91 protein-coding genes (1 of these 91 running past the window's edge) are annotated in these 115,343 nt (G+C 36.8%); 36 read left to right on the top strand and 55 right to left on the bottom strand.

Annotation, left to right across the window (positions count from 1 at the left end; all coding sequences use genetic code 11):
• Both AC6HVZ_RS09375 and AC6HVZ_RS09370 read right to left on the bottom strand, forming a co-directional pair.
• Positions 1–692, bottom strand: the 5' portion of a protein-coding gene (locus AC6HVZ_RS09375) for a carbohydrate ABC transporter permease (protein ID WP_497557885.1). 208 nt of this gene lie to the left of the window's left edge; only the first 692 of its 900 coding nucleotides appear in the window; it begins with the start codon at positions 690–692; the stop codon falls past the left edge of the window.
• 79 nt (positions 693–771) lie between these two features.
• Positions 772–2,127 carry a carbohydrate ABC transporter substrate-binding protein gene (locus AC6HVZ_RS09370; RefSeq protein ID WP_497557884.1) on the bottom strand — a complete coding sequence of 452 codons (1,356 nt, stop codon included), beginning with the start codon at positions 2,125–2,127 and terminating at the stop codon, positions 772–774.
• A gap of 174 nt (positions 2,128–2,301) precedes the next feature.
• Between AC6HVZ_RS09370 and AC6HVZ_RS09365 the strand changes: the two genes are divergently transcribed.
• Positions 2,302–3,114, top strand: a complete 813-nt coding sequence (locus AC6HVZ_RS09365; RefSeq protein ID WP_497557883.1) for a helix-turn-helix transcriptional regulator — start codon at positions 2,302–2,304, stop codon at positions 3,112–3,114.
• A gap of 406 nt (positions 3,115–3,520) precedes the next feature.
• Here AC6HVZ_RS09365 and AC6HVZ_RS09360 read toward each other — a convergent pair whose 3' ends face one another.
• From AC6HVZ_RS09360 to AC6HVZ_RS09315, 10 genes are all read right to left on the bottom strand, one after another.
• Entirely contained in the window at positions 3,521–7,561 is a 4,041-nt protein-coding gene (locus AC6HVZ_RS09360; protein WP_497557882.1) for an endo-alpha-N-acetylgalactosaminidase family protein, read from the bottom strand.
• Between the two features lie 991 nt (positions 7,562–8,552).
• Complete coding sequence (locus AC6HVZ_RS09355) at positions 8,553–9,368, bottom strand: endonuclease/exonuclease/phosphatase family protein (RefSeq protein WP_497557881.1); 816 nt, start codon at positions 9,366–9,368, stop codon at positions 8,553–8,555.
• A 108-nt stretch (positions 9,369–9,476) separates the two neighbouring features.
• Entirely contained in the window at positions 9,477–10,313 is an 837-nt protein-coding gene (locus AC6HVZ_RS09350; RefSeq protein WP_497557880.1) for a hypothetical protein, read from the bottom strand.
• A gap of 426 nt (positions 10,314–10,739) precedes the next feature.
• Complete coding sequence (locus AC6HVZ_RS09345) at positions 10,740–12,026, bottom strand: IS110 family RNA-guided transposase (protein ID WP_497557879.1); 1,287 nt, start codon at positions 12,024–12,026, stop codon at positions 10,740–10,742.
• Positions 12,027–12,160: 134 nt separating this feature from the next.
• Positions 12,161–12,784: an NUDIX hydrolase gene (locus AC6HVZ_RS09340; protein ID WP_497557878.1), complete on the bottom strand. Its 624-nt coding sequence runs from the start codon at positions 12,782–12,784 to the stop codon at positions 12,161–12,163.
• Between the two features lie 12 nt (positions 12,785–12,796).
• Complete coding sequence (locus AC6HVZ_RS09335; RefSeq protein ID WP_497557877.1) at positions 12,797–13,966, bottom strand: extracellular solute-binding protein; 1,170 nt, start codon at positions 13,964–13,966, stop codon at positions 12,797–12,799.
• 26 nt (positions 13,967–13,992) lie between these two features.
• Entirely contained in the window at positions 13,993–15,420 is a 1,428-nt protein-coding gene (locus AC6HVZ_RS09330) for a phosphohexomutase domain-containing protein (protein WP_497557876.1), read from the bottom strand.
• Positions 15,421–15,437: 17 nt separating this feature from the next.
• Positions 15,438–17,114: an ABC transporter permease gene (locus tag AC6HVZ_RS09325; protein ID WP_497557875.1), complete on the bottom strand. Its 1,677-nt coding sequence runs from the start codon at positions 17,112–17,114 to the stop codon at positions 15,438–15,440.
• Positions 17,086–18,201, bottom strand: a complete 1,116-nt coding sequence (locus tag AC6HVZ_RS09320) for an ABC transporter ATP-binding protein (protein ID WP_497557874.1) — start codon at positions 18,199–18,201, stop codon at positions 17,086–17,088. Before AC6HVZ_RS09320 ends, AC6HVZ_RS09325 begins: the two co-directional genes overlap by 29 nt.
• A gap of 70 nt (positions 18,202–18,271) precedes the next feature.
• A complete protein-coding gene (locus tag AC6HVZ_RS09315; protein ID WP_497557873.1) occupies positions 18,272–19,303 on the bottom strand; it encodes an ABC transporter substrate-binding protein in 1,032 nt (343 codons plus the stop codon).
• Between the two features lie 120 nt (positions 19,304–19,423).
• Here AC6HVZ_RS09315 and AC6HVZ_RS09310 point away from each other — a divergent pair, with 120 nt between their 5' ends.
• Together AC6HVZ_RS09310 and AC6HVZ_RS09305 are read left to right on the top strand one after the other, a co-directional pair.
• On the top strand, positions 19,424–21,196 hold the full coding sequence (locus AC6HVZ_RS09310) for a cache domain-containing sensor histidine kinase (protein WP_497557872.1): 1,773 nt from the start codon (positions 19,424–19,426) through the stop codon (positions 21,194–21,196).
• Between the two features lie 3 nt (positions 21,197–21,199).
• Positions 21,200–22,330, top strand: a complete 1,131-nt coding sequence (locus tag AC6HVZ_RS09305) for a response regulator transcription factor (RefSeq protein WP_497557871.1) — start codon at positions 21,200–21,202, stop codon at positions 22,328–22,330.
• A gap of 99 nt (positions 22,331–22,429) precedes the next feature.
• Here AC6HVZ_RS09305 and AC6HVZ_RS09300 read toward each other — a convergent pair whose 3' ends face one another.
• From AC6HVZ_RS09300 to AC6HVZ_RS09290, 3 genes are all read right to left on the bottom strand, one after another.
• Positions 22,430–22,564 (bottom strand): YvrJ family protein, encoded by a 135-nt coding sequence (locus AC6HVZ_RS09300; protein WP_497557870.1) that lies wholly within the window; start codon positions 22,562–22,564, stop codon positions 22,430–22,432.
• 900 nt (positions 22,565–23,464) lie between these two features.
• Positions 23,465–23,683 carry a DUF2922 domain-containing protein gene (locus AC6HVZ_RS09295; protein WP_497557869.1) on the bottom strand — a complete coding sequence of 73 codons (219 nt, stop codon included), beginning with the start codon at positions 23,681–23,683 and terminating at the stop codon, positions 23,465–23,467.
• A 34-nt stretch (positions 23,684–23,717) separates the two neighbouring features.
• The gene (locus AC6HVZ_RS09290; RefSeq protein WP_497557868.1) at positions 23,718–23,942 is read right to left on the bottom strand and encodes a DUF1659 domain-containing protein; all 225 of its coding nucleotides are present in this window, start codon (positions 23,940–23,942) and stop codon (positions 23,718–23,720) included.
• Positions 23,943–24,295: 353 nt separating this feature from the next.
• Between AC6HVZ_RS09290 and AC6HVZ_RS09285 the strand changes: the two genes are divergently transcribed.
• Positions 24,296–25,105 carry a hypothetical protein gene (locus tag AC6HVZ_RS09285; RefSeq protein WP_497557867.1) on the top strand — a complete coding sequence of 270 codons (810 nt, stop codon included), beginning with the start codon at positions 24,296–24,298 and terminating at the stop codon, positions 25,103–25,105.
• A gap of 771 nt (positions 25,106–25,876) precedes the next feature.
• Here AC6HVZ_RS09285 and AC6HVZ_RS09280 read toward each other — a convergent pair.
• The gene (locus AC6HVZ_RS09280) at positions 25,877–27,439 is read right to left on the bottom strand and encodes a glycosyltransferase (protein WP_497557866.1); all 1,563 of its coding nucleotides are present in this window, start codon (positions 27,437–27,439) and stop codon (positions 25,877–25,879) included.
• 134 nt (positions 27,440–27,573) lie between these two features.
• On the opposite strand from AC6HVZ_RS09280, the gene AC6HVZ_RS09275 reads away from it, so the two are divergent.
• Complete coding sequence (locus tag AC6HVZ_RS09275) at positions 27,574–28,644, top strand: LCP family protein (protein ID WP_497557865.1); 1,071 nt, start codon at positions 27,574–27,576, stop codon at positions 28,642–28,644.
• Positions 28,645–28,676: 32 nt separating this feature from the next.
• Positions 28,677–29,912, top strand: a complete 1,236-nt coding sequence (locus tag AC6HVZ_RS09270; protein ID WP_497557864.1) for an outer membrane protein assembly factor BamB family protein — start codon at positions 28,677–28,679, stop codon at positions 29,910–29,912.
• Positions 29,913–30,141: 229 nt separating this feature from the next.
• Here the strand turns inward: AC6HVZ_RS09270 and AC6HVZ_RS09265 are convergent, their stop codons facing one another.
• The 5 genes from AC6HVZ_RS09265 to AC6HVZ_RS09245 all read right to left on the bottom strand — a co-directional run bounded on the left by AC6HVZ_RS09265 (position 30,142) and on the right by AC6HVZ_RS09245 (position 36,477).
• Positions 30,142–30,444 carry a hypothetical protein gene (locus AC6HVZ_RS09265; protein ID WP_497557863.1) on the bottom strand — a complete coding sequence of 101 codons (303 nt, stop codon included), beginning with the start codon at positions 30,442–30,444 and terminating at the stop codon, positions 30,142–30,144.
• 38 nt (positions 30,445–30,482) lie between these two features.
• A complete protein-coding gene (locus tag AC6HVZ_RS09260) occupies positions 30,483–31,226 on the bottom strand; it encodes a WecB/TagA/CpsF family glycosyltransferase (RefSeq protein ID WP_497557862.1) in 744 nt (247 codons plus the stop codon).
• 194 nt (positions 31,227–31,420) lie between these two features.
• Positions 31,421–32,944 (bottom strand): glycosyltransferase, encoded by a 1,524-nt coding sequence (locus tag AC6HVZ_RS09255; RefSeq protein ID WP_497557861.1) that lies wholly within the window; start codon positions 32,942–32,944, stop codon positions 31,421–31,423.
• 14 nt (positions 32,945–32,958) lie between these two features.
• Entirely contained in the window at positions 32,959–34,167 is a 1,209-nt protein-coding gene (locus tag AC6HVZ_RS09250; RefSeq protein WP_497557860.1) for a CDP-glycerol glycerophosphotransferase family protein, read from the bottom strand.
• Between the two features lie 105 nt (positions 34,168–34,272).
• On the bottom strand, positions 34,273–36,477 hold the full coding sequence (locus AC6HVZ_RS09245; RefSeq protein ID WP_497557859.1) for a bifunctional glycosyltransferase/CDP-glycerol:glycerophosphate glycerophosphotransferase: 2,205 nt from the start codon (positions 36,475–36,477) through the stop codon (positions 34,273–34,275).
• Positions 36,478–36,892: 415 nt separating this feature from the next.
• Between AC6HVZ_RS09245 and tagD the strand changes: the two genes are divergently transcribed.
• From tagD to AC6HVZ_RS09220, 5 genes are all read left to right on the top strand, one after another.
• Positions 36,893–37,291 carry a glycerol-3-phosphate cytidylyltransferase gene (tagD, locus tag AC6HVZ_RS09240; protein WP_497557858.1) on the top strand — a complete coding sequence of 133 codons (399 nt, stop codon included), beginning with the start codon at positions 36,893–36,895 and terminating at the stop codon, positions 37,289–37,291.
• Positions 37,284–38,501 carry a CDP-glycerol glycerophosphotransferase family protein gene (locus tag AC6HVZ_RS09235; RefSeq protein WP_497557857.1) on the top strand — a complete coding sequence of 406 codons (1,218 nt, stop codon included), beginning with the start codon at positions 37,284–37,286 and terminating at the stop codon, positions 38,499–38,501. Before tagD ends, AC6HVZ_RS09235 begins: the two co-directional genes overlap by 8 nt.
• A gap of 312 nt (positions 38,502–38,813) precedes the next feature.
• Positions 38,814–39,635, top strand: coding sequence for an ABC transporter permease (locus AC6HVZ_RS09230; protein ID WP_497557856.1), 822 nt, complete (start codon positions 38,814–38,816; stop codon positions 39,633–39,635).
• 15 nt (positions 39,636–39,650) lie between these two features.
• A complete protein-coding gene (tagH, locus tag AC6HVZ_RS09225) occupies positions 39,651–40,973 on the top strand; it encodes a teichoic acids export ABC transporter ATP-binding subunit TagH (RefSeq protein ID WP_497557855.1) in 1,323 nt (440 codons plus the stop codon).
• 372 nt (positions 40,974–41,345) lie between these two features.
• Positions 41,346–42,353, top strand: coding sequence for an LCP family protein (locus tag AC6HVZ_RS09220; RefSeq protein WP_497557854.1), 1,008 nt, complete (start codon positions 41,346–41,348; stop codon positions 42,351–42,353).
• A 936-nt stretch (positions 42,354–43,289) separates the two neighbouring features.
• Here the strand turns inward: AC6HVZ_RS09220 and AC6HVZ_RS09215 are convergent.
• Complete coding sequence (locus AC6HVZ_RS09215; RefSeq protein WP_497557853.1) at positions 43,290–44,369, bottom strand: glycosyltransferase family 4 protein; 1,080 nt, start codon at positions 44,367–44,369, stop codon at positions 43,290–43,292.
• Between the two features lie 154 nt (positions 44,370–44,523).
• On the opposite strand from AC6HVZ_RS09215, the gene secA2 reads away from it, so the two are divergent.
• Positions 44,524–46,896, top strand: coding sequence for an accessory Sec system translocase SecA2 (secA2, locus tag AC6HVZ_RS09210; protein ID WP_497557852.1), 2,373 nt, complete (start codon positions 44,524–44,526; stop codon positions 46,894–46,896).
• Positions 46,897–47,802 carry an accessory Sec system S-layer assembly protein gene (locus AC6HVZ_RS09205; RefSeq protein ID WP_497557851.1) on the top strand — a complete coding sequence of 302 codons (906 nt, stop codon included), beginning with the start codon at positions 46,897–46,899 and terminating at the stop codon, positions 47,800–47,802. It begins immediately after the preceding gene.
• A gap of 41 nt (positions 47,803–47,843) precedes the next feature.
• On the opposite strand, the gene AC6HVZ_RS09200 is transcribed toward AC6HVZ_RS09205, so the two are convergent.
• The 5 genes from AC6HVZ_RS09200 to AC6HVZ_RS09180 form a co-directional block, all read right to left on the bottom strand.
• Entirely contained in the window at positions 47,844–48,383 is a 540-nt protein-coding gene (locus AC6HVZ_RS09200) for a carboxypeptidase-like regulatory domain-containing protein (RefSeq protein ID WP_497557895.1), read from the bottom strand.
• 301 nt (positions 48,384–48,684) lie between these two features.
• Positions 48,685–49,431: an HIRAN domain-containing protein gene (locus AC6HVZ_RS09195; RefSeq protein ID WP_497557850.1), complete on the bottom strand. Its 747-nt coding sequence runs from the start codon at positions 49,429–49,431 to the stop codon at positions 48,685–48,687.
• Entirely contained in the window at positions 49,428–49,952 is a 525-nt protein-coding gene (locus tag AC6HVZ_RS09190) for a HipA domain-containing protein (protein WP_497557849.1), read from the bottom strand. Before AC6HVZ_RS09190 ends, AC6HVZ_RS09195 begins: the two co-directional genes overlap by 4 nt.
• Positions 49,949–50,146: a hypothetical protein gene (locus AC6HVZ_RS09185; protein ID WP_497557848.1), complete on the bottom strand. Its 198-nt coding sequence runs from the start codon at positions 50,144–50,146 to the stop codon at positions 49,949–49,951. The genes AC6HVZ_RS09190 and AC6HVZ_RS09185 overlap by 4 nt, the downstream gene beginning before the upstream one ends.
• Entirely contained in the window at positions 50,143–50,277 is a 135-nt protein-coding gene (locus tag AC6HVZ_RS09180; protein ID WP_497557847.1) for a hypothetical protein, read from the bottom strand. Before AC6HVZ_RS09180 ends, AC6HVZ_RS09185 begins: the two co-directional genes overlap by 4 nt.
• An 844-nt stretch (positions 50,278–51,121) precedes the next feature.
• On the opposite strand from AC6HVZ_RS09180, the gene AC6HVZ_RS09175 reads away from it, so the two are divergent.
• From AC6HVZ_RS09175 to AC6HVZ_RS09165, 3 genes are read left to right on the top strand one after another with little or no spacing between them, the layout of a single operon-like run.
• Complete coding sequence (locus AC6HVZ_RS09175; protein WP_497557846.1) at positions 51,122–51,496, top strand: helix-turn-helix domain-containing protein; 375 nt, start codon at positions 51,122–51,124, stop codon at positions 51,494–51,496.
• Entirely contained in the window at positions 51,483–52,301 is an 819-nt protein-coding gene (locus AC6HVZ_RS09170; RefSeq protein ID WP_497557845.1) for an ImmA/IrrE family metallo-endopeptidase, read from the top strand. Before AC6HVZ_RS09175 ends, AC6HVZ_RS09170 begins: the two co-directional genes overlap by 14 nt.
• Positions 52,302–52,303: 2 nt before the next feature.
• On the top strand, positions 52,304–52,867 hold the full coding sequence (locus tag AC6HVZ_RS09165; RefSeq protein ID WP_497557844.1) for a hypothetical protein: 564 nt from the start codon (positions 52,304–52,306) through the stop codon (positions 52,865–52,867).
• 671 nt (positions 52,868–53,538) lie between these two features.
• Here the strand turns inward: AC6HVZ_RS09165 and murJ are convergent.
• The 5 genes from murJ to AC6HVZ_RS09140 form a co-directional block, all read right to left on the bottom strand.
• Entirely contained in the window at positions 53,539–54,993 is a 1,455-nt protein-coding gene (gene murJ, locus AC6HVZ_RS09160; protein ID WP_497557843.1) for a murein biosynthesis integral membrane protein MurJ, read from the bottom strand.
• Positions 54,994–55,009: 16 nt separating this feature from the next.
• Positions 55,010–56,089 (bottom strand): glycosyltransferase family 4 protein, encoded by a 1,080-nt coding sequence (locus AC6HVZ_RS09155; RefSeq protein ID WP_497557842.1) that lies wholly within the window; start codon positions 56,087–56,089, stop codon positions 55,010–55,012.
• Entirely contained in the window at positions 56,064–57,242 is a 1,179-nt protein-coding gene (locus AC6HVZ_RS09150; RefSeq protein ID WP_497557841.1) for a polysaccharide pyruvyl transferase family protein, read from the bottom strand. Before AC6HVZ_RS09150 ends, AC6HVZ_RS09155 begins: the two co-directional genes overlap by 26 nt.
• 504 nt (positions 57,243–57,746) lie before the next feature.
• Entirely contained in the window at positions 57,747–59,711 is a 1,965-nt protein-coding gene (locus tag AC6HVZ_RS09145; RefSeq protein ID WP_497557840.1) for an SH3 domain-containing protein, read from the bottom strand.
• A 172-nt stretch (positions 59,712–59,883) separates the two neighbouring features.
• Positions 59,884–61,350, bottom strand: coding sequence for an O-antigen ligase family protein (locus AC6HVZ_RS09140; protein ID WP_497557839.1), 1,467 nt, complete (start codon positions 61,348–61,350; stop codon positions 59,884–59,886).
• A 295-nt stretch (positions 61,351–61,645) separates the two neighbouring features.
• On the opposite strand from AC6HVZ_RS09140, the gene AC6HVZ_RS09135 reads away from it, so the two are divergent.
• Positions 61,646–63,067 carry an MBOAT family O-acyltransferase gene (locus AC6HVZ_RS09135; protein ID WP_497557838.1) on the top strand — a complete coding sequence of 474 codons (1,422 nt, stop codon included), beginning with the start codon at positions 61,646–61,648 and terminating at the stop codon, positions 63,065–63,067.
• Positions 63,068–63,079: 12 nt separating this feature from the next.
• Positions 63,080–64,273: an alginate O-acetyltransferase AlgX-related protein gene (locus AC6HVZ_RS09130; RefSeq protein ID WP_497557837.1), complete on the top strand. Its 1,194-nt coding sequence runs from the start codon at positions 63,080–63,082 to the stop codon at positions 64,271–64,273.
• Positions 64,274–64,365: 92 nt separating this feature from the next.
• Here AC6HVZ_RS09130 and AC6HVZ_RS09125 read toward each other — a convergent pair whose 3' ends face one another.
• The 6 genes from AC6HVZ_RS09125 to AC6HVZ_RS09100 all read right to left on the bottom strand — a co-directional run bounded on the left by AC6HVZ_RS09125 (position 64,366) and on the right by AC6HVZ_RS09100 (position 75,891).
• Positions 64,366–66,357, bottom strand: coding sequence for an acyltransferase family protein (locus AC6HVZ_RS09125; RefSeq protein WP_497557836.1), 1,992 nt, complete (start codon positions 66,355–66,357; stop codon positions 64,366–64,368).
• A gap of 487 nt (positions 66,358–66,844) precedes the next feature.
• Positions 66,845–68,929 carry a S8 family peptidase gene (locus AC6HVZ_RS09120; RefSeq protein WP_497557835.1) on the bottom strand — a complete coding sequence of 695 codons (2,085 nt, stop codon included), beginning with the start codon at positions 68,927–68,929 and terminating at the stop codon, positions 66,845–66,847.
• 652 nt (positions 68,930–69,581) lie between these two features.
• On the bottom strand, positions 69,582–70,505 hold the full coding sequence (locus AC6HVZ_RS09115; RefSeq protein ID WP_497557834.1) for a hypothetical protein: 924 nt from the start codon (positions 70,503–70,505) through the stop codon (positions 69,582–69,584).
• 179 nt (positions 70,506–70,684) lie between these two features.
• Positions 70,685–73,345 carry an S-layer homology domain-containing protein gene (locus tag AC6HVZ_RS09110; protein WP_497557833.1) on the bottom strand — a complete coding sequence of 887 codons (2,661 nt, stop codon included), beginning with the start codon at positions 73,343–73,345 and terminating at the stop codon, positions 70,685–70,687.
• A 552-nt stretch (positions 73,346–73,897) separates the two neighbouring features.
• Positions 73,898–74,611 carry a WecB/TagA/CpsF family glycosyltransferase gene (locus AC6HVZ_RS09105; protein ID WP_497557832.1) on the bottom strand — a complete coding sequence of 238 codons (714 nt, stop codon included), beginning with the start codon at positions 74,609–74,611 and terminating at the stop codon, positions 73,898–73,900.
• Positions 74,612–74,616: 5 nt separating this feature from the next.
• The gene (locus AC6HVZ_RS09100; RefSeq protein ID WP_497557831.1) at positions 74,617–75,891 is read right to left on the bottom strand and encodes a nucleotide sugar dehydrogenase; all 1,275 of its coding nucleotides are present in this window, start codon (positions 75,889–75,891) and stop codon (positions 74,617–74,619) included.
• 275 nt (positions 75,892–76,166) lie between these two features.
• Between AC6HVZ_RS09100 and AC6HVZ_RS09095 the strand changes: the two genes are divergently transcribed.
• From AC6HVZ_RS09095 to AC6HVZ_RS09080, 4 genes are read left to right on the top strand one after another with little or no spacing between them, the layout of a single operon-like run.
• On the top strand, positions 76,167–76,859 hold the full coding sequence (locus tag AC6HVZ_RS09095; protein WP_497557894.1) for a glycosyltransferase family 2 protein: 693 nt from the start codon (positions 76,167–76,169) through the stop codon (positions 76,857–76,859).
• Between the two features lie 9 nt (positions 76,860–76,868).
• Entirely contained in the window at positions 76,869–77,228 is a 360-nt protein-coding gene (locus AC6HVZ_RS09090) for a DUF2304 domain-containing protein (protein ID WP_497557830.1), read from the top strand.
• A 22-nt stretch (positions 77,229–77,250) separates the two neighbouring features.
• Entirely contained in the window at positions 77,251–77,622 is a 372-nt protein-coding gene (locus AC6HVZ_RS09085; RefSeq protein WP_497557829.1) for an EamA family transporter, read from the top strand.
• Positions 77,623–77,635: 13 nt separating this feature from the next.
• Positions 77,636–78,922: an ArnT family glycosyltransferase gene (locus AC6HVZ_RS09080; protein ID WP_497557828.1), complete on the top strand. Its 1,287-nt coding sequence runs from the start codon at positions 77,636–77,638 to the stop codon at positions 78,920–78,922.
• 74 nt (positions 78,923–78,996) lie between these two features.
• Here the strand turns inward: AC6HVZ_RS09080 and AC6HVZ_RS09075 are convergent, their stop codons facing one another.
• The 4 genes from AC6HVZ_RS09075 to AC6HVZ_RS09060 all read right to left on the bottom strand — a co-directional run bounded on the left by AC6HVZ_RS09075 (position 78,997) and on the right by AC6HVZ_RS09060 (position 84,706).
• A complete protein-coding gene (locus AC6HVZ_RS09075; protein ID WP_497557827.1) occupies positions 78,997–80,937 on the bottom strand; it encodes an S-layer homology domain-containing protein in 1,941 nt (646 codons plus the stop codon).
• Between the two features lie 239 nt (positions 80,938–81,176).
• Positions 81,177–82,226 (bottom strand): glycosyltransferase family 4 protein, encoded by a 1,050-nt coding sequence (locus tag AC6HVZ_RS09070; RefSeq protein ID WP_497557826.1) that lies wholly within the window; start codon positions 82,224–82,226, stop codon positions 81,177–81,179.
• A gap of 446 nt (positions 82,227–82,672) precedes the next feature.
• The gene (locus AC6HVZ_RS09065; RefSeq protein WP_497557825.1) at positions 82,673–83,401 is read right to left on the bottom strand and encodes a glycerophosphodiester phosphodiesterase; all 729 of its coding nucleotides are present in this window, start codon (positions 83,399–83,401) and stop codon (positions 82,673–82,675) included.
• 171 nt (positions 83,402–83,572) lie between these two features.
• Positions 83,573–84,706, bottom strand: coding sequence for an acyltransferase (locus AC6HVZ_RS09060; RefSeq protein ID WP_497557824.1), 1,134 nt, complete (start codon positions 84,704–84,706; stop codon positions 83,573–83,575).
• 214 nt (positions 84,707–84,920) lie between these two features.
• Here AC6HVZ_RS09060 and AC6HVZ_RS09055 point away from each other — a divergent pair, with 214 nt between their 5' ends.
• The 4 genes from AC6HVZ_RS09055 to AC6HVZ_RS09040 all read left to right on the top strand — a co-directional run bounded on the left by AC6HVZ_RS09055 (position 84,921) and on the right by AC6HVZ_RS09040 (position 88,046).
• Positions 84,921–85,967, top strand: coding sequence for a dipeptidase (locus tag AC6HVZ_RS09055; RefSeq protein ID WP_497557823.1), 1,047 nt, complete (start codon positions 84,921–84,923; stop codon positions 85,965–85,967).
• A 165-nt stretch (positions 85,968–86,132) separates the two neighbouring features.
• Entirely contained in the window at positions 86,133–86,528 is a 396-nt protein-coding gene (locus tag AC6HVZ_RS09050) for a nucleotidyltransferase substrate binding protein (protein ID WP_497557822.1), read from the top strand.
• Positions 86,529–86,532: 4 nt separating this feature from the next.
• The gene (locus AC6HVZ_RS09045) at positions 86,533–86,853 is read left to right on the top strand and encodes a nucleotidyltransferase domain-containing protein (protein ID WP_497557821.1); all 321 of its coding nucleotides are present in this window, start codon (positions 86,533–86,535) and stop codon (positions 86,851–86,853) included.
• A 242-nt stretch (positions 86,854–87,095) separates the two neighbouring features.
• Positions 87,096–88,046: an Rpn family recombination-promoting nuclease/putative transposase gene (locus AC6HVZ_RS09040; protein WP_497557820.1), complete on the top strand. Its 951-nt coding sequence runs from the start codon at positions 87,096–87,098 to the stop codon at positions 88,044–88,046.
• Positions 88,047–88,418: 372 nt separating this feature from the next.
• Here AC6HVZ_RS09040 and AC6HVZ_RS09035 read toward each other — a convergent pair whose 3' ends face one another.
• Entirely contained in the window at positions 88,419–92,189 is a 3,771-nt protein-coding gene (locus AC6HVZ_RS09035) for a S8 family serine peptidase (protein WP_497557819.1), read from the bottom strand.
• Positions 92,190–92,646: 457 nt separating this feature from the next.
• Between AC6HVZ_RS09035 and AC6HVZ_RS09030 the strand changes: the two genes are divergently transcribed.
• A complete protein-coding gene (locus AC6HVZ_RS09030; protein WP_497557818.1) occupies positions 92,647–92,823 on the top strand; it encodes a hypothetical protein in 177 nt (58 codons plus the stop codon).
• A gap of 219 nt (positions 92,824–93,042) precedes the next feature.
• Complete coding sequence (locus tag AC6HVZ_RS09025; protein WP_497557817.1) at positions 93,043–93,450, top strand: hypothetical protein; 408 nt, start codon at positions 93,043–93,045, stop codon at positions 93,448–93,450.
• Positions 93,451–93,823: 373 nt separating this feature from the next.
• On the opposite strand, the gene AC6HVZ_RS09020 is transcribed toward AC6HVZ_RS09025, so the two are convergent.
• From AC6HVZ_RS09020 to AC6HVZ_RS09010, 3 genes are all read right to left on the bottom strand, one after another.
• A complete protein-coding gene (locus AC6HVZ_RS09020; RefSeq protein WP_497557816.1) occupies positions 93,824–94,492 on the bottom strand; it encodes a TetR/AcrR family transcriptional regulator in 669 nt (222 codons plus the stop codon).
• A gap of 1,053 nt (positions 94,493–95,545) precedes the next feature.
• Positions 95,546–96,562, bottom strand: coding sequence for an ABC transporter permease (locus tag AC6HVZ_RS09015; RefSeq protein ID WP_497557815.1), 1,017 nt, complete (start codon positions 96,560–96,562; stop codon positions 95,546–95,548).
• Positions 96,563–97,297, bottom strand: a complete 735-nt coding sequence (locus tag AC6HVZ_RS09010; protein WP_497557814.1) for an ABC transporter ATP-binding protein — start codon at positions 97,295–97,297, stop codon at positions 96,563–96,565. It abuts the gene before it with no gap.
• A 310-nt stretch (positions 97,298–97,607) separates the two neighbouring features.
• Between AC6HVZ_RS09010 and AC6HVZ_RS09005 the strand changes: the two genes are divergently transcribed.
• The 3 genes from AC6HVZ_RS09005 to AC6HVZ_RS08995 all read left to right on the top strand — a co-directional run bounded on the left by AC6HVZ_RS09005 (position 97,608) and on the right by AC6HVZ_RS08995 (position 99,778).
• Positions 97,608–98,039: a DUF2935 domain-containing protein gene (locus AC6HVZ_RS09005; protein ID WP_497557813.1), complete on the top strand. Its 432-nt coding sequence runs from the start codon at positions 97,608–97,610 to the stop codon at positions 98,037–98,039.
• 537 nt (positions 98,040–98,576) lie between these two features.
• On the top strand, positions 98,577–99,320 hold the full coding sequence (locus tag AC6HVZ_RS09000; RefSeq protein WP_497557893.1) for a threonine/serine exporter family protein: 744 nt from the start codon (positions 98,577–98,579) through the stop codon (positions 99,318–99,320).
• Between the two features lie 20 nt (positions 99,321–99,340).
• On the top strand, positions 99,341–99,778 hold the full coding sequence (locus AC6HVZ_RS08995; protein ID WP_497557812.1) for a threonine/serine exporter family protein: 438 nt from the start codon (positions 99,341–99,343) through the stop codon (positions 99,776–99,778).
• A 419-nt stretch (positions 99,779–100,197) separates the two neighbouring features.
• On the opposite strand, the gene AC6HVZ_RS08990 is transcribed toward AC6HVZ_RS08995, so the two are convergent.
• From AC6HVZ_RS08990 to AC6HVZ_RS08975, 4 genes are read right to left on the bottom strand one after another with little or no spacing between them, the layout of a single operon-like run.
• Complete coding sequence (locus AC6HVZ_RS08990) at positions 100,198–100,503, bottom strand: PTS sugar transporter subunit IIB (RefSeq protein WP_497557811.1); 306 nt, start codon at positions 100,501–100,503, stop codon at positions 100,198–100,200.
• Positions 100,503–100,841, bottom strand: coding sequence for a PTS lactose/cellobiose transporter subunit IIA (locus tag AC6HVZ_RS08985; protein WP_497557810.1), 339 nt, complete (start codon positions 100,839–100,841; stop codon positions 100,503–100,505). The genes AC6HVZ_RS08990 and AC6HVZ_RS08985 overlap by 1 nt, the downstream gene beginning before the upstream one ends.
• A gap of 3 nt (positions 100,842–100,844) precedes the next feature.
• Positions 100,845–102,131, bottom strand: coding sequence for a PTS sugar transporter subunit IIC (locus AC6HVZ_RS08980; RefSeq protein WP_497557809.1), 1,287 nt, complete (start codon positions 102,129–102,131; stop codon positions 100,845–100,847).
• Position 102,132: 1 nt separating this feature from the next.
• On the bottom strand, positions 102,133–103,452 hold the full coding sequence (locus tag AC6HVZ_RS08975) for a 6-phospho-beta-glucosidase (RefSeq protein WP_497557808.1): 1,320 nt from the start codon (positions 103,450–103,452) through the stop codon (positions 102,133–102,135).
• A gap of 430 nt (positions 103,453–103,882) precedes the next feature.
• Here AC6HVZ_RS08975 and AC6HVZ_RS08970 point away from each other — a divergent pair, with 430 nt between their 5' ends.
• The 4 genes from AC6HVZ_RS08970 (at position 103,883) to AC6HVZ_RS08955 (ending at position 108,253) form a co-directional block, all read left to right on the top strand.
• Entirely contained in the window at positions 103,883–104,608 is a 726-nt protein-coding gene (locus AC6HVZ_RS08970; RefSeq protein WP_497557807.1) for a GntR family transcriptional regulator, read from the top strand.
• Positions 104,609–104,639: 31 nt separating this feature from the next.
• On the top strand, positions 104,640–105,341 hold the full coding sequence (gene chbG, locus AC6HVZ_RS08965; protein ID WP_497557806.1) for a chitin disaccharide deacetylase: 702 nt from the start codon (positions 104,640–104,642) through the stop codon (positions 105,339–105,341).
• An 809-nt stretch (positions 105,342–106,150) separates the two neighbouring features.
• Positions 106,151–107,608 (top strand): glucose-6-phosphate dehydrogenase, encoded by a 1,458-nt coding sequence (gene zwf / locus AC6HVZ_RS08960; RefSeq protein ID WP_497557892.1) that lies wholly within the window; start codon positions 106,151–106,153, stop codon positions 107,606–107,608.
• Between the two features lie 12 nt (positions 107,609–107,620).
• Positions 107,621–108,253, top strand: a complete 633-nt coding sequence (locus AC6HVZ_RS08955; RefSeq protein WP_497557891.1) for a cyclase family protein — start codon at positions 107,621–107,623, stop codon at positions 108,251–108,253.
• Between the two features lie 723 nt (positions 108,254–108,976).
• Here AC6HVZ_RS08955 and AC6HVZ_RS08950 read toward each other — a convergent pair.
• Positions 108,977–109,414, bottom strand: coding sequence for a hypothetical protein (locus tag AC6HVZ_RS08950; protein WP_497557805.1), 438 nt, complete (start codon positions 109,412–109,414; stop codon positions 108,977–108,979).
• Between the two features lie 36 nt (positions 109,415–109,450).
• Positions 109,451–109,753: a hypothetical protein gene (locus tag AC6HVZ_RS08945; RefSeq protein ID WP_497557804.1), complete on the bottom strand. Its 303-nt coding sequence runs from the start codon at positions 109,751–109,753 to the stop codon at positions 109,451–109,453.
• Positions 109,754–110,015: 262 nt separating this feature from the next.
• On the opposite strand from AC6HVZ_RS08945, the gene AC6HVZ_RS08940 reads away from it, so the two are divergent.
• A complete protein-coding gene (locus AC6HVZ_RS08940; RefSeq protein ID WP_497557803.1) occupies positions 110,016–110,207 on the top strand; it encodes a hypothetical protein in 192 nt (63 codons plus the stop codon).
• 81 nt (positions 110,208–110,288) lie between these two features.
• Here the strand turns inward: AC6HVZ_RS08940 and AC6HVZ_RS08935 are convergent, their stop codons facing one another.
• The 3 genes from AC6HVZ_RS08935 to AC6HVZ_RS08925 all read right to left on the bottom strand — a co-directional run bounded on the left by AC6HVZ_RS08935 (position 110,289) and on the right by AC6HVZ_RS08925 (position 115,156).
• On the bottom strand, positions 110,289–113,351 hold the full coding sequence (locus tag AC6HVZ_RS08935; protein ID WP_497557802.1) for an efflux RND transporter permease subunit: 3,063 nt from the start codon (positions 113,349–113,351) through the stop codon (positions 110,289–110,291).
• A 3-nt stretch (positions 113,352–113,354) separates the two neighbouring features.
• Positions 113,355–114,212, bottom strand: a complete 858-nt coding sequence (locus AC6HVZ_RS08930; protein ID WP_497557801.1) for an efflux RND transporter periplasmic adaptor subunit — start codon at positions 114,210–114,212, stop codon at positions 113,355–113,357.
• Between the two features lie 65 nt (positions 114,213–114,277).
• Positions 114,278–115,156: a TetR/AcrR family transcriptional regulator gene (locus AC6HVZ_RS08925; RefSeq protein ID WP_497557800.1), complete on the bottom strand. Its 879-nt coding sequence runs from the start codon at positions 115,154–115,156 to the stop codon at positions 114,278–114,280.
• Positions 115,157–115,343: the final 187 nt, after the last annotated feature.

Below are 115,343 nucleotides of genomic sequence, written 5' to 3'. Positions count from 1 at the left end.
ATCGTACTAATAATATAAAAAGTTAATGTTGTCCTAATGTTATTCCAAATCAGAGGCAGGGTGATGCTGGTAAATTGTTTTAGCTTGCTGGCTCCCTCCAAGGAAGCGGCCTCATAGAAACTCGCTGGAATACTGGCCATACTGGACATATACATCACCATGTAATAACCAATTGCCTGCCAGACCAAAGCACCTGCAACACTGTAAATAATAATGTTCTGATCCCCTAGCCACATTTGCTGGAAACTCTCCAGACTGAGTGTTCCGAAGATACTGTTTAATAAACCACTTGATGGATCATAAATAGCCGAGAATATACCAGCAATAACTACAATCGATAGAATATTAGGTACATAGAATATTACCCTGAAAAAGTTACCACCTGGAATCGTTTCTTTTGTTAAAATAGCTGCAAAAAATACTGCTATCAGCAGAGTAAAAATAGCTACCACAACAATTAACAAAATTGAATTCTGGAAGGATTGAATAAAATCCATATCATTCCATAGGGTTTTAAAATTATCAAAACCTACAAACTTTTTTGTATTGGAAAAGCCCCCCCAGCTATAAAGAGACATCCGAAACACTTCAAATGTCGGTACAACCATGAAGATAATAAATAAAAGAATTGCAGGAGCAATACATACACTAATAAAAATATTTCTGGAAGTTGTTTTTTTCAGCGTAGACACCTCTCTTCAGGAAATAAAACGACGAGTCAGTATTTGACCGCCGTTTATTACCTATTATAATTCATTGCCAGGATATCCCTTAATTCATTGCTTCTCTTAGTTTATCACTAGCTTCTTCAACACTCGCCTGCCATTCTTCAATTGTCATCTTTCCACTTATTACACTTCCAATGGATCCATACAATATATCACCCATATTCACGCCGGCTACCGGTTCTGTAGAAGCGAATGTTCCCATAGCAGGGAGTACATCTTCATCATCATAAATACTGTAGAAGATTTGTTTTTGCCCATCCAGCTGGTCAGTTATCCCTTCAACTGGCTGTACAGCACCAGATTCTAGGAAGATAGTAGATGCTTCATCTGAATACATATACGTAATGAAATCTTTTGCAGCATCTTTATTTTCAGCTGCAGAAGGAACCCACATTTGTTCAAAGAAGGTAAATGCATAACGGTCACCATCATCTTCAAATGCTGGAATGGCTGTCATACCCCATTCAAAGTTTTCTGCTCTAGGTGCTTCTTTCATTTCATCAACTACCCAGTTACCATTTGGCATGAATAATGCTTTATTATCTAAAATTAACTGTTGATTCTTTGTAAAATCATTTGGATTCGCATTTGCAACCGTATTTTTTTCTGTATACTCAGCTAATTTATCTACCGTTTCAAAAGCCTTAGTCGCCTCATCAGACTCCCAGACACCATCTTCATAAGTCATTGCGGAGTTGAAAAGCTCCGGACCGCCTGCCGCATACAGCATGGAGCCAATAAATGTATCAAAGTAGCCTGTTGTTGGATACGTAAACAATGCAATTCCTTCCTCAGCAGCTTTATCCCCTAGTTCCCACATCTCATCCCAGGTTTTTGGAACTTCCCATCCTTTTTCTTCAAATAGACCAGCGTTGTAGAATAATCCAGTCGGACTGTAGAACATTGGTGCCAGATATGTTTCACCATCTGCATAGGGATTTGTAGCAAGGGTATCGGTAAATCCATCAAGGATTTTTTCATTAACCACATCATCTTCTCCCGACACTTGCTCGCCAAATACATCTGTAATATTTTCTAACCCGTTTTCTTTAATTAATGTTTCTGTCAATGCTTCAGGTCTTCCAGTTGCTAGTAAAACAACATCTGGGTATTCTCCTGCCTGCATATTTGGACGAATTACTTCTTCCAAATTCTTTTTAATGGTAAATTCAATCTCCACATTCTCGTTGGCAGTTTCATAGGATTCAGCGATTTGTTCCCACATATCAGCACCATATGCCGACTCCAAAGCAGCTACATGCAATGTTGTTGTTTCTCCTTCATCATTTCCTTCATCCTTTGGCTGTTCAGACTCAGAATTAGTTGAATCACTGCAAGCAACCAAACCAACTGTCAATAATAGAACGGTTAAAGCAAATAATAGATTTTTGACCTTCATTTAAATGCCCCCTTTTTAATTAATACCATACTTTTATCCTATAACTATAAAAGCGCTTTCACAATAAACATCTTGTTGATATTTTTAGTTATATTGCTTTTTGTTCACCCAGCCTATAAAATATAATTAAATCGATACTAAGGAGCGAAAATAATGTCCTATGAAGTCTATAAAATGGAAGAAACCTTAACTAAACAGACGTCTTATAAACTTCTCTATATTACCCGCTCGGCATATGACAAAGGCTGGCACAGTACCCAACACACCCATCACTTCACAGAACTATTTTATATTGTGGAGGGAAAAGGTTCTTTTGTATTGCCAAATAATGAAGTACCAGTAAAGGAAAATGATTTAGTAATTATTAATCCCAATGTCGAACATACTGAAAGATCCAATCCTCAAGATTCCCTTCAATACATCGCTTTAGGAATTGAAGGGCTGGCTTTCACACTTTCTAAGCAAGAAGATTCCCTCATGGGCTTGTACACATATCAGGGGGAGCGCGAGGACATTTTATTTTATCTTAATAAAGTATTAGAAGAAGTGAAGAATGGTCACAGCGATTATGAAGTGATCTGCCAGAATATAATTGAAATACTGATTATAAAACTCAAGCGGGAAAAGAAATTAACTATTGAAAAGACTGAGTCAAAAAATATAAATAGAGCTGTTGCATATACAATACATTATATCAATCAGAATTACCGTGATACCATAACACTGGATATACTTGCTGACGCTGGTCATATTAACAAATATTACTTAGCCCATCTTTTCAAAAAAGATATGGGAATCTCCCCAATTGAATATTTAAACAAGATTAGAATTAAAGAAGCAAAGAATTTGTTGGCTATCACCGACTACAGCATTGCCAAGATCGCTGAGATCAATGGCTTTTCCTCGCAATCATTTTTTGCACAGGCATTTAAGCGAACAACTAATCAGACTCCATCAGACTATCGAAAAGAATACTTGAAAAATTAGGCAAAAATAATGGTGCTACTATCAATTTATGAAAGTAGCACCATATTATTTTACCAAATAGGAATATAAAATTTTGGCTGCAATTAATTCTTACACTTAAACAACCATGTCCAAACCATTTTACTTTGCCTAGCACCCTACCCGCTCTTCCTTATAATAAGTCAGCACCGAGTCGCTACGGATAAGGAAGGCCAACTAAGACTAGGCTTCTAGTAAGGCGACGGCATACACATAGAAGTGAGCATGTTACTCTTATCTCATACGGGCATGAAAGATCGACTAACTAAGCCGTCCTCAGCGAATACGTATGCGCAGACGCAGATCGTACTGGAATAAACGGGCGTCCCGCACTTTTGTATTGACCTATAGGTTATCTATTTACTTGATTATCTCTCTTTTTTCTTTCTTATTCTTCAAACCATTGCTTACTTAATTTTTCCAAGTAGATTTCAAGAGATTTGGCAGTCTCGTTATCAACTTCTGCATTATTTAAATGTTTCAGGAAATCCTCCAGATGCTTTTCAGCCTGTTTGTCATCTCCCTTTTCGTAATGATGTTCCGCTTGCTTTAACCGGTTCTTCAATTGTTTGGATACAGAATGTTTAATCTTACCGGCATTTTTGTATTCATCTATTTTTTCATTTAAAGCCTCAAATATTGTAGTTATACGGAGATTATCCAAGATAAACGTGCCTTCTCCTGTATGCATATTTAGTGCAGTCCCATCATTGAAAATTCCAATATACGTCTGTCCGTTATCGGAGCCTGTTACAATAACCTCAGCTGTTTTCGTTTCTGTTGACGGGGCCAGTGTTTCATTCACACCCAAGCCAGATAAATTATCGCTATTTCTCTCATCAATTTCCTGATCTCCTGAGATGAGACGATATGAATTGGCTGTTGTCTGATAGTCAAACGATACTTTGTAAGTTACTCCTGGTTCAAAATGAAAGTGTTGTGGGATGGTGCGATATACTAATCCACTGTTACCTGTATTCACTTTAACGGACCAATTTCCATCTATAACATCGTCCACTAATTTTGCATCGGCCCAGCCTTTTTGTGTATATGGTGCGTTTTTTTCAGCCAAGTGTATTCTATTATCTTCCACATTTTCGGTATTACCAATAACAAACGGGTAAATACCTTGTACCACCGTTTCAAAATCCTGTTTGAATACCCCTTCAGACACGTGATTTGCCAAGGATTTTTGGACTATTCGTATATCATCAAATTTAGTGTTTCCTTCTCCGGATTCACGACTGAGAGTTATCTTGGCAGTATCACCCGCAGCAGTAAAACTCACTTGCATTCTTTGCATTTTACTATTGTAGCCATCATTTGTTGCGTGTGAATCAGCTTTTATATAGTTTTTTTGCAAGCTCCGCAACGTGTAATTACTTACGTCCTCTACTCCGCCGGTTACTTCGATTGCTGCCTGTGAATCACTATTGTTTTCAACATAAACCTCAGCGACATAATCTTCACCTGGCTCCAAATCAGTAATCGTTCGTGAAACAGAAGTGAATTCTGATGGACTGTCAATATTCAGGTAGTAGTCTCCACTGCTTAAATTACGTCCATTTCCTTTCTTACTTGTTCTGATGACACTTACAGCTTCTCCATCTCCGGTAACAGTTGTAGATTCATCTTCAACTGTCCCTGTATTGAAACCAGTGTCGTGTACATGTGCACCAGTACTCCAATCATCGATTTGTACTCCTGCATCTTCCCCCGCAACAACAATATAAGGAGTTGCTGCATCTGCTGTTAGCGTTACTCGATTATTGACTACATCAACCACTTGCCTGTCTGCCCTACCTTGATCTGTCAATTTGTATACTTCAACACTGGATACATCTTCATACTCATCTGGAAGTGTCCAAGTTGATTCTCCACCTTCCAAATTCCAGTGATACAACTTTTCAGAATCTGGGGTTGGTGTTTCAAAGTCTTGTTCTACCCATGGAATCAGATACGTATGTCCATCAAGTACAACATTGTCATTAAGTGTAATGGTGCGTCCTCTGGAGTCATCTTTTCTAGTTACGACAACACCATCACCGTTACTTGGATCTTTCAATTCTATTTCTTTTTCTAAATTGATTTCACTCTCGTCGCCATCTGCCTTTGTCCAATTCGTTACGTAATATTTTTGCAGAAACTTTGTTGGTATATTGGTATCAAATGTCATATTGATAAAATTGTCAAAGTTCTTATCTGATTGCCAACCTTCAAATCCAGCTAATTCATATCCACCAAGTAATGGGTGATCAGCAGTTCCGCCCTCTTCTGGCCAATTCAATACCCAGGAATCCTTTTGGTGATTGCTAATAAAACGCAGAACTTCAGAGTTGATTCCCTTGTTAGCTGCACCTCCGTAATTTTTATCTGTTGCCCAGTGCTGCCAAGTTGAGTGATTTGGAATAGATGTACCAAACTCAGTAGTTACTCTCAACCCTCTCTCAACGAACTGTTCTACAACTCTATTAGACTCCCATTGATCCTGATACCAAACATCTAAATAAACAAAGTCAAGATCTGGTGCAACTGCTTCTAATTCATCTAATCTTTCAGCACGGGTTCCTGAGTACAAATCTTTTAATTTATCAATAACATAAGCCTGGTCAATCCAGCCCCATCCTCTACTATTAGGACCGTGAATCAAGTCTTCATTGAATGCTTTCGCTTCAGGATAAGTTTCCTGTGCATTGATATGAACACCTAATTCAGCATTGTACTTATGTCCTTCTTTAATAAGTGTGTTCAAATCTTCAGCACCACCCATACGTTCACCTACATCACCGTAGTCTGGGTGTGCACTGTCATGGCCTTCATTTCCATACCCTTTTAATAAAACAGCTTGTCCTAAGCCATCAGTTGCAAGGGCTACTTTTTTAACATTATCCAAAGTTTTAAGGAATGGTTGTTGTGCCTGTGACCCAAAGTTCATAGCAATGCGTGTTGCCACGTTATTATTGATATCTTGCCAATTTGGAATCTCCTGCATAATGTCACGGTATGCAATTGCACCATCCTGCCAATCAACCTCACTATCATTATTTACATCTTCAGCGATGGCAATCTTTACAGTAGGTTTATTTGACGACGGCTCAGGCATAAATTCCCTGTGATAATAAAACATACTGGAACCTATCCCCATTGCCTTTGCACCAGCCTCATTCTCATAACGATTGGCAACTAAGTTTCGATGACCATTCACCTCAGAACTAGACCATACACCTGCGCTTAGCTCCTCATTTGATAAGAAAGCTGTATAATAAGCCGCTGAGCTACCAACTTTATCCATAGAATCGTTAATAGATACATCCACATCACCTGGGTCTCTAACATGACTGCTAAGGTTAGTTAATTTTGCTTTAGCATCATTTTCACCGGAATTTACTGAGATAAAGTTCATATCAGCAAACTCAACCGATTCAATGGTTGCATCTCCTTCATTAGTAATTTCCTCAAAACTGTAAATACCCTTATTATCATTTACTTTTAAAGAAACTTTAAATTCAGCATCAAGCCCTTCGTATTCGTCTACTGCGGCTAATGTGTAATGTGCTTCACTATCACTAATCTTCTCAAAGCTTACATCTGGATAGTAGAGCATGCCATTTACTTTTAAACCGTAAACAGGGGCTTCTTGTCCTTTCATTACTTTATCGCCTATTCTATATTCCATAATACGAGGGAATACCTCGTCAATAACCACATCCATATATTCCGAACTTAATGTATTTTCTTTTGGTGGGGTTTCTGGAGGTTGAGGTGGAATATATTCTATGATTTTAATATTTGAGATCGTAATATTTGCATCCCCACGGCTCTTCTCAAATCCAAGTAATCCGGGATCACTTACACCTCCTGGCTGAGTCCAGGAATCCACTTTGTCGTCATCAATGTATAAAGTAGCTACATCATCAATGAATCTTATACGCAAACGATAGGATTGATCAGCTTCTAGTGGGGGTCCTGCGGTCATAGCCGTCCAACTATTTGCGGGTCCAAATATCTCACTAAAATACTGATTGTTCTGATCACCTGATCCTACATAAGTATATGCAGATGAATTCTGAACACGATAGATTAAACCAAAACGATTTAGGTCCGTGTCTGGTGTGATTTCAGCCTCAAAAACACCATCCTTTATTTCATCGGTATTATTGTAGACAATTTTATTTTTCCCATTTGACGTAACACCGAAAGTTACTGACCCATCGTTATTATAAGTCAGGCTTCCGTCACCTTCGATTACTTCAAAATCCCCTTCTTCAAAGTCGCTGTCTTCAATATCTACCAGAGCCTCTTCTGATGGAACCTCATTGGATTCATTTTCTGCTCCAACATGCAGGGGCGCAGAAACATTCAACATTAAGGGAAGTAGCAACGTTAGCACTAAAAAAATTGATAACTTGTTTAAATAACTTGGTCTCAAACTATTTCCTCCTTCAATTTGTACGTGCTTGCTATTCTTTAGCTATGTGACAGTATTAACTTCCAGCAAACTCATTTTGTATGTTTGATCATTAACTTAAACGGTTAATTCATCCTATGAACAAAATCGCGGGTGCCCGTTTAAGAACGTACGGATTGTGCTTACGCTGGACTTGGCTGTATAAGTGTAAGAATTAATTACAACCAAATCTTATCTTATCAAAAATAAACACCTCCCCTTATAAACCAAATTAGTACTCTGTTTTCTATTAACCATTTTTCTCCTGACTTCTTTTACAATTAACTCCTCCGACCATCTTTACTTATGCCTATATATCACCTCCTTAAAAAAGCTACTACACAGCCAAGAATGTTAACGGTTACAAAATACTTCTATAAAATTTAATATACTTATTAGGTTTTTCCGTACAGTTGGCTAGATTGGGAATTTTCTTAGCTGATTTATTGTAGAGTTATGTATTACTAAAATGGGGCTTTTTTTGATTGCTTTATACTGTATATAATCAAGGCTACATACAGAAAATCACTTTCACAACAAAAATCTTGTTAGAATTTTTAGTTATCTTGCTTTTATCTGTGTCACCTATAAAATAGTAGGAAAGGATACCTAGTATAAAAAGAGAAGAAGCGCCTGGTTTGAGACATATGGACTAGGACGAGAATGCCAACCTTAGTAGTACGAATTTAACCCAGGTTTCCATTAAGCTTATCTCCTGTCTGTTTAGATAGATTAAATTTTGCGGGGTGGTAGCGTTGCAGACTGGTTTGCCCAGATTATTCATACGGTGGTTGTTCCCTCCCCCGACCCAACCGCATTCTTTCCCGGTTTCAACGTTTATTCCTATCTTGACCGCGTTGTCTGACCGTTCCAATTGTCGCAGTCATCTGCCGGTATGTAACTACATACTAGGTTTTTCCAAAATAAAAAAAGAGCGTATCTCAATAAGAGATACGCTCTTTAAATATTGGATCTATCGCTTAATCTTCATTTCCGTCACCAATGGTAAATGATCAGAAGCCTCTGAATAGATAACTCTTTGGTTCGAGTACTCTATAGATGGTGAGGTAAGAATATAATCAATTCTTTTTATAGGATTGATTACCGGGAATGTGTTTGCATCTGAGATATCCGCGAAACTATCTACAAAATTCCCTTCCTCCAACAACAATTGAAATTCCTCACTGTCAGGTTCTGCATTCAGGTCACCTAATAGTATTCTCGGTCCTTCAAAAGAAGAAGTTGCATCAATAATCTCTTCTACTTGTGCTAGTCTGCTAGGTACATCCAAGCCTAAATGTGTATTATATACATTCACATGGATACCCCTGATATTTACAGTTGCTCGAAGGAGACCGCGTTGCTCCTTACCAAAGCTGCTTAGAAATATATTTTCTGAATCAATGATTGGATACTTACTTAGGATCCCTGTACCATACTGTCTATTTTGCTCTTGTCCTTCAGCAGGGTCTAAATCAAGATTGGCACCATAGACATAATGATAACCCAGTAATTCAGCTAGTTCTTTTGTTTGATCTTGGAAATCACTCCGGTCTCCATAAAACCTATCAACCTCTTGAATGCCGATAATCTCTGCATCAGCATCTTTTATTACCTCTGCAACTCTTTCTAAGCTCAACTCGCCATCTAACCCAACACCATGGTAAATGTTATAAGACATTACGTTGACATCCACTGCTTCGCCATACCCATTATTTGCAAATACATTAGTAGACATCGAGAAAACCATCAAAATACTCAAAGTTACTCCAATAAAATATTTCTTCATTAAAATCTCTCCTCACCTTATATTTTAATTTAAATACTAAAGTTTCACCTCTCATTCTCTTTTAGTTATATAAGTAAATTCATAGATGTACCATTTTAAAGAAGAAGCTTATAAAGCGTTTATCTCCACTTTTATATACGTTCTGTCATCAAAGGAGATATTATCCTCAATGACTCCTTTTGTTCCCATATTTTCTTCAATGCAAAGGGGGTCAATTTCTAGTAGTCTTTTTAATTCTCTCTCGGTTTCTTCCAGACTTCCATAGATTTTCGGATATCCATCAGAGCCTAGTGAGATATACTCTGTGTTTGGTGGAATATCTATTGTTTTAATTAATTCCAATGGAATAGTGAATCCATTGACAACAGCGTAACTTAAAGAGCTGACAGGTGTGGCATTCTGGAAGTTGTATTGTTTTTGAATCAGCGGTTTAATTAACTCAAAACCAATATCATCAACCATTAGTTCTTCTGACTGCCTCCCCACCTGCAGTTCCCCTTTCATAATGATACTTCTTACTTCTTCAAATACTTCATCTACCCGCTTTATATTTTGATGAAGTATATCATTAAAGAAACATTGACAATCACCAATCAACCATACTTTTTGGTGATACTTACTGTAAATAATCACAGAGGCACTTGGACGTATATATGGCTTTTCTTGGATCTCATCTTCTATCCCTAATCTCTTGTACAACTGTTGGTAATTGGAATTGATCGCTTTAACTATTGCTTCAATATCTTCTTTTCCACTTAAATGTAGGAAGGTTTGTCTAATAGTTGAAGCCGCTAATTGCCCCGGGGTTTGCCCTGAAAACTCCCTGCCAGAAACGTTTGTTGCTCCATCAATGACTACCGCAAAATGCTCATTACAGTAATACGTATCCTCACAGTTGTCTATATCCCCTGTTTTCGATTGAATGAACTTTTCTACTATCCTCATAACAGTTCTCCTCCCTCAATAAATTTCGATTTTCTTAAAATACCTCTGCTTTTCTCCATTTTCCTTCTATTACTGTTGAAGCATTTTGGTAGGGTCAGGAAGATACTGCCGTTATAGGATAATTTTGGAAATAAACAATCTATCTAAATAAACCTAGCAATTGGTTTTCCAAAAACTGGATGGCTTATTTCCTATGATCGCACCTTAGATCTCCACATTGAACATGGTGGTGGACCCTCCCATTTCTCTCGGCGTCAATGCGCGTACATTCCTTCGTTCGACCTTACCATGTGTGGATGCCGGAAATGCTTATAAAGTGGGTCTATGCCCTAACGGAGGTAATATCGACCGGCTAATCCGTGCTTCGAATGTAATAGAAATAAATCTAGATAATAGACAACGTATTTTCTGTTTTTCGTGTGTTTCTTAAGCTGTTTCCTGTAACGTATTCAATTGTGGAATGTCTCTTATCATACGTGATTCGTCAAAAGAACAATTGCGCATACCTATGACAAAAAATATCTTGATTAACTTCCGACTAAGTGCCACAAAGGATTGTTTCCCTGTGAGTGGATTATTTGATCGGTTTTTATAATAATGGTGTAGCTGTTTAAATCCTTCATTATGAATCGATAGGGGGCGAGCAACTTGATATAACAGGGATCTTAATCGACGGCGGCCACGTTTTGTGATGGTCGTTTGTCCTTTAAATAATCCAGATTGGTTCATCTTGAGATTGAGTCCCGCTAATTTAATAATTTGGCGTGGATCTCGATAGTTGGACAAGTCCCCGACCTCAGCGAAAAAGCCAGCAACCGTTATCGAACTAACCCCTTTTATCTCCATCATTTGACTAGCCCCAGGAACGTGAAGAACAAGATTTTCAAGTAGTGCCTCATGGGCTTGGATGCGTTCCTGTATTGATTGATATTGATCGATTAAATAACGAAGTTCTTGACGTGCCATCTTTAAGCCAACTGTTAGGCCTACACTTGTCTCAGCTGCGTGTTTAAGCTCCTGGATGCGTTTGATTCCAACGCCACGCTTGGCTGCCTGTTTTACCTCTGCCATTAGTTTCTCTTCGGAGCTTGATTGGATGTCCTTAGGGAAATAACCCTTTTTCAAAAAATGAAGAGCAGCTTTTCCAGTCCAATCTTTAAAAACGGTTAGAAACTCTGGAAAATAGCGATCCAGCGCATTGTGTACTTGTGCTTTTATGGATGCCAAATCTTCCTGCATCATGTCGTGTAACTTTATTCCTTCACGCAATTCTGCGTAGATGCCTTCCAGTAATATTGGTTCATGATATCGACCAGCTCTAATTACTTGAGCAATGACTTTTGCATCTTTTGTATCGTTTTTAGTTGGTGAATCATCGTCCAGTTCCTTGGTGCGCTTCACCTTCATCGGATTAACAACAACAGTATGAAGTTCCAGGGCTTTTAAATAATAAGCTAGATTGAGCCAATAATGGCCTGTTGGCTCCATTCCTAAAATAAGTTTATTTCGATTAGTCTCATCTAAAAGTTGTTGAGACCAATCAAGCAACTGTTTAAACCCTGTGAAATCATTGGCGAACACTAATCGTTTCGCTAAATCAAGACCGCGGTCATCAATTGCACGAGCTACGTGTTTGTGCTTTGCCACATCAATACCGATGATGATAGTTTTTTCCGTTATTTGCGCTAAGCGCTCATTTTGTGTAAAATCCATTGTAGGGATCCTCCTTTGGTATTAAATTCGAGGTCATCGCGATGACACTCTCTATACTACCAAGTGGGATCCTTTTTTGTACAATCGATTCTACGCTTGTTTTCCCTCGAATTTCTTCATTACAGGAATGCTTATTAATCAAAGTAGACTTTCCCATTATCCTGTTCTGCTATTTGAATTGCTGTCTTTATTTGGTCAGATGTTATCCTCTCCTTTGAAAGAGGGGGTAGCTCATTATAAGCAAAAAATGCTACATCATTTGTTTCGATACTGTTTTTCAGTTCTCCACTTATAATCTCGCATTGAAAATAGATTGTATAAATATATTGCATGGTTATGGAAGGACGTTTTTTTGTCTGATCAAAAAAGGAAAGAAGCTTCGTAGTTTTAGTTAGTAACCCTGTTTCTTCTCTAATTTCCTTTTCAATATTTTCACTGGGGGATAAACCTATGTCGCACCATCCCCCAGGTAAACACCATAATCCATCGGCGGCTTCCTGTACCATTAATATTTTGCCGTTTTTTATTACAACTCCTCTAACTGCAACTTTAGGGGTGGAATAACCTGTCTCTATTGGCAATAACTCAGTAATTTCTTCCGCCTTCATTCCGGAAATATGGGATAACATTTGAATTGCAGTTTCATTTATTTGATGGTACCTTTCTCTGTCAAACACATTTGATCCATATGCCAATCCGGTTTGAGCAATACTTCTTAAGTCCCTGGCCCAACTTTTAATTTGTTCAGCAGTCCCCATCTATCATCACCCTTAATATGCTGTATTTTCTATTTCAAGTGCCTTGTTTTTTATATTCATCCAACTGCTTCTACTATCAGCCTTAATTTCGCTTCCGTTAAAATTACCTTTGTATTGTATTAGTTTATTTAAATACTTGGACATAGGTAGTTCCGACATAAAGAGCGGATTATCCATTAGTGAACTTTGAGCTGGAAACCATCCTGCTTTACTTAGAAAATTCAGTTGCGTTTCTTCCAGAACAATAAAGTGAAAGAGGTCTTCTACATTTTCGTTTTTGTTTAAGACTACTAGACCATTGCCAACTATCTGAAAACTGTCCCTATTATTTGGGATAAATGGCTCCACATCAAACGCAAAGCTATTTCCAATTAGATCCTGAATAGTTTGGAGATGTTGAGAAGTTGTAATTAATGCACCGACCTCCATATTTGCAAACCTTGTAATGGCCATATGATTATCAAGTGGCGGAATCAGCTCATATTCGTTAACAAGCATATTCCACATTTCCTCATATGTATAACTGTGCCCATTCGATGTCCCACCTATATAGGAGTTCCAATATAAAGGTATATTTTGATCAAAATGAAACAACCAAAAGCGGTCCTTCGCATTTTTCTCATTTATTTTGTCTTGTAATTTTTGGTATTCTTCCAGGGACTCTGCAGATGAAAACGGATAGATAACATCTTCATCCGATAAATGGTTATTTAAGATGGAACGGTTCAAGAATAAAAGCGGAATTTCAATACCTATAGGCAAGGCATATAGAGTATCATCGTATTGAAACGCATTTATAATTGAAGGGTGATACTTACTTGATATTTCCTTTGAAAATTCGCCAATTGAGATTGCATTATGGTTAGTTATGATTTCATCCATACCATAATTGGAATTCATTTCTACAACATCTGGACATTCACGATTCTCAGTGGATAACTCGAGTTCCTCAAGAAGTGAATCTATGTCGCCGAATTGTTTTATGTTCAACTTAATATTCGTCTCCGTTTGAAATTGTTCTAGAGATGAAGCTAATCCGGGAGTACTTATCCATACACTTATGGTAGATTTATAGTCATCTTCTTTGTTTAAAACAAAATCCTGATTCAACAAATTTAAGATGTAAACTATCGAAATAATAACTGCGCATATTGATAAAATAAATAATAGTTTAATCTTCATGTAACTACTCCCAGTGTTTGTTTTATCTAATTGTTTACCATATTACTTTCAATCTTCTGTAATACGTTCTGAATAATAGATTCAATTTCCTTTTCATATGGAGATTCTACCATTATTCTTAATAGTGGTTCTGTTCCAGAAAAGCGAACCAGACACCATGTTCCATCTTCCCATTCCCATTTAACACCATCAAATGTCTTATAATCTAATAACTTTTGCTGGTGTACGTCTTCTGATTTTGTATTAGATATGATTTCTTCGATATGGGTTTTATTTCCTGATTCATACGTATAATTATACTCTTTATAATACCTTTTTCCGAATTTACATGTTATTTCATCACGGATAGTTTTAAGGGACTTTTTTGTATGTGCCAGCATCTCAAGTAGAATTCCAGCAGATAAAATTGCATCTTTTTCCAACAGATGTCCTTTTATTGTTATACCACCAGAACTCTCTCCGCCTAGAATTGCGTCTGTTTCAAGCATACCTTCTGCAATATGCTTAAATCCAACAGGTTTTTCGTAACATTGATAACCATAGCTTTCTGCAATAACATCTAATAAATGCGTTGTAGAAATATTCCGTACTACATTACCTTTTAATTTCTTATATTCCAGTAAATAATAATACAATATAGTAAGAATTTCGTTGGCATCTACATAATTACCTTCTTCATCGATCACAGCAATTCTGTCACCGTCACCATCAGTAGCAATTCCTATGTCGTATTCATCTTCCTTCATCATGGCCATTAATCGCCATAATGTACTTTCCGTAGGGGCTGGAACCCGCCCCCCAAATAAAGGGTCTGCTTTATCATGGATGATTTTAACATTTGAACGAGTATCTACCAATAATGTTAACAAGGAGTTAACACCAGTACCAAACATTGGATCATATAATACATTTATACTAGATTTCTTTAATAGCTCCATATCTATTTGTGATTCAATAAATGTTATAAATGCATTTGTGTAATTTTTTCTCTTTACTAACCCACTTGATACTGCTTTATTATAAGGAAGCAACGTAACTTCTTCTATACTGAGACTATTAATAACTTCTTCCAGATTAGAGGTAATAGACTCCGTAGCTGGGAAGCCGCCTTCACACACATACTTTATCCCATTATATATATGTGGATTATGACTAGCTGTAAAGGTAAGCCCTGCCGCAGTATTTTCTTCCTTCGTAACAAAGTTTACTAATGGGGTTGGCACAGAAGGAGTTAATAAAATAACTTTTATGTGATTCCCCGCAAAGACTTCCGATGATGCTTTAGCAAACTCTTCCGCCATAAAACGGTTATCGTAGCCTATAACCACACCAAGATCTTGCTTCCCTTCTGCGATAATCTGTTTGGAAACACCTTGCGAAAATCTTCGTACATTATCAAAAGTAAAATTTTCACCTATAATATCCCGCCATCCACCTGTTCCGAAATGTATCATTTTACTCCTCCACTCTCTTATATATTAATATCTTTCTTGCCTGACAATAGGCTTATAATAATTAACGATATAATTGTTGCCAGAGATAAAATAGAAGCTAATGCTGCAGCTGTTCCAAAGTTAGCTGTGAATACTTCGCTATAAATGGACACCGTAATTGTGGCAGTTGCTCCATAATAGAGAACAATTGTTGAACTTAATTCATTAATGGTAGTTACCCAGCTTAGTATTGCACCTGAAATAACTCCAGGTATCATTAATATAGCAGTCGTTTTAAAGAATGTTTTCATAGGTGGAACTCCCAGGCTAATGGAAGCTTCCTCAACACTCTTATCAATTTGGTGCAAGATTGCTGTACTTGAACGCATGGTATAAGGTAATTTTCTTATACAATAGGCAATAACGAGGATAACCCATGTACCTGTTAATTCAATAGGTGGTTTATTAAAGGCAATAATTAAACTTATACCTAAAACTGTCCCTGGTATTACATATGGAATCATAATCAATGCATCTAATAAAGAGGTAAGTTTTGACGGCCTCCTAACTACCACATAGGATAATAACAATCCTGCAATAACCATGAAGACGATTGCTATACTAGCGTAAGTAAACGTATTTTGAATTGCCTGAGGTACTTTATACAAAACTTCTCTATAACTATCCAAGCTAAAGCCACCTGCAAACACCGGTCCATTAGTTTTTAGGAAAGAAGTTGTAATTACGGTAGCTTGTGGAATAATCGATAATGTTACTACCCCCATCACCATTAATGTAGCTGCAATTCTTTTCCCAGTGCTTAGCTGTATAACCTTAGGTGGTCTCAGAGCACTCATCGTGTATGTTTTCTTTGATACTACATAACGTTGTACAAATAAAACCATTGTCGTTACGGTTAACAAGATCATGCTTAACGTACTGGCCATCGCAGGATTGGAGCCCATTTCACTTATAAATTGCTCATATGCTAAGATCGGTAGTACCTTTTCGCCCTGACCAATTAGCATAGGTGTTCCAAAGTCGGCAAACGAGGCCATAAATACCATTAATGCACCTGTAGAAACAGTCGGGAATATTAACGGTAATGTCACTTTCCGTATTCTGTTCCAGCCGGATACCCCTAAACTGGCAGACGCTTCTTCCAATGAAACATCAATTGTCTTTAATGCACCGGATACATATAAATAAATATGCGGATAAAATTGCAACGTAAAAACCCATATCATTCCGTGGAGACCATAAATAGATGGGACATCTATTCCTAAGCCAGCAAAGAAGTTGGTTATAAATCCATTATTACCTAACATTAAAATCCATGAATACGCCCCAATAAATGGCGGTGAAAGAAGGGTTAAGATAATTAAAATATGAAATAATCCTTTAAAAGGGATATTAAACCTAGCCATTGCGTAAGCAACAGGTATCCCTAAACAACAAGCAAAAAAAGTTGCTGTCGTTGATACAATAAAACTGTTCACCAATGCAGAGTAGTAATACTTATATGAGAAGAACTCCTGATAATTTTCCAGTGATATTTTTCCTTCTTGCCAAAAACTATTTACGAATATATTAAACAGGGGATAAATCAGGAAAAAACCAATAAGTACAAATGCGATGATAATAACATAATTCCAAAAGTCCAGCTGTATGCGAAATGGATTACGCCTAAGACTTTTTGACGTTTTTGTGCTCATTTAGTACTTCCTCCCCACTTTCATTGAAAATAACCGCTTCACTCGGATTTAAGTCAACTTTAACCTTGTCTCCTTCCTCCCTTAGCATGTTGTATCTAATAGAATGCTCATGGGCACTAATGATGTAACCCGAAGTTAACTTAATTTTGTACACTACTGATTCACCAAGAAATGCTGCTCCGGAAATCTCACCATCCAGTAGACTTGACTCACCTATCTGATCAGCATCTTTAATCTTTACTTGCTCTGGGCGAATAGAATATAATACATTTCCGTTAAAAGCTTTTTTAAATTTGGCTGCTAATGTTATCCCTTCAACAGTTACTGTTGAATTAGAACCATCACCATTTGCTTCGACCTTAGCTTCGAGAAAGTTTGTGCTTCCTATGAAATTAGACACGAATTTATTATTCGGGCTCAGATAAATTTCATGTGGTTTACCTACTTGTTGAATTTTCCCTTGATTTAGTACAGCAATGCGGTCAGACACAGCTAACGCTTCTTCCTGATCATGTGTTACATAGATTGTGGTTATATTTAACCGTTTTTGTAAACCTCTTATATCTTCACGCATTTTAATCCGAAGTTTTGCATCTAAATTAGACAACGGTTCATCCATTAACAATAAGCCAGGATGGATTACTATTGCTCTGGCTAGCGAGACCCTTTGTTGCTGGCCTCCACTTAACTGAGATGGTTGGCGGTCTTTTAGATGTGTGAGTTCTACCATATCCAATGCCTCTGTAACCCGAGTTTCAATTTGGTCCTTTTTTACCTTTCTTGCTTTAAGTCCATATGCAATATTTTCAAACACAGTCATATGGGGAAAAAGTGCATAATTTTGAAAAACCATCCCTATGTTTCTTTTATGTGCAGGGACATTATTAATGTGTGTATCTCCAAAGTAAACGTCCCCTTCTTCTTGTCGGTAAAATCCTGCTAACGTTCTAAGTAGTGTTGTCTTACCACAACCACTCGGTCCTAATAAGGTAAAGAATTCACCTTGATTAATTGTTATGTCAATATCATCTATTGCTTTTATATCTCCAAAATATTTACTTACATTATGTATTTTTATATGTTCCAATTCCATGTTTCCTCCCTTTGCTAAAGGGACCAGGTATAGTAACCAGATCCCCTTAGTAACTGTTCATTCATTATTGAGAAATTAAAATCTGCTGAAATTTATCCATTACCTCATCTTTATTCTCTGCAGACCATGCAAAATCATATTCCAGCATTGGGATTTCTTCAGATGAGATTAATCCCTCTGGCGGATTAACATCGCTTCTTATAGAACGGCGACTGAAATCCTCCACGATCATTTCTTGTACATCTTTACTAACCAGGAAATCAATAAATTCTTCTGCGTTGTCTTTGTTTTTAGATCCTTTGATTAATGCAATTCCATCAGGAACTGCTGACGTTCCTTCCTCAGGATAATTAACTTCTACCGAAGCTCCGCCTGCAATATATCTATAAGCAGCTTCTTCTAGTGTAATACCTACTGGGAACTCACCATCAGCTACACCTTTTGGAACCATACTTGAGCTGGATAAGATCGTACCATCCATGTTAGCTACAAAGTTTTCAACAAACCCCCAACCATCAGAGCCATCGTCTCCATACGCAAATAACATGGTTACTAGCTGCGTGTAAGATGACCCTGATTTGCTTGGATCCACATACGCAATTTTCCCTTTCCATTGTTCATCCAGTAAGTCATTCCAACTCTTAGGTGAATCACTATCATCAACCATATCCTGGTTGTACATGATCACCATTGGCAGTGCCGAAAAACCAGTCCAGACATTAGCTGGGCTTTTAAAGTCCTCTGGGATTGATTCATCCTCTACGGTAACATAAGGCTCAAAGGATTCACCAAACGCTTCTAGCGATTCAGCTCCTCCGCCCCAAAATACATCAGCTCCGGGATTTTCTGCTTCTGCTGTCACACGATTTAACAACTCTCCTGTACCACCTGTTACCATATCAACTTTAATCCCTGTTCTGTCTTGAAATTCTTTTATAATTGGATTAATTATTTCATTTTGGTGAGGAGAGTACACTGTCAACGTGTCTGAACTCTCACCTGCAGCTTCACTACTACCTTCATCGTCATCTGAACCACATGCACTAACGAATGCCAGCATCAACACGATAAACAGAATAGTAATAATCTTCTTCACTAAAAAACCCCCTGATAATTTTTTATGATACACTTATGATATTACCAGTAGCTGAAAACGCATACAATCGAATAATTTTCAAAAAATGTATGTGTTTTTTCATGACAGTAGGTGACATAGATGATTAAAAAATTGCAAAGTATAAACTTACGGACAAAATTAATAATAGTTATTCTACTGACATCAATCCTACCACTATTACTTTTAGGTTTCTTTTCATATAAATATATTTCTGGTTTACTTCAAGAAGAAATCAGTGAAAATGAATTGGAAAGAATTACTTCTGTTAATAATCAATTCACGTATTTTTTAAAGGATATTGAGCAGATGTCCCTGTTTTTTTATAAAAATGATGTTATAAAAGACATATTAAAAAGTAATCCAAATCGAAGTTTAGAAGAAAAGTATAAAGACTATGAGGTAGTTAATGAATTCTTTGATACGATTAAAGGAGTAAAGGAGTGGGATGTAAATATATACTTAATCGGCCTTAATGGGGATCGCTATTTCTCTAATAACTATCTTCCTGCAGAGTATGATAATATTCGAGAAAATTGGGGGGTATTCCGAAAAGCGAATACTGCTAACGGGACGATGGTATGGGACACTAACTACTCTATGAATCAATTAGATAATCAGGAGGTCGTTTTAACTGTTGGCAGGCTACTAATTGACCAAGAAAACGGTGGGAAACTTGGATATATCATGGTCGATGTATATGAATCTTCCCTTTCTAGTATTTATGAGGGGAATAACTATTTTAATAGCGAACAATTCTACCTGCTTGATGATCAGGGGTATGTTATCTCAAGCCAACCAGACAAACAAAATGTAGGAACAATGTTAAATGCGAACTACTTAACAAGAGTGATGGCAGGTGAAAGTGGATTCTTTAATTTCGACTGGAATGAAACTCCATCTATATTAACCTATCATACTGCTGACGCAACTGGCTTTAAATTAGTAAGTATTATTCCATTAGATGTAATTCAGCAAAAAAATAACTTAATACGAAATTTAACGTGGAACTTTGCATTGCTGGGTATTATTGTATCCGCATGGCTTGCGTATTATTTTTCAAAAACAATTACCATGCCATTATACAAAATCATGTTCTTGATGAGAGAGGTAGAGAAAGGTAATTTAGACATACGGTTTGACTCCAAGTATAATGACGATATTGGAATATTCGGCAATAGATTTAATAGAATGTTGAAAAGGTTGAAGCTGCTAATACAGGGTGACTATGAAAAACAAGTTCGTTTAAAGGATTCTGAATTAAAAGCATTACGTGCACAGATAAATCCACATTTTCTGTATAATACATTAGAAACTGTTAACTGGATAGCGCGATTAAATGGAGCTTATGACATTAGTAAAATTATCGTTTCTTTAAGTGACATAATGAAGTACTCTGTAAAAAAAGGTGAAGATTTCGTAACCATACAAGAAGATATCAAACAACTGCAAAATTACTTGAACATTCAGGAATTTCGATATAGAGATAAATTTGATGTTCATTTGCATGTAGAGGAATCTATTAAGAACGAATTAATCCCATCTCTTTTATTACAGCCAATAGTGGAAAACGCAATTATTCATGGTCTTGAAAACAAAATAACAAAAGGACATATCTATATCTCTATCACTGACTATCAGGACAGTATACAGATTACCGTTGAAGACAATGGAGTTGGAATGGACAGTGAAACACTTGAGGTTGTTAATCACAAAATTGAAGAAGGTATATCACTGGAAGAGCTAGGGATCGGTATAGAGAACATTCGAAAACGCCTGTTTTTAAGCTACGGAGATAAATACAAATGGAACCTTACCTCGAAGATTGATGAAGGTACTTGTATAACAATTTTAATCCCATATAAGGAAGGTTAGATTATGTATACTATATTAATTGTTGATGATGAATGGGTCATAAGAGAGGGTCTTGAGAAGACGGTGTCCTGGGAAAGCTGGGGAATACAAGTTATTGGAACAGCAAAAAACGGAAATGAATCTTTACAAATGCTCGAGAAGTACCAGCCTGATATTCTTTTAACTGACATAAGAATGCCTGGGATAAGCGGATTAGATTTAATCGAAGCATGCAAAGATAAATATCCCCAGTTGAAGATCGTTATCCTGACTGGGCACAATGAATTTGCCTATGCGCAAAAAGCAATAAGATTAGGTGCTGATGATTTTTTATTGAAACCCACTAATATAGACGAATTAGAAAATACGATGCTAAAGATCACACAGGAATTGAAAGAGCATAATAATGAAAAGAAAAATTTAATAACGTTAATAGCAAAGCGTATAATTGAGAGCCCATCTGAAGATAACATTAGCCAACTTATCTCATATGGTTCGCTTAAACCGCGATATGGCATTATTATATTTCAACATCAAAGCCCCGGCCCTGGAACATGGGAAGTAATTAAGAATAATAGTATTTTGATAGATAGTACAAAAAACCAGACTGTGTATTTATTTCATAGTATTGAAGACGAAAAAAACTGGGAGAAAGTGATACATGAGATTAAAAACAACTTAACTTTTGATAAAATGAATTTATATGTCAGTCTATTGGTCGATGATCTTAGTCAATTAGTAACAATTTATCACCAAGCCAATGTAGCAACTATGATTTACTATCAAAATGAGAAACTTACTATCTACAAATACCGAGATGAAAAATACTCTCTTGGTATTGAGGATGCAGTCTTATATATTAATAATCATTACAATGAATCAATCAGCCAGGTCGAAATAGCAAATAAGCTACATATGAGTAACAGTTATTTCAGTAAATTATTTAAGCAGCATACCGGAATGAACTTTGTTGATTATATTACTACTAAACGATTAGAAGCAGCTCAAAACTTATTGATATCAACAAGCTTGAAAACGTATGAAATTGCTAATGAAGTAGGTTATTTAGAATCCAGATACTTTAGTCAACTATTCAAAAGAAAAACAACATATACACCTATGGAGTACAGGAAAAAAAATAGTAAACACTGCTAATACTTATTTTAGTTGAACCTCTGGATCCCTTATGAAAAAGGACTCTGTTCTACGTATATGAACATTGTCCTTTTATTTTTAATTATCATAGAAAATTAATCACTTCATCTTCTCAGGCAACTCATGAATCGATTCGATTAGCTGATTTAACTTTCCCTCAATCCGGTGCAACAAGTAAAATGTCACCGCAATCGGAAAACCAACTTCAGTTAGAAAAGGTATCCAGGTTTCCATTGAAATTCCTCCTCTCATAATTATTGTGAATTTGGATGGGTGTGTGCAGCATTTGGACGAGGCTGTGTAACTTTTGAGTAGGCGTGCGCAGCTGTTGGGCGGGCATGTGCGATTTTTCGCATGAGGTGCACAGCTTTCGAGCGGGGCTGCACAGCTTTTCGCATGCGGTGCGCAGCTTTTGGGCGGGGCTGCACGACTTTTCGCATGCGGTGCACGGTTTTTGAGCAAGTGCGCGAATTTCGCATGCGGTGCACGGCTTTTGAGCGGGGCTGCACGACTTTTCACATGCGATGCACGGCTTTCGAGCAAGTGCGCGAATTTCGCATGCGGTGCACGGCTTTTGAGCGGGGCTGCACGACTTTTCGCATGCGGTGCACGGCTTTTGAGCGGGGCTGCACGGCCTTTCGCCGGGGTTACGCAAAGTTGAGAGAGAATCTTAGGAAGTTGAGAGACGGGCACTTATAGTTGAGAGAGAATTGCCCAAAGTTGAGAGAGAATTCCAGGAAGTTGAGAGAAAATTGCATATTCCACTGCTTTCTCTCAACTTTCGGCTGGCGTCTCTCAACTCCGCAGCTTTTTCTCTCAACTTTCAACCGGTGTCTCCCCCTCAACTCCTCGGCCTTTTCTCTCAACTTCTTCCCAGCGTTCTCAACTTCCCCACTTTTTTCTCAACTTCCCCACGTCATCTCTCAACTTCAACCGGCATCTCTCAACTTCTTCCCAGCGTTCTCAACTTCCCCACTTTTTTCTCATCTTCACCACGTCATCTCTCAACTTCAACCAGTAACATCATCCTCACCACTTCCACCGCCCATCCACTTTCACCACCCACCATCACACAACCCGTCTAACTAAAACAGACCAGTGGCCCCGCCGCTGGTCTGTTTAAAAAGTTTCAATTTATAGTCCCAAGTCCACTTCCTCGACAATTCGCTCAACCAATCGAGCACTTTTCTTAGCAATCAGTTCACCGCCAGATGATGTAAACGCATTTTGTGCGATGATTTCATCCATTGCAGCGTTAATTGCTGCCGGGTCAACTGGTTCGATCGGTTTATCGAGTGAGTATGTTACGATTTTCCCATCATAGTTTTCAAATTTAAGCTCCAGCTTTTTCATGTTCTGACCTCCCTTCCTTCTAGATTTTTAAGCTTTAACCCTGCCTGATATCCGAGCTGTCTTTACGGTGAATATTGTAAAGATTTCGCTCCTGCAAGCCTGCGAACGCCACTGCTACTGCATATAATTGATCTGCAGTTGTAGTTGTTTTCACACTGTTAAAGCTTTTCGTTTTGTAGACTGGTAACCCAGTTGATGTATCAATCCCATCATTAAGCACCAATTGCAACTGGGTATTTGTCATTTCCGCTACCGCCATGTGACTCACCTCCCTTTCATAACTACTATCGAGTGCGGGAGAGATTTTGGGGCAAAAGGATACTTTTTTAAAAAAATATCCCATAAATCTTATAAATCTTGAAAGTTTTTCAGATTTATAAAAATCTAAAATAGTGTTATTTTGTTTTTTGCAATGTGTACTGTGTATAAAAATCGATCATTATTAAAGAAAATTAATTTTTGCGAGAAAGAATCTATGGAAATTCTGCTTTTCGACGTGTAATTGCAGTTTTTAACAAATTGCCCCTTTTACAATGAAGTGGTATATTCTTATTAAGATATGGGAAGTTACAAAAGGCTATCGAAATTTTATTTGAGAGAGGAGGATTATAAATGAATGAAAATGTGCTAAATCAGATCATGAATCGTATAGAGTTTATGAGTAATAACATGGCAACGAAAGACGATATCAAAGACATGGCTACCAAAAGCGACTTCAAGAACATGGCTTCCAAGGACGACATCAAAGACATGGCTACCAAAAGTGACTTCAAGAACATGGCTTCCAAGGACGATATCAAAGACATGGCTACCAAAAATGACTTCAAGAACATGGCTTCCAAAGACGATATCAAAAACATGGCGACCAAAAGCGACTTCAAGAACATGGCTTCCAAGGACGATATCAAAGACATGGCTACCAAAAGCGACTTCAAGAACATGGCTTCCAAGGACGATATCAAAGACATGGCTACCAAAAATGACTTCAAGAACATGGCTTCCAAGGCTGATATCAAAGACATGGCTACCAAAAGCGACTTCAAGAACATGGCTTCCAAGGATGACATCAAAGACATGGCTACCAAAGACGAAATCAAGAACTTAGCTGCCAGTATTAAGCGTCTTGAAGACAAAGTGAGTGAAAGTTCAAATAAGATTGATCGTAATCACAAGCAGATTATAACTAACTCGGAGCAGTTAACCTCTTTGCGGATGGATATGAATGCCTCTACCAAAAGCCTTGAAGAGAAAACAGACAGAAATAAAGATAAGGTTGATCAAAACCACAAGCAAATTATTGCTAATTCACAGCAACTGACCTCTTTGACAAACAGCAGTAAAAAGCAGGAAGATATTTTAGCAACACTCGCATTACGCTCTATTGAACATGAAGGTAGAATAAGAAGTTCACATTTCGAATAAAGGTTTGTACAGAAATAAATTAAAATTACCGCCAATATACAACTAATTTATACTACATGTGCAGCTATCTCTCCACTATGTTCAGCAAGTAAAAAACTTTATTCCATAATAAAAGGAGCACAGTTTTAACGCTGATATAACTCCAATTCTGACATCAGGGATTCCGAGATACTAAAACATCATTAGCTGTGCTTCTGGATCTATTTAATACCTGCTCGAAACTTTTTTTGTAGTGCTTGTGGATATTACGCATAAAACCTGGATTCCTGGAATTTATAACGAGTTAGTCTACAATTGCCGATACAACAACATTCTTGCCTCGTTATACAAAAAATATATGTAACGAAGATTTATATGTCTAAATCCCTTTATAATCACATTCCTCGTTATAAAATAGTGTTTTTTTGGGAATCCAGGATAAAACTGTAATTATGTTTAAACGATACGAATCCTTTGAAAATGATGCAGATAGTAATATCGTAAAATGTGTAAGAGCCGTACTTGTCGCTCCATCCAAGCCAACTGATATCTCTTTTAAAACTAACGAACGTTTCTATTTAAAAGCAGAGAATTTTTTCTTAGATCTTTAGCATCGAACTGGATCCGTTGATTCGAAATAGCGATACGGTGGGTGTAACGTTCAATTTGTAATCAATGCAATCACTGACAATAGAGGCTTTCATTTTGAAACCTCATTATAAATTTCAAGGATAAAGCGTATAAAATAATAAAACACCTTCAGCATATTACTGAAGATGCTTTACTCAAAATCTAACCTTTCACACTAGCTTTCTGATCAATTAAGTGCCGCACATATTTATCCCATTTCTCAGCATAGGATTTTTTACTAAAATTTGCCTGTATGAAATGCTCAGCATTCTTGCCCATTTTAATTGCTTCTGTTGGGTGCTCAAATAGATGTATCATTTTTTCGGCAAGTGCATTGATGTTTCTATTTGCCACAATAAAGCCATTTGTTCTATCTTCAATTAAATCATTAGGTCCGTATTTGATATCATAGCTGATCACTGGGGTTTTATTCGCCATACATTCCAATATAGCTAACGAGAATCCTTCACTTTTTGATGTTAACACAGAGAATAAGGCATTTTCATATTTCTTATCTGGAGTTTGCGTATATCCGATTAATTGCACGTTTTTTTCTAATTTTAATTGCGTAATCAAGTTATTTAGTTTTCCTTCTTCAGTGCCTTTACCATAAATATCTAATCTGACCTCGGGAAGCTTATCTACAACTATTCTGAATGCTTTGATGGTATGCTCAACACGTTTTAAGGTGGACAGCCGGCTGATTACAACTGCACGTTTTTCATCTTTTATCGTTGGTTTTAATTTATCTAAAAATGATTTGTTCTGTTCATGGTAATGTGGTACCACAACCATTTTTTCTTCATTACCATATTTCTCACTTATATCTTGCTTTTGCTGGTTTGTTAATAAAACAATCCCATCGAATTTATTCATATTGGTTAAACCATGCTCCACTTTATCTGCTACAGGAGAATCATCTTTATATGGCGCACCAAGGTGATGGCTGTGGAGACGCCAAATTTTTATCGCCTGTTTGGCCTTTAATCCTGTAAGAACAGCATCTGTACTTCTTGTGTCTGATACAATTACTGGGTGTTCATCATCCTTGATCAAATCCTTTAACCATGCCAATTTCAATTTGATGATATCACCGGTAAACTCATGTTCAAGCTCCCCTTTTTTACTAAACAGATGGATGCGATCATATTTATCTTTTTTTAAATTATACCAGGCAGATAAATAAGCAGAGCCTTTCTTATCAAAATAAATCGTTTGACGCGGTTTATTTGTTTCCAGATCCATATAGATGCTCCGTTTCAATTTTCCTGATGGATCGAATTCCTCTCGTCTAGTGCGATAACGATTCTCATTGAAATAGTCAATTAGTTTTAATGTGTTTTCATTGCTTAAGCCAATATACTTTGTGTAAAAACCATTTTCAAGAACACGATAAGCATTATGTCCTTCCCGCCTGCTTAAAGCACCACCATTCGCTAGTTTTTTCAGGTTGGCGGGTTTCCATTTTTGTTTTAATTCAACTGGATGTTTAAATCCTTCTAATTCTTCATACATATTTCTAATCAGTACATGTTTATTGACTTTCCCAAGTTCTACAAGTTTTTGTCTTATATACGGATAATATGAATTGAAATTAAAGGTAATTATTTCAGTCTCATAGCCTAATTCTGCAAACATAGAAGCCTGTTTGAGTGATGCTTTTGTTAAGCCACCTCGTTTGATGTCAACGGAATTACATAAAAAGTAAATTTTTTGTTTTTTCAACTTCATCTTCCTTCCTAGAAATAAATAAATTCGAAATTGCATAAACTTTTATGTGGGTGATTAATTTTTTGATTTACGAAACGACTACTTAATAGTAAAATAAAAAGTAGCACGTTTTTATGAGGTGACCAAAAATGTCTGAAAACAATCAAATTGAGACAAGAACTGACAAGCGTACCAATAAAAAGAAGAGTAAGAAAAAGAAAATCCTATTATATACAGGAATACCCGTCTTGGCTATTTTAATAACCATTCTGTCCTATGGAGTTCATTTATACACGAAAGCTGAAAAGGCTGTGGATGACTCGTATGAGGATATTGGCAGGGATAATGAGACCTCCGAGCTGAGAGAAGAAGCGGTGGACCCGGTGGAGGATAATGTGTCCATTCTTATTTTAGGAATCGATGAAAGTGAGGAACGTGAAAATTATTCTCCCCTTTCTGACACATTGATGCTGGCAACTTTTAATAAAGAGGACAGCAATGTAAAGCTATTGAGTATTCCAAGGGATTCCCGTGTATTTGTTCCAGAGGTGGGTTATCAAACGAAAATTAATCATGCCCATAGTTATGGCGGGGTGAAGGCATCCATCGAAACGGTAGAGGACTTCCTGGATGTACCTGTTGATTATTATGTGAAAGTTAATTTCAAAGCATTCATCGAAGTGGTAGATGCAGTTGGTGGAATTAATTATAATGTACCTTTTGACATGAGTGAGATTAATACGAAGGGGCAAGAAAATACGATCAAAATTGATAAAGGCTATCAAAGGCTTGATGGCGAGAAAGCACTTGCATTAGCGCGCTCCAGAAAATATGACAGTGATATCCAACGTGGTGAACGCCAGCAAGACATCATTAAAATTATTGCTGATAAGGTGACTTCCGGTTCAACTGTCTTAAAACTGGATAACCTGATTGAGGCAATTGGAAATAATATGACGACCAATTTAACGTTTAATAATATGAAAAGTTTCTTAAGCTATGGGATGAATTCAGATGTTGCCATCGAATCTGTTAGCCTTGAAGGTGATGGCGGTATTATGGATGATGGTATATGGTATTACCAAGTGGATGAAGAAAGCAGAGCAGAAATTTCACAAGACTTGAGAGAGCATTTGGATTTACCAATTATGCATACACAAAAATTCGAAACGGAATATAGTGCGGAAGATAAAAATACTGAGGATTATCAAGCTTATTAAATTAGATAACTCGGCACCAAGGGGTTTAACATATGAAGAAATTACTAATTTTTTCAGGAATCTTTTCTTTATTTATCATTGGATTACTGTGGTTCACTTCATCATCGAATAATGAATTTGCTGGTCCAAAAGAGTGGTCACAATATCGAATGAATGCTACCAATAATGCTGTATATTCCAATGGATCAAAAGCACTTGAAAAGAAAACGTTTAAAACAACTGAAGAGGTTCGTGCAACCCCTGTAATTGTAAACAATCATTTATATATAGGTAACCACAATAATGGTGATTTACATGCATTTGATATTAATACAGGGGAAAAGGTTTGGGAAAATCAAGCGCCCAATTGGATTCATTCTGAAATGATTTATTATGATGGATTGGTTTATGTTGGATTTGGAAATAGGCATTTTCAGGAGAATGGCATTCGAGGTACAGGGAAAAGCGGTGTCCTTGCATTGAATTCAGAAAATGGAGAAATCCTTTGGAAGTATAATACGGAGGGTGAAGTGATGCCTACTCCTGCCTTTTATGAAGGTGCAATATATGCAGTTACAGGTGATCGGCATTTATATAAGTTGGATGCAAGTAGCGGAGAGCTTCTCCATCAAGAAAAATTAGGTCAAGCAAGTATGTCAGCCCCAATGATTCATGAAGATACATTATATGTAGGAACGAGTAAAGAGTTGCCTTTTAGTTTTTTTGCTTATGACCTCACTAATGACCGTATAAAATGGAAGACAGATTTACCTGAAGTCCTAGCTGGTGTGGATGATGTTCCACCCGTTGTTGAAGATGGCATCGTGCTTACAACAGGCATCACAGATAATAATGGTTTAAGAGATCATGTTATGTATGCAATGGATGCAGATACTGGTGAAATTATTTGGGAAGATGTTTTAGGAACTGGTGAATCCGTACCAAATAATAAATCGGGCGCACCTATAATTTATGAAGAGACCATTTTTGTTGGAAGTCCAATTACAAAAACATTTTATGCATACCACTTGCAAACTGGTGAGAAATTATGGAAATTTGAAAATGAAGTCATAAAAGGTCCCCCAGTTGCCCAAGATGGAATTGTATATTTTGGTAATGCAAAAGGTATGATGTATGCTTTAGATGCCGAAAGTGGAGAGTTAATTAAAGAGGTTGAAGTAGGGGGAACCTTAGCTCCAGCTGGTCCTATAATTATTAACGATACCATATTTGTAGGTAGTCAAGATTCTAACGTCTACACTATTCCAATAACTGAATTCAAATCGTAATATTTTCATTGATTAATTCTAGTTAGGAGAAGATGCTCCCGGCTAGAATTATTTTTTTTAAAAACGCTTATTTCCTAACGCAGTCTTTTGGATTGATTTAGAATGGCTTGGGATGGCTGGGTAGTTTAAACCTATCAATTGATCATTGTTTATACAGTTTTTTTACCTAGGGAAATCGGCTATAGATCTGATTTCTTTTTTATGTGGTTTTACTGAGTTAATGAAATAGTTATAGATATCCTGCTCGCTCCGGGCGATATCCTTCGCTCTCCTGGCGATATTCCCGCTCTCCCGGCGATATCCTACACTCTCCTGGCGATATTCCCGCTCTCCCGGCGATATCCTGCTCGCTCCCGGCGATATCCTCGTTCTCCGGGCGATATCCCCGTTCTCCCGGCGATTTCCTCCGCTCTCCTGGCGATATTCCCGCTCTCCCGGCGATTTCCCCGTTCTCCCGGCGATATCCCGCTCGCTCCGGGCGATATCCGCTCGCTCCTAGCGATTCCCCGCGCGCTCCCACACCACCAGCCACACCATACCAAGCACAAAAAAGGAAGCAATCCCGTAGAATCACTTCCTTTTCAGCAACATTCGTATCATAAATTCAATCGACTTCAAAAATCGCTTCAACCGGAATGGCTGTTTCAACAGTCTGTATAGCCATTCAAGATTATATTTGATCCATTTATCCGGTGCTCGTTTCACTTCACCAGCCAACACATCAAAGCTGCCACCAACTCCAATAAAAAGACCTTTATCAAATTGATCAATATACCTGCTAATCCATATTTCCTGCCTTGGAGAACCAAGTGCAACAAATACCACATCCGGCTTTGCTGCCATAATTTGTTTAGCAATCGAAGTGTCATCCAATGCAAAGAACCCATGATGGCTTCCCGCTATTTCCAAGCTTGAATATCGCTTTTTAATTTCCTGTACCATTTTCTCGTTTACATATTCCTTTGCACCGAGAAAATAACAGGATAAGCCCTCCATCTCAGCATGTTCAAGCAAACTGATCATCAGTTCAAAGCCAGGGATTCTCTCCTTGAGTGGGTTTTTAATAAATTTTGAAGCCATGACAACTCCGGCGCCATCTGGTACAACAAAATCTGCCTTTTCAACAATCGCTTTATAGGAAGCTGCATCTCTTGTCCGCATGACGATCTCCGGGTTTGCTGTTACAACAAAGCATTTATCCTGTCTGCTTAAGCCAGGATAAATCTGATTATGTAAAAAATCCTCTTTCGTCATATTTATAAATTCAATATCCATGATGGATACTAGATTTCTTGTATTTGATTCATTCGGCATCTTGCACAACCTCTCAGCTAAGTCGTATATGACTCCGTCGTTTATTACTTAGATACAGCACATATGTCATAATTTTCAATATTTCATCTATTTAAAAAATCAAATGACTATCCAGTGATTACTCCGTCAATAAAAGGTACTCCATTGGTCTTCATAAGCGTTCTAAATATATCAAAACCAAAAAACCAAATTTGCTATTTAGAATTGATTATCTTTAACCAATTGTTAATATATTTTTCTTTACTATAAGTCTTTTTAACCTCATAAGCATTGTTAGAAAGTTTTCCTTGTAATAGTTTACTTTCCATAATTTTTATTATTTTTTCTGCGAGTTCTTTTCGATTACCCTGTGGTACAATATATCCATCGATGCCTTCTCTTATTATATCATTTGGACCATATTTTGTATCATATGTTACTACAGGTGTTCCTTCAGCCAAACTTTCAGTTATTACCATTGCGAACGCTTCCTGTGCTGATGTTAATATGGAGCAGGAGGCTGTTTTGTATACGGCTGCAGGATTGGTTGCATATTCCTTTAATAATACATTGTTTTCCAAATTAAGCTCTTTAATCAATTGTAGCAATTTTCCTTTTGTTGGGCCGTAGCCATATATATAATACTTTGCATCAGGTATTTCTTTAACTACATATTGAAATGCACTTATCGCTTCATCTAATCTTTTATCGTGATGAAAACGAGCTAATGTCACTGCAAGCAAAGGATTATAAGTTTCATCACTTTTATTAATTACTTTATTATCAATTTGTTTACATGGATGTGGAATCACACAATAACCTTTGTTTGGGCCATAAACTTTTTCAACATCCCTTTTTTGTTCATTAGTTAAAAAAACTATGTTATCTATTTCGTCAACACGATCAAATAGATTATTATACCCTTTTTTTATCCTGGTAATATCATCAAAGGGGGCTTCTAAATGATTGCCATGTACTATTGATATCTTTTTTATATTTTTATGATTTATTTCCCGCATCATCTTATCTGAGCTTCTTTGTTCAGTCATAACACACGGATATTTAATTTCATCCACTTTAGACTGTAACCATTCTGTTTGACATTTATATAGGGTTTTATATTCTTTAGGTTCCTTATTAAATAAAATTGTATTTTCTTCTTTCCCGGTTTCAGGATTAATCCATATGGTTAAAAAACAATTCTTATCAATTGAAAAATACCTATCTAATCTTGGCTTATTATTTATTAGGTCCATATGCCTTGTCCTGACTAAAAATCCTTTTTCATCGAATTCCTCTCTTCTAATTCTATACCCACTTTCATCCATAAAATCAATAAACTTCAAATTACCTTCTTGATCAAATCTTTTATATTTAATATACAGACCATTATTATAATAACGATAGGATTGTTCTCTTTTCTGTTTTTGATCAATAAATTCAATATGGTCCTTTTCTTTAATTGTATTTTTCTCATTCTTATTAGGTCTCTTAACACGCTTATTAACTCGTTTTATATCTTCAAAAAAGTTAAGCACCTGAACATTTTTTGCTAATAGCCCTTTTTCATATAGACCTTTAATAATTTTATTATGAGATTGTTGGTAAAGTAATGTAATAATTTTTACATTTTTATAATGCTCTGCCAGGGCATTAGCTCTCGTAAAAGTCGCTCTTGTAATTCCACCTCGAACTTCTTTTAATGATCTAATTATTATTACAGGTGTTATTTTTTTCAACTTTATAGCTCCTCTCAGTTGCTATTCCTTTCCCCAAATATATTATCAGTTAATCTTTTAGAAGCATATCCATCTTCTAGATAACAAAATTTTTGATATAACTTTTTATATGAGTAAGGAAGTGTATACTCGTTTTTTTCAATTAGTTTAATATGATAGATTATTTGATCGGCGTCCTTTAATAAAGGCCCCGGAGAATGTTCTTCTATATTAAAATAAAATCCCCTTAGATTATCTCGGTAATTATCTATATCGTATACAAAGAACAGTATTGGTCTTCGTAGATTCGCATAATCAAAAAACACTGAGGAATAATCTGTAATCAATAAATCGGATACCAAGTATAGTTCATTAATATCATTGTATCCAGAAAAATCATATACGAAGTTTTCATATGGTGTTAAGTTTAACTTTTCTGCAATTAAATAGTGCATTCTAAGTAAAACAATAAACCCATCCTCCAACTCTTCCTTTAGTTTGTCCAAGTCCAATTTTATATTAAATTTATATTTACCTGTGTCATAATATTCGTCGTCACGCCAGGTAGGTGCATACAGAATGACTTTTTTATCACAGGGAATATTCAATTTGTTCTTTAATTTCTTAATATCTTGTTCGTTGTTATGTGTATATAAAACATCATTTCTAGGATATCCGCTTTCGATAATTGTTTTATTAAAGCCAAATGCTCTTTTAAATATATCTGTGGAATATTGGTTAGGAGATATTAAATAATCCCACTTACTAGATTCATTAAGAAAATCCTTTTTATAGGAAGCAGTAGTCACATTTGGCATGTGCACTTCATTTAAATCCATTCCTAGTTTTTTCAGCGGTGTACCATGCCATGTCTGGATATATATTGTATTTTTCGGTTTTGGGATCCACAAAGGTAACCTACTATTTACTACCCAATATTTTGACGTAGCCATTAAATATATCCATTTTATATTAAATCGCGTTAAGCAATTGAGATCTTCATTTTTAAAATTATGTTTGTGTTTCCGATCCACACTCCAGTACATTTTATACTCTGGATAATTCTTATTAATGTATTCATAAATTGCTTTCGGATTGTCACTAAACTGCTTACCTAAAAAGCTTTCAAAAATAATTGTATTTTTGTTGGTTGGTAATTTACTTGCGCAAAGAAAAAGTAATCGTAAAGTGGCTTTTATATAATTACTTCTTTTAATTTTTATTAAAAACTTATTTTTTTTCAATTTATCATTCCTTTTCAAAATCTGAATAATCATCTACCTTATAATATAACATTCATGAAAAAGAAAACATGGATTTTTAAAAAACCCATGTTTAACTATCTTATATTATTTTCCTGGGTCTTCTTCAAATACCGCATTAACCGTTTTTTCAGATGCACGTCCATCATCCCATTTGCAAAATCGATTATAGAAGTCATCATATTTCTTCTCAAACTTCTTATTTACCTCATCGATGTTCGTAATAGCATGAATAACTTCCTCTGTAGTCATCAATAATGGCCCCGGTACTTCTTTTTCTATATCAATATAAAATCCCCTTAATTTATCACGATATTTTTCCAGATCGTATGTGTAAAATAAGATTGGTCTTTTTAAATTCGCATAATCAAAGAACACAGAAGAATAGTCTGTAATTAAAATATCTGCTATCAAGTATAACTCTGCTATGTCTTCATAACGTGAAAAATCATATACGAAACCTTCATATTCTGATACATCTAGGTTATCAGCAATAAAATAATGTGTGCGTAATAATACTATATATTCGTTACCTAATGCATTTTGTAGCTTATCTAACTCCAAATTTAATGTGAATTTATACTTTCCTCTTGAAAGAAATTCATCATCACGCCACGTAGGTGCATATAAGATAACCTTTTTGGCTGTTGGGATACACATTTGCTTTTTCAGTTGATTTATTTCTTCTTTTGTATTCTTTTGATATAAAATATCATTTCTTGGGTACCCGAACTCTAGCATCTTATTTTCATGTTTAAAAGCTCTTCTAAAAATTTCAGAGGAATAAGCATTCGGAGAGCTTAAATAATCCCATCTTCTTGATTGCTGATAAAAGTTCTTCTTGTATTTCGGATCTGCTGAAAAAATATCTTTCATATCAAAAACTAATGTCTTTAGTGGTGTTCCATGCCATGTTTGTAAATAAATATTTCCTTCTCTTTTGTTAAGAGTTTTAGGTAAACGTGAATTACTTACCCAATATTTTGCTCTGGCCAAATAGTAATAATATCTTAAACCAAAGCGCTTTATTTGAATAGCATTTCCTGGAATACTTTTCTTTTCATTAAATATCCAAACATATTTATACTTCCTATTGGTCTCTAACATATGCTGATAAATATATTTTGGACTATCTGAATAGGACTTCCCTAAAAAGCTTTCAAAAACTACTGTATCTTCTTTAATTGGTAATTTTAGAAATACTGCCCTATATAATTGTATATAGAATTTCGTTCTACCTTTTAACGCTCTTTTAATTTTTCTCTTTCTGTGATGTTTCAAATTTAGCTTTTTAAATTTATATATATCGTCCTCTTTAATACATCTAATTTCTTTGCTAATCATTTTAGATGTTTTACTTGAGATAGAAAGGTCTAATCTCCTTGTAGATTCCACTAACAAATTAAAAACCTTATCTACATTTTCGTTTTTCTTAAAATACCTTACAATAGGTCTACTATAGTAACTTACAAACTCTTTATCCAGAAAATCACTCACTTCCTTGTCTGAATATCTTTTCTTTAAATCGATGTACATAGACAAAAAGTCTTTAATTCTGTCCTCTGCGGGTGCTTGCATTAATCCGGGATTTGATATTGGATCATTCCTTTTTCTTTTATAATACAAGCAGTTTTTTAAATAAGGGATTTTCTCTGTGTATACCAATGCGGGAATCATAAATGCTAAATCTGAGTAACGTAAAACATCTTCAGAAAAACGCAAATTGTTTCTTTTTACATACTCTAAATTAAATAATTTATTAAGTGCTGACTTGTTTTTTATTAAATTGAACTTTTCACTCGTGTATAGGCGCGCTTCTTGCTCATCTTCTATTTCTAAGACATCAATTTCATCTGCTTCTTCATGGGCATCTTCTTTTACTGCATCTTCTTTCGTTTCATACTTATCTCCATCAGGCACTTCACTTAAATGGGTCTTCTTAATTTTCCCAAAAATCATATCAAACTTGTCTATATTATTAACTAATAATTGAAGCGTATCATCAGGTAAATAATCATCACTATCCAAGAAATATACAAAATCTCCAGATGCATTTTTTACCCCAAAATTCCTGGCTGCACCTACTCCCCTAGTTTCATTGAATTGATATACTTTAATCCTACTATCTAGTTCTTCAATTTTTTTTATAGTTTTTGTGCAATTAGGATTACTATTATCATTTATAATAATTATTTCAAATTCTTGAAATATCTGGTTTAAAACAGATTGAATACTTTGTTCTAGAAATTCCTCCGTATTATAAACAGGTATAATAACAGAAACTTTACTCATGATTTCACTCCTCAGATTATCACTGTATTAATAATCATTATTTTCAATACCAATCATAGTATTTACGTACTAGTATACATTTTTTCGTCCTGTAAGGAAAAACTTTATCTCGTTTCATGTAATATTTCGAGAGAATTTATTAATAATTTGTTAATCCAGTGTTAACTCTGTGTAAAGTTATGGTATTATAATTATAAGTGAAATTAACATCTTAGAAGGTGGTCAATAAGTCACCGAATTATACGCAGCAAAATCGCTTCGTTGGCTCGCCTTTTCACTCCTAATGTGCCTTTTCATGGACATTACGGGTGCTCAAGGCTTCACCGCCTCGACCTTCTTGCTTCTAATTTTGCAACTTTTTTGAACTAACACCTAAGCCTATGTGCATTTCATTTGATATTGGAGGAGAAACACTATGAAAAAAGTAATCACCTATGGAACATTTGATTTGCTCCATACTGGACATATAAATTTATTACGTCGTGCTAAACAATACGGTGACTATCTGATTGTTGCTATATCAGCAGATGAGTTTAATGCACTTAAAGGAAAAGAAGCTTATTATACGTTCGAGCAACGTAAAGCAATCCTTGAAGCGATTCGTTATGTGGATGAAGTTATCTCAGAGCATACATGGGAACAAAAAATAGGGGATGTAAAAAAACATGATGTTGATATCTTTGTCATGGGAGACGACTGGAAAGGTAAATTCGACTTCTTAAAGGATTATTGCGAAGTTGTTTATTTACCCCGAACTGTTGGGATATCAACTACCAAAATTAAAACAGACTTAAACAAAGTGAATAATGGTTAGAGAACTGGGAATTACTCTCTATTTATTTGTTTTCCGTATCCTCTTTCATACGTTCAAGCTATGTCCTCATAAGAAGAAAACAGTTGGTGTTGCTTCATTTGGGGATAATATTTTTTATACAGCACGTTCGTTAAGAGAGCTTTCTGATGAAGAAATTATCATCTTGAAGGGACGTTCCTGCAGGTATGAATTTGATCCATCGATTGGTACGATCATCCCATTTGATATGAGAAGTCCAATCGCTTACTTGCAATCTATTTATCATCTTGCAACGGCAACGACTATTTTAGTAGATACGTACTATGGCTTTTTAGCTGCGACAACATTCAAAAAGGGGACAAACTGTATCCAGCTCTGGCATGCAGCTGGTGCGATTAAACAATTCGGTTTGCTTGACCCTTCGATTAAGTACAGAACTCAAAAAGCAAGGGAACGTTTTCAAAAGGTTTATGATAACTTTCATTATTGTGTCGTCGGTTCCGAAAAAATGGCAACTATTTTTAAGGAAAGCTTTGGCGTAACAGATGATCGGATCATTCGTACTGGAACACCGCGGACGGATGTATTGTTTGACCAAAGTGAAAAACAACGGATTTACCAAGATTTAATCAACCAATATCCTGTAATTCATGGGAAGAAAATAATGCTTTATGCTCCAACATTTCGCGCACAGCAGTTATCAAATGTTGAATTTGAACTGGATATTAAAAAGCTTTATGAACAGCTTTCCGATGACTATGTGCTGTTTGTTAAAGCCCATCCAGCTGTTGATTACACATTACGTGAAGCGTATCAGGACTTTGCTTTTGATGTATCTGATGTGAAGGACACGAATTCCTTATTGCTTGCGGTTGATTTGTTAATCACTGACTATTCTTCGATTCCATTTGAATATGCGTTACTTGAAAAACCGATGATTTTCTTTGCATATGATATAGAAGAATACAAGGTTACCAGTGGATTAATACCAGATTATGAGAATCAAATGCCGGGACCTGTTGTATTTTCAACGGAAGCAATGATCCGGGCAATTAAAGAAAATGCTTTTGACAAACATCAGATTCATGCGTTTGCAGCGAAGTGGAACGAATACTCCAATGGTAATGCCAGCATGAATTTGGCAAAATTACTGCTTGGCATCGAGGAAAATGAAAAAGTTCCTGTAGCAAATAAACTGTCTCAAAAAGTGCAAATCGGCGACACTAAATGAGGCGGTTTTTTTCTTAGATTTTTTCCAACAAGTTAGGACTACGCTAACTCTTTCTACCAAAAGACTAATGCTGCAAAATCTATAGGCTGCCACATAATCTGTTTGCTATAAGTATTTGCAATAATCACCGGTCGGAATCACCAGTCGCCTGTGGAAAAAGGTTTTTCTTGTAGTGCGTGTTACACCACATTTTCTATCCATTACGGTATGATACAGCCTTTTAAACACAAACCTTAGGATTATTGTCTTTTACATCTTTAACTTGTATAATTTAACATGAAATGATGTATATAGATCTGAAAGGATACACAAATGAAATCTGCAATGACGATTATTAAAGAGCAAATCGAACACTTTTATTTAATTCGACGGCTTTCGTTATATGAATTAAAAAGTAAAAATAAAAATAATTATTTGGGCATGGCGTGGGAGATAATTAATCCAGCAATTCAAATCCTTATTTACTGGTTTGTATTTGGAACACTCCGGGAGCGAAACCCAATCATAGTAGCAGGTGAAGAAATACAGTTTTTCAGTTGGCTGCTAGCTGCATTCTTCTTATGGATTTTCTTTTACCAGTCCACGATCCAAGGGTCTAAATCCATTTATTCAAGACTGCGAATGCTATCGAAAATGAATTTTCCGATGAGTATCATCCCTAGCTATGTGATATTTTCACAATTTTATGTTCACTTATTTATGTTAGGGTTGTCGATCATTATCTTACAATTTATTGGTTACTTTGCTTCCATCTATTATTTGCAGCTTATCTATTATATCTTTGCTGCTTTATGTCTGTTATATGCCATCGCACTGATTACATCAACATTATCGACAATTATTAGAGATGTACACATGCTATTAAACTCAACACTAAGGATGATGCTGTATTTATCAGGTGTCCTGTGGCCAATAACACTTCTGGCGGGTTTTCCAACAATAATGAATCTGATGAAGCTCAATCCATTATACTATTTAATTGAAGGCTATCGAGCGGCATTATTTGGAACACAGTGGCATTTTATCACGCATTGGGAGTATACATTGATTTTCTGGGGCATCGTGATTGGGTTATTCCTGTTTGGCTCCATGCTTCACGTGAAATTCAGAAAACACTTTATTGATTACTTGTAAAGGCATGTGAAAATGATGAAAAAAGCGATTATCGCTAGGAACATTTCAAAAAAGTATCGACTATATCATGGATCCAAGGAGCGTTTATTAGATCTACTTACACCTAAAAGCTTCGGGGAAGACTTCTATGCTTTAACCAATGTAAACTTCGAAGCAGAAAAAGGTGATATCATTGGATTTATTGGTATCAATGGGTCAGGAAAGTCTACATTATCCAATATCATTGCTGGTATCGTTCCAGAAACATCTGGGAAGATTGACGTAAATGGGAAAACCTCGCTAATTGCAGTTGCTTCCGGGCTGAAAGGCGATTTAACAGGACGCGATAATATTGAATTAAAACTATTGATGCTCGGGTTTAGTAAGGAAGAAATTAACCAGTTAGAGCCTGGCATTATTGAGTTTTCCGAGCTTGGAAGTTTTATTGATCAACCAGTGAAATCCTATTCCAGTGGGATGAAATCAAGGCTGGGTTTTGCGATTTCAGTAAGTGTCGATCCTGATATTTTAATTATTGACGAAGCTCTGTCTGTTGGGGATAAGGCATTTGCCGGAAAAAGCTTTGACAAGATGATGGAATTTAAAGAAAAAGGAAAGACGATGATTTTCGTTAGTCACTCCATCGGACAAATGAAAAAATTCTGTAGCAAAATACTTTGGCTTGAATTTGGCAGGGTAAAAGAATTCGGATCCGTTGACGAAGTTTTACCACACTATGAAGCATTTCTAGCAAGCTGGGAAAAGCTATCCAAAAAGAAACGTGAAGAATATAAAAACACGATAATAAATGGCGGGATCGGCAGTGACTTTTTGATTAAGCCGGATAAAAAAGGAACAAGTGCCAGCGGGGAACAGGAAGCGCAATTAACCAGTCTTCTAGCACATATTAAAAAAGGGACATCTGATATCTATTCCACTCCTGTTGATGAAGAACCAAGTAAGTCTTCTGAATCCTATAAGCATAATGTTTACTATATAAAAAGACAGGTCACCTATCGTGAAGAAACATTTTATTTGCTTAGTGAAAGTCCTAGTGCTGAAAAGGATATCATTGGCTGGATGAAATCCACTGACCTATCCATTCATCAAAATATAGAAATTGATGAAGACGCTAAAGCTTTTTATATTAGTGGTGAAGGGTCCGGTTTTTCCCGGCCCTGGGGTGGAAAGCACAACATTATTTATGGTGACCTAAAGCCATATAAAAATGATAAATTTCTCGTTACTAAAACAGAAAAAGTTGGCAGAAATATTTGGTACAGAGGAAAGCTAAATGATAAAGAGATGTGGATTAATAGCAAGCATGTAACACAGGAAAAGATAAGCAGTAAGGTATAAATGCAATACATTTGCGGATCCATTAACCGAAAAGGCAGTAATTCAGAAGCCATAGTTCCTGAATTACTGCCTCATTATTTCTTAATTCATGCAACCTTTTCCCTCTCCAAACGTCTATTTATATTACAACAGAAATATTTCCTTACAAAACTGTAATCGAATAGTAGTTTACGGATGTATGGATTCATAGTAAAATGAAAATTAGTCTATCATAACATGTCGAAAGCACGTAGGTAATATAGCATGACCTACAATAATATGTCGAAAAATCGCTAACAGGAAATGCAAACAGTGCACTAACTAGACATGACTTCAGAATACAGTAATGAGAAAGCTTATAAAGTAAACCTATGAGCCAAAAGGGGAATTACAATGTCTAACAAGCAGAAGACAACACAAACGCGAATGGTACGCAGAAGGAAAAAACGCAAATTAAGGAAGCGAGCATACTTCTTACTAGTATTTTTCTTAATTGCTTTCGTATCTGTCATATCCTATGCAACCTATCTATATATTAAAGCAGACTCCGTTTTCTCTGAATCCTATAAAGATGATGGCAGAGAGAAATCAGAATTAAGAGATCAGGCGGTTAACCCAGCTGAAGATCATGTGTCCGTCCTGATTATCGGCGTTGATGAAAGTGAAAAGCGTGATAACGAAGGGGCTTCCCGTTCTGACACACTGATGCTCGCTACAATGAATGTGGAAGACAAGAGTGTGAATTTACTAAGTATCCCTCGGGACTCGCTGGTTTATATTCCAGAGGTAGGCTATGAAACGAAAATCAACCATGCCCATGCATTTGGTGGGGCTAAAGCAACGGTGGAAACGGTGGAGAACCTTCTCGATATTCCTGTTGATTATTATGTAAAAGTCAATTTTGATGCATTTATTGATGTGGTCGATGCAGTAAATGGGATTACAGTCGATGTGCCCTATGAATTACGCGAGCAGGATTCCAATGATACGAAGGATGCCATTCACTTGCTTCCAGGCGAGCAGGAGCTAAATGGAGAAGAAGCACTTGCACTAGCAAGAACAAGGAAGCTGGATAATGATATCGAACGCGGGAAACGGCAGCAGGAAATTATCAAAGCTGTTGTTAAAAAGTCCATCTCATTAGGCTCTGTTTTAAAATACGACAATATCATTGAAGCCGTCGGTGAAAATATGACAACAAACATGACATTTGATGAAATGAAAAGCTTTATATCCTATGGAACAAAAGGTGCAAACCTCGATATAAATACACTTACCCTTGAAGGGAATGATTACCAGCCTGGAGGAACTTACTATTGGCAGTTGGATGAAGCTTCCCTTGCTGAGACGAAGCAAGTATTGAGGGAGCATTTGGAATTAGGTACGATGAGCAGAGAATAAGCAAAAGCCCTTTACTTTTTAAGGTAGAGGGCTTTTTTGTTTATTGTGGAAGTTGGTTAATGTAAGAAACTTGATCAATAGTGAATAGATATAACTCAACTTTCGCAGCGTAAAATGAACACATAAGTCTTGAAGGAATAAGGAAGGCTGAAAATACACTACTCGAGTTGACTTTGGTTTAACGGTTCGTATTTGCTATAAGATGTGTAACAAGTTAGAAGGCAGAAATGTGCTATAATGCCGCTGCGGAAATACATGTCGCTTTCCGTGGGCGGCTGATGAGCCTCCTCGAGCTAACGCTCTGTGGGGTCTCATCCAGGCCTCTGCTCCCACAGGAGTCTCCATGTATTTCCTCCGCTGATTTTTAATTTTTTCTCTCGTATTCACTGTAATGCAATGCTTAACAATCGATGTTGCACTGTACCCGCATTTGATTGGAGCGGAGGGCAGTTGACTCCTGCGGGAAAAGCACGAGTCTGAAGACCCCGCAGGAAGTGGTTTTCTTCCGAGGAGGCTGAGGCCGTGCCCGCGGAAAGCAACTGCCCGCAGCGGAAATCAACTGCGGCAGTAATTGCACATTTTATACTTGTGTGTACAACGATCTTTTATGTTTATCAAGGTTGTCAAGCCAACAATTAGAAACATTTTGGGTTGATCAACGTTAACTGTTTGAGCTTATTTTATTGGTGCGAAAGTTGAGATATAACATTAAAATTAGAAATTTTTATTCCATTTACGTTAGCTTTCAATTTACAGAACAGCAATTATCTTGATAAAAGCACGTACTTTGAACTTAGTTTTTAGTTAGTCCAACCTATTTTAAAAAACCAAGGTTCGCGTATCCTCATTTGAGATTCGTACGAGATTATTACATCTTTCCCGTCCCTGGAAGTAAGTTAAATAACGACATGGCAGAAGATAGCTTTAAAGATATGCCTATTCTTTCTCCCGCATCCCCACCAATTTGCGCATCGCATCAATAAATGGCTTTTTCCCATTAAACACATTCCCTGTTACCTCTGCAACAAGATGTATTCCAATCACAATGATCACCATGATAAGAAAGGAAATCTGCAAAGTTGCACTATTAAATATGATCGCCATTGCACCAAAAAACGCACTGAATCCATAGATGATCAATACAGCTGCCCTGTGACTATATCCCTTCTGCACTAATTTATAATGAATATGCTCTTTGTCTGCGGTTCCAATACCTTGTTTATTCTTTGTACGGCGAACGATCGCCATAAATGTGTCGAAAATAGGGATAGTAATAACTATGATCGGCACAATAAAGCTGAATAAGGCGACATTTTTAAACAGCCCCAAAATCGATACAACCGCAATCGCATACCCAAGAAATAACGCACCTGTATCCCCCATGAAGATTTTTGCCGGGTAGAAATTATGGTATAAAAATCCAACAATACTTCCAATTAGCACAATCGTTAAATAGACGACAATCATCTGGACATCGATTAATGCCATAATAAATATACTCGTCAATGCAATACCAGATACACCCGCTGCAAGCCCGTCCAGTCCATCAATTAAGTTGATTGCATTCGATGCAGCTACAATCCAAAATATTGTAACAAGATAGCTAAATACATCCCCAAATTCCAATACCCCGATGATCGGCAATGTTACTCTGTTAATCATAATTCCCGAATAGACAACAACCGAAGCAGCAGCAATTTGCCCAGCTAATTTCATCAAAGGATTTAGATCGAAAATATCATCCAGAAATCCGGTTGCCAAAATAATCACAGCACCAATAATAATACCCAGCATTTGCTCATGCTCCGGCCAAATATATAGTAACCCGACAACAGCACCAATAAAGATTGCCAAACCGCCTAAGCTTGCTTTAATCCCTTCATGTGTCTTTCTTTTATCATCTGGTTTATCAACAACATCTAATTTAATCGCCAGCCGCTTAATTAAAGGTGTGACAAAAAAAGCGGTAAGCATGGATAGGATAAAGGCAATGATTAGTTGTAGTGTAAGTTCCATTGTTGCACACCTGCTTCCTAAGTATTCCCATGTATTCTGTATTATTTTAGCATAGAAGCAATGGGTTGTCCTCCCTGTAATTCTTTATACTTCCCTAAGTTATTCATGTTATAATAAAAGATATGAACAACAACAGCTAAGGAGTTTTAAACAAATGAATGTTATAAAAACGAAACAACAATCAAAGACTCTACGTGAATTGAAAAAATATATAAAACTAGTTGACCTAATCAATGTAAAAGAAAAACATTATAAAGCTTTTACTGATGAACAATTAAAACACAAAACGGTTGAATTTAAAGAGCGATTAAATAATGGCGAGACCATCCATGATATAGCTGTTGATGCATTTACAACTGTCAGGGAGACATCCAGACGCGTGCTTGGATTACGCCATTTTGATGTGCAGTTAATCGGCGGGTTCGTTCTGTTAGATGGCAATATTGCTGAAATGGCGACAGGCGAAGGAAAAACACTTGTAGCATCCCTTCCAAGCTATCTCGTAGCTCTTGAAGGAAAAGGTGTCCATATTATTACTGTCAATGATTACCTTGCACGCCGTGACAAAGAGCTGATCGGTCAAATTCATGAATTCCTGGGTCTTTCCGTTGGGCTTAATGTACCTGGATTAAGTAATTTTGAGAAACAGGAAGCATACAAATGTGCTATTACATATGGGGTTGGAACGGAATTCGGGTTTGATTATTTACGTGATAATACCGTTCAGTCTATCAGTCAGAAGGTTCAGCGCCCTTACCATTTCGCTATTATTGATGAAGTAGACAGTGTTTTAATTGATGAAGCAAAAACACCACTAATCATTGCTGGAAAGGACAAGCCAAGTGACCGCCTTTATGGTGTATGTGCAAGTGTCATTAAAACACTTCAACCAGCTGATGATTACACCTATGACATTGAATTAAAAGTCGTTAATTTTACAGAAGATGGATTAACTAAATGTGAAAAAGTATTTGGAGTAGACAATTTATTCGATTTAGAGCATAGCTCCTTATTCCATGCGCTCTTGCAAGCATTGCGTGCAAGAGTGCTGTATGAACGTGACGTCGACTATATCGTGGAAAAAGGGGAAATAAAGCTTGTTGATATGAATACAGGACGAATTATGGAAGGTCGTAGTCTAAGTGACGGGCTGCATCAAGCGATTGAATCAAAGGAAGGCCTGGTGAATACCGAAGAAAATAAAACCCATGCTTCCATAACGATTCAGAACTACTACCGAATGTATCCATCATTGTCCGGCATGACTGGTACAGCAAAGACAGATGAAAAGGAATTACATGACATTTATGGAATGAATGTTACGAAGGTTCCAACGAACAAACCGAACCAGCGAATTGACCGTCCCGATAAAATTTTTACAACAAGGGAACAGAAATACAGCTTTTTATTACAGGAAGTAAAAGAGCGCCACACAAAAGGACAGCCTATTCTGATTGGTACGACTTCAATACTGCAATCGGAGGATGTTGCCAAAGCTTTAGATCAAGAAAACTTAACCTACCAGCTTCTGAATGCTAAAAGTGTACAACAAGAAGCAAACTTAATCGCCTTAGCTGGACAAAAAAAACAAATAACGATTGCAACTAACATGGCTGGACGTGGAACAGATATCATGCTTGGTGATGGTGTAGCCGAACTGGGTGGACTCCATGTGATTGGTACAGAGCGTAATGAAAGCAGACGGATTGATGATCAGTTAAAAGGACGTTCCGCACGACAGGGTGACCCTGGATCAACTCAATTTATTATTTCCCTAGAAGATTATTTATTCATCCGCTATGCAGCAGATGAATTGGAACGTGCCAAACCAAAGTTTAAAACAGAGCATAATGGTTTGATAAAATCGCCAAGTGTCCACAAATTCGTTGATACCGCACAAAAAATCAGTGAAGGTGTGCATTATCAATTCCGGGATTATAATTTGAATTTAGAGAATGTAATCAATGACCAGCGTGGAGTTATTTATAAGCTAAGGGACAGCCTATTAGAAAAAGATGATGCATTGAATTATCTAATAAAACAAACAGACTCCCTTCCAGGTGATTTAATTACTACATTTTGTGATCGTGAACAGTTGCCTGAGGAATGGGATTTAGAAAGATTAGAAGAAGAATTGAATAAAGTTTTACTACCGAATGTGTCTTTTGCCAGTAAAGAATTTGAAAAAACGGATGAAATAACAGCATATATTCAACCATTTGTAGATAAACATCTTAAAAAGCTGCAGGAATATAACAAAAATGAAAAAATCCAAGCATCATCAAAAGGTATCGGCTTATTCGTCATTGATACATTATGGAAACGCCACCTAGATTCAATCAACCAACTGAAAGAAGGGATTGGAATTAGGCAATATCAACAGGAAAATCCGATTGAGCTGTTTCAAAAAGAAGGGTACAAGCTGTTTGAGACGACGTATCGTGAAATTAAATATGAACTAGCTTTACGACTGAATGGATTAATAAAACAAACCATCAAGAAGGATGAAGCAATTATACAAAACTAGATGTTAAGAAAGGAAGATAGTATGTTTGGCTTATCAAAAAGCGTAAAGAAAAAAAAGCAGAACGATGTGCAAGCTGTCAATGCAAATGAGTTTTTAGATGCAAGCACAAATGAACTCACCACAGAAGAAATAGAGACGTCATTGTCCATACCGGATCATTGGAACATGACAAATGAAGAGCGCTATGTATTTGCTTTTCATAACAATGAAAGTCCCAAGCTTAAGATCAACCAAGTATCGATTTATGGGATGGAATTATCAAAGTTAAAAAATAATAGTATTTTAGTAACGGGGTTAATAAGAAATACTGTTCCAAAAGCCATTCAATTTAAAAATACAACCATATTATTACTAGGTTCTGATAAAGAAATCCTAGCCAAAAAGGAATTTGATCTTGCAAAATTAGGAAAGATACCAGCAAATGGAGCGAGACCTTGGAAGTTTGTTTTTGAAGCTAAGGATATTGTCGGGACTGTCGAAACACCATTAAATAATTGGTCTTTAGCATTCGAAATGAAGAGAAAACATCAATTGGAGCTTGAGGAATCCTGGGAGAAGTCAATTGCAGAAGCTACGAAAAAAAACCTAGAGAAAATAGTGGCTAATGCAAAAACATTGAAACCTGGAGAAATAAATTTCATGGGAATCCAAGCAAAGCAGGATGATGGGGAATTAACTGTAACCATTCTAATCCGTAATGGATCAGATAAAAATATCAATCTACAACAAATTCCATTAGGTATAAAGGATGCAAGCAACGAAGAAATTGCCCGTGGCGGTTTCAAATTAGATAACTTTACCGTTAAAGCAAATACGAGTAAACCATGGACATTTATTTTTCCTTCATCGATGATCAAAAAAGAAGAAGTAGATTTGACCAAATGGCAGGTTTATCCGATAGAATAGTAACGAAGACTATTACCACATTGTGGTAGTAGTCGCTTGTGTTATCGTTTCATGGAATCGGTTTTTAATGTGAACTCCATCCAATCAGTTGAGAAATATGCATCAGAAAGATTAGTTGCATATTCTTTAGAAAGTTTAAGTCGAAGTTTGTCACCAAAATTCAACTCACCTTCTACTGCAGTATTTTCAATATCAAGAAGGCCATCAGCATTTGTTTTAACATCAGTTGCAAAAGTTATTTCTTCCCATTTTCCAGAAGTTAGGTTCCACTTTTCAAGTGTTGCTTCTGCTTCTTGTACTGGTGCAACTGTAACACTGTCAACCACTGTTGTATTCACTTTAATGTTTTCTTGAGTAATAAGTGAAAGATCTTTAATTACTGCAGAAGCTTTACCGTCAAAAACTTCAACATTGAATGTTTGCGTTTCATATCCAGTTTTACGAACGGTTACTGTGTGTTCTCCAGTTGAAACACTTTCTAAAGAGAAATATTCATTTGCATCAGTCATTGTTTCCTTACCATCAACCGATACAATTACTCCTTTAGTAGATGCATTAGCTAATGTAACAAAACCTGCAATACCAGTGTGTTAGCGTAAACGATAGCTCCATCAGTATTTTTAACTTCAGATGCTTCTTCGCCTTTATATGCTACGACTGAAACTGTATATGCACCAGACTCAAGGACATCTGATGTATATGTATAAGTTCCGTCCTCATTTAATTTAGTATCAACCCAGCGTCCGCTCCAGTAGCTTCACCACTAACTGTAACTGAGTTATCAGCATTAGTAATCGCACTTACCCAGACCGTTACAGATTATCAACAGAGCTAGCTAATAAAAAAAAGAAGTTAAACAAATTACTCATGTTTAACTTCTATTTATAGTTGTAACTTATCAATTTGATAAGAATCCATCTCATTAATATTTTTATTAAACTTTCCTTCTACCTCAATATTAACCTTGAGTTGAGGTACTACATTTGGGTTTACGAAAGCAATATTTGCCTTGTAAGTAAAATGGTTTTTAATTACTTCAAACATAAAATCACTGTAAAACGCCGGTATATATCCTAACATTCTTCCATGTAGGTCAGACAAAACGATAACAGCCTTGTTATCCTTTTCGTTATTAGGTTCCAACTTGAATTCAACCCGGTCACCAAATTTTAGATTATGGATAATTTGGTCTCCTTCACTGTATCTCCAGCCCGCTACATAAAAATCAAAATCAAAATGATCATTATTAATAAAGATTGGTGCAACAAACTCATAAGAGTCAGTTGCCAGACGTCCACCAGTAGCACGAAGTAAATCCATTTCTGAATAATCAGCTGATAAACCTAAATCTTGAAGGATAGAATGAAAATCTGGTCTTTTAGTATCTGGTAACCTTCTAGCAAAAGGTCCAAATAATTTATTTGAAATATAGGTCTTATTAATATCTGGAAAAGCTAAATGCGGATTGTATCCATTCTGCATAGCTTCCTTTAGCTTTCGTCGATATCCATTACATTCATAACTAAATACATAAGAATCATTGTCATGTAATAAGGTGCCAACATGATATCTCTGTCTTGTTTCTGAATTCTGCCAAATTAACCAAAGTTTAAATGGTCGTTTATTCATACTAACTTCCTCCTTTCATACCAACTATGTAACCAGTATTGCCTAAAGAGCAGTAATTTTAAAACCCAATTTTTATGAATATCACTCATTATTTCATGAGGAATTTCATTCAATATTTCTTGTATCGAATGTTCACTTAATGTATATATCTGCTTTTTTAATTGATTTATCTCACTAGGATATTGTTCAAATAATACATCCAATACATCCAAATGCTTCGGTTTGCGTTTATCACCTAAACCGATTAATGTTTTTCCCCGGTTACAGAAACCAAGCAACATCCGTTTGTCCTTTAATGCATTATTAATATAATCTTCATTTTTATTAAAACCAAGTGATGTACCATTATCATAAATTGGTGATAAACAGTATTCATTGTTCCTCATTATTATACCCCAATTATCACAATGACGATCTTGATTTCCAATCAAGGCATCAAAAACGGGTACTTTCAAAAATTCTCTATCTAATTCATATGGCTTTAATACTTTAATAATATTAGAAATCGTGTAATTGTTCAAATTGTAACGATCAAGTTCTCATCGATTGCGAAGAATAAATCTCCACCTTCATTTAGTTCCTCACTTTTTCCAACAAAGTTTTTGGCTAACGTACCTATTTGTCCATTGTAATTAGCAAAGCAGACATCCATCATAGGAAATCCTAACTTCTTTCCTATTAAACTAGATATCACTTCAGCCCAATTTTCATTCAAGGAATTTTAGGTACTTTAAATAAATATTTCTCTTCTTTATTATTAGGGTGACAAAACCAAAACTTTTCTCGTGTACCTGAAGCATGTCGTTCTAAATCTATTTCCCATTCTGAAACATTAATGATCTCCATGGAATCTTCCTCTTATTTCTACTATATTTATAATACGGTAATTACAATAATGTGTCACGACTTACGTAAAATATTGAGCAGATGAAACTAAATGATTTTGCTTTGTACCTTACGTTTAAATTTAAGGATCTTTCACAAAGTACGGGGAAAATAATAGGCTTGTTTGTTTAAATACACATTATACCCGTTCCAAATAAACCAACTGATCCAACCTTCCCCGCAAAATGTGATTGAACCAAATTTAAAAGGCGAAAAAACAGACCCGCTTTTTCACCTTTTGGAATAACAATAACTAATAAAATATTTTTCAACTTTTGTACCGGAGCCAGTAGATCATTTGAATAGTCGATTAGCTCTTGATCTTCATAAGAATACCTTATAATATCACAAATCGTCTTTTCATTTCCTCACCCCATTTTTACGTAAAGGTTGGCACTTAAATCCAAGTGCAGAGGATAAAGTGAAACTTCATTCAGTGGGGGTTTCCCTTCCTCCCCCACCTTCACATTTGGGATTTCTCACGCTTGGAGGTGGGGGTATTACAGCCCGTTAATGCGTGATAAAAACACAGAACCTATGGCTAAATATAAGTTAGATAATATTCCATTTACCCATGGTAGAAAAAAGAAAGGAAGAACTTATCCCACTAAATATTCCTAAAATAAAGCGTCCTGAGGAATATCTATCCTACGCAAAATGCATATATTGAAATAAAGATGTTTATTACTTTAAAAACGACTTCTATATTTATGTTCTCAGAATAATTACGATACGCAGTATACTTGTCAACAAAACGTTGACAATATATAGTGATTAAAATACAATAAACATAGGAGGGATCGTTATGAAGACGATTTTTGAAGAAATTGGTGGTAAAATCAGTCACTTTATTAAGAAAAATAATATGAGTCAACAGGACTTTGCCAATCATATAGATGTGTCCAAACAAGTCATGAGTAAAATTATTAATGGTCAAAAGGCTACAAATATTGAGGAATTAAAAAAAATCGCTAATGTTATGAATACTACAGTAGACGAACTAATAAAACGCAAATATCAGACAGATGTTATCGAAGAACCCATTCTTTTTATGATGGAAAAAACAACTGATACAAAGATTAGACAACATCTACAATACCTAGACTTTGTAATGGATGAAATGATTGAGTTAAAAGAACTGTCCCAAGCTGTTAGGGGTAAAAAAGTTGAGCAAAATTAAGTTCTTGCCTCACTCAGAAGTCGTCGATATTGAATCCAAAGCAAATGGAAAATTGGCTGAACTCCATAAGCATTCACATATTCTAGGAAAACACGTTTTTAATATTGTAAAAAAAGAGGCTACACTTATACAATCCCCTTTCCCTGATGAGGACTTTTGTGCATTTGTTTGTCAAAAAAAAGAGCATCTATTTGTTTATATTAATAGTCAAATACCGGAAGAGAAACAACATTTTGCGGCAGCACACGAACTTTATCACATTTGGTTTGACCAAGATTACCTACACAATCCGGAAATGCTGAATAGCGATATACTTGATGATGAAACTGCGGATACAAGAGAGTTACGTGCTAATTTATTTGCTGCAATGCTTTTAGTACCAAAAAATGTATTAGAACAGGAATTACTCTTCTTAGGTATTTCTAAAGATAATGTTTCCCCATCACAAGCTGTTGAACTTGCCAATAATTTCCAGGCCCCTTATAAAACAATGGTTCGCAGACTTTATGAAATTGATTTTATAAAAAAACCTTTAATGGATGAACTTTGGAATGAAAAGAATGTACCACTAATCCGAAAAAGACTACAATTAGAACCACAAAATCCTATTAATCCAATTATACATTATGAGAGATTAGCAGAAAACGTATTGAACCTTTATCAACACGGGCATATTTCTCCTAAAAAATTGCAAAATGTACTCGCTCTTATTCATAAAAAACCTAAAGACTTTGGTATTGATTTAAATGAACTTCCTTCAGAAGCAGAGATAGATAGTCTTTTGGATGAAGAGGGTGGCGAATAAAAATGTCATCACTTATCTGGTCTAAAGCAATTTTGGATGCTGATTTTGCAATTAAGCTAGGGCGAATTAAAAAGTACAAAGTAATTGAAGAATTATTACCCATTTATGTAGAAAAGTTACTAATCCATGAATATGTTTATTCCAATGAAATTCTGACACCTAGAAATGCAAAAGATCAAATTGATAAGTTAATCGGAAAAGGTCTTTCCGAAGTTGTAAATGCAGATACAATTTCTCAATTAGGACCACTCTCGTTGGTATTGTATGAAAATACCATTGAGAAATTAAGGAAGGAAAAAGAAACTAGAGAAAGTGGTAGTCACTGGAGTGAAATCGTGTCTATTGCATTTGCACAAACGGCTAACATTCCATACTTTCTTTCAGATGAGTCAGATCAACAAGCTTTTATTAATCATAATTTTTCAACACCAATACAAGTGGTACGAATAGAAAATTTAGTTCAAATTATCAAACAGACAGGCGGTAAAAGAAAAGATGCATTACTAATTTGGACTTTAGCTGGTTACAGCAAGGAACGATTTAACGGGGATTTGTGGCCGAAATAATAAAACATTTGCTTTTACTTTTAGTACATATTATGGATAAATATTATAAATGATAGTGAAAGTCATTAGACTATAGCAAAGTGGAATCAGATGCATCCGATTCCACTTTTAAGTATATAAATTAGAGTACATCTCCATTTGTGATATGGTAATTCCTACAGTCTGTTCTTGTACTCAAAATGTTCACTTGAACCTTCTAAGAATAAAATTATAGGTAAGGAACGGGAACTAAATACTCATTAAATACTAATACTACTAGTGTCGATAGCAAAAGAGACATTTAATCCTCCCTAAACGTTCTGTTTATTATGCTATTGGGTTTCTCAAGATGTAATTTATGATCCAGATGATATTTTTGAAGAATATCATAAAATGATAAGGCAAAGGATTCACTAGCAGTAACAAAACCCGCTTCTCTTTTTGAAAAATGTCTATCGCCATCAAAAAGCCCTCTCAACGATGAGGGAATAAGTTCTTCAGGTATTAAGCGATGAAGGTCTGACCCGAAACTGACCCATACCGAATATCCAAAATTACCTAATCCAGACTAAACCTCGCCACAGAGCCTTTCCTTCAGACTATTTATATGGTAATCTTTTGCCAAATTTCGGAGAGTGACTAGGCACCACACCCCAAACCTAAGTTGTAGTGTATATTCCGTCGTTGCACATCTACTTTACAAATTTTAACCCAGCAAGAACCAGAGCTATTGTTACTATGCCACCAATGAATAACGTAATTACAAGATGACCTGTGAAAATTATGGAACTAGACCAAATAATTACACCTGTAAGCACAAGATAAACGACTGCTTTTGCTATAAAACTCCAACTGCTGACAGCTAAATCCAGCTTTACTTTTGCCACTATAATTAGCAAAAACATATTTACAAACGTCGCCACAACGGTTCCTAACGCAATTGCAGACGCTCCTAATGAATCAATTAATAAAGTTATGACAAGAATATTTACACCAAATACCGAAACAACATTCAGGATAATTGGTAAATAAGAGTTCTCTTTTGCGTAGAAGAACCGTGTAATATACGTATTCAAAGCAAGTCCAAATATCGATAATGCCAATATTTGCAAGAGTGGATACGTCTTACTCGTAGAATCTGCATCAAAAGATCCATATTCGAAAATAAAGGTAATGATTTCCTTTGCATACAGCATGATAAAGAGTGTTGCAGGCAAAAGAATTAGTGTCAGCATACGAAACCCTTTTGTATAGGCATTTGTTATTTTTTTGTCATCATTTTCCCCAACTGCCTTCGCAAGCAATGGATAAATAATTGTCGTCACACTAGTCATTAAGACAGCTTGGGGGAATTGCGTCATCTTGGATGCATAGTTCAATGAAGCGATAACACCCTCTTCTAAACCAGCAGCATATATACGCTGAATAATAAAGTAAAACTGGATTGTCGCCCCGCCAAAAATAATTGGTAATGCTAATTTGATAAAACGTTTTGTTTCAGGCCTTCTTACCATCTTAAAACGTAATGGCATCAATCTTTGTTTATGTATATAATGTACCAATATTAATACCATAAGAATGGAACCGAGCAATGCACCAAATCCATAGGAATATTCCATCATAAATGGTGTAAGTCCAACACCAATTATCAAAAAAGCTGCATTAAATATTAACGTAGAAAAACTGCTTAATCGATAGTTTTCATGAATATTATGGAGACCACTAAACAACATTGCTATTACTAGGAAAAATGTGGCAGGAGCCATCCAAATAAATAAATTGCTAGTTAACTCAATAGCTTCTTCAGACATCCCCGAGAAGAACAGTTTTATCCAGAATTCCGAAAAAACAACAAATAATATTGTTACAAATCCAATCAATATACTTAACCCTGTTAATACAGTCTGAACAAAGTCATTTTTTATCTCTTTATCCAATTTACTATAAACAGATATAAATGCTGTTGTAATAGCTCCCCCTACTACGATATAAATAAAATTGGGAATAGTAAAAGCTGTGATAATGCTATCAGCCTGATAGTTTGTCCCATATTGATAGCCGATAATAACTTCTCTGACAAAACCGAGGAGCCTAGCAATTATATTAATTACTGCAACAGCCCCCAGGATTTTAATAAAACGTGACATGTGATTTTCCTACCTTCTATGACTCATATAGAGCCATAACTGAAGAAATCAGTTTATTTTGATCAAATTCATCCGCTTTCTTCAGTCCATTACCAATTAAATCATTCTTAATTTCTTTATTTTGTAAAACTTCTAAAGCCTTTTTAGCAATATCATTAGGATTTCGCACTTCCGTTTTCACCCCTGCACCATCTGCAAGTAAATAGCTTAACCCGCCAACATCTGAGCCTGCTACCGGCAATCCACATGCCATCGCTTCAAGCGCAACCAATCCAAAGCCCTCAATATGTGATGGCAGAACAAATAAATCAGCTGCCGCCATCCATTCAGCTACCTCTTTTTGATTCATCGCATCGTGAATCGTAATGGAATTTACTCCATCCGTACGTTGTTTCAATTCAGTAAAATAGGCTTGATCTTTCGGTTCGCCAATTAAATGTAAGGATAGATTCGGTTCTTTTTCGACCATTTGTTTATATGCATCAACCAAATCATCCAATCCCTTAGCACGAATTAGATTTCCAACAAATAGCAGCACATTTTCTTCTTTAGGTAATCCAAGTTTTTTACGTAAAGCAAGCTTGTCCTGCTCCCGAAATACATCTCGATTAACTCCCATATTAATGACAGCAATCTTGTCGTTAGGAATATCAAACTGATGATGAATTTCCTGCTTGAGTCCTTCACCCACCGCAATGATATGATCTGCATTTCTGAGAATTTCTCTAGTCAGCTTTTGCACCAATGGGCTCTTTTTACTCATCTGATCAATATCTCCACCATGGGAAGTAACAATCAGTCGCTTCCCAAGTAGCTTCTTATATAAAAGCCCAATTACACCAGTTGGAAAAATATAATGAACATGAACCGCTTTATATTTTCTCCCTCGGATAAGCATGTTCCATATATTATGAATAAAAAATTTGCTGTATTTTTTTAAAAGGATAACTTTTTGTTTCCTTGGATCATCAATGGTTATTACATCCACATACAAACCTTTATCACGCAAGAGTTCTACCTGGTTTTTAACAAATAAACCGAACGTTTTGGAATGTTTGGATGGATACATGTTACTTAATACGAGAATTTTTTCCAAAAGAATCAGCTCCGACCGTTTGTTCAATTAATTCCATACCTTTTATAGCTTTCGATTTCATTATTGAAGATATATTTTCGAATTGTTTAACCGTATCCTCCCAATTTGACTCCATATTTTTATATGTCTCATAGAAAAAATTAGGATTATCATTCAGTTGTTCAATTAATATGTTTTTATCACTACAACCTATCATTTCCATAAAATCGTTTACTTTGTGATGATAGGAAACGGCAATAATAGGTGTATTGGTAACCAGGGATAAAATTAATGAATGGAGCCTGGTACCAATGATAATATCCTGTTTTCCTTCAAATTCTACTATTTCATTATGGTTTAAATCATCATTATTTACTTCCGTCCGGTCTTTATATTTCATTAATGCCTGAATTTCCTCTGTTACCATACTGTCCTGGGGGTACTTTGTTGCAAAAAAGTTAATTTGTGCTTCTGGATAGTTGGCTAACAGATTATCAAGATTGCTGGCCATACCTTCAATATAATTTTGGTATTTTTCCTTATCTTCTGTAGGCCAGTAGCTGATATGATGATATGGAACTGCTGTTACACCTATTTGAAGCTCTTTATTGGCTATCTTTTCGTTTTTAGGAGCTTTTAAACGAAATGCTGGATCTCCAACTACATGAATCTTTGACTTTACACCGATAGACTGCATTAGCTCCTTTGACTTTGGATCTCTTACAGTAACCAGCTTTGATAAATGTGCCAAGGACCTTAGTATTACCTTTCCTATTCGGGTCAATATTGGACCTGCCCCCACCCCATATAAGACCACTGGTGTTTTGGAAAGCTTGGCAAGCCATCCATACATTCCAAATATAAAAGCTTCTCTACCATAAAGATCCATATAGATGCCACCACCACCAATAAGTAACAAATCGAGATCTCGAATAATTGATCTATTTTTAGAAATAGTTGTAGTTGCAGTCAATAATGCATTTTTATTTTTATAATAGAGTTTAGCAGACTTTACACCATACTTTTCAGTCATTATTTCTGGTTGATTTGAAAACACAGTAATTTCTTCACGCTTTATATTATAAACCTCTTTTAGTTGTATAAGGATTCCTTCTAAAATTGCTTCATCCCCACTATTATTATTCCCATAATTTCCTACGATGCCGACTGACATATGTTTCAATCCTTCCTAATAATGAGTAAAACCCTTAGATTACATTTAACTATTTTAACATGAAAGCTGATGGATTAGAAACTACTATATACTTTCTATCTAAATCTTTCTGTTGACAGTTGCTAATCACGATATAATAAGCTATATATTTATTATTATTTAAGGGATTTCAATCGAATGAAAGTTATCTCAAAATGCAACCCAGACATACGAGAATTAAAAATTTACTATACGATGGTTGAAAAAAATAATTTAAAAGAACAGCATTATGAATAATTCACTGACGGACAGCTACGGTAGGAAACCACACAATTTAAACAACAATTACAAGAAGGAATACAGAATATTGTTGTAGATGCTTTTGCAACTATACGTGAAACTCTAGTCGTGTCTTAAGATTACACCATTTTGATTTGCAATTATTTGGTGTTTTGGTTTTACATAACGGAAATATTTACATATTACAAAAGATACAGGTTCTATTTAGAACCTGTATCTTTAACTTTATTCTGTTTTAAGATAACCCCCGTGTACCCAAGCATTCTCACCTTTATAGCTAATATAGTTCCAATCGCCATCTTTGATAAAGTTACCCTCGATGTCAATTACACCTTCAACTATATCGCCATTATTTAACTGGCCAATTACTATACTAGTATTAGCATTTGGTTCACTTCTTACTTCTAAAGAACCCGATTCTAGGTTCGACACTTTTAAGGTTGCAGTCCTATCTTCAACTTCTTCTAGTCGATTATCAGCAACAGAAGAGTCCTCTAATATTTCTTCACTATCTAAAAATCTACTAATAGTGGCAGTTTTTAATGTTTTATTTTCTGTCAGATTATTACCAGATACCCAACCTGTTTTTCCATTTGCCTTAACCCTATACCAGCCACCATTCTCGCCTATTACTTCCACTTTCGTACCTTTTGGCAGAGTGGTAATTATATTTGTACTAGACCCTGTATTCGGATAAGTTCTCATATTTAAATTGTCCGTAGTCACATAAATGGTACCTTTTTTAGTTGTGTCTACTGCATATTGTGCTTCACCTACTGGTTTGGCAATTGCTTTTGGTTGATTACTATATTGAGGGATATCAAAAATTAACCCGCTTGTTTCAAGTAAATTGTATTCCTCATACATCGTGTGAATCTTCCTAGCTTGTATTACAGCCCACTCTACATGAGTAGCGTATTGAGGGTAACCTGGGCTACTAGGATTCCATCTCATTTTATACAAAGTATCTTGTCCTCGACCTATGTAGGAATTTGAAATAAATTTAGCGCCGCCAATTATTGCTTTTTCTGGTGTAAACCACCCTTCATCATAAGCTTTTTGAGATCCGCAGTTTTTTGGACAAGCATCTGCTGCTCCTATTCCAAACATATTATATGTGACTTTACCTTTTACTTCTATTCCATTGGCTAATTTAGATGTCCCATTGCCTGTTTCATGTAAGGCATGAGCTATCAGATATATTACATTTACATTATTTGTGTTCCCAGCTTCAATAAATGCTTCGGCAGTACCTGCTAATATCCCTTTTCCATTTAAAACACTTCTGTTTATTTCATCTGCAGTCAGTCCCGAATCATACGATAGTTTTAAGAACTGAAAAAATTCAGGTGAATCTGTGGAAAATGTTTGTGGGTTAGCAAAGTATTCTACCAGCTTTTTACTTGCAATAAACTGCCCATTCCCATCTACTTTTGGATTGTTACCAGCTTGTATATCCACTGCCCTCGAGAAATTCATATCATAGTTTGTTGTTTTATATTCATTAGCATTTCCAATTTCCCCAGGGTTTCCATAAAGCATAGATAAATGTAGGAATACAGCAAATTGCACTCGTTTTAATTGAGCCTTTCCATCAAAATACCTCTCACCATTTGATGCTTGCTTTCCATTGGTGATATTATTTTGATACAAAATTTCTACATTTTCACGATGTGATAAATCAATTTTATCAATGTCTATCAAATCTACTGGATTACTATTTGCTTGTAGATTATACGCTCGAACAAGAACTGTTGCCATTTGTCCACGGGTAATTTCATCTGCTGGATTGAAATAATCTCCACTACCCTTGAAAATATTAGCCTCTGTTACTGCGGCTATTTGATGTGCATAAGTATGACCTTCATCTACATCCTTATAGTCCGATAGAGTTTGTGCAACATTCGCTTTCGGCTGTAGTTGCAACGCACTTGCAAGCATTACTGCAACATGCATACGTGAAATATTTTCGTACGGTCTAAAATAAGTTCCATTATTGTAACCATTAATAATATTTAACTCAACTAATGCCATTACACTACCATAACCGTCATCACCATTTTTTAAATCCACAAAATCCTTAGATTGTGCATGGATCTGCTGTGAATTAAACGTTCCTAAGACAGAGATTACAGCTAATATAAAGACGACTGATATAATGGAAAACTGATGTTTTAGATTTGATTTCATTATAAAAAAATAGCACCACCTATATATAATAGTTTAATAGATTTCATGTTTAATTATATATCATTGGTATAATATTACAATATTTTTTTAAAACTATTTATGTTAACAAAATAAAAACCTCGTAGAAATCTCTCCCACGAGGTTTTAACTAGTCACCATGAAATGAAATTGTTTATAATTCTTCACTTTTTCTATTTCTTACTATTTCCAGTAAGGCGATTAAGGAGAAGAAAAACATAGGAAATACCTGGTTCTCCCAAATGTTATATACAGCGCCTACAATACAGATAAATATCCAAAATAGTAACGCAATATGTGCAACGTCTCGATTTATTTTACGAGCAGTCCAAATACGATATAACATATTCAATAAAAAGACAGCGAATAATATTGTGCCGACAATTCCTGTTTGAACAATGATTTGAATATACTGGTTATCCGAATAAAAACCACCTTTATCCCTATATTCATAAATATTTGCTAATCCATATTCATCATAAATTGGAGAGGAATATACAAGTGCTGCAGAGTCACCAAATGTACTAAACCCTGTTCCTATCACAGGATAATCCTTCAGTACTTCAAAGCCCTTTTTTATATAAAATAGTCTTCCAGTATTTGTACTGCGAGTTACTGTTTCTTTATTAATGGAAGAGCTAATTCGATCACCTAGTGAACCTCCCCTATCCTTTTCTTCATCTTCTGTATCCTTCACTTCATCACCCAAAGCACTATTAATCATTTGATCAGCATAATCAATAGGAAGAAACACAAGAACGTAACTGGCTATACCAGCAATAAATACTTGCTTCAGTAATCCCTTTTTTCTCGAAATAACTAAGAAAACCAGGACTGCAATAACAATTCCAATCCAGGTTCCTCTGGAAAATGTAAGTAATAAAGTACCGGTAGAGAGAATCAACGGAATATACCATCGTTTTTCATGTGTAGTTCGTAGTAGAATAAAGCTTGCTACAATAGAAACGATCATAAACAACCCCAAAGAATTCGGGTTACCGATAAGACTGTAAATACGTTCAGCATTTGTCGGAGAAATAAATTGTTCAGCCCAAGCCTGTGGAAGCAACCATTGGCGCTGGGATAGCTTTTCAACAAAACCATGCAAAATAAGAATTAATGCAACCCCTGTGATAAGCTTCAACAATTTATTGATATCTTGTTCGTCCCACGGCAATCGCTTCATACCGTAATACAGTAGATACATGATAAGAAATTTACGAAGCTGGAATACAATTGCCACTAACGTTACTCCTGTAAACAATGCAGATATTGCACCAACAGCACAGAACAAGAGATAAGCCCATTCGTACCATTCTAATTTAAAAATTGATTTATATGCTTTTTGTTTAACAGCATCGAACAATACCTTTGCCACAAGGACTAAAATCCCTATATCCCCAGCTAAATTCAATCCATCATTCATTTCAACCAGGAATGGACGTAGCGGGAAATAAATAATTAGCATTGGAAGTAATAACTTTGGTTTTAGCCATGTAACAATTGTAAAGTATAAGACAGAAAGCAACATTGCTATTTTATTAGGCAGTATTAGCCCAATGGCGAGTATTGCAACAGTTGTAATTACTAATATGAGAAAGTTCTTTTGTTGTTTATTCATTTACTATTTCATCTCCAACATTCGCTTACTAATTTTATAAACATACATTCTTAGGATATACATTTTACGTTAAAAATTGCAAGAGTAAATTTCATGTAATGTAATCTCATTTAAATATTTTATCACAAACCTCTATTGAAGTGGATGATAATATGAATAATTTACGATATAATAGGGTCTAATGAAAAGCATATGTATAGCTACAAAATAAAAATCGATTTAATACATAATGAATGTAGCTTACTTTTATCATTCTATATCATAGAATGATTTTATTTGAATCGAGGGTCAACGAATGGTTTTTAGCAGTTTAGTGTTTTTATATTTGTTTTTACCTATTGTATTGATTTGTTATTATATATTTCCAAGATTTTTAAAAAATACATTTTTACTTGGAGCAAGTTTATTTTTTTATGCATGGGGTGAACCGAAGCTTGTAATATTAATGCTGGTTTCCATCGTAATCAATTATTTCATAGGATTAGCCATACATAAATCAGAGTCATTATCCCGAAAAAAGGCATGGGTTTCAAGTGCTATTGCAGCTAATCTATTAATACTTGGATATTATAAATATGCTGGATTTTTTATAAGTATCATCGAGGATGTATTTAATATAACAATTGAGTGGGAAACAGTTCCCCTTCCTATAGGGATATCCTTTTATACCTTCCAAGCAATGAGCTATATAATTGATGTTTACCGAAAGGATGCAAAAGCTCAACATAATATCATTAATGTGGCTTTATATATTTCCTTATTTCCACAGCTTGTCGCCGGACCAATTGTACGTTTCCAAACAATTGCTGATCAAATTAAATCTCGAATCACAAGTAGTAAAAAAACAGCTGAAGGTACCAAACGTTTTATACAAGGCCTTAGTAAAAAGGTATTAATTGCAAACCCACTAGGTCAAGTTGCAGATCAAATATTCGAAACTTCTGCAGGTGATTTAACTACTGCAACAGCCTGGATAGGGATCCTTGCATATTCACTGCAAATTTACTTTGATTTTTCAGGATATAGTGATATGGCTATTGGTTTAGGAAAGTTCTTCGGGTTTGACTTTGAGGAAAATTTCCGTTATCCGTATATTGCTCAAACTGTTACTGAATTTTGGAGACGCTGGCATATTTCACTAAGTACGTGGTTTAAAGATTATGTGTATATTCCTTTAGGGGGCAATCGTGTTAAAACATGGATTGTTTATAGAAATCTCCTTATTGTGTGGACAATAACCGGTTTTTGGCATGGAGCAAGTTGGACATTTATGGCTTGGGGTTTCTATTATGGTCTACTTATCTGCTTGGAGAAATGGTTCTTACTGGGCTGGCTTCAACGAATCCCACGTATCTTTAGACATATTTATTTGCTTCTTATTGTCATGATTGGCTGGGTTTTCTTTCGAGCAGATGATTTCAGCTATGCATTTCAATACATTCAAACAATGTTTAATATAAATACAGACTTGTTAATGGATCACACTACAATATTATTACTAATAGATAATAACTTATACTTAATTATAGGATTAGTTCTTTCATTCGGTTTCTATCCGAAGCTAAAATCATTATTTAAAAATTGGGCAGAAACTTCTGTTTTAAAAGAAGGAATACTTAGCGTTTCAAGCTCCATTTATTATTTATTCCTTATTTTAGTAGTAACTATGTTCCTCGTTAACGATAGTTACAATCCTTTTATATATTATAGATTTTAGGTGATGTTATCAATGAAATATATTTATTTAATACTACCAATGGGATTTATGATTATCATAACGACTGGATTGATCACTCATATCCTTACAAATGATATTGAAGTTTCAGAAATGGAGCATCGTTCGTTAGCAACTGCACCTACAAGTTTTGCAGTTAATGAGATAGTTTCAGGTGAGTGGTCCAAACAGATGGAAACATACATGTCCGATCAATTTCCTGGGAGAGACCTTTGGTTAAAATCATTTGTTTCATACCAATTAGCAATAAATAAGGTTTATTTTAGTGAGCAATATTATGCAGATACCGAAACTGGATTAATCACTAGTAAACCTGCTGAATTGGAACCAGATAAAACACTAAATGCAATCACGGAAAAAATAGCTGCATTTAATAAGTATCTGGATGGCTTAGATATCCCTTTTTCCTTTTTCTCATTACCAGCTAAAGCAACTTATGTGCGAGAGCCACATCCTGAATTCATGCCAGAAGATCAAGGACTAAAAAATAATGAACGGTTCTTGACTTATTTAAAGGAAAAAGGAGTTGATAATGAAAAGATTATGGAAACAATGATTAAGCGATCTGATTCTAAACTCACTGATTTCAGCAGTCTGTTTTTTATGACTGATCATCATTGGAATATGAACGGTGCGTTTCAGGGTTATCAGGCTATAATTAGTGAACTATCAAAAAAAATAGGTATACCAGCAGACATACTTACCTCTGATAACACTGAATCTTACTGTTTAGATACACCTTTTGCCGGCTCATGGAATCGTAATTATTATTTACTAATTCAAAATGATGATAAAGTATGCTATCAAGAACCTGATTCATTTGATACTCAATTTCTTACGTATATTGGAGAAATAACTAAGGAGAGTTTGGTAGAAAAAGATAGTATATATGCAACCGGAAAAAATAATAAAGACGAAGCAACCATAAGTTACGCTTCAGGCTATAGTGGCGACTATGGAGAAATAAACATCGTAAATAATGATTATGATTGGGATAAGCATCTGGTAGTCTTTAAAGATTCCTATTTTAATGCGATACAATATCATGTAGCAAGTCACTTTACGCAAACAACAGTTATTGATTTACGTTACTTCGAGGATAATATAGAGCAATATATTAAAGCTTTAGATCCAGATTTTGTAATAATGGCATATAACGATCGGAATTTTGATTTGGGGATGAAATAGAGGGATAATTGTCATGAAAATTATCCCTCTAACGAGTCCTCTTTATTTTGTTTTATGGTAACTTACTTCACTTTTAATCGATTTACATCGATTTATTCTATTTTATTTAAAGCCTCACCAAGCGGGGCTTTAAGTGACGGTGCGAGTGTTTTCGAATAAAGTGTAGTTAGATGATGTTGATCCCGATAAACAAGAACATTACCAATAATGGGTTCACACGTTTCTTCATTACAGAAATAATCCGATAGATCTGCAAACGTTACATTTTTCGGTATATTCTCAGTATTATCCCACGGTGGTACCTCTGATAAAGCCTCATCTCTTGATACAGAACATTCCTCAGGATGTTCTTCAACACAGATAGGAGTGTCTACAATCATCCTTGGATTATCCCGAACAGCGAATATATCAGAGATTCCTTCAAGTTCTCGCCATGCTCCAAGATAACCATCAGGAATCTTATCCTCATCACTCACATTTGCAGTCGTGAATATTAAGTCCGGTTGATTTTTTTTAAGCACTTCCATAAGCTCCTCATTCCATTGCATACAAGTTTTATTCAAAAATCCCTCAAAATCATCATTAGTAAAACGACACCCATCTTTATTATAAACGTCAATTTGTATATTCAAGTCATCTGATAACTCATATAATGCAGGGAACCAGTGACCAGAATGTGAACCACCTACTAGTGCTATGACATAATTTGGATCTTCTGTTTCACCATAGGAGCACATTTTTAATTCTTCCTCATTCATATAAGAAAAGCAATCTTTGTTGTTATAGAACAATGGTAAATGTTCTTGTGCTTGAAGTGTGGTAGGAATTGGTTCTCTATCATAATTTAATTCCATATCTTCAAAAATAGCTCTTGCTCCTGGATAGTCTTTCAATGCTGGATCATCGATTACGCTTTCTTGCTGTTGATTTACATATGTTTGCCAGGCAATACCCAAAACAAGTACAGGAAGCATGAAGGTTAATAGTATAGGTACTAATCTTTTCTTAGATTTTTTAACACTTAAATTTCTTATCGGTGATTCAAATACTTTAACAGTAATGATTGATAAGATAAATGTAATTAACATAATTACGATTCCTGCACCAAAAGAAGCGGTATCTGTATCAAATAATGCATAATAAAAAATCAGCAAAGGCCAATGCCATAAATAAAATCCATATGAAATACTACCTAGATATAAGAATGGTTTTGACCCAAACAGCTTTTCTACACCAAATTGACTGCCATTTTCAGCTGCAACGATTACAAAAATCACACCTGAAATCGGGAGTAATGCTGCATATCCCGGAAAAACCTCTGATACAGGCAGGATAATTCCAGTTAAAGTAATTATCGCTAAACCTAACCAGCCAATAATGAAGCTGATAGATTTATTTAATGATAAGTAGGGTAGCAACAGAGCTAAAATCCCTCCTAAACTAAACTCCCAAACACGTGCCAGTGTATCAAAATACGCCCATGGTTGATTTTCCACCGTAATATATATAGAATAGCTCATGGATGCGATGAAAAGTACAATTAGCACTCCCAGTAACGTTTTTCTTACTGGTGTTTTTAATAGCCTTCTAGCAATAAAATAAGCAATCAAAATAATGAATGGCCATGTCACATAGAATTGACCTTGTACAGATAGCGCCCAAAAATGCTGAAACGGACTTGCTTGATTATTTTGCGCCAAATAATCGACGGAGTTTGTTGCTAGATGCCAGTTTTCAAAATAAAACGCAGATGAGAATATTTGAGGAATTATCTGATTCCACTGAGCTTGAGGAAGAATAAGCAAAGAAAATATTGCTATAACGAATATAACCGTAAAAGCTTGTGGAAATAATCTTCTTGCCAATCCTAGTATATTTTCAAAAAGATTAATCCTCCCTTCCCGCTCAACTCTTGCTAAAAGAGAAGTCGTAATTAAGTATCCAGATACTATAAAAAAAACATCTACTCCACCTGAAACAGAACCCAACCAAATATGATAAACAGCAACCAATAAAGCTGCCACTACCCGAACCCCTTCAATTTCAGGGCGGAATTTTTTTTCCGGTATTCTTAAGTCTGTCACTTTGAAACATCTCCAATTGCTCTATAATGATGAATTTCTTTCTAAAGAGATACAGGTAATAACATTCGTACAATAACATGCACCAAAGTCTCTTCCTACTTATTATTTCGGAATGAATATAGCTTTATTTAAAATAATGAAAACATTATTTACCAGCAGTATAATTATAGTCACTTTATAATTGTAAAGTCAATGCAAGGTGGAAATATTTAGTTTGGAATAAATCAATCTTAATTATTGGTATTATTAATAAAATTATTGCTATAAATGATATCATCTTTTCGATATTAATTTCTCCTTAGAAGCAAAAAAGGAATATTCGACGAGGACTTTATGCTCTAACAAATATTCGTTTCGTTTTACTAAAAGGAAAAGTCTACAGTCATCTTTCCTCACAGAGCTTCACGATCATACTAGCGCTTTATAATTAATTAGTCGGTTTTCTGACACATAGATTTTTGTTGGTGTCAAATTAATAACACCTTACTTAATTTAAATTCATCGATCTATACAAAAAGGATGCAAATTGTGCTCGGGATACAGCCTCCTTAGGACGAAAATTCACTTCTGTTGTTATACCATGTTGCTTTAATATTCTCACACTTGTTTTATGTGATTGCGTAACGTCATCTAGCTTAATAGCAACATTTCCTCCAGTGTCTTTAAGCTTAAATGCACGCACAATTACTGTAGCAATTTGTGCACGGCTAAGTTTACCATCATTGAACAAATCACCACTTCCTTGGAAAATTCCTTCATTATAAGTTGCAGCAATTTCCTCAGCATAATAATGATTTTTATCCACATCACTGAAATTTGCCAGAACTTCATTTAAATTACTCGGTAACGGTAAATCTAGTATTCTTGTGAAAAGTTTTGCAGCCTGAGACCTTGTAATTTCCTGTGATGGACGGTACTCTTTTAATTCTTGATCAGTAGTATATCCATTAATAGCTCCCATTTGTGCTAACGCTTGTACTGCATCATAATGTGAAGAATCTTTTTTTACATCTATAAAATTTATTTCTTCTCTTGGATTATCTTGTATTGGATCGGTAGTAATCCGTATTACATAAGGAACCTCTGACCAATGACCCGAAGCTTCATAAACTTTCAATTGGTATGTGCCTTTTTTTAACTCTATTGTTAATACCCCATCCAATATTCTTTGAAAATACGTTTCTCCCTCTTCTTTATAGAGCTCCATAACTAGATTTAAATCGTATGTATTAGAGTTAATTGTTATGTTTGAATCATTTTCTAATGTAAACTCATACCAATCTTTATCCTCAGGAAGTTGGAATTCATCTGAAAATGACTGATTTATATTTATAGGTTTTGAATTATGCCTCACATTAGCTATATCATTGCTTAATTCCGGAGCTTGTAGTTTTAAAGATTCATAGGCATCTATCACACCATAACCTAATAGATTATCCCACTTACCCGAAGAAAAATTAGATATAGTTGCCCCTTTTTCAATTGCCCATTCGATCGTAACTGGATCCCAGTTACGATGTGCTGATTTTATCAGAGCAGCAAGTCCGCTTACCATTGCAGCCGAATATGATGTTCCATGATCAACTCGATATCCTTCATTTAAGTCTGCTCCAATAATATTTGTCCCAGGTGCACTTATATCTATCGTTTTTCCATAATTGGAAAATGCTGCGCGGAGTAGATTCGCATCATACTTATTAGTAACTACATTTTTAGAAGCACCTACACTAATAACTTTTGGAAAGGATGCGGGATACATAGGCTGATCAAATCCTTCATTTCCAGAAGCTGCAACAAGCGTAATTCCCATATGATGTGCTTCTTCCAATGCTTCCATTTCCAATTTATTTAACGAAAATCCTGAATAGCTCATATTTATTATGTCTGCATCTTGCTCCATTGCATAATAAATCCCTGAAATAATATTACTATTCAATAGCTTCCCCTTTTCGTTACCTACTTTAACTGGCAATAATTTTACATTTTGTGTTATTCCGGCAATTCCTTTCCCATTAATGTTTGCACCAATAATTCCAGCAATGAAAGTACCGTGTCCATTGTCATCATCTGGAAAACTATCATTATTAACAAAATCGTAACCTGGCAGCATTCTATCACTAAGTTCTGAATGATTTCCGTTTACTCCAGTATCTAATATTGCTATAGTTACTTCTTCATCACCTTTAGCAATTTCCCAAGCATGATTCAGATTTATTTGTTCGAGGTACCATTGGTTTGCAGCATAGGGCTCGGAGGAAACATTTTTAACACATCTGACTTCATTTGGTTCAGCACTCAAAACATCATGTCTTTGTTGAAGATCTGTAATAACTTTTTGATAGTCTTCGTTTATTGGTACCTTGAAAATAAAAATATTTTTATTTTCAAGAATGCTACTTTTCGTTACATCTAGTAAATTTGAAGATATTAAGTCTATATCAGCTGTATCACTTAGTTGTATAATAATTTCTCTGTTATCTGTTGTACATTCATTATTATCAGCAGCATATGCATAACTATGTAAAGGAAAAAGTAAAAATAAAGAACAAAAAAATAATATTAAATTTTTCACCTCATTAACCCCCACTAAATTCTAAAATTTCCTTATTTATTATATCATGGATAAGTGTGTTTAAACTTAAATTATACATGGAAAATTTCTTTCGATTTTGTGGGAATTTATCAGTTTATATTGTAACTATATAATGTACAGTATCCTCTAATTAAAATTGAACAATGTATTTCATATCTTTAGCCTTATAACCAATAATAATTTTCATATTTGAGGCGAAACCAATGATTTTATAATCAATCAAGTTATAGACCTTTGCGTATAAGACAATGTATACCTAACGTGGATATAATTATATACCAACGATTCTTAGGTAATAATGCTGAAAATACATATCGAATAATGCGCAGGGGTTAGATCAAGGAATTTATGTTCAGCATCATTCTAATCTAATTAAGAACATTATTCATTTCCGGCAACACGCATTAGAAAAATGGCATTCCAGTATTGAAGAAGACCGTATAATTAATGGCAATATTCTAATTGCAAACGGAAACGGAGCAGGTATGGCAGGAGGACATAGCTTTAATTTTTGCTTTTTTTCAATATAGAAGAAAAAGAAGCCTTGCAGAGATTTACTCCACAGGACTTTCATGTAACCTATATCACTTTAGTTCTTTAAAGCAGTGAGGATCCGATCTTAATAATACGACTATCCTAAATTTACCAATCCACTATTATCTTTATCCATATTCACAGTAAATACATCTTTACCATCATTTAATTGGACTGTATTTCTTGCTTCTTCTTGCTCACATTCCTCAATCGCTAATGTTTTATCCAAAAAGGTTATCATTCGTTTAAGTGATACTAGACCGTTTGATTTATTCATTTCTAATAGCCTATCCGCAATTCTTAGCTTTCTTTCGGTAGATAGCCCTGAAAATGAAGTTAAAAACGAAAATGTTTCTAATCGTTTTACCAGTTCATTAGGTTCTTTTATTAACATTAAGTCACTAACATCCTGTTCAATAGAATTGGTAAGTTCCTTCACTTCTTTAACAGTAGCATTCTCACCAAATTCGCTAACAATTCTGGAAACGACAAAATTACGCCCTTCTTTACCTAAGTTGATAAATTTATTGCCAGCTTCTTCAATTGCATTTTCCATTAACTGCTCTTCTGCTGATGATGGCGTTTGCTCTGACTGTTCTTTAGGTAATGTCCCTATTAATGAATCTAGTTGTGCCTCTAACTTATTTTTCATTGGACACACTTGAACAGATGCCAATCTAGTCCTTAATCGTTCTGCTTCTTCTTTTGTTTCAATTGATTCAAATTCAACAACTTGATTTACTTCGTATAATCTATTAAGCCATTTAATTCGAAGTAAAATTTCCTCTTTGATTTCAAAGTCAAAGCGCAATCTATCAGTTAACTGTTCTATAGAAGTTAACTCATTACTATTTGTTATTAAGGATGTTTCTAATATAGTTAATCTTTTATTCAATTTCTTGTATAATATCTTCTCATCTATATTTTCACTAGAAGTAAATTCTACACCTTTTAAAGTTAAATTAGCTTCTGTATTTAATGGTTCTGCTTTACTGGATGGTAATTTAGAAAAGTATAGCAATATTATTCCTCCTAACAATATACCATATTTAATTATATATGATAGAGCAGCAAAAATCTAATTAAAAAGTAACATGTTACTTTTTACTCTACTAAACTAAAAAGAAAGAACCAACCATAAGGTCAGTTCTTCCTATATTGTTGCCTAGCACTTTACAAGTGTTGAGCGAATAATAATTCTTATTGAGCAGCGATTGCTGCGTCGATATCTTTGTGAATTGCTGCAATAGTTTCATAAGTAAGAGCAACACCTACGTCATTTTCATCAACTGGTAAAGCCTCAAGATAAGCTTGGGCTACTGCTAGACGAGTTACAGCATCAAGGGTATCATATGCAGCGTATTCTATACCTGATAGCGCTGTATTGACATCACTGATTTCAGAGTCGGCAGTAATAACACCGTTTATTTTATTTAAAAGTCCTTCATGTGCATTTATTGCAGCAACGATTGCTCCATCAACTGACACGCTGTCATTGTACTTAGCTTCTTTAGCCTCAAGAGCAAGATCAGCTACTTCTAACTTAGCAACGTTTGGAAGGTCAATGTAAACAGTTTTGTTAGTAGCTAATGCGTATGATGTAAATGCAGCACGCATTGCTTCTGCAGTTTTTGCATTGTTTGCTGCAACAACTGCATTTATTTGATTTACTACTGTTTTGATTACAGCTATGTCTTCTGCGTTAGTAGCGCCATTGTTGTTAGCAGCAGCATTAAGAAGTGCTTTATCTGTTAAGTATGCTGCTTTGTTAGCGTCAACTACGTTATCAAGATTTAAGTTTTCATCTTTTAATGCTGCTAATAGTTCATCTGCATTATCTGCAGCTGGTTCGGACTTTGTCGCTACTTCAGCGACTGCATCAGAAACCACATTGCCATTGGCAACGTCGATAAGATTAGCAATTTCCCCAGCTGCTACTGCTGGATCTACATTTAATGTTGCTGCATTGATATCAGTAATGTAATCAGCAATTAATGCAGTATCAATTTGATCTTTATCAAGAGCATCTGATACATCTGCTAGACGATTCAACTCTTTAATAGCTTTAGCTGTGTCTTTGTTGAAATTAGGCTGAGTTTCATCAGTTTCATAGTTTGCAAAGTTTGTCTCAATATCAGTAACTGCATTTGTCAGTGCAGTGTCATTTGCATCAACGATGATTGCTTGAATAGCAGAGGCAGAAAGTTTATCAGTAACATCTGCATCTTTAATATCTTGTAGATATTCAGCAAGAAGTACATCGTTCACTGTATCCATATCTAAAGCATCATCAAGGTCAGCTAATGTAGCTAGACGAGATTTCAATGTGTTGTTTGTTGTTGCTTCGTTTACACCGATAACAGCTTTGTGTACAGCTACACGATCAAGAAATGTTTCTTTAGTTGTTGACCCAGCTGTATCTTCTTTAATATATGTTTTGATTAAAGACTCAGCATTAGCAATTGAAGAAGATTTTAATTCTGCTTCAGCATCAACTAATACACCTGCACCTGCTAGGTCATCAATTGCAGCTTCGTTCGAATCATCAATAATTGTTTGGATAGAATCGCTTGTTACTGCATCGTACCCAGTCGCTCCTTCAAGTGTTAGTAGCGTTTTACCAGCGACAACTGTATCCGCATATGCTTCAATCCAGTCTTTATTAACACGTTCAAAATGAGTATTAAGAGCTGTCAATAATTGTGGCTGAGTTTTTGCATCAACAACAGCTTTAACTACTGCAGCTTCTTCAACATCGTCAGCTTCTTCTTTATTTACTTCATCAATTACTTCTTGTACATCAGCAACTGTTACAGCATCAGCAAATCCTTTTAATTCATATTCAGCAATTAAGTCTGCATTAACACCTGTAAAGTAGTCTGATTGAAGAGCTTCAAGCAATTCTACTTGGTTGCCAGCTTCTTTAACAGCTTCCACTGCCAACTGTGCAGAATAGTCATACTCAACACCATTTACAGTCCATACTCCTGCAGGAATGTCAGATGCTTTGTCGTATGCTTTTTCAAACACAAATACAGTTCCATCGTCACCCTCAGATAAATCTTGAGCTTTAACAGGAACAACTTTACCGCTAGGATCTTTAACTTCAACAGTTGCACCAAATTCATCAGCTTCCAGAGCAGTGAATGAAACAGTTATACCCATCGTTGTAATCGCACTTACACCTTCAACAACTACATCTTCCGCTGGTGCTTCAATTAGACCCATTGATCTAGCAAGGAAATTAGAGAATTGTCCACGGTTTGTAGTTTGATCTCCATTAAAGTCTAATTGGTTAGTAATACCATGTTGCGCTAGAATTTTCACACTATCTCTGTGAGCTTCTGTAACATCTTCCAAATTAACATTTACTTCTTCTCCAGTATCTTCAAGTTCAAATGCACGAACTAGTACTGTAGCCATTTGTGAACGATATAGAGGTCCATCATTAAATTCCCCATTATCATTTCCTTCAAAAATACCAGCTTGATATGTAGCAGCGATCTCATCAGCATAATAGTGATTTTCATCAACGTCTACTAAATTTTCTAATACTTCCGCCACATTGTTAGGTACTGGTAAGTCTAATGCTTCAGTGAACATTTTAGCTGCTTGTGAGCGTTTAATAGATTCTAAAGGTTTAAAGTACTTCGAACCATCATCTGCAGTATATCCACTTATAGCTCCAGTAGCAACTAATGCTTGCACTGCCTCGTAGTAAGATTCACCTAAAGGACCATCTTTCTGCAAATCTGTAAATTCAATCTCATCTGCAGATGCAACTACAGGTGCAATACCTGCGATTGCTGTTGTTGCTGCTAATGACGTAACAGCAAACTTTTTGAAATTCTTTTGAGCCATAAAAATTCTTCCTCCCTTAAAAAATATAATAAAATACTAATCTTTTCTAACCAACTTGTACAAGTCTAGAAAATTAGTAATATTCCTAGCAATTTATTGGTCTTCCATTAGTATAATAATAGTATATAAGTATTGTCAATATTTTACTGGTACAAATACACTATAAGATTCAGTTAATAAGTCATACCCAGTATTACGAAGGAGTACCAACTCTTGCTAGTTATTACCTATAATACTATAAGTTTTACAAAAATCAAGCGATTTGTCATCTTTTCGTTATATTAAATTTATTTATATTTCCTTTACACAAAAGGTTAATAAAGACTTTTATAGGTAGTATTTTCCAATGTCATTACATATGTAATCTATTCATAATATATCTGTATTTTCAATATAATGATCTAACCTATTTTCCATACCGAAAATTCCCTTATAAATATTTTTTTAGTTCTTTTTACTCATTTGATTATCCCGAATTCATAGACCTTTCATACAATTAAAGGACTAATTTATAAGCCCTACAGCTTATAAATTAGTCCTTATGTAAAATAACTATTTAAATAACACCTTAATAATAAACTTCGGCAATGCCAACTGTCTTTTCCATCGCCATGGTTCCTTCATTAATCGGTATAACCATTCCAGGCCGATTTTCCGAAACAAGCCTGGAGCTCTTTTAACATTTCCTGCAAGAACATCAAAAGATCCTCCAACGCCCTGGAAAACTAGTGTATTAAGATTGTTCTTGTTCTTGATAATCCATTCTTCCTGTCTTGGGCTACCCATTGCAACGAATATTATGTCAGGATTTGCTTGATTTATTGTATCTATAATCTGGTTGTTATCTTTTACATAACCATCTAAGACCCCAGCAATCTGAAGCGTTGGGTGTATTTGCTGTAATTTATTTTTTGCTATTTCAGCAATGCCAGGCTTACCGCCATATAAAAATATCTTCTTATTTTTATTTGCAGCTTCCTCTACTAAGTGCATCATTAAATCAATACCAGTGATCCGGTTTTTAATTTTCCCTTTTTGTAATTTAGAGGCAATTAATAAACCGACTCCATCTGGTATTTGGAAATCAGCCGAATTAATCAAATTAAGTAATCCCTGATCATTGGATGCTTTCATAATTTTCTCAGGGTTTACAGCAACAATAAAAGATTGCTTATGTTCCTCAATCTTTTCAAAAACCTTTTGAGTTAAGCTTTGATAGGATTCATTTGAAACATGAACCCCTAGAATTGTTTCTTTATCGGACAATTTCCTCACCTGTTCTTTGCATCACCTAGACGATAAAACATAAATCCTGCTTCTCGCCATATATTTTCATCCAAGCAATTTTTTGTATCTAAAATAAGCTTTGTATTCATAGCTTTTCCAATTTCATTTGGATCGTATTCTTTAAATTGAATATGATCTGTTAATAGAACTATAATATCTGAATTACGAATCGTTTCATCCAAAGTAAGCGACTGCTTTTCAAGTCTAATATCTTCAATGAAAGGATCATAAACCATATAATCCATACTTGCTTCTTTTAAACTTTCGATTACTGTAAGGGTTGGACTTTCCCTCATGTCATCTACATTACCTTTGTAAGACAATCCAAGAAGAGCAACTTTAGGTGATGTCACATTATTTTTTGTTGCTATATCTTTAACCTTATTTACTACATAAGCTGGCATATGATCATTTCTTTGTCTTGCAAGGCTAATCATTTTAGCTTCATCAGGTTGCAGTTCCGCTAAGAACCATGGATCTACCGCAATGCAATGACCCCCTACACCAGGTCCTGGCTGATGTATATTGACACGCGGATGGTAATTAGCAAGTTTGATTGCTTCCCATACATTGACTCCGATGTTATCACTGATTCTGGCAAGTTCATTGGCAAATGCAATATTGACATCACGATACGTATTTTCAATAACCTTGACCATTTCTGCTGTTGTCGCATCTGTCAGATGAATGTCGCCTTTTACAAAGGATTTATACAGTTCTTTTGTAAGCTCACCTGCTTTTCTTGTATACCCTCCTACAATTCGATCATTTTTTTCCAGCTCTTCAAAGATCTTACCTGGGATAACTCGTTCTGGTGAATGAGAAATATAAATATCCTCTTTTACATCTAAATTTGTTTTTTCCAATATAGGTAACATTACATCTTCAACAGTCCTTGGTGGCACCGTTGATTCCAGTATAATTAATGACCCCTTTTGAATGTATGGAACAATACTTTCGGTAGCAGCTCTTACGTAATCCATGTTTGCAACCTTTTCTTCGGTGATCGGAGAAGGAACTGCAATTATATAAGCATCAGCGTTTACAGGTTTTGTGGATACAGATAAATGTCCATTTTCAATTACAGCTTCTAACGCTTCCTGTAATCCTGGTTCCTTTATATGAAGTTGTTTCTTTGATAGTGATTCGACAATTTTTTCATTTACATCTACACCATGAACGTTAAAACCATGTTTAGCAAACATGACAGAAGTAGGTAAGCCAATGTAGCCAAGACCTACTACACAAATTGATTTCATAACTAATTCTCCTTCGTTGTTGTATATATTTATTCATTTTTTTATAATTGTACTTTGTTGATAATCATCCATTAATAATATGTCAATTTATCCAGAAATTCAAGCATGGGAAAAAACAATCTTTATTCTAATGAATTGATTTTACCATCTATCCTTTACTAAAGATATAATTGACAAATAAAATTACATATTTATATTATACAGTTATATATCTAACTATGATATAATATTTTAGGATTAATCTGGCAAAATATGTCGAGAGAAAGGAGTAAATAATATTGACAGAGAACGTTCTTATTATTATTCCAGCTTTTAATGAAGAAGCTAATATTTACAATACATTAAAATTACTAAATGATACAACGAAATATAATTATATCGTAGTTAATGATGGTTCTACAGATAACACAAAAAAAATATTAGAAGATAATAATTTTAATTATATAAACCTTCCAGTTAATTTAGGTATTGGAGGGGCAATGCAAACTGGCTATAAATATGCTCTAAGAAACAATTATGACTATGCGATACAACTTGATGCGGATGGGCAACACGATCCGATTGACTTGCATAATCTCGTAAGCGAAATTAAAAGAACCAATTACGATATGGTGATTGGTTCTCGTTTTGTAGAAAAAAGTAATTATAAAGGTAGTTTAATTCGAAGAGTGGGTATTTATTATTTTTATTATATGATACTTTTGATGGCAAGATTAAAAATAACCGATTCAACCTCAGGATATCGAATTGTGAATAAAAAAGTGATTAAGGAATTTACTAAATATTATCCCGTAGACTATCCAGAAGTGGAAGTATTAGTTTATTTAGCAAGTAAAAAATACCGTATTAAAGAAATTAAAGTGGAGATGAATGCTAGACAAGGAGGGAAATCTTCCATTACTCCAATGAAATCATTTTATTACATGATCAAAGTAACATATTTCTCATTTGTGAGGTCAGTTTTTTAAGGAGGTCATATGGATACGGTTCAAATTATTTCAATTATTGTAGCTTTGCTGTTTTTTATACAAGTGTTATATTATACTTCAAAAAATAAGTTACAGGATCAACAAGCTTTTATATGGATTATTCTTGCAACTGCAGGGTTATTAGTTGCTATTTTTATGAACACCTTGAATTCCTTAGCAAGGTTATTGGGAATTGCCTACATGCCCACACTTGTATTTCTAGCCGGATTCTTAATTATATTAAATTTATTAATTTTCCATACTACCAGTATTTCTAAACATCAGGAAAAAATAAAAACGTTATCACAAGAGCTTGCATTCCTATCAAAAGAAGTAAAGGAGCTAAAAAAAGAAACACATAATAAATAACTAAAAAAGATGGTGTGCGAACGTGAGTTTTATAAATTTTATTTTAATTTTATCAAATACATTGATCCTTGTCTCAGGACAATTTTTGTGGAAGTACGGGATGATGCAACGAAATGACAGTTTTCAAAGTATTCAGGATATCATATCACTATTGTTATCTCCATTTATTCTAAGTGGTTTGGTATTATACGGATTTGCAACAATATTATGGTTGTTTATCCTTACAAGAGTACCATTAAGTGTTGCATATCCCATCCAAAGCATGGCTTATATATTTGCAGTATTTGGAGCATATTTTATATTTAATGAAACACTTTCAATTGCTAAGGTTATTGGTGTTTTATTTATTATGATTGGTGTTTCCTTAATAGGATTAACATCCAATTCTTTGTAAGGAGTATTAATTAATGATACAAAGATATTCTCGAGGGTTCTTTTCAAACAAATATATACATAACTTAATTTGGTTAATTTTATTGATGGCTTTAGGTCTCCGATTAGCTGCTCTATTAACCTATGGCCTCTCGCTAACTTTAAATAGTGATGATGAAGCGTATGTTAGAAGTGCGGTGAATTTCCTTCAAACAGGAACATTAATGTACCATATTGATGAGCCTATTCCAACTGTTCATATCATGCCTGGACAGACACTGTTATTAGCATCCATATTTTTTATTTTTGGAACTGATGATATTGGAATGTATGCAGCAAAGATTTTTATGATACTCTTAGGTGTAACGAGTGTTTATATGGTCTATCTCATTGGTAAATACATCAGCAACGTATATATTGGATTATTAGCTGCAGCTATGCTAGCAGTTTTTATTCCACAAATTCTTACAGACAACTTATTGTTAACCGAGACGCCTTTTATGCTGTCTTTCCTTGGTATGGTTTATTTTTCAATACGGTTGGCTAACGAACATAAAATGTCACACTTTTATTTGCTTATGATGTGTTACCTTATTGGCATTATGTTTAAAGCAACTATAGCATTATTTCCATTAATATTACTTATTTATCTTATTTTAAAAAAATACCCGTTAAAACTGGCTGTCAAACAATTTCTGATAGCATTTGCTTTATTGCTTATTGTACTTGGTCCATGGTGGATAAGAAATTATATCCATTATGAAAAATTCATCCCTTTAACTGGCGGTGCTGGAAATCCACTTCTCCTTGGTACTTATCAAGGGCATGGTTATTTATACGGCGAGGATTATGATAGTGTAGTAGACGGCATTGAGGAACTAAATCTAAATGCTTTTGAACGTATGAAACTGCAAGAAGAAGTTGCTAAAATGCGTATAAGTACTTGGTGGAAAACCAACAGAGATACATTCCTCGAAAGCTATGTCCTCATGAAAACACAGAGACAATGGGAAACACAATTTTATTGGATAGAAATATTTAACGTCTCTAAGGAGTTTATAAATAAAATTCATCTAAATATTATGTACATGGGGCTATTCTCCTTACTTATTATTCCCTTTATGAAGGGTAGATGGAAAGAATACTTATTCCTTCTATTTTTGGTTATATATAACACGATTTTAAACGACATATTTTTTTCCTATGATCGTTATAATCAGCCGTTTATGTTTATTGTATTCATCATGATATCTACTTTTATAGTGGTTATCATACAGAAATTAATAGGGATAGTGAATAAGCCGAAACTTTCCAGCACATGAATAATAAAACAAACCCCAGAAAATCTATAAAATAGATCTCTGGGGTTCTTTCTTTATTAAATTCTATTTCTACCCTAAGAGTTTTCCATTGCTCTATATAAGAATGAAGCAAATTGCCCGCGTAACACGGTCTCTGTTGGACGGAAGTTTTTCTCAGTAGTAATTTCATACTGTTTTAAAATTTTTACACTTTCTTTATGTGATTCGGGTACATCATTTAGATTAATTTCTACTTCTTCACCTGTATCAACCAGATCAAATGCTCTCACAATTACACTCGCCATTTGTGCACGTGTTAGAGGGCCATCCATAAAATTGCCACTACTTCCTTGAAAAATATCCGCTTCATATACAGCAGCAATTTCATCTGCATAATAGTGAGAATCATCAATATCATTGAATTTTCCAAGAATTGCTTCTACATTCTGTGGAATTGGAAAATCAAGTGCATTCGTAAATATCTTTGCAGTTTGAGAGCGTGTAATCTTTCCATTGGGTCTAAACTCTTTTGTTCCTTCTTTAAGCGTAAAACCATTTATCGCGCCCATATCTACTAACGCATAAATACCTACATAATGAGATGAATCTCCATAAACATCAATAAAATTTATTCCAGGGTTAGATGATATTTCTGTGTTCACATAGCTTGAATGTATCCAAACCTGCTTTCCAGCTAACATTCCTCTATACCAAATATTACTTCCTACTTTTTCAGTAAGATTAACTTCAAATAGTCTTCCAGCAAAAGGTGATAAATCATCAAATACTTTATTCTTCACTCCACCCCAAGCTTTATCATATGCTTTTCCGGTTCCTTTAACTACGAGTGTTTTACTTTTCTTATCTACACCTGCGTGTTTATGAACAGTCATGTCTCGATCTTTAATCCAACCAATTGTTCCTGTGATACTGCTCGGATTTCTACTTGCCAAGTAATAAGTTGTACCACCTACATTAATTTCTCGTTTTATATAATATACTTCACTAGTAAAATCTGAACCAGCTGTAGTATAGCTATTCAAATCAAATACATCATCATAGATAAGTACTTTACTTGAATTAATATGTCCCAGCTTACTTGTACTGTATGTGTTCTTAGCGATCAATTCATGATATTTGACATCAACTAGGTTGACAAAGTCATTCCAATTATAACCCCATTGTGCGAAATACCCATGTGGATCAACATGAGTCGTTCCACCCAAGTGTTTGCTAACCGCATTGTGAGACCAAAGCGTACCTTTTCCACTTTTTTCAGCACTTGTAACATCTAAGTTATAATTAAATAGGATTGATGCAATATAATAAGCATAATTATTAATAGAACTTGCGAATTCATGGAAGTTATGTACTCTTACTAATTCAACATGAACAAATCTTTGATTTGCGTATCTTCCAGCTCCCCATGCACCATAATCAGGTGGGTGAATCTCAATTATGTTAGATCCATCTATAAAGGCATGTACAAATGCATTTTTATGATTCCTGGACATATAAGCAATTTCGTTTGTAATTGTTGAGTTAGGATTAGCAGTTTCATGTGCTACTACACCTTCAACCTTCCCAAATCCGTTTCGATAATTAAATTTCGTAAAGTCACTATTATGATCATATTCGATTGTTGTTGTTGCTAGATTGTTAGTTAAAATATAGTTATTTACATCGGGATAATTAGCACCCATTATGGAAGCTCGCGTTTTGGTCTGCTCATGCTCTGGATGTTCACTTTCAAATACTCCATCTCTCCAGCCTTCTGGTATATATTGGAGTTCACTTTCACTAAGTTCGCTTATATCTTCACCGTATACTTCTGTCCCAATCTTAATACCCAATTCATTGTATTCTTCTTTATCATTCTCTGAATCTGTACTTTCTACTACTTCAGTATTGTTCTCTCTTTCTTGTTCTTGAACTTTTTCATTACTTTTCTCTATATTTTCTTCAGCTAAAATATGTATTGGATAGAATGAAGTATAAATTAAAAGAGCAATGACTAAGATGACTATTTTTTTCATAGATACCTCCAATTTTTTTTAATCTTATATATTAACTCTTGCTAAAGATTGGTAAAAAAGAAGGCTTTACATGAAGTGTTTTGCATGGATAACAGAAAGCTATTATTAGCTAACGAATCATGCTTTTGAAAGCTTCACGTAAAACCAGCTACTATTCTTATATTTATTTCTACCTATGCTAATAGCAAGATTTTTTCCTTTCAAGATGAAATCTTGAAGATTGCTAGATTCAGATCGATCTATTTCCTCACCTTACTACCTTCCACCAACCTCAACAATGGCCGGTACCTATCACTAACCAATCCAGTCACTTCTACTATAAGTTCCACTAGAATAAGCAATCCAACAATAATTAATGTCGATCCCCACATGGTGGCACGTGTGAATACAATTGCTGCAACACTAAACAAACTGCTCATTGCGTAAATCATAATAACTGTTTGACGGTGGGTAAATCCTAAATTGATTAAGCAATGATGCAAGTGCAATTTATCAGGTGCGGATAATGGTTTCTTTTGAATAATACGACGGACAATCGCAAATATTGTATCCAGTATTGGTACACCCAGAATAATAATCGGTACAATCAATGAAAATACTGCGACATTTTTAAAGAGACCCATTACCGCTAGAACACTAATCATATACCCTAGAAACAGTGACCCCGTATCTCCCATGAAAATCTTTGCCGGATGGAAATTATACACTAAAAATCCTAATGTGCTACCTAGCATAATTAAACCAATTAATGCGATTAAAGGATTTCCCATTGAGATAGCTAATCCAGAGATTGTTAGTATTGCGATAGATGAAACACCTGCAGCTAAACCGTCCAATCCATCTATTAGATTAATAGCATTTGTAATTGCTACAATCCAGATGATCGTAATCGGGATAGCCAGATAACCAAAATGAAGCATCTCTCCATTTGGCAGTGTAATAAACTCCATCTGCACACCGCCTAGAACCGTAACAAGCGCTGCGAGTATTTGTCCTGCAAGTTTCATTTTTGCTGTCAATTCTATTAAATCATCAAGTATTCCTGTTGTTATAATAATAATAGCCCCAACTAGAATCGGCCAAGCTTGGATCGTTTCTGGCAGGAAAATCAGAAATCCGATCAAAAAGCCTGAGAAGATGGCCAGCCCGCCAAGTCTGGGCATTAATTTCTTATGGATTTTTCTCTCATTCGGTTTGTCAACTGCTCCAATTTTAATCGCTAATTTTTTTACCAAAGGTGTTATTAATAATGCTGCAATAAAACAAATTACCAAAGCAATGTATTCCATCTAGATCCTCCTATGACTGGTACATATACAGTTAATTTTCTTCTATAATTATAGACGATACCTTTATATAAACGTTACATTATTTTAGACTCTATGAAGCTATTGCCAAACATTCCCTATAATTATATATAATTAGTATTATAAAATCAATAGCAAAAAATTAGAAGCTATTAATCTCTGATTTTTATACTTCAAGCAAACAGCTTTATTTAGAAAGTTTCTTTTCTTCAATAAAAAAACCTTAGAAATAGACATATAGTCTTAATCAAGGTTTTTATAAACGTTTTAAATTAAAATATTCGATTCCTCTATACCCTACCTATACACCCGCACATACCTCTCCCCACGCTTCAACCCAAACAACGCAACTAAACCCAACAAAGGCAATGCGACCAAATAAATATATTTCACCTTTGCCAATTTCCCTGATCTGCCACACTTTTCCATCAAACACTCACCTGCTTCCAATCCACAGCTTCCGGATAATGAAAAGCCTTAAATTTCTCCAATTCATCTGTCGTAACTAATATAGAAGGAAACTTTTTCAAATACTGCATTTGTTCGATTTTATTGACTGTCCAGACGACTACCTGTATTCCGCACGCTTCACATTTTTTAATAAACTTTTCGTCAAGGACTGCAAATTTAACTGCAATATACTTGGCGTCGAGCTTGTTCAAAAGACGGAAATGCGAACGTTTCAGCTTGTTGACGAGTGGGCCGAGCTGCAGATCTATGGAAAGCGTTCGTAATTTTGCAAGTGATTTATAATCAAATGAGATGAGATAAACCTGGTCGATCATGCCTGTACGTTTAATCACCGTATATACTTTTTCTTCCATTCCGCTATACAGCTTCGGATCCTTCAGTTCGATTGCTACGATAATCCGACCTTTGGCGAGTAATAACACTTCTTCCAAGGTGGGTATTTGTTCATCGTGATTTATGGTGAACTGTCGTAATTCGCTTAGTGTGTAATCCCGTATTTCACCTGTTCCATCTGTCATTCGATCGATCCTGTGATCATGCATGACGACTGGAATTCCATCTTTGCTGACATGTACATCAAGTTCCATGTGCGAGAAGCCTAGTTCAATAGCAGCTTGAAAAGAAGACATCGTATTTTCCGGATATTTCGCTGGGTACCCTCTGTGCCCGATTCCACGTATACTCATTAAAATTCTCCTCTCAGTCTATAAGATTTTGGCTTATGGGTTGTTCTATTTATCATTATAAAAGACCTTTATTAAGAAGATATTAGAAATGGGTAAATTTTTTGTAAATATTAAATGGCAGTGAAATAAGGATATTTGCTTTACTACCGAAAAGATTCTTCTAACATAGAGTTAAGATAATTTATGATCCGCCTTCCCACGTGGCAAACCACGATTCAATCTGGGCAATGTTTTTCGTTTCAGATATTGAATAACGACGTACATGAGGTAGGCTAGAATAAAAACTGCGGGTGTAAACGTGAGCTTCCATAGGATCGTCTCCTCTATATGAACCAGTTGCAATCTCGACATCATAATGCGAATACACTCCATCACAAATACATGTACAACATATATCCCTACCGCATTGGCACCAATTTTGGATACCAATGAACTTTTTCCAACTTTATTATGTTTCATGATGAATAAGAAGAGTATCATGTTGAAAGGAATTGTTGCCAGAAAGTAATTTTGATCATTCCCTTCCAATAGTCTTATCGTGACATATCCTTCGATTACTTGAATTGCCATCAATAAAATAAGCAAACTGATATATAATGATGATGGTACTTTCATTGCTGTATGCTTTATTTTCTGTGCATTTGCAGCTATAAATCCCCCGAGTGCAGTATAGAACAGACCGAAAAACAAAGTATCCCTTGTTGTTAATGTGACCTCATAAATAAATGAATAAGACTGGCCGAATACCCCATAAATATTCAACCCAAGCCCTATCATTAGAAGCAATGGCAATAATTTTATTTTCATGCATGCAAATAGAATAATGATCGACCAAATTAGCGCAAGCAAGAACCATAAATGATACTGCGAATGACCGGCCCCATAATAAAAAAGCTCCCACGTGAATATACTTGACATATAATCGATAAACATTGCCTGCAAAGCCTGGCTTGTCTTGTCTGTTTCCATATATTTAATCCCTAAGTCAAATATAAAATAAAAAACAAACCATGCCAGCCATAGCTTTCCAAGTTTTACCGTGTATTTTTTAAAATAATTCAGCTGGTGTTTTGTAATTTCTGTTGGATATATAGTCGCAATGCTGTTCACTTTTTGCACAAATAAATACCCTGCAGCCATAAAAAAGAATGGCACCGCAAATCGAGCAGCAATGTCTATTATAAAATCAATATCATCTCCATGAATCGCTCCTATTTGAACACCACTGACTGTCCCTGTATGAATACATACGACAGCGAATATCGCAAAAAACTTTATAAAATCAATGCTGTAATTACGTTCCATGCTGTAGTCACTTCCCTAGTTGATTGGTTGGTTAATAAATCCTTTCCTGCTGTTTCTATACGCTATAATACCGTTCGAATAAACAGGTGAATTTACGGGAAGCTCTAGTCAGGAAGTATTTTCTAACTTAGTAGTAGGTGGCTTCATCAAAAAAACAATCAACATATGATACGATGAAGATAATACCAATTTAAACTTGGAGGGAAATCTTATCATGACAAAGGAAAACCATAAGCACTTAGTTGAGGAAATTCATCATGAGGCAATGATTATCGACGCACATTTCGATCTCCTTTACGATGTAGCGGCACAACGGAGCCTGGGACGTAAGCGAGTGATTGAAACAGATCATCTTCCTCATTTTTTAAAAGGGGGGTGGAATATTATCTCATCCTCCATTTACCTCGATGATACGGATTTACCGGAGATGGCACTACGCAAGGCTTTGAATCAGGTGAGCTGTCTTTATAGGGAGATCGAGGAATCTCCGGATAAGATCATGCTTTGTAAAAATACGAATGATATTATGCAGGCTAAACAAAGTGGGAAAATTGGAATCATGCTTTCTTTTGAAGGTGTTGAGCCACTGGGAGAAGATGTGACACTATTACGTGTGTTTTATGAATTGGGCGTGCGTCTGATTGGACTTACCTGGAGTCGGAGAAATGCGGCAGGTGATGGGTGCGCATTTGACTTTTCCGACCGGGCAATGACTGGTGGAATCACGGACTTTGGCCTTTCTGTCATTACAGAGGCAGAGCGACTCGGGATGATTATGGATGTAACTCATATTAATGATCAGGGATTTTCTGATATTATCAAGCACTCCCATCAGCCAGTGATTGCATCACATTCCAATGCACGCACCATTGCTAATACGCCCCGGAATTTAACGAATGACCAGTTAAGGGCAATTGCGGATTCCGGTGGGGTTGCCGGGATTAACGCTGTAAGTATAATTGCTTCGGAAATCGATGAAGCTGCAACTATTGAAAAGCTGGTGGATCATATTGAACATATGGTATCAGTTGTGGGAATTGATCATGTTGGGCTGGGACTGGATTTATGTAATCTGTTTAATAAATATTCATCTCCTGAAGAGGGGGATAAGCTGCCACATAAGGCCTTTGATATTTTAGGCGATCATGGAGAACTGAGTGAGCTTACCTATGCATTGTTGGAGAGAGGATTGAAGAAGGAGGATGTGCTGAAGATTTATGGTGGGAATATGCTGCGGGTTTATGGGGAGGTTTTGGGGTAAGCAGTGATTAGCTTGCCTCGATTTAATTGATCAAACGTTTGATTAATAAATTCTAGCCAAATTATGTAGTAGTAAAAATGTATAAGTTTGCCTATATATCCTACATTATAGTAAAGTATATATAGTTATCGGAATTGTCTGAGCACTTTTAGAGGAGGAATATTCATGTCTGATAGAAAGACCAAGCAAAGTTTAAGTAATTTAGAGAAAGCATTGGGAAGACTGGAAGAAGCTCTAAATGAAGATGATACGAATAGCTTGTATATCGATGGTACAATACAACGTTTCGAATTTACATTTGAACTCTATTGGAACACGCTACAACGCTTACTTGCTGAAGAGGGAATTGATGCAAAAAGCCCTAGAGAAACGCTAAAGCATTCTTTTTCCATTGATTGGTTAGAGAATGAGCATGTATGGTTACAAATGCTGCGTGATAGAATTGAAACATCCCATGTGTATGACGAAGAAAAAGCAAGGGAACTATATAATAATATCGTCGTGTACTTCCCAGAGATGAAATCTACTTATGAACTATTAAAGAAAAAATATCAAGGATGAGGGAGTGAATCACTTGATAATTGAGCAAAGGCTATTGGAACAATTACATGGGGTCGGTCAACGAATAGATACAATTAATAAAATTATTCTATTTGGCTCAAGAGCAATCGGAGACAACACAGAAAAGTCCGATATAGATTTGGCATTTGTCGCCCCTAATATCCTGGATTCCCGAAAAAAACACTATTTTATAACGAGGAATGTGATTATAAAGAGATTTAGACATACACATCTTCGTTACATATATTTTTATATAACGAGGCAAGAATGTTGTTGTATCGGCAATTGTAGACTACCTCGTTATAAATTCCGGGAAGCCAAGTAATATGACAAAAGGGAATAGACAGAATTAACTTTTAATTCAATCGTACAAGAGACCTTTTATAAGCAGGATATCTATGCTTTTTTTAGTATGTATTTTCAGAAGAGTACTGATTTATCCTATATGTCTAAAAAGGGGAAAATTGGCCCTTGCGCAAAAATATCTTTGGACCTGAGTATATATCTTTTACTCCATATTTATGCTATATTATAGTTATCAAACTATTCCAAATAGGGGCTATGCGTATGAAGAAAATCAATCATCCGCATGATAAACTATTTAAAGAGACATTTAGCGATCTTGATGTAACAACAGATTTTATTAATAATTATTTACCTGAGGAAATTTTGGATATAATAGATGTAGGAACATTGGCAGCGACGAAGGATAGTTTTATTGAGCCTAAGCTACAAGATGCATACTCAGACCTGTTATTTAGTGTAAATATGGATGGTAACAAAGGCTATTTGTACTTTTTTTTCGAACATAAAAGTTATCAAGCACCAGATATTGCTTTTCAGCTTCTGGGATATATGCTCCAAATATGGAACCAACTGTTAACAAAAGAAAAGACAAAAGAATTGCCTGTCATTGTTCCATTAATTATTTATCATGGAAGTGAAAGTTGGGAAAGTCCTAAAACAATTGGCAACCGGATTCGTAACTATAATAATTTTCCGCAGCATATTCAGAAGTGTGTGCCAAATTATGAGTTCTATTATTATGATTTTTCTTCAGACGGCAAGGAAGAAATCAAGGGAAACGCCAAGTTACAGGCCTATTTGGAATTGTCAAAACATATCTTCGTCAAGGATATAAGGGAATTGATGGATACTGTTATAACAATTGATAAAATGTTAAGTAACTATTATCCTGACTATTTTGCTACAGTGCTGTTTTACGTATTAAGTGCCCGTGATGGTGTGCCTGTAGAAACATTAAAAGCGGAATTATCGATTGAAGGGAGGAAGCGACTGATGTCAACTGCTGAACGATTAAGATCTGAAGGGATGCAGGAAGGATTGAAAGAAGGTTTGGAGAAAGGTCTGGAGAAAGGTCTGGAGAAAGGTCTAAAAAGAGGAAAATTGGAAATGGCAAAGAAACTATTACGTTTAGACATGGATAAGAGACAAATTATCGAGGTAACCGATTTATCGGCTGAAGAAATTGAGCAAATAAAAAAGGATATGCAGTAAATAATTGCGTGGGGAAGCCCATCCCATGTATATGATGATGAAAAGGCAAGAGAAATATATACCAATATCATAGTGTATTTCCCAGAAATGTAATCTACTTGTAAACCAACAATAGGCTAATTGTAGATTGTTGGTTGCCTATCAACCTGGGAAAGCTGTGTGATAACTCTCTCAGCTTGTGCACGAACCGGGAAAAGTCTTGCGACAACCTCCCCAATCTATGCACCTACCCAGTAAAGTCGTGCACCTTTCCAGAAAACTCATACAATACAAATAAAGCTGCCGAGCACCACGGCCCGACAGCTTCTTACTAAGCCAGCACCCACCATCAGATGCTAGCTCCTATTTAAAAGGTTTACTCCATCTCAACCCTTATCCAAAAAATCCCCAAAGGCCTCCAATAAACGACCAAACTCTTTCAAAAAAACCGCCGATTCTGTCTTTCCAATTTCCATTACCATTTCCATTTCCTTTATCCCGCTTCTCAATTACGATTTCATCAACCGTTTCATGTCCGCCGAGATCGACGACTTTAAATTCGAATACATTTTCTCCATCTTCCAGATCCACTTCTACTTCAATGGTTTCCTTGAAGCGATTCATTCCATATGGCTGGGATAGCTCGTTTTTATAAACATGATTTCCATTCACATACAGTTTGATGTCATCAAAGTTGTCCTTGATGTCTGCGTGAAGTGTAATGGTATCAGAATCAACTTTCTTAGGACCTTTTGATTTCACTTTCAGCTTGGCTTTTTCCGTATCGACAAAATATCTGCGACCAATTTCCGTCTCATTTCCAGCATTATCCACTGCTTTAATGTGGTGGAAATAGTAGCCGTCTTTTTTATGCTTAACAGTTAAGGAAAAATCATAACGTTCCTCCGCTTCATTATAGACAAGCTCTGCTTTCTTGCCGTCAACTGTTACCTCTTTAACACCGGATTCATCTGTTACATATCCGGTGAATTCTACTTCTTTACTAGTTTCCACACCAAGGAATTCAGGTGTTAACAGGCGAAGATTTGGCACGGTCACGTCTTCCTCCACCTCTTCCACTGCCTCTTCTTCCACTGCATTACCAGCAAAATCAACTGCGACAACAGTAATGGTTTGATCCTCATCTACATCTACCAATTGATGCTCTGTTTCGCCTTCAACATATGGCTCTTCCAGCACGGATTCACCGTCAACTAATACATCCCAATAAGCTAGTCCACTTCCATCAGCAGTATCTGCAGCGTCTACTGTAACTACCTGTTCAGCATTAATTGTTGCTGCCAATTCGGGTGCTGTTGTATCAAGCAATACCGGAACAGTTACGGACTGCCACTCAGCATCTTCAAAGTCAATAACTCCTTCAACCTGCAAGTAGTATTGTCCCTCGTCCGCTACCTTACCATTCACTTTTCCATCCCATGCACGTGATCCATCCAAGGAGTACATTGGTGCCAATCCACTGTCATAATAGTTCTTTCTTAAATTAGATTCGAGTGCAATGGTTCGAACAACCTCTTCATTTTCATCCAACACATTAAATTTTGCTTCGCTTGCATTTCTGAGCAACGACAGGATCATTAAGGCATCATCCTGCACGCCATCCTCATTTGGTGAGAAGGCAATTTTCTCAGGGTCAATTGCTCCTGTTACCAGGTCTTCACCCAAGAATCCGAAACTATCCTCCCCTAGTGACGTAACAACACCTGTCATGCCATAATACGTATCGGCTTCCCATATTGGAGTATCAAATATGGGCGCACTGTCCCATTCGCCTTTAAAACCAACATATGGAACAGTCAGTTTTGGATTGATGTCTGTTGGGTCTGTCAAGGTAACGAAACCTTCCAGCCAGTAACCATTTGTGAAATAGGATGTAAGTTCCGCATCTACTCCACTTACATCAATCGTTACAGTTACAGCTGTCGTGCCATTTGCTGGAACTTCAATGGAGCTGACTTCTTCTCCATTTATAGTAGCTGTTGCCATGCCCTCCAGATCAAATGCACCAAACATATTCGGTGCTACAACAAACTCCTCCCCAGCATTTACCGGGCTATCTGTTTGCACATTTGCTTCCACATCATACGTTACAGCTTCATCGGAGAAGTTTTCAGCTGTTAATTCAAATGTCACCTGATTATCTGTTACTTCTTTTAACGCAACCTTTGCCTCATTTGTAGTTGATTCAGTTACAACAACGGGTGTTGATAATGCTGCATGAAGCTGCATCATCCCAGCACCCTGACGACGTGGTGATACAAGGGCTCCGTCAAATTCAACCTGTTTTGCTGTGTTCAACATTATATTTTTGGTAAGATTTACCCGATCTGCACCGTCATAGCCAAATTCCTGATCCACTCGCTCAAGTATGAGTGCACTACCACCTGACACATGAGGAGCAGCCATGGATGTACCACTCATCAGCCCATACTCGTTATCATTTAATGTTGATAAAATTTGTCCGCCTGGTGCAGTTATTTCCGGTTTGAAATCAAGGTCTGGTGTTAATCCCCAAGAACTAAAGGCACTCATTTCACCAGCTGCCGGGTTATCAATCGTAGTTGATCCACCTGTAAATTCGATTGCTACTGCTTGTCCATTGTTAATCGCCGCAGCAAGTTTGTCCCCATCACTTTTTAACATAAACAGCTGCGGAATCGTAATCGCAGGATCTGTTGCCATATTAACGACACCGTCTGTATTATTGTAAATAATGACACCTTCAGCTCCGGCAGCCTGCGCATTCAATGCTTTATCCGTAAACGCTAATTCACCACGCTGAATCAGTGCATATTTTCCTGCAACATCCTGATCTTCGAAATCCTCAGGATAACCAAGTCCTGCTTCTATTAACTCATATGACTTCTGCGCCACATCATTTGGATGCACAGCACCTGCTGAAAGGAAAGCAGATGTATTCGTTTCCCCATCAATGGTTACCTCTAATGCATCGACACCCATAAACGTATTTTCATAGGAAGCTACCTGCAATGACTCATAGGAAACTCCCGGTGACCCTACGACACCATAATCAGGATTGGTTACTAATGGATAATAGTAGCCATCTGCGAACAGCGCTGAATTCCCTGCAGAAATAGACATTAGAACGCCATTATCCACTGCACGTTTTATCGCTTGCTGTTCCGGAGATTCAGGATCAACAAAACCTGCTGTTGCACCAAGACTCATATTTAATACATCAGCACCTAACTTGATTGCATCATCAATTGCCTTAATATAAATATCCCCATAGGTTGATTGGAATTCCGGGTCATTTCCAAAAACCTTTAATGCCAACAGCTGTGCTTCAGGAGCAATCCCTAAAATACCGCCATTTTCTTCATCTCCATTTGCTCCAACTGTTCCAGCCACATGCATCCCATGGTAGTTTGCTTCTGCATGGATTTCACGAATTTCATCATTTTCATCCATGTAGTTGTAGCCATAGGGAACTTTTTCCGTGTAAAATTGACCTGGCAGACCTTCATCTGCAACAGTTTGGTTCACGGATTCCTCTGTGAGTTTTGCCGTTTCATTGTCTGATAGGATCATGTCCTGGTGAGATGGGTCAATTCCCGTATCAATGATTCCAACAACCATTCCCTCACCTTTATAGCCATAATCACGCCACGCTTTTTGCGCCTCTACCAATTCTTTACTGTATTTCATTTCCGGTTTAGCAATGGGACGTTCATATTCATTAACGATATGTACCATTTTAACGTCCGGAAGTGCTTTAATCGTTTCAATATCCTTTTGCTTTACTTCAGCACTAAATCCATTCACTACTGTGGTAAATTCCTGTAAAAATTTAGCGTTGACCTGTTTGTTTTTCATATTATCTTTTACAGCTTTTTGTTTTGCTTTCGCTGCTGTTTCAAGCTTTTTCTTTTCAGATTTTTGCAGCTTGTCATATGTTACGCCCTGCTTTGTTGCTTTAATAATTGGCGCTTCTTCGTTCATTTCCACGATAACCCTTAATTCCTCTTCCGGGTCTGTGGTATCTTCCAATTTTTCCTTTGTTGGATTTACTTTCTTCTGTAGACTATCCGGCAGTGATTGTACCCCCATTGCACTGGCATAGGTAAAATTGCCGAGTGCCAGCAATACTGCCAAAAATAGAATAGCAATTCTTTTTAACATAAAACTCCCCCTCGATTTAATGGATGGTTACCTTGAAAACTTGGCATTCGCTTTAGATTACTAAGCGATGTCAAACCCCGCACTTGGCCGTAAAGAAATATGGATATACTTTCTTCACTGCTAAAATATAGAAAAATTCCCCCTCTCCACCGAAAAGTTCTGAGTCTTAATATTCAGATATATTTAATCATATTAAAAATTTCATAGTGTAACTAGAGTCAATAGTCATAGATAGATAGTTTTAGTTTTCTAATTGTTTCGACAAGTTCACGCAAAATTTGCTAAAATGTATTAGGTAAATAGTCTTATTTTTGCCAAAAATAGACTTATTTGAGCTGCTTTCACCTAGTTGAATTAATAGATTAATAGGTACTTTGGATGGGTTTTTGTTTTGGATGTTATCTAATTTGAATTGGTTTTATGGTGGTTTCTTGAATAAATTTTTGGATGTATGATGGTGGATGGGTTTTCAGGAGGATCTTTGGGTGGTTTTACCGTGGTTTTGCCGTGGTTTTCCGGTGGTTTTGCCGTGGTTTTCAGAAAGTTTTTTGATGGCTTTCAGATAAGCTTTGGAATGATTTTTTGGATGTTGGATGTTTTTTTAGCTAAGGTATGGAAGGGTTTTGGTAGTTAATGCTAGTGACTTTTAGTAAATTCGGTTGTGAAGTCTGAAGTTGCCGGAACTAACAGGCTGGCGATTCATTCCAGAAACTATAAAAGTAGAGTGCCAGATATACTAGTATAATAAGGCTTCCGAGCAAAGCTTCACACAAACAGCTTAATAGTTTCCGTTGAGAGACTACAACCGCTATGCTACTATTTCAGTAGTACATATTATGAAGGAGGCTATAAGATGCCTGCACAATATATTTTCATTGTTGCAGCTGTTCTTGCTGTTATTCCTATTTTAGTTCTATTTAAAGTAAATATGGAAAAATTAAAAGAGGATCCGAGTCAGCGCGAAAAGATTCAATCACGCTTTATGATCGGGGTTGCCTTGAGTGAAGCCATTCCAATATTACTCATTATCTGGGGATTCATGGAAGTGTCAGCCGTTTCGAGCGTAGAGGAATTATACATACCTGGAATCATCGTCATCTTTACAATGGCATTCGCAGCATTTTTCATCTTTCTGCAAAAAAATGTTGGGGTCGAACCGGAAGCAAAAGAGACAATCCATTCATTTGCCATGGTGAGCATCCCAATTGCGATGGCTATTCCGATAATTGCGCTTGTTAGTCTGTTTATGATGATACTGTAGATTATTGTTGGAGACTTGGGCAGCAGCGGCAGATAGGCAAAGTTGAGAGATATTCGGGCAGTGTTGAGAGACTTCCTGGCAAAGTTGAGAGATAAATGCTTTTTTCCATTTATCTCTCAACTTTTCGCTAGTTTCTCTCAACTTTCAGCGCTTGTCTCTCAACTTTCAGCGCTTGTCTCTCAACTTTCAGCGCTTGTCTCTCAACTTCATGCGCTTGTCTCTCAACTTCACACTCCTATCTCTCAACCATCAGCACAAATATCGATTTTATCAGCGGTATATCACTTTTTTAGCGAAGTCAAGAGTTGAGTGGCATTTAGCTGTTATATCTCTCAATTTCCCACAATAAACTAGCTCTATCCTAACTAAAAAACTACTCCTCCGCGTTTCCAATTCCCTGCATTATAAACTCTACAGTTCGTTCAATCTCCTGATCATCATCCCATTCTAGATCAGGTTGCAGGAGGAAGCGGGTAATCAGAAAGCCCAGTACAGTTGGTGCGAGCAATCGTATAATTGACAGGTTGGGCTGTTCTTTGATCTCCCCTTTTTCTTTATAGTAATCCAGCACATTATTAATTGCAGGGTATACTTTTTCAGCAAATACTTTTTTATAGGACGCCTGAATTTCGGGGTGGAAAGCCAATTCCTGCAGCAGAATTTTCACAAGTGGTACATTGGCTTTAGCAAATTCGAATCTATTTTTAATAAATGCATACAAGAAATCCTCGAAATTCCTATGAGATTTTCTGAACACCTGATCTACAAATTTTTCAGCAAAAAGAGGTGCGGAAAAATTCGTAATTACTGGTGTAATAATCGATACTAGCAAATCCTTCTTTGTTCGGTAATGGCGGAATATAGTTCCTTCAGCGACACCTGCTAGCCTGGCAATTTCACTTGTTGATGTGTTGTAGTACCCTTTTTCGGAAATAATTTTAATTGCTGCTTCCAATATTTTCACTTGCTTTGGTGTCATATTTTCTGATTCGTCAAGTGTATCGATCATTTGCTTATAGATGGATTGATCTTGTTCAGACATTTCTAATCCTCCCTGATAGGTTATTCATCTGTTTACCATCATTCTGTACAACATCCAGGACGCTGGAAAAGCTGATTTTAATGGATAATCTAAATATCAATAAGCCAGACCAAACAAAGATCTAAGCTTTTGGAAAATAGTAACATTTTTTATAGTTATCATGGACAGTTTCAGCTTAATATTACTCGGGTTTGTCCGTGAGAAGCGCTCTCATGGACAGGTTGAGCCTTATGTTGCTCCGGTTTGCCCGTGAGAAGCGCTCTCATAGACAGTTTGACCCTAATGCTGCTCGGGTTTGTCCGTGAGAAGCGCTCTCATGGACAGGTTGAACCTTATGTTGCTCCGTTTTGTCCGTGAGAAGCGCTCTTATAGACAGGTTGAACTTAATGTTACTCCGGTTTGTCCGTGAGAAACACTCTCTTGGACAGTTCGAACCTAATGTTGCTCTGCTTTGTCCGTGAGAAGCGCTCTCATGGACAGGTTGAGCCTTATGTTGCTCCGGTTTGCCCGTGAGAAGCGCTCTCATGGACAGGTTGAGCCTTATGTTGCTCGGGTTTGTCCGTGAGAAGCGCTCTCATAGACAGTTCGAACCTAATTTTGCTCCGGTTTGTCCGTGAGAAGCACTCTCTTGGACAGTTCGAACCTTATGTTGCTCCGGTTTGTCCGTGAGAAGCGCTCTCATAGACAGGTTGAACTTAATGTTACTCTGGTTTGTCCGTGAGAAACACTCTCTTGGACAGTTCGAACCTAATGTTGCTCCGGTTTGTCCGTGAGAAGCGCTCTCATGGACAGGTTGAACCTTATGTTGCTCCGTTTTGTCCGTGAGAAGCGCTCTCATGGACAATTAAAGCCTAAAATTACTCTATTTTGTCCGTGAGAAGCGCTCTCTTGGACAATTTGACCCTAATGTTGCTCTGGGTTGTCCGTGAAAAGCACTCTCTTGGACAGTTTCAGCTCGATGTTGCCCTGGGTTGTCCGTGAGTAGCACTCTCTTGGACAGTTTGAACCTAATGTTGCCCTGGGTTGTCCGTGAGTAGCACAAATCCAAAGTCATTATAACTTCCGATGCCGCTTCAAAGCTAGCACATTGAGAATTATAAATACGACAGAAAAACTAATCAGTATCCCAATATCTCCCCATACATCTGCAAGCTGCTGCCCGCGAATCATAATTTCCTTTAAGGCATTTGCTCCGTAATATAATGGCATTACTTTTCCAATTGCATCAAGCCAGGCAATCGATTCTGTATGAAAAATTCCTGCAAAGAAAACCTGTGGAACAATGACAATGGGGATGAATTGGATCATTTGAAATTCATTTTTGGCATATGCTGATAAAAGTGTTCCAAGGCTTAATGCTGTTATTGCAAGCAAGATTGCAATGAAAAGTACGGCAAGATAGGATCCTGCCATATAAATATCCAGGACATAAATAGAAAACGCTGCAACAATGATGGATTGGATAATAATAAAAATCCCAAATCCGCTCAAATAACCGATAACAATTTCCCAACGCTTTAACGGTGTTGCCAGGAGCCGCTCCAGGGTTCCTTGCGTCCGTTCTCTGAGAAATGAAACTCCGCCAATAATGAAGGTAAAAAAGAATACGAAAAAGCCGATGAGTACTGGTCCAACATTATCGAATAAATTGACGTCTGTTGATCCATAAAGAAAATTCAAATCTGCCTGTAATGTATTGGGATTCAATTGCTTAGATGCTTCATTTAAAACCCGTTGAACAGCAGAGGTTGCTGTTGGGTCGCTTCCTTCCATGGTTATGTTCAATGCTGTATTTTCCCAGGCAAAATAGGCATCGACTTGCTGTCGTTGCAAAGCATCCTTCGCTTCTTCTGTCGTCATTTCCGTAAAAGAAGCATCCTGTTCCTTAAATACCTCCTGAATCTGACTAGGAACAGCTGTTAGCGCTATGGTTGGCTGATATTCCTCCATATCCAGAACAAGCCATAGTAATGTCATTACAAATATTGGTGCGAGCAGCATGAGAGCAATGCTTCGCTTATCTCCAAGCAGTTCCTGTACAATTCGTTTTATAATCGCATTTACTCTCATTTATCTAACCCCCACTTGCTCATTTTTTCCGAAGTATAAAAATGCCTCTTCAAGAGTTTCCGATTTACTTTGTTCCTTCAGTTCATCCGGACTCCCTTTTGCAATCACATAGCCATCACGTAGCAGAGCCAGTTCATCACACTTTTCTGCTTCATCCATGACATGTGTTGTGATAATAATGGTCGTACCTGATTTCTGAATTTCTTTCAAATCCTTCCAGATTGATGCACGAAGGACCGGATCAATCCCAACGGTCGGTTCATCAAGGATGAGTAAGGTTGGACGGTGCAAGAGAGCAATCGCAAGTGACATCCGGCGTTTCATTCCTCCCGAATAGTGTTCCAATGTTTTATTCAGCTGATCGACTAAGTTGACAATTTTCGCCACTTCCTGGACACGCTTTGTGCGTTCCTTTTTTGGAATTCCATAAATACTGGCAAAAAATTCAAGATTTTGCCTCCCTGTTAACTCACTGTACAATGCATCATTTTGTGCCATATATCCAATTTGTTGCAACTGTTTTAGTGATGGCATTTTTGTGTTATCAATCGAAATCATTCCATGCGTAGGGTTAAGCAGCCCGATCATTATTTTCACCAATGTCGTTTTTCCAGAACCAGAGGGACCTAGTAAGCCAAATAGTCGGCCAGACGTAATATTTAAATTTACTTCTTTCAGTACTTCTTCCTTATCAAAACGATGCTGAACATTAGATAATTTCACAAGATCAACCATGCAAAAAACCTCCTCGTTTTATTATTTTTATAATGAGTGAGTACTCACTTCAATAGTAATTGATATAATCTCCTTTGTAAAGATCTTATATTTCCTTGAATCAATCCTGTTATCCATGCATATATATTAATGGACAATTATAGGCTCTTCCTCAAAAAGGGTGATAGATACGAGAAAATGGTTTCGGTTTATTAACGGAAACGCTCTTTAAGCTGCAAAGAAACTAGATTGATTTCTAATTCTAGATGAGCTTAGCTAGTTGTATCATTGGCTTTGAGAAAGAGTCCATTTAGACAACGGGGGACTGGATATGCAATTTTATTATGGAAGTCAGATGCCACTACGGGTACTGGATGAGGCGGAGTTTTGGAAGGAGCAGGAAGCGGAGCATACTGTCGTCATGCGGGAGCTCATGACGGATTTGGAGAAGAAATATGTGGATGCACTGAAGCATTGGGAGGAGGTTCTGAACACGACCCATCAGCAGGTGAAAAGGTATGTAGAGTCAGTGATCCGCAGTAATAATCAGCTTTCCCCACAGCTTTATCAGCAGGTGCTTGAGCTTGTAACGTTTTGCTTGCAGGAAAGTGTTGCATTTACACAGTTTTGTCGCCAGGTAAAAACCGAAAGCAAGGCTGCTGCTGGTAATCCAACAGCGAGGGTGGTGATTGATCATATCGTTGATGAGTCGGAATATTTCATCGGGATTGCCCAGACCATTTTATATGAACAGCATCATTGATTCAAAAGTGCTTCTTCCTCATGGAGAAGCACTTTTTAGTTGAATCATTGGCGGGAGAGCTTATAATATGCTTATATAACGTGTTCGAAAAGGGAAGAACAGGATCGAGATCGGCTAAAGTCACAGAAATCCTGTTTACAGGCGCCGACATTTGCGCGTCCTGTGCGTTGAAACAGGGAAGTAGCTTTGAGGGGTGATCTTCTAACGTGCTGTAATGACACCTGCGTTCAACACAGGAGAAGGGGATACTCCCTTGAACTCACAGCTCGTGATCCTTCCTTTAACTCATAGCTCGTGAGAAAAAGTGGTATTCTTTTTCAAGGAATTGTCGGTACTTCGTAGAAATCACTGATCTTTATCTGTCATTTTTATCAGTTTTTTGGATCTTTCATAAAGTACGGGGAAATTAATAGGTTTGTTTCTTTAAATACACATTATACCGATTCCGAATAAACAAACTGATCCAACCTCTCCCCGCAAAATGTGATTGAATCAGACTTTTTTACAACTTATAACGAAGGAAAGTAGGTGTCTACATTGAAGGAACAAACATTGGTGGCAAAGGTTTGTATGCTGGCTGGAAAAATCATGCTGCAGAGTGGTGCAGAAACCTATCGGGTAGAAGATACGATGAATCGGATTGCTATTGCTTATGGGGTAAAGAATGTTCAGAGCTATGCGACACCTACAGGAATAAATTTTTCCAGCGATATGGCTGCAGACACTCATTTTATTCGGATTTCCAATCGATCCAATGATTTACATAAAATAGCGGAAGTAAATACCGTCTCACGTCAAATAACTGCTGGTGAGCTTGAAATGAAAGAAGCACTTAGGCTTTTGAAGGGAATTGGAGACGCTAAACTCACTTTCCCGGGCTGGATGCAAATGATCGCTGCAGCATTTGTCAGTGGAAGCTTTGCCATTATGTTTGGTGGCACCTGGCCTGATTTCATCCCTGCATTTATAGCTGGTGGGCTTGGATTTGCCGGGATGCTTGGATTTGAGCGGTTAGTGGAAATCCGTTTCATGGCAGAATTTTTCGGCAGTTTTATTATCGGGGTTACAGCATTTATTTTTATCAACAATGGATTTGGCCATGCGCTTGATAGAATTATTATCGGCGCTGTCATGCCACTGGTGCCTGGGCTACATATTACGAATGCCGTTCGTGATCTGATGGCGGGACATCTCGTTGCAGGGATGTCCAAAGGGGTTGAAGCTGCTTTAACTGCCTTTGCGATCGGTGCAGGCGTCGCGGTTATTTTTGCTTTTGTATAAATTGGAAGGAGGGGAATGGTATGATGATTGCAGCACAGCTGATCACAAGTTTTATCGCTTCTGCCGGGTTCGGAGTGCTTTTTAATGCACCAAGGCAAGCGCTTATTCAATGTGGACTTGTTGGAATGTTCGGCTGGATTTTGTATTATGTGCTCACCCTTCAAGGTATGGACGTTGTTCCAGCTACGATTTTTGCTGCAATGCTTGTTGCGGTGCTGAGTCAAATCTGCGCCAAACTATATAAAAAACCAATCATTATTTTCAACGTGTCGGGAATCATCCCCCTCGTCCCGGGTGGAATCGCCTATGATGCCATGCGCCACTTTGTGGAAAATGATTATCTTACCGCAGTACAGCTGTCTGCGAAGGTGATGCTGTTAGCTGGAGGGATTGCGATTGGACTTATGTTTTCTGAGGTTATCAATCAGGTGGTGAAGAAATTTCCGGTTAAGGGGTAGTGTGGCAGGAGAAGTGGTGAATTTGGTTACGCGAATTTCGGCTCGTTCCGTGCGGGGTTGCGAGCTTATTTAGTGCGAGTTTTTGCACTGCTGACACGCTGGTTCGAGCTCTTTTGGTCTGGTTGGACTGGTTTAGCACAGCTTTAAGCGGATGACGCACATCTTTACACTACTGCCCTCGCATAATCGGACAGCTGCTTGTGCCCGCTTCTCGGCTTCTTTAGTGCAGGTTTATGAGCTTATTTAGCGCAAGTTTTTGCGCTTCTAAAACGCTGGTTCAGGCTGGGTTATGCGAGTTTAAACTCGATCAGTTCAAGTTCGGACAGCTGCTTGTGCCTGGTTGAAGTGTTGCGACTTAATGACGAGCGATTACTTAGTAGAACGGAAAGGCTTACACCATCGTGCAAGCCTTTTTAAAATTAATTATTTTTTAACTCCATTGCTTGGTCCAATACTTTATCACCCTGAATCATACCATATGCCATTTGATTGATTACATCTACTTTAATTCCTTTTGGCTCTACTTGTTCTCGAATTTTTTTCTCAAGATAGCGTACTTGCGGGCCGATTAACACGACATCCAGATTTTCTAAATTATTTTTCAGCTGGGATTCTGCCACCGCTTCTATTTCTGTAGTTAAATTTCTTGCTTCTGCAGCTGCTTTCATTTTTTTAACAAGCATCGATGTAGACATTCCTGCTGAACATACAAGAATAATTTTCATTATTTCTCCCCCTCCATGGTTTGCATTTTTTGATACATATCGATCATTTCAATAGCAAGATCTTTAACTGTCATTGCAGTCATTAGATGATCCTGTGCATGGATCAGAATGACAGTTATATCGTTTTTCTCACCATTCGCTTCCGCTTGCAATAATTTGGTTTGAAAAAGATGCGCTTCAGCAAATTCTTTATCTGCTTCCTCTATTTTTTCATTGGCATCCATGAATTTATATACTTTCGCAAGGGCAATTGCTTCCATCGCATTGGAGCGTGCATTTCCTGCATGCAAGATAATGTTAAATGAAAGCATTTGCATTTCTTCAGTTGTTGTGGTCATTCATTAGCCCTCCATTCGTTGTTTTAATGCTCTGACTCCTGCCATGATAAACGGAATATACATCAATACAGCAAGGGTTAAATTAAAGACTTGTAGTGCAATTCCGCGCCAGCTTCCACCTGTTACAAGATAACCACTTAAAATTGGTGGTGTTGTCCATGGAAGGATCGCAACTGTTTTTGGCACAATACCTGTTGCAAGTGCAATATAGGACGTTACAGTTAAGGTAACAGGAACCAAAATAAATGGAATTAACATGACAGGATTCAACACAATTGGTAAGCCGAAAATAACTGGTTCGTTAATATTAAATAATCCTGCAGGTGCTGATAATTTTGCCACTTCACGATATGGATGGTTTTTTTCATGACGGATTACGATGAATACAGCAATTAGTAATGCGATCGTTGTACCTGACCCACCCATAAATACAAATGAATCCAGGAATGGCTTCGTTACAATATAAGGTACCTCAAATGCTGACATACCGCTTTGGAACAAATCTAAGTTCTTTTCGATTAATGGCAGATATAATGGTTCGATAACCGAGCCGATAATATTCGTTCCGTGTAATCCGAAGAACCATAGTAAATGATTAAGGAAGGAAATTATCATCGCTGCCGGAAGTGTATTACCAAGTCCCTGTAATGGCTCTTGGATTATATTAAATATTACCTCAAATATACTCATTTCTGCAAAAACATTCATCATTGCCTGGAAAAATCCTACGATAATAAGGATAATTGTTGCTGGAATTAATGCTGTAAATGATCTTGCAACACCATCCGGAACCCCCTCTGGCATTTTTATCGTATATTTGGATGTAACCAAAATTCGGAATAACTCTGTGAGAACTAATGATACAATAATGGCTACAAATAACCCTTGTGCTCCCAACCAAGCAAAGCTTAGCCCCCAGTCCGGCGTTTCCGGAACAAGTATAATGTAGGCTGCTGCCGAGATTAAACCTGCGGATAGACCATCTACTTCATAGGACTTCGCTAAATTATAGGCGATGGAAAAGGCAACCAACAGACCTAATACTGCAAATGTCCCATTCCAGATGCTTCCCCCAACTGCTTGCCAATTGCCGTCACCGAAAATTCCATTCATCCATTCAACAAAGTTAAAGCTTCCAAATGGAGGAAAGTTATTAACTAATATTGCCAGTGAACCAACGATGATTAATGGCATGATTGCAACAAAGCCATCACGTATTGCCACAAGATGACGTTGTGCTCCAATGCGTCCAGCGATTTCGATAAATTTTTGCATAAACTTATTATTCATTCTAATTCCCCCTTGAACTAAATTGTGGTAAATAAGATTTATGTGCTTCTAAAAGCTCATCAAGCAAAATTTTACTTCCTTTTTCATCCGCTACTAATGGATTCATAACTAAAGCTGTATACGCATCGTTGTAATTTCCAGATAAGCTAGCTCGAATCACAAGCTCTTCAAATGCTTTCATTTGGTGGATTAACCCTTTTACTGTCACTGGTAATGGGCCAACTGATATCGGGATTGGGCCATGGTTCGTAATCACACAATTGGCTTCAATTACAGTATCATCGGATAGATCCGGAATAGCTCCATTGTTTAAAGTGTTGACGGTCTGAACATCTTCCTTATTGTTATAAATAGAATCCATCAGGCTGCATGCAACATCACTATAAAACGCACCTCCCCGCTTCTCCAGTTCTTCTGGTTTATCCTTTAATTCTGGATTACTATATAGCTCAAACAATGATTCTTCCAATTGTTGAACAACCTCCGCACGAGTTCCATTTTCTTCATAAGCTTTCAGATCTTTTTTTAGAACATCCTTTGTTTGAAAATAATATTGATGATACGGGTTTGGCAGAAGTCCGGTTGACTCTATGAAGGTTTTCGACCAGCCCAGATTTACAATATTAGCTGGCGAATAGTCAAGTCCATCCCCAATTAATTTTTGCAAAACTTCTTCCGTACGATCGACGCCATTTACGAATACTTTTCTACCAAATACAAAATGATTCATTCCGATGAATTGAATCTTCACATCATCTGGTGAAACATCCAATATTTCTGCAGTGGAATGACGCATATTGAACGGAATGTTGCAAACGCCGATTACCTTTTTATGGGCGGAATGTTTCAACAGAGCTTCCGTTACGATTCCAGCTGGGTTTGTAAAATTGATAATCCATGCATCCGGACAAATGGTATGAACATCTTCAGCAAGATCCATCAACACCGGAATGGTCCGAAACGCTTTAAATATCCCTCCAGCACCATTTGTTTCCTGACCAATAAAGCCATGACTTAAAGGAATTCTTTCATCTTTTGCACGCGCTTTTAGACCACCTACACGGATTTGTGTGGAAACAAAGTCAGCGTTCTCCAGTGCCTTTTTCCGATCTAATGTCCATGATAGATTAATAGATTTTCTTGCTTTTTCTATCATTCGGAATGATAGATTCCCAATAATCTCCAGTTTTCTTTTTCCTGCCTCAATATCCACCAGTACAATATCAGTTACTGGAAATGAATCATGTCGACGAATAATACCTTCAATTATTTCCGGCGTATAGCTTGATCCTCCACCAACAATTACTAATTTTAATGTCATTTTGCTTTAACTCCTTATGCTGTTATTTGAAAACGCTTAAATAAAGTGAAACTTCATTCAGTGGGGGTTTCCCTTTCTCCCCCACTGAATGTTAGTACCTCATGGGATGACCTAAAGGCCCTTGAACAGAATCAGAAAATTTACGGACTGTTTATACCGCATTGGTATGACACAAGGTCCTCCCCCACCTTCACGTTTGGGATTTCTCACGCTTGGAAGTGGGGGTATTACAGTCCGTTAATGCGTGATAAATGTATAACAATTGCCTATTCCTATGCTATAAATTAGTTGTTTCGCTTGAATAATAATGTATCATACAATTAAAATAATGTCCATACCTATTTATTAATTGTCATTACATTTATTAACATTGTTATTATATGTAATATCTTGTACACTTTATATATAGATTGTTTGAAGGAGTACAGTCATGGAAAAAAACCAATCACTACATGCTTATATAAAGGAAGAATTACTTAATCGTATTAAATCAAATGAATATAAAAAGGGAGAAAAAATCCCTCCCGAGCTGGAACTATGCAAGGAATTTGAAGTTAGCAGAACTACTGTAAGAACTGCTTTAAATCAACTGACGCTTGAAGGCTATTTCATTCGGCAACAAGGAAAGGGTACATTTGTTGCTGATCCAAAAGTGAAACAAACTCTGTCCCAAACCGTGAAGCGATACAGTGATCAAATCGCTGTTCAAGGCAAGAAAGCGGAAATAACACTGATAGATATCCATGTTATTCCTGCTAATGAGATTTTGCAGCAATCCCTTGATGTAACTTTAGATGATCCGATTCAACGCATTGAGCGCATCCGCAAAGCGAATGGTGAACCAACACAATATGAAATTGCCTATATTCCCTGGAATATTGCACCAGGCATTACCAAAAATCATGCAGAAACTTCATTGTATGGATCATTAAAAACAGAATTCAACGTCCATATCGCTAAAACAACGGAGCACATCGAGATTACGCTTGCAGATGAACGGTCATGTAAGCATTTAGGCTGTGAAGAAGGATTGCCATGTTTTTATATCGAAACAATTGCCGAGGATCAGCACGGGAAAAAAGTAGAATTTTCCCGTTCATTCTTCCGTGGTGACAAGACAAACTTCATGATTGAGCGAAATTATCCATTGAATTAACAGAATGGAAAATAAGACTGGAGGATGAACAATGCAAGTATTGTTTAATGCAGACGATTTTGGTTTAACAAGCGGGGTTACGGACGGAATCATTAAGGCCCATACGAATGGAGTTGTTGGTTCTGCAACACTAATAATGAATGGAAAAGCATTGGATTATGCAGTTTTACAAGCAAAAAAATATCCTTCTTTACATGTAGGCGTTCATCTTGTTTTAACCTGGGGAAGGCCTATAAACAACGATGTCTTAAGTCTTATTAATGAACAAGGACTTTTTAAATATAAAAATACTTTTTTGGACATGGATGCCCCTAAGGTAAGCGACGTAGAAAAAGAGTGGCGTTCACAAATTGAAGCATTTTTAGCTACAGGATTAGCTCTACATCATATTGACAGCCACCATCATGTTCATGGATGGGAGCCGTTAAAAGAGGTGGTTATTAAACTTGCGAGGGAGTATAACGTGCCAGTAAGATATGTGGAAAGTTTAAAATCGCATCCGGATATTCTGCTAACCGAAACTCTCTGGCTGGATTTTTACGGTGATGGTGTTGATCATGGAATTTTCAATAAACTAAGGGGGCTAGATGCCGCTTCCGTTGAAGTAATGACACACCCTGCAATTGTCGATGAGGATCTGCGTAAAGTTAGTTCTTATTTAGAAAAACGGGAGAAGGAGCTTGAAATCCTATGTAATTTGGAAATTCCTGATTGGGTTGAGAATTTAAGTTAATATGGCTGGTTTATTTAGCTTTAAGCTGTAGATGCCTGTGGTTGTGGGGTGGTTGCGTGGGGTTGTGCTGGGATTGCGCTGGGATTGCGTGCATGCGCTTTGATTGCATGGGGTTGTGCTGGGATTGCGGGATTACGCTTTGATTGCTGGGATTGCACTGTGCATGCGCTTTGATTGCATGGGGTTGTGCTGGGATTGCGGGATTACGCTTTGATTGCTGGGATTGCACTGTGCATGCGCTTTGATTGCGGAAGGTTGTACTGGGATTATGCGGGATTGAGCTGGGATCGAGCAGTTGAGCTGCCTGTGGGGTTATAGCTGTGACTGTATGGGCTTGTGCCGAGTCTGCGAGCTTGTGTTGAGGTTGCGAGCTTGTACTGTACATGGGGAGCTTATACTAGGCATAGGATTGTACTGAGATTACGAGCTTTGTGTGCTGAGGTAGCGTGTACTTGTAATGTGATTGCGAGCTTGTACTGAGGTTGCGTGTAATTGTATTGTGGTTGTGAGCTTATACCGTGCATGGGGAGCTTATGCTAGGCGTGGGGTTGCGCTGGGATTGCGTGCATGCGCTTTGATTGTGTGGGTTTGTGCTGGGATTGCGTGGGCTTGCTTTTTGTTTGCGAACTTGTACAATTGTCACATGCCCTTCACCTTGTCTTTTCATCGTTAAATTAAATATCAATTTTTTTAATACATTTCCGACTTCCATCAGTTGATTTTAAATTTCTTTCCTTATACACTAAATTTATAATCTCATACGAAGTGAGGCGCTATTTTTGACTATTGAACAAAAACCGAAAGTAATTATGGTAATCTTCGGGGCAACGGGGGATTTAGCTAAGCGAAAGTTATTTCCCTCCATTTATCGCCTCTATCAAAGTGGCAAGATCAGTGAAAACTTTGCTGTTGTAGGGCTTGCGCGTAGACCGTGGTCAAATGATATTTTTCGGGAAAATGTAGAAAAATCCATTCATGATGCCCTGCCCCACCACGAGAACATTGATACATTTTCATCACATTTTTATTATCATCCATTTGATGTAACCGAGACCACTTCTTATCAGGATTTAAACAGTTTATTAGAGGAGCTTGATGGGGAATATCAAACGGATGGAAATCGTATTTTTTATTTGGCTATGGCACCAGAGTATTTTGGCTCGATTGCCAGAAATCTTCAGAGCAATGGGTTGAACAATAGTGCTGGATGGTCGCGGCTTGTAATCGAGAAACCATTTGGCCATGATCTAGCATCTGCCAAGGATTTGAATAATGAAATCCGATCAGCTTTTAATGAAGAACAAATTTATCGGATCGATCATTATCTTGGAAAAGAAATGGTACGAAATATTGAAGTAATTCGTTTTGCCAATGCGATTTTTGAACACCTTTGGAATAACCAATATATTTCAAATATTCAGATCACATCGAGTGAATCACTTGGCATTGAGGAACGCACTCATTATTATGATCACTCAGGAGCAACTCGGGATATGGTGCAAAACCACATGCTGCAAATGGTTGCCCTGCTTGCGATGGATCCTCCAATTAATTTAACAACAGATGAAATTCGCTCAGAAAAGGTAAAAGTTCTCAGAGCCTTACGAAAAATCGAACATAATAAAGTGAAAAAATACTTTGTTCGAGGTCAATATGATAGTGGCTCAATTAATGGAAAACCCGTTGATCGCTATCGTGATGAAGCTGAAGAATTACGTGAATCAAATACAGAAACATTTGTCGCTGGTAAAATATTAATCGACAATTATCGCTGGAGTGGTGTTCCATTTTATATTCGGACGGGAAAAAGGATGGCTGAAAAGTCAACAAACATTGTTGTCGAGTTCAAAGATATTCCGATGAATTTATATTTTAAAACAAATAAGGAAAAACATCCAAATTTACTTATTATCAACATTCAGCCAAATGAAGGGGTTACCCTTGTGCTAAATGCGAAGAAGTCAGGTCGATCACTGGCCCAGCCTATCCAGCTTGCTTATAATAATCATAGCTTTGACGGAATCAATACACCCGAAGCATATGAAAAGCTGTTATATGATTGTATACTTGGTGATGCAACAAACTTTACCCATTGGGATGAAGTAGCATATTCTTGGGCTTACATCGATTCCATTCTAAAAACATGGTCAACCACACAAGCTGATTTTCCCAATTACAAATCGGGTTCAATGGGGCCAGAAGCAGCGGACAAGCTTCTGGAAAAAGATGGATTCCACTGGTGGCCAATTACAGAAATTGAAAAATAAGGAGCGTTTACATTGAAATTATATGATGTCACAGCAGATATTTTTAAAGGAATGCCTGTCTATAAAAACAAACCAGAGAAACAGCCGAAATTTCATACGGTTACGAATGGACATGTAACGGAAACACGGATCGATATGGATCTACACACAGGAACACATGTAGATTCACCGCTTCACATGATTAATGATGGAGACACAATGGAGACGATTAAGTTAGATGATCTGGTTGGAAATGTAAAACTTTTTGATCTCTCACATGTCGATGATCGGATTACCAAAAAAGATATTGAAACATGCTCAATTGAAAAAGATGATTTTATCCTTTTTAAAACAAAAAACTCATTAGAAGATGCCTTCAATTTTGAATTTATATTCGTTGCCGAGGATGCTGCAGCACATCTTGCTGAAATCGGCATAAAAGGGGTTGGCGTTGATGGGCTTGGCATTGAACGCAGCCAGGACGGACACCCAACACATCGCACACTTTTCCAGCAAAAGGTGATCATTATGGAAGGCCTGCGACTTGCTGAAGTTCCAGAAGGAGAATATTTCATGGTCGCAGCCCCAATAAAGCTGCAAGGAACAGATGCAGCACCAGCAAGAATTATGCTGTTTGAAGGAGTTACGATTAACAAGGAAATATAATTAAAAAAGGCCTGCACTTGATTAAAGCGCAGGCTTTTTTTGTTGGGAAGGTCTCTCCGGATCGGGCGATAAATTCTTGCTCCGGGTGATATCCCCGCTCTCCGGGCGATATTTCCGCTCTCCGGGCGATATCCCGCTCGTTCCGGGTGATATCCCCGCTCTCCGGGCGATATCCCGCTCGTTCCGGGCGATACTTCCACTCTCCGGGCGATATTCCCGCTCTCCGGACGATATCCCGCTCGTTCCGGGTGATATCCTCGCTCTCCGGACGATATCCCGCTCGTTCCGGGTGATACTTCCACTCTCCGGGCGATATTCCCGCTCTCCGGGCGATATCCCGCTCGTTCCGGGTGATACTTCCGCTCTCCGGGCGATATCCCGCTCGTTCCGGGCGATATCCTCGCTCTCCGGACGATATCCCGCTCGTTCCGGGCGATATTCCCGCTCTCCGGGCGATATCCCGCTCGTTCCGGGCGATATCCCCGCTCTCCGGACGATATCCCCGCTCTCCGGACGATATCCCGCTCGTTCCGGGTGATATCCCGCTCGTTCCGGGTGATACTTCCGCTCTCCGGGCGATATCCCGCTCGTTCCGGGCGATATCCTCGCTCTCCGGACGATATCCCGCTCGTTCCGGGTGATATCCTCACTCTCCGGGCGATATCCTCGCTCTCCGGACGATATCCCCGCTCTCCGGGCGATATTCCCGCTCTCCGGGCGATATCACGCTCGTTCCGGACGATATCCCGCTCGTTCCGGGCGATATCCTCGCTCTCCGGACGATATCCTCGCTCTCCGGACGATATCCTCGCTCTCCGGACGATATCCCGCTCGTTCCGGACGATATCCCGCTCGTTCCGGGCGATATCCTCGCTCTCCGGACGATATTCCGCTCGTTCCGGGCGATATCCTCGCTCTCCGGACGATATCCTCGCTCTCCGGGCGATATTCCCGCTCTCCGGACGATATCCCGCTCGTTCCAGGCGATATCCTCGCTCTCCGGACGATATCTCGCTCGCTCCGGGCGATATCACGCTCGTTCCGGGTGATATCCCCGCTCTCCGGGCGATATCCCGCTCGTTCCGGGCGATATTCCCGCTCTCCGGACGATATCCCAGCACTCTCCAACTGATATAACTCATCCTCTAACGTTTCACCCACACTACACACCAGTAATATTTTCCATTGCCAAAATATTTACTGATAACTCTTTCCATCCCTCATAGCTGCAGTAATCAATAGTACAAAAGCTGTCAATATATGCATGATCATTCCAACAATCGGAATCCAACCTATACATGATGTGATAATTCCTAATATACTTCCAGCACTGGCGCCTCTATCATTTTTAGTCAGGATTAATGTTATAATGTGAAGAATTAACATGACAAAAAGCGGTGTCCATGCTTGGCTAAAAATATATAAACCGCCCAAAACCGGAATACCCAGCAGACCTTCAAAAATTCCGGTTATTAATTTTAGTATTCGTGATATAGACATTTTATTTCCTCCGTATTTAATAAAATCATATTTATAAAATCTTTCCGTAAAATATTATTCCCTATTACAACTTTCATTACACACCTCTGATATTTAGCAGGATTCCAGGTTTATAGATGTTGGGCTATTAAAAACGAACTAGGACCAGGGGCAAGGTTAAAAGTTAATATAGCAAAGTTGAGAGAGGGTACCCCAGAGTTGAGAGATAATACAGCAAAGTTGAGAGAGACTCACCTATAGTTGAGAGATAATACCAATTTTTATGCTTATCTCTCAACTTTTGCTAAGTATCTCTCAACTTTCAAACAATCCCTCTCAACTTCAACCAAGTATCTCTCAACTTTCAAACAACTTCTCTCAACTTTCAAACAACTTCTCTCAACTTCGCTCAAGTATCTCTCAACTTTCAAACAATCCCTCTCAACTCCCACTCATGACAGCCTATAGCATCTAGTTAAGACCCCCACCGCTGTCAGATCAAGCGCTAAAACGAAAAGCCAAAACCCTCCGATCTAATGCGGAGGGTTCCATCAAATTAATTCTTTTTCTTTCTCCCAACAATCTTCGCAGTTAAATCAGCGAACAATGAATATACAACCGGGATCAGTAATAGTGTGAAAATAGTGGATATACCCAGTCCGAATATAATTGTTACTGCTAAGGGCTGTTGCATTTCTGCGCCTTCTCCTAGTGCGAGTCCGAGTGGGATCATCGCCAGGATGGTTGTTAATGTTGTCATGAGAATTGGGCGTAGTCTGCTTCCGCCTGCTTCGATAATTGCTTCATATAAATCCATTCCTTTTCGCCGTAATATATTAATGTAATCAACGAGTACAATTGAATTATTTACGACGATTCCGGCGAGCATGATGATTCCGATAAACCCTGGAATACTTAGTGGCAGTCCTGTTACAAACAGCCCTCCCATTACGCCGACGACCGTTGCTGGTAGTGAGAACATGATAATAAACGGAAACAGGAAGTTCTCAAATTGGATTGCCATAACTGCGTATACTAGGAAAATGGAGAACACGAGTGCTAAAGCTAAATCTGCAAATGATTCTGCCATATCCTGTGCCTGCCCGCCAATTTCATAGCTGTAGCCCTCTGGTAGCTGCATGCCTGCAAGTGTGTTTTCAACATCTGTTACAACACTTGCCAGATCTCGATCCATAACCTGACTTGAAACATTTAGCTGTGGCTGCTGATTTTGTCTCTGCAATGCAACCGGTCCACTCATTTCCTTAAATTCTGCAACTTCCTCAAGCGAAATTACCGCACCCTGAGGTGATTGGATTTTCATGTCCTCGAGGTCACTAATTGTGCTGCGTTCTTCCTCCGGATACAGGAGGGTCACATCCATTTCCCGGCCTTCTTCACGGTATTGTGTCGCCACCTGGCCTGTAAATTGCATTTGAATTTGCCCGAGAATTTGATCCTGAGTCAATTCGTACATTGCTGCTTTATCATCATTAATGACAATGTTCATTTGCGGAACACCAGCAGACGCTCCTGACTCCGGATTATACACACCATCTACGGAAGAGATTTCTTCAACAATTTGATTGGAAAGTTCCCGCAAAACTTCATGTTCCGGCCCATTTAGCTGAATTTGGATTGGGTCACCCATTCCCATGCCTGCATCCATTGAGTTGACGGTAATTTCAGCACCCGAAATACCCCGCAGATCATCGTCAATATCCTGAACAATTTCGGTGGTTGTTTTATCCCGTTCCGCTGCAGGAATTAACTGCATGGTGTACGTGGCCTGATTTCCACCACCGCCCATTGCAAATCCGCCGCCTCCACCAACGGTCACATAGTTCGTTTCCATTACCGATTCAAATGGTGTTAATTTTTCATTTACTTTTTCAACGATTTCCGTCATATGATCCAGTGAGCTTCCAGCATCTGTTTCCACACGGATTTCCATTTGCCCCTGGTCAGCTGCTGGAATAAATTCCGCACCGATTAAGGGGATTAATGCCAAGCTTGCCACGATAGCAATCAGTGTTCCCGCAATCGTTGTTTTACGGTGTTTCAATACCCACTTTAAAACACGCTTGTACTTGCTGTTGACCCAGCCAAGGAACTGATCAAACCAGTAGCGTCGTCCACTATCTTCCATTGCTTTTGACAGTAATTTTGACGAAAGCATTGGTACTAATGTCACTGCAACTACAAGTGATGTGATTAATGAAAACGAAACAGCTAATGCCAGTGGTGTAAATAGATCTGAGGCAATCCCCTCAACATATACAATTGGTAAAAACACAACTAATGTTGTTGTCGTTGAGGCTATAACTGCCGGTGCCAGCTCTGATGCACCTTTTATTGCAGATTCGACCAAATTGTAACCACGCTGCCTGTAGGAATAGATATTTTCTAAAATAACAATCGAGCTATCGACCATCATCCCCAGGCCTAACGCCAAGCCACCCAATGTCAAAATATTAAGCGTTTCTCCAGTGAAATACAGTAATGCAAATGTGGAGATAATCGCAATTGGAATCGATAGACCAATAACAATGGTTGCACGTGCGCTTTTTAAAAATAAAAGTAATACAAAAATCGATATCACGCCACCGATTAAAATATTTTGCACAACAGAATCGATCGACATTTGAATAAATTCAGATGTATCAATAATGACTTCCAAATTGACATCTTCTGGAAGATTCTCCTTCATTTCATCCATACCTGCAATCACATTTTGTGCAACCTCAACGGTATTACTGTCTGTTTTTTTCAATATCGATAACACAAGTGACTGTTTTCCGTTCACCAGTGTCATGGATGATGAATCTTTGAATGTATCCTTCACCTCGGCAACATCTTCTACTTGAATGGTTGCACCAGCACGGGTTTGGACAAGCGTTTGTTTGATAGCTTCCAGCGACTCGAATTCGCCTGTTACACGCAGTTGGAGATCCTTATTTCCTTTTTTAATATTGCCAACAGATGCGGATTGATTTACATTAGCTAACGCTTGCGCAACCGCTCCTGCGTTAACTCCATATTGCTGTAATTTTGCCTGATCGAGGATGAGCTGAATTTCCCGTTCCTTTCCACCTTCAACTGTTACAGAGCCAACTCCGCCCTGACGCTCGAAAAATGGAACGACCTGTTCATCCGCAATTTCAGTTAATGCAGGTGCATCCTTTCCGGTTAAGCCAACCCAGATAACCGGAAGCTGGTCCGGATTAAACCGCATTATATTTGGTTCACCCGCCCGATCTGGCAATAATCCTTTTATCTGATCAACACTTTCTCTAACATCAAGTAATGCCTGATCCAAGTCGGTTCCATTGGCAAACATCATTAATACTAACGATGAGCCTGATTGGGATTGAGATTGGACAGTTTCAATTCCTTCCACAGTACTTACAGCAGACTCGATTGGCCTGCTTATTAAATTCTCTACTTCCTGCGGGGCAGCGTCTTGATAGGATGTTGCCACAACTGCAACCGGTAGATCAATTTTTGGAAAAAGATCAATGGTTAAGCTGCGCACGGATACAATACCAAGTGCAATGATGGCAAGTACAATCATAATGACGCCAACAGGACGTTTTACAGATGCATTTACGAGCTTCAACATTTATTCCCCTTCCTGTACGTCTACGCGGGATTCATCAGTAAGTGTCAACTGACCTGTCACTACAACTTGGTCACCTGCTTTGACGTCACCTTCAATTGCGGTTTTATCTGATTGCGTTTCCTGAATCGTAACAGCTTGTTTTACTGCTTTATTATCTTTTACGATATATACGAAAGATTCATCCTCCTCATCAAAAACCGATGCTGTTGGAACAATGATTGCTCCTTCGATTCTTTTTTCCGGAACAGCCATTTGTACAACCATTCCTGGTAAAATTTCACCATCGTCATTATGAGCTTCTGCTTCAATCGTATACAACCCCGTATCATTCGGCATTGAACCGACTGCAGCGATTTCCGCTTCATACTCCTTATCTCCTACCATCACATCCAGTGTCGCTGCTTTTTCGAATAGTTCCCGGACGCTGGATGTTACAGAAAACTCAAGCTTTACTACTTCCAAATTAGCGATAAGCGCAAAAGGTTCTTCATTTGAGACTATATCTCCTTTTGCACCAGTTAAATTAGCAACCTCTCCATCTCGTGGCGAGCGGATAGTTTGTTTGCCAGCAGGTGTTGAAATGGTTGCAATTAGATCATCTTCTTTAACCTGATCGCCATTTTCCACTTCCAATGTATCGATTTCCCCTGATGTCTCAAGCATAATTGGGGCTGTGGAAGAAGGGGCTGTTCGTCCATAGACGGATTTTTCGATGATGATATCTCCCTCTGTTACTTCAGCAGTTTCCACCGGCACAACCCGTTCTTCCTCTTCCTTATTTGTGTCCTCATCCTGATTGCATGCAGCAAGCAAGACAATCATTACTATGAATATCATGCTGAATATCTTTTTCTTCATTTCTTTAACCCCTCTCAAATAAGCAATGTCATTTGTTATGTAGTTTGTTTTTTACATAAGCTCCCTTACTCCAATAGTTCAACATCCAACAACGTAGCAATTTGTTCACATTCTTTTTTACATTCCGGCAGCAGCCTAAAATGGGCCAGCAATCCTTGGATCATTACAGGCTGACGTTTTGTTTTACTGATTTCCTTTTTCAGAATACTAACTACTTCCTGCAGTTGCCCTACGTCTTTGTATTCCTTGTTTAACCTAGCGATTTTTGACTGCAATACAGCGATTATTTCTGAAAGCTCATCTGCATCATTCTTCATCATGACTTCATAATCTTTTGGAATTCTATCAATCGTTACCAGTGCTTGTTCATTTTGTGAAAGCATGCCATGTACGATATCATCTAGTCGTCTGACAATAAATGCGCCGACCTTTTTCCTCTCCACATTGATATCATCAATTACTATCCACTTAAAATAACCATTGATTAATCCTTCCAATTGAATAACGCTATCGACAAGCAAGGCATTCACCTTATCCCCATAAATGTTCTGGATATTTTCTCTCATCCAATGATAGCTTTCCATTTTCATTTGATGGATAAGCTTATCGGTATTTTGCCCAATCGAAATATTTTCACGTAAAAACATCACTAGAAATTCCTTGTAGTTGTATATGTAATCCATAAAGACAGTTATCTGCTTTGCCAAACTTTCCCTAGGTGGATGATTCTCCTGCTTCGCAATTGCAATTCTATCGGAAATTTGACTATAAAAATAATGGAAAGCTGATGTGATGAATCCTTCTTTTGATTCAAAATAAAGATAAAAAGCACCTTTGGATATTCCTGCTTCGGTCACAATTTCCTGAATCGAGGTGCTGTGATACCCTTTTGAGGCGAATAATTTCATACCTGCCTCGATTAGCTTCATCTTTTTTTCATTCATTCTGTTCACCCGCTTCTTTATACGATCCAGCTAAGTGGAAAGTTTCCTTTTTGCGTATGACTAACCGGTCAGTCATACGATGTGAAATATTAACACTTCTCTATAATACACTTTATCACCTGTAATTGTCAACTGAAATTTCCCCCACATAGGCATTTAATTATCCCCCACCTAGAGTTTCCAATTA

The sequence above is a fragment of the Oceanobacillus sp. NCCP-135 genome, from assembly GCF_059698015.1.
This window is presented reverse-complemented; position numbering and strand designations above follow the sequence as displayed.

Excerpts from the sequence above, each read along its gene's own strand:
- AC6HVZ_RS09340 (WP_497557878.1), bottom strand. The coding sequence starts at position 12,784 with ATGGGGACTGCTGAACAAATTAAAAGTTGGGCCAGGGACTTAAGAAGT.
- AC6HVZ_RS08975 (WP_497557808.1), bottom strand. The coding sequence starts at position 103,452 with ATGACATTAAAATTAGTAATTGTTGGTGGAGGATCAAGCTATACGCCG.
- AC6HVZ_RS09350 (WP_497557880.1), bottom strand. The coding sequence starts at position 10,313 with ATGAGGATAGTAGAAAAGTTCATTCAATCGAAAACAGGGGATATAGAC.
- AC6HVZ_RS09275 (WP_497557865.1), top strand. The coding sequence starts at position 27,574 with ATGTCTGAAAACAATCAAATTGAGACAAGAACTGACAAGCGTACCAAT.
- tagD (WP_497557858.1), top strand. The coding sequence starts at position 36,893 with ATGAAAAAAGTAATCACCTATGGAACATTTGATTTGCTCCATACTGGA.
- AC6HVZ_RS09330 (WP_497557876.1), bottom strand. The coding sequence starts at position 15,420 with ATGATACATTTCGGAACAGGTGGATGGCGGGATATTATAGGTGAAAAT.
- AC6HVZ_RS09050 (WP_497557822.1), top strand. The coding sequence starts at position 86,133 with ATGTCTGATAGAAAGACCAAGCAAAGTTTAAGTAATTTAGAGAAAGCA.
- AC6HVZ_RS09235 (WP_497557857.1), top strand. The coding sequence starts at position 37,284 with ATGGTTAGAGAACTGGGAATTACTCTCTATTTATTTGTTTTCCGTATC.
- AC6HVZ_RS09270 (WP_497557864.1), top strand. The coding sequence starts at position 28,677 with ATGAAGAAATTACTAATTTTTTCAGGAATCTTTTCTTTATTTATCATT.
- AC6HVZ_RS09110 (WP_497557833.1), bottom strand. The coding sequence starts at position 73,345 with ATGGCTCAAAAGAATTTCAAAAAGTTTGCTGTTACGTCATTAGCAGCA.
- AC6HVZ_RS08940 (WP_497557803.1), top strand. The coding sequence starts at position 110,016 with ATGCTTATCTCTCAACTTTTGCTAAGTATCTCTCAACTTTCAAACAAT.
- AC6HVZ_RS09135 (WP_497557838.1), top strand. The coding sequence starts at position 61,646 with ATGGTTTTTAGCAGTTTAGTGTTTTTATATTTGTTTTTACCTATTGTA.
- AC6HVZ_RS09325 (WP_497557875.1), bottom strand. The coding sequence starts at position 17,114 with ATGAGCACAAAAACGTCAAAAAGTCTTAGGCGTAATCCATTTCGCATA.
- AC6HVZ_RS09025 (WP_497557817.1), top strand. The coding sequence starts at position 93,043 with ATGCCTGCACAATATATTTTCATTGTTGCAGCTGTTCTTGCTGTTATT.
- AC6HVZ_RS09230 (WP_497557856.1), top strand. The coding sequence starts at position 38,814 with ATGAAATCTGCAATGACGATTATTAAAGAGCAAATCGAACACTTTTAT.
- AC6HVZ_RS08990 (WP_497557811.1), bottom strand. The coding sequence starts at position 100,503 with ATGAAAATTATTCTTGTATGTTCAGCAGGAATGTCTACATCGATGCTT.
- AC6HVZ_RS09175 (WP_497557846.1), top strand. The coding sequence starts at position 51,122 with ATGAAGACGATTTTTGAAGAAATTGGTGGTAAAATCAGTCACTTTATT.
- AC6HVZ_RS09070 (WP_497557826.1), bottom strand. The coding sequence starts at position 82,226 with ATGGAATACATTGCTTTGGTAATTTGTTTTATTGCAGCATTATTAATA.
- secA2 (WP_497557852.1), top strand. The coding sequence starts at position 44,524 with ATGAATGTTATAAAAACGAAACAACAATCAAAGACTCTACGTGAATTG.
- AC6HVZ_RS09290 (WP_497557868.1), bottom strand. The coding sequence starts at position 23,942 with ATGGCGGTAGCGGAAATGACAAATACCCAGTTGCAATTGGTGCTTAAT.
- AC6HVZ_RS09010 (WP_497557814.1), bottom strand. The coding sequence starts at position 97,297 with ATGGTTGATCTTGTGAAATTATCTAATGTTCAGCATCGTTTTGATAAG.
- AC6HVZ_RS09205 (WP_497557851.1), top strand. The coding sequence starts at position 46,897 with ATGTTAAGAAAGGAAGATAGTATGTTTGGCTTATCAAAAAGCGTAAAG.
- tagH (WP_497557855.1), top strand. The coding sequence starts at position 39,651 with ATGAAAAAAGCGATTATCGCTAGGAACATTTCAAAAAAGTATCGACTA.
- AC6HVZ_RS09260 (WP_497557862.1), bottom strand. The coding sequence starts at position 31,226 with ATGCCGAATGAATCAAATACAAGAAATCTAGTATCCATCATGGATATT.
- AC6HVZ_RS09090 (WP_497557830.1), top strand. The coding sequence starts at position 76,869 with ATGGATACGGTTCAAATTATTTCAATTATTGTAGCTTTGCTGTTTTTT.
- AC6HVZ_RS09100 (WP_497557831.1), bottom strand. The coding sequence starts at position 75,891 with ATGAAATCAATTTGTGTAGTAGGTCTTGGCTACATTGGCTTACCTACT.
- AC6HVZ_RS09365 (WP_497557883.1), top strand. The coding sequence starts at position 2,302 with ATGGAAGAAACCTTAACTAAACAGACGTCTTATAAACTTCTCTATATT.
- AC6HVZ_RS09180 (WP_497557847.1), bottom strand. The coding sequence starts at position 50,277 with ATGGAGATCATTAATGTTTCAGAATGGGAAATAGATTTAGAACGACAT.
- AC6HVZ_RS09295 (WP_497557869.1), bottom strand. The coding sequence starts at position 23,683 with ATGAAAAAGCTGGAGCTTAAATTTGAAAACTATGATGGGAAAATCGTA.
- AC6HVZ_RS09310 (WP_497557872.1), top strand. The coding sequence starts at position 19,424 with ATGATTAAAAAATTGCAAAGTATAAACTTACGGACAAAATTAATAATA.
- AC6HVZ_RS09220 (WP_497557854.1), top strand. The coding sequence starts at position 41,346 with ATGTCTAACAAGCAGAAGACAACACAAACGCGAATGGTACGCAGAAGG.
- AC6HVZ_RS09345 (WP_497557879.1), bottom strand. The coding sequence starts at position 12,026 with ATGGATTTTACACAAAATGAGCGCTTAGCGCAAATAACGGAAAAAACT.
- AC6HVZ_RS09055 (WP_497557823.1), top strand. The coding sequence starts at position 84,921 with ATGACAAAGGAAAACCATAAGCACTTAGTTGAGGAAATTCATCATGAG.
- AC6HVZ_RS09035 (WP_497557819.1), bottom strand. The coding sequence starts at position 92,189 with ATGTTAAAAAGAATTGCTATTCTATTTTTGGCAGTATTGCTGGCACTC.
- AC6HVZ_RS09145 (WP_497557840.1), bottom strand. The coding sequence starts at position 59,711 with ATGAAATCAAATCTAAAACATCAGTTTTCCATTATATCAGTCGTCTTT.
- AC6HVZ_RS09245 (WP_497557859.1), bottom strand. The coding sequence starts at position 36,477 with ATGAGTAAAGTTTCTGTTATTATACCTGTTTATAATACGGAGGAATTT.
- AC6HVZ_RS09065 (WP_497557825.1), bottom strand. The coding sequence starts at position 83,401 with ATGAGTATACGTGGAATCGGGCACAGAGGGTACCCAGCGAAATATCCG.
- AC6HVZ_RS09165 (WP_497557844.1), top strand. The coding sequence starts at position 52,304 with ATGTCATCACTTATCTGGTCTAAAGCAATTTTGGATGCTGATTTTGCA.
- AC6HVZ_RS09060 (WP_497557824.1), bottom strand. The coding sequence starts at position 84,706 with ATGGAACGTAATTACAGCATTGATTTTATAAAGTTTTTTGCGATATTC.
- AC6HVZ_RS09370 (WP_497557884.1), bottom strand. The coding sequence starts at position 2,127 with ATGAAGGTCAAAAATCTATTATTTGCTTTAACCGTTCTATTATTGACA.
- zwf (WP_497557892.1), top strand. The coding sequence starts at position 106,151 with ATGGTAATCTTCGGGGCAACGGGGGATTTAGCTAAGCGAAAGTTATTT.
- AC6HVZ_RS09075 (WP_497557827.1), bottom strand. The coding sequence starts at position 80,937 with ATGAAAAAAATAGTCATCTTAGTCATTGCTCTTTTAATTTATACTTCA.
- AC6HVZ_RS09355 (WP_497557881.1), bottom strand. The coding sequence starts at position 9,368 with ATGAAGAAATATTTTATTGGAGTAACTTTGAGTATTTTGATGGTTTTC.
- AC6HVZ_RS09150 (WP_497557841.1), bottom strand. The coding sequence starts at position 57,242 with ATGTCAGTCGGCATCGTAGGAAATTATGGGAATAATAATAGTGGGGAT.
- AC6HVZ_RS08995 (WP_497557812.1), top strand. The coding sequence starts at position 99,341 with ATGATGATTGCAGCACAGCTGATCACAAGTTTTATCGCTTCTGCCGGG.
- AC6HVZ_RS08980 (WP_497557809.1), bottom strand. The coding sequence starts at position 102,131 with ATGAATAATAAGTTTATGCAAAAATTTATCGAAATCGCTGGACGCATT.
- AC6HVZ_RS08930 (WP_497557801.1), bottom strand. The coding sequence starts at position 114,212 with ATGAAGAAAAAGATATTCAGCATGATATTCATAGTAATGATTGTCTTG.
- AC6HVZ_RS08970 (WP_497557807.1), top strand. The coding sequence starts at position 103,883 with ATGGAAAAAAACCAATCACTACATGCTTATATAAAGGAAGAATTACTT.
- AC6HVZ_RS09305 (WP_497557871.1), top strand. The coding sequence starts at position 21,200 with ATGTATACTATATTAATTGTTGATGATGAATGGGTCATAAGAGAGGGT.
- AC6HVZ_RS09020 (WP_497557816.1), bottom strand. The coding sequence starts at position 94,492 with ATGTCTGAACAAGATCAATCCATCTATAAGCAAATGATCGATACACTT.
- AC6HVZ_RS08945 (WP_497557804.1), bottom strand. The coding sequence starts at position 109,753 with ATGTCTATATCACGAATACTAAAATTAATAACCGGAATTTTTGAAGGT.
- AC6HVZ_RS09215 (WP_497557853.1), bottom strand. The coding sequence starts at position 44,369 with ATGGAACTTACACTACAACTAATCATTGCCTTTATCCTATCCATGCTT.
- AC6HVZ_RS09015 (WP_497557815.1), bottom strand. The coding sequence starts at position 96,562 with ATGAGAGTAAATGCGATTATAAAACGAATTGTACAGGAACTGCTTGGA.
- AC6HVZ_RS09140 (WP_497557839.1), bottom strand. The coding sequence starts at position 61,350 with ATGAATAAACAACAAAAGAACTTTCTCATATTAGTAATTACAACTGTT.
- AC6HVZ_RS09300 (WP_497557870.1), bottom strand. The coding sequence starts at position 22,564 with ATGGAAACCTGGATACCTTTTCTAACTGAAGTTGGTTTTCCGATTGCG.
- AC6HVZ_RS09335 (WP_497557877.1), bottom strand. The coding sequence starts at position 13,966 with ATGAAGATTAAACTATTATTTATTTTATCAATATGCGCAGTTATTATT.
- AC6HVZ_RS08925 (WP_497557800.1), bottom strand. The coding sequence starts at position 115,156 with ATGAATGAAAAAAAGATGAAGCTAATCGAGGCAGGTATGAAATTATTC.
- AC6HVZ_RS09005 (WP_497557813.1), top strand. The coding sequence starts at position 97,608 with ATGCAATTTTATTATGGAAGTCAGATGCCACTACGGGTACTGGATGAG.
- AC6HVZ_RS09040 (WP_497557820.1), top strand. The coding sequence starts at position 87,096 with ATGAAGAAAATCAATCATCCGCATGATAAACTATTTAAAGAGACATTT.
- murJ (WP_497557843.1), bottom strand. The coding sequence starts at position 54,993 with ATGTCACGTTTTATTAAAATCCTGGGGGCTGTTGCAGTAATTAATATA.
- chbG (WP_497557806.1), top strand. The coding sequence starts at position 104,640 with ATGCAAGTATTGTTTAATGCAGACGATTTTGGTTTAACAAGCGGGGTT.
- AC6HVZ_RS09195 (WP_497557850.1), bottom strand. The coding sequence starts at position 49,431 with ATGAATAAACGACCATTTAAACTTTGGTTAATTTGGCAGAATTCAGAA.
- AC6HVZ_RS08985 (WP_497557810.1), bottom strand. The coding sequence starts at position 100,841 with ATGACCACAACAACTGAAGAAATGCAAATGCTTTCATTTAACATTATC.
- AC6HVZ_RS09080 (WP_497557828.1), top strand. The coding sequence starts at position 77,636 with ATGATACAAAGATATTCTCGAGGGTTCTTTTCAAACAAATATATACAT.
- AC6HVZ_RS09285 (WP_497557867.1), top strand. The coding sequence starts at position 24,296 with ATGAATGAAAATGTGCTAAATCAGATCATGAATCGTATAGAGTTTATG.
- AC6HVZ_RS09130 (WP_497557837.1), top strand. The coding sequence starts at position 63,080 with ATGAAATATATTTATTTAATACTACCAATGGGATTTATGATTATCATA.